The following is a 115,343-nucleotide window of genomic DNA, read 5'->3' as shown; positions in this document are numbered from 1 at the left end:
CACCCCCATGCATGGCCCACCATTTTTTTGAATGTTCGCCGAAGGCGGACTTCAACCCGCTGCCCTGAAAGGGCTAGCTATGGCAGCCCAGGGTCGGGCCCTTTGAAAAAGGGGCCGACCCTGGGTCACCGCGGTTCCCAAAATGCAGGCGCTGAAGGTGCCGGCAAAAGGGCGTCTCCCTACCCAACATTCCCCTCCCCGTGTTCAATCAACACACGCCGGATCACCCCCTCCCCAACATTCCTCTCCCCGTGCACCTTCAGCCGCGTCTCGGGTTGGCCGCATTGCTCCTGTGATACGCGACCGCGGTGCGCGTTAGCCTCCTATCGGGCCGCGCGGGCGGCTCGGACACAGGAGGCATGTATGACATCATTTAATTTATCGGGGTTCCCCGACATCACCGCGCTGGTCAAAGAGGCCGGCGGGATCATCGATCAATTTGTCACCAGCGACGACGAACGGGCCGAGGCCAAGGCCAAGCTGCTCCAGCTGGAAAATCAACTGGCGGGCAACATCATGGCCTACGAAACACAACTCGCGCAACAACGCGGCACCATCATCGCCGCCGAGGCCCGTTCCCAGAGTTGGCTCACCCGCAACTGGCGTCCGCTGCTGATGCTTTCCATCACCGCGATTCTGATTCACAAATACCTGCTTTATCCCTACCTGATCCTCATTTTTGGCAGCGAGGTCGCGCCCAGGCTCGAGCTCACACCGGAACTGTTTAACCTGCTAACCATTGGGGTCGGCGGCTACGTGGTGGGCCGTTCCGGCGAAAAAATTGTCGGCACCCTGCGCGACAGCCAAACCCGCAACAGCCTGTTGCCCAGCGAGGACCGCGCCGCACGCCGCGCCTTGCGGGCACGGGGACGGCAAATGCGCCGCTTAAGCCGATTGGCCGAGAAACAGGGCTGGTCGGATGAAGAACTGGACCGTCGCCTCGATCAACTGCTGGATACAGAACCCTCCTAACGCAAACGCGGCTTACGTTTCGCCCCTTTCTCGCGGGAACCACGAGGAATTTACGAATGAGGACGCCCTTCAATCAACGCGGGATCCACCATGTGGTTCCCGCTTTTTTATGGAGCGAGGGTGAAACCGTAATCCTTGGCGACACTGGCAATGGTTCCCGCATCCGTGGTAAAAATCACCCCATCCAACTCGCAGGATAGATCGGCGATACGATCAACGATGCTTCTTCCCTCCGGCGTCAACGCCAGATAGGTTTCGGCAAGATGCTCGGCCAAAAGACGCCAGGTGAGGTGGTCGTTGTAACGCCCGATGTACAAAGCGTCCTTCGGGTGGATTTGTTCACCGGCCACGTGCCGATTCCAGATCGCCATGTAACGCGCATCTTTGCCGAAATACGCATCCAAGCCCGAGGTCAAGTAAGCCGGCTTCCCGGTATTCCACCAGACTTTCTCGATACGGTCACGATCCTCGGCCGAAAGGCCCATGCGCTGAAAATGATCGCGCGCCCCTTCGTCGCCCATCGCCAAAAGCCCGAACACCCGTATCAGCCCACCCAAACGATAGGTAAATCGAGGATCCGTGGTGCGAATGTCCCCGGCATCATCAGCGCGTTCACTCAGTTCGGCTAAGGCACGTTTTTCCGCGGCCAAATAGTCTTGGTACCAAAGCATCGCCTGGGTTTGGGCGGGTGAAGGTTCGCCCAGAACCCATAAAAAAAACAACAGCATGTGAATCACCTCTCTTCTAAAATAAGCAATGTCTCCCCAAATCGCCAACCCGGAAAGCCTAGGCCCCACCAAATAAATCCCGAAAAAAATTGGCTCGGTGTATGCTGGGCATCGCAACGGAAGCGCCAAAAGTGGGTGACATGGAGGAAAGGCGCGGAACCATGAACCTTTTGGGCCGTTTTCTCCGCGTTTTTTTTAGGTCTCTTCACCTGACCGGCCCGCCGGCCTCGGTTTTCCACCGAGAAACGGCCTCCGCCTATCCATTTAGAAGCAGGTTTCATTTATGTACCAACGATTGTTTTTACTCGCTTTGTGGGCCACCGCCGCCGCGTTTTTGACGGCCGGTGCCGATCCCACCCTCACCAGTCCTAAAGCACCCATCGCGAAAAAAGTTCCTAAGAAATTGGAAAAACACGGCGATGTTCGCATCGACAATTACTATTGGTTAAACCAACGGGAAGATCCCGAGGTACTGGCGTACCTCAACCAAGAAAACGCCTACACCAAAAGCAAAATGGCCCATACCGAAGCCTTGCAGGAAGCGCTGTTCGAAGAAATGAAAGGGCGCATCAAACAGGACGACAGCTCGGTTCCTGTTTTGTTCCAAGGTTACTATTATTATTCCCGCAAGGAAGAGGGCAAACAGTACGACATTTACTGCCGCCGCAAGGGCTCGATGGAAGCGGCGGAAGAAGTCATCCTCGACGTCAACAAGCTGGCCGAGGGCCATTCCTTCATGTCGGTGCGTGGCCTCGCGGTCAGCCCCAACAACAACCTGCTGGCTTACGGGGTCGACACCCGCGGCCGCCGCATTTACCAGATCCGCGTCAAAGACCTGAGCACCGGGAAACACCTGGAAGAAACCATCGACGCGGGTACGGCCAACATCACCTGGGCCAACGACAACAAAACTTTTTTCTACACCAAACGCGAAGAAGGCACCCTGCGCAGTTACCAAATTTGGCGCCATGAACTGGGCGGCGACAAAGATACGCTGGTCTTCCATGAAAAAGACGAGACCTTTAACTGCGGTACCTACAAATCAACGTCCGGCAAATACGTGCTCATTCACTCCGGGCAAACGGTTGAAGATGAAGTCCAGGTCATCCCCGCCGACAAACCCACGGAAGCGCCGCGCGTCTTCCTGAAACGGGAACGCGGCCACGAGTACCGCGTCGACCATCTCGACAACCACTTTTATGTCATGACCAACCGCAATGCGCTCAACTTCAAGGTCATGAAAACCAAGGACAGCGATTGGGCCGAATCTTCTTGGCAGCAAGTGGTCGCCCCCCGCGAGGATGTTCTGATCCGCGGCCTGGACCTGTTCAACAACCACCTCGTCCTCAGCGAAACCGACAACGGCATTTCCGGCCTGTCGGTCATTGATCTGAAAAGCGGCAAACGCACCCAAATCAAATTCGACGAAGAAGTTTATTCCATCTACTCCCTCGGCGGCATGGCCAACCGTGATCCTTCCAATACCAAACTCCGCGTCAGCTACCAGAGTCTGGTGACGCCCTCACAGGTGTGGGATTACGACATGGTCACCGGCAAAGGGACCTTGCTGAAACAAGACGAGATCCTCGGCGGATTCGACCCCTCCAAGTACGTTTCCGAACGCATTGAAGTCACCGCCCGCGACGGCAAAAAAGTGCCGGTATCCATGGTTTACCCCAAGGGGTTCAAGAAAGCCGCCAAAAAACCCGTGCTGCTGTATGCCTACGGTTCCTACGGCTCCTCGGCCCGTATCGGTTTCTCTTCCAGCCGTTTGAGCTTGCTTGAGCGCGGTTTTGGCTACGCAATCGCCCACATTCGCGGCGGCCAGGACAAAGGCCGGGCTTGGTACGAAGACGGCAAAATGATGAACAAGAAAAACACCTTTACCGACTTCATCGATTGCGGCAAACACCTGATCGACAAGGGTTACGCGGACAAGGACCTGTTGTTCGCACGGGGCGGCAGCGCCGGCGGTTTGCTGATGGGTGCCGTTTTGAACATGGAACCCGAACTCTTCCGCGGCATCCACGCGGCGGTGCCTTTTGTCGACGTCATCACCACCATGCTCGATCCCAGCATTCCGCTGACCACGGGTGAGTACGACGAATGGGGCAACCCCAACAAAAAAGCCGAATACCAGTACATTTTGTCCTACTCCCCCTACGACAACATCACCGCGGCCAACTACACCAACCTGTTGGTTACCACCGGCTTGCATGACTCCCAGGTACAGTACTGGGAACCGGCCAAATGGGTCGCCAAAATGCGCGCGCTCAAAACCGGCGACAACTTGCTGCTGCTGGACACCAACATGGACGCGGGCCACGGCGGCGCCTCGGGCCGTTTCAACCGCCTGAAGGAAATGGCGCTGATCACGGCGTTTTTCCTCGATTTATCGGGCATCGACAAGTAACGGATCACGGATCACCTTGGAAAACCCCGGCATCTCAGGATGGCCGGGGTTTTTTCTTGTCCCGTTCAGGACCGAAAATCGCCTGTCCAAGGCTAACCTCACGGTATTTCAGGAGTTACGTTTTTTGATCGCGTTTATTTTCACCAACCTTTAAGGTGGTAGCACCTGAGGGAGTGAGCATGAAAAAGATTTGCATCATTAACGGCAACCCCAAACGAGACAGTTATTGCGGCGCCTTGGCCGAGGCCTACCAACAGGGCGCGCTGTCCAAAGACCACCAGGTACGCGTGTTTTCGGTCGGCGATCTGGCCTTTGATCCGGTACTGCGCGAGGGCTACGACGAACAGCAAAACCTGGAGCCGGATTTGGTCGCGGTTCAGGAAGCGGTGAGGTGGGCGCATCACACGGTCTGGATTTTCCCGGTGTGGTGGGGCGCCATGCCGGCGGCGCTCAAAGGACTCATCGACCGAATTTTTTTACCGGGATTTGCCTTTCGCTTTGATTGCGGTCCCTTGCCCACCAAGCTGTTGGCGGGCAGAAGCGCGCGGGTGATCACGACCATGGATTCGCCGCCGATGATCTACAAGCTGCTGTACGGCGCACCGGTCCACACGATGATGCGTAAAACGGTGCTGGAATTTTGCGGGGTGGATCCGGTAAAAATCACCTCGCTGGGACCGCTGAAAATGGCGGCGAACTGTCGCAAAGAAAGCTGGTTGTCGATGGTCGAAGGCATCGGCCGCCGGGCGGATTAGTTCACCGCGTCCGCCCCTTCATTTTGGTGGCTGCGCTCGGCGTAGAGGTCTTCCACATCCTCGGCGATATCCTGCTGGAGGTCCTCGAGCGGCACGCCTTCGTCCACGGCCGCGGCGACTTTGTTGGACAACGGTTGGTCGCGTAAATCATTGGGTTTGGTGAAGGTTTCCACCAGGTTGCGACCGCCCACGCTTTGACAATAGGAATTGGCGGCAACGAGCAGCGGGCCGATGGGGCCGAGCACCAGACCGGCCACCAAACCACCGCCGACGTGGGCCAACCCTTTTTTGAACTGGCCGTCAACGAGGAGCGAGGAGCCGGGCGTCAGCAAGGCTTCACCGGCGATTTTGACACCGCGATTCAGGACGGAATCAGAAAAAGCACCTTTTTTCTCTTGAGACATAAACGGCTCCTTCAAAAGGGATCAAACAAATATGAGGATGAGCGCTGATGGTTTCGAGTTTAGACCAAAGCGGCTTGCTGGAACAGTGCTTTTTCCCGCCCGGAAGGACGCACGCGGCGGATCAAAGTTTCCGGGGTTGGTTATCGTTGATCGGTGGAACGGTTAACGACCTGGTGGGAACAACCAACACCCCGGCCCCAAAGTGTACCCGCGTAAATGACACCTGAACCCACCAAAGTGACATGTCGAGTGCCCTTTATACCGACCCCACACCAACTTATATTTACGTAAAACTCAACTTTTACCTAGTGTTCCACAAAAAACGCCCCTCACAGGGTTCTAACAATCAAACGCAAGCCGTTGAAAACACAAGGCGCGCCCTCACTGGAGCCCGTTTCCAGCATTCATTTTTTCGTGTGTTGGCCTCGTTTTCGCTCTTAGCGTGACATGGATCACGGATCAACGCACCCGGCTTCCCCCGGTTGCACCGTCACCTTGGGTCGATTCCATCCTTGCTCACCGACCGAAAGCCACTCGGTACCAACGGCTCCTTTATCCAGACCCCGACGGCGCGATCCCAATCCCATCTCAGCCCCCGTGATGAGCCACGGGTTAACCGAGGCGTGGGCCGCCGGTCCATGCCAACGAGGAGTTTTTATGTTCATCCCAATGCGTTTATTGTTTCTGGTTGTGTGCGCGCTTCCCCTCGCCAAAGCACAAGACCTTTCCTCACAACTGACTGGCAAAACCGTTCAACTTCGCGCCGTCGTCGGCGACGGTCTCTACGTCAACGTCCGCGACGGCCGCGAACTCTGGCTTTCCCGCAAGAGTTCGTGCTTGGCCAACTTCGAAAAAAACACCACCTTTAAGATCACGCCCGGTCTGGTCGGCTACGGCGTCAGCTTTGAATCCGTTCTCCAACCCGGCCACTTCCTCCACAACACCCGCGGCGACCTCCGCATGACCCGCGACCAAAAGAACTATCGCTTTCACGCGGCCGCTTCATTTGTGCCCCGGCAAGCGACCACCCACGCGAACGGCTTCACCTTTGAATCGGTTAGCGAACCCGATCATTTTGTGCAGCACCGACAGTTTCGCATGGTGATCCGCACGGTCGGCGCGCAGGACGCCATCTTTAACACCTGGTATTTGGACCATGCCGAGGCCACGCCGTTCGGCAGCGAACAACAAATCGCCGGCGCGGTGGTTTCCCAACCCGATGTGGTTCGCCTCAGCGCCAACGGGCAAAACAACGGTCGCCTAATCGCCGTCGCCAAACATGACTCGGGTTTCGCCACCTATTACGAAAGCCTGGACGACGGCGCCTCCTGGGAACGTTTCTCCACCACGCAACAAGCAACCGACGCCAACCTGTTCGAAGTCCCGCAAACGGTGGGTTTCCTGTACGCGGGCTCTCTGCTCTCGGCCACGGTCGTTCGGGATACGAGCGGACCCGGCCCCGCCACCTCCGCCATTCGCATCAACCTCAGCGGCAACCTGGCCCAATCCTGGCAATACCACTCGGTACCCGTCCAACAGGTACCGGGGTTGATCGCGGATCCCGCATTGATGGTTGACGGCAACGGTGAACTAGCGCTGTTCTACACCCGCGCGGAGGGCTCGGCGCGTGTTCTGGTGCGCCAATCCGCCACCGACGGTTTTACCTGGGGCGCGCCCCAAACCGTGGTCCAACTGGGTGCCCTGGGCAAGTTTTCCATTGTCCAAGCTGCAGCCGACCGCTATGTGATGGCTTATGAAACCTGTGACAGCGATTGCGCGGTGTTCCTGCGCACCTCAAGCAACGGTCGCGACTGGGGTCCTGTCGACACGACGGGCACCAAACCCAGCGCACAAACCGGTCGCTTTTTCGCCGGCGCACCCGTCCTGTCACGCATCTCTGCCGAAACCAGCAACAGCTTGTCCTTCCCCAACCCCGGCGCGGCATTGATCCTGAGCGGCGCCAACCTGCGCGAGACAGACGGCAGTGCTTCCGATCAAAACGGCCGTGTCTTTTTCATCAACCCGGCCGGCAGCGATCAGTGGCTCGAAATGAAAGCACCCATCCTCAGCCTGAACAGCGCCACGTCCGGCAACAGTTTGGCGACGCCCTCAACCTTCGTGCCCACCCTCGAAGGCGACCGCGTCCACCAGGTCACGGTCCGCAACGGACGCGTCTTAACCGCGCCTACCTTCTTCGACAACCCGGTCCACTCCGGCAACCTCATCCTGCGCGATCCCGGCAGCAACCGGACCTTGGCCTGGTCCTCCGGTCAGTTGGTGCTTTCATCCGAGACGCTCGGTAGCAAGTGGCACCTGAACAACCTCGGCAACGGCGAATACCACCTGGCCAACACGGGTACCAACCGCCTCCTGAAATACAACAACGACGGCAGCCTCGAATTAGCCGATCCCGCCTTCAGCGAGTGTGAACGTTGGAACCCGCGTTTGAATGCAAACGGGACCGCCACCTTCACCGCCGTGGTTGGCGGCCAGGTGTTGACCGTTGACGGTGTTTCGGAATTTGCACTGCAACCCACATCAGGCCACACGTTCATGAACGCGGCCTACAACATGATTTCCGTGGCCGACGGCCGACTGATCAGCCGCGCGCCCTGTGAGGCCATTGCCGGGGAGCAGCCCACCCTCGAAACCGAGGATGCAGCCGGATGCAATACCTGGTTCCTCCGCCAGGGCGACGATGGTTTCTTCTTCATCCACGGCAGCTTCAGCGCCGGTCCCTTGACGGTGGTCGACTGCGAAAGCGACGGTCCCTGCGCCGCCGACGACAACGCCCCGCTCGCCTTCTCAGCGGGTCCTGAAACCGAACGGCAGCAATGGGCGGTAGAACAGCAACCCAACGGCAGCGTCCGCCTGATCAACCGCTTCAGCGGCAAAGATTTGGTCGCGGGCGGCTGTAGCGACAGCGGCAGCAATGTGCTGGTCCAAAAACAGCGGGGCGACGATCCCTGCCACTTCTGGTACCTCAACCTGCGCTTGTAGATCGCAGCAAGCGTGGTAGAAAAGGCGGGGCTAGTCCTCGCCTTTTTTATTTTCTAGCCAACAAAATTTCTAGCCCGCATTTCACGCAAGGAAATCTTCTACGGGGAAAGCCATGCGATTGCGAGGGGGGCTTCCGTGTTACTTGATCGAGCCGGGGTCACGCACGACCGCACCCGGCAAGTTCGGTTCCTCCTTTCCAAAGCTGTTTCTCCTCAATATCTTGCGATATTTCACTTGCAAAAACCACTCGTTTTCTATTGAAATATCTAAACCATAATGATAAAAAGAAAACAAATTGTTTTCCTCGTATCAACTTCTTTAACCTTGCCGCGTTCCTTCGCGATCTAAATTATCAATGTCCTCTACAGATGGTTTTCATAACCGCGAGGCTATCAACATGTACAGAAGCTCTTTTCTCTCCTGCTTTGGCTTGTTGTTCTTTGTACTTGGCACCTTCATTTCTCCTCCAACTGAAGCAAAGGCATCTGTTTTTACGATGCAACAATATAAGGGTACAAACAGTTACACGTGTAACTGCCATTGTTATGGAACTATTACAGTCACCTGCGATGTGTATTTCTGCGCTCCTGGAATTCTCCCAAACTGCAGAATAATGTTCCGGGATGATTGCTCAGACAGTGGCTTTGGGGGACAGTGTAGCGATTTCATTTTATGGTGTGAAAGCCTTTGCGAACCATTATGATGAAAAAACTACCGCTTCTTCTATTTTTGACCGGGCTGATCTACCTTTGCTTTCAACTGCTTGCAAGGCAAAGCACGAAACCAGTTGCATCGCCCGCACCGAATCAACAAACCCAAAAACTAGAAGAATTAAAATTTTTCTCACAGCTTTTCCATTTCGATACAACATTCCCACTTGAACAAAGGCCGGAAATACTTTTTGAACGGGCAAAATGCGCTATCTTAAACTCATCCAGTATTTTTCTCACCAACGATTCAGGCGATGAGCTTTACAGATATCACCTGGATGGGACATTCGACCGAGTCATTGCTATTAAAGGTGAAGGCCCCGGAGAGATCAACCGACTGGAGTATGCTACCAAAATCTTCGGCAACCAAGTTGCATTTTGGGACTTGTTTAGAGGGCAAATCATCGTCTTCAATGACAAAGGTAACCATCAATTTTCTCTGAACGTCGATAATCCTTCATTAACAGACGGAGCCTGGCTGCCAAGACCGGCTGCCTTTCATTGGGAGACGGCCGAAGAAATTGTTTTTAGCAATCTTCAGATTCGTGATCGTCCGAACATCAGAAGTGGAAAAGCTCATGTTGTTTGGAATGAAGAAGGAAAAATAACACGACTTGATTTAAAAGAACCCATTGGAAGCAGAAACCTAGAACACGAGAATAAATACGCGCCTAGCTCTATCTATGACCTTCACAAGATCGGCACCAAGTATTGGGTAGGAAGTCCTGAATTCTCATCCCTTCAAATTTATGACTTCGTGACACTCACCGAGAACATTATCCCTATCCGTGTCCCCGACCCGTTAACCCAGGAGCATTATGACAACCTAGATCTTTCTGACAAGAAAGCTCGCAGGTGGTTAATTAACTATCACGGCTATGTCCAAGAGATAATCAGCTTACCAGAGTTACAGTTGGTCAAAGTTGGTATGCGCGGTTATGTTCCATTCTCTAATGATGGCGAACAACTCCTTGAAAGGCGTTTGATAAGTGGCTTGTCTGGCTTCAAAGATGTTCACAATGGCACCATACTCTTTATCACTTCAAAGAGAAATCTCCGGTTCCTGGAAAATAAACATTCGATAGTTTTAATAAAGGATCCATCACACGCCTCACTTGATGATGACCACCCTTTTGGCCTTTTAGCAAGACTTAAACCCGAATACTCAGGCGATCCCAAGAGAAACCTGTAATTTTTTTGCATGCCCACTCAAAAGAGCACCATTTGTTACATACACGAAACCCTAACGTTTGATTAATATCCTCCGACACCACGGAACAGGCGGGACTTTCACCCCGCCGGCTTCGTTTTGCTCACAAGCGAAGGCTTATTCGTTCGGCAAAATGGTGAGGTTTACCGTTGCGGTGGAGCCGCCGGGCAAGGTGTAGGTGAACGAAGTTTCCGCCGCCTGACCGGACATGTGCATGTAGGTCCAATCGCCGTTGGCCCAAATCAAGGCACCGTGGCCGGGATTGGTGTGCTCGGGCGCGCGGTAGGGGTTGTGCCCGTAGTACACGTCGTTGGCGAAGGTGTTCAGGCGCAAGGACTCGCCCACGCGCAAGGTGTAGGCGTCGTCGTTGGCGACACTGGCCCCGGGACCGGGTACGGTGATGGTGACGGTGGCGGAATCCTCAAGGATGCCGTCGGTCACCCAGTACGTGAAGGTGAAGGTGCCGCCGCGGATCGCGGTTGCCATCAAGGTTTGGTCGTCGCCGTAGGGAATCACGTACAGGTTGCTGCTGCCCACGGAGGTAAACCGCGAAATGGTCAGGCGGTCGCCGTCGATGTCGCGGTCGTTGGCCGTCAAGGGCAAACGGGTGGGGAAACGGGGGTTGACGTACACGGTATAGCTGTCGTCATTGGCCTCGGGCGCGTGGTTGCCGGTGATGTTGATGACCACCTGGCCCACTACCCGGTTCACGCCGTCAAACACCTCATAATCAAGCACTTCTTGCACGTTCTCACGACTGTCGCCTGGCTGGTAAACCCACTCGTGCGGGGTTTGGCTCAAAGCGCCGTGTTGCGCCTCGGACAGCCAGGTCATCGTGAGTTCGTCGCCGTTGGGGTCGTAGTCGTTGCCCAGGGGATCGAAGAACAAGGGCATGTGACGGGGAATGTCGTGACGGTCGTCAACCACCACGGGGGGCAGGTTGCCGCCGGTCACATCCACGGTCACCATCGCGGTGGCGCGGAACACACCGTCGCTTACGGTATAGGAGAACTGGGTGCGGCCTTCAAAGTCGGCGGGCGCGGTGTAGCGCACGCCGCTTTCATCGAAGCTGACATCACCCTCGGTCGGTTGGGTCGCGGCCACCACGGTCAAGCTGTTGCCGTCGGGATCGCTGTCATTGGCGAGTACGTCGAGGTCGGCGCCGGCGCCGGCGGTAACCGAAAAGGTGTCGGCAACGGCCTCGGGCAAGCTCGCGCTGGTTACGGTGATGAAGGCCACGCCCTCGGATTGGGCACCGGCACTGTCGCTGACACGGTAGGTAAAGCGGTGATCGCCGGAGGCGTCGGCGGCGGCTTCATAGGAAAAACCACCGTCTTCTTGCAAGCTGATCACACCGGATTGAGGCGCGGTCAAAATGGATGCGGTCAGGGTGTCGCCGTCAAGGTCGATGTCGTTGGCCAGAACCCCGGCGGCGGGTACGGTTAAGGTTTGCCCGGCGGCAACAGAATAGTAGTCCGCGACGGCCAAGGGTGCTTTGTTGCCCGGATTCACTTGGATGGTCACGGTGGCGTAACCGGTGGAACCTTGTTGGTCTTCAACGCCGTAGACAAAGGTCACCGGGCCTTGTAAACCGTCTGTCGGGGAGAAATCAAAAGAACCGTCGACATTGAGGCTGAGGGTCCCGGCCTGGGGCGCCTCGGCGAGGAATGCGGTCAAGCCGCCCGCGGCGGAATGGTCGTTTTGCAACAAACCGGGCGCGGCAACATGCAGGGTTTGATCCCAAGTGGTGGTGTAACGGTCTTCATAAGCGGTGGTTTCGGTTTGCGCCCAGGCAGCCGTAAAGGCGAACAAGGCGAAAACCAGAGAAGCAAGAGGCTTCTTCATAAGGAAATACTCCTAATCAACACGTGGTGCGACGGGAACCGCGGGGAACGCGGTGCAAAGCCTGACCCGTGGCGGGTTCACGGCGCGTTGTTGTTCTGTGGCTGGATAGGTCGAGACAGTAAATAGGCTCGGGTTCGCGTTAGAAAATGGCACGAGGCGTGCGCGATCACGCCAAGCCGATCTCGGCAAGGATGTTGAACAATGAAACACGGGCCGACCAAAGGTACAGGACCCGTGAAGGAAGAAGGTTAAGCGACCTCGATAGGCGAAGCCGAAACAGGGCGCATGCCTGAAACCCAAGCAGATGTCCGTATAAACCATAAAGCATCGAGAGACGGTCTTTTCGCACCGGACCCATGTTACAAAAAGACGACAACCTTCGCCAACAAGCAAAGTTTCGCCAGATAATCCAACATTCACCGATAACTTTTCTCTTCTTCTATGGCAACAAAATTTCTTATCCAACCGTAAAAACGCTACCGCCTTCGACCGAAACGCACCAAGACATCATTCAGCTTAACCCCCAGTTCGATGTTTGCACCCCGGCTCGTTCCAAGCATGAGCCACCCCCGGAGCCATTACCCGCGAGAGCATGGGCGGCGGCGGTTCCCAGCCCACAAGCGTGGCCCCAGATCAATCTCTGAACGGGCAATGGGCCCTCGTACACGAGCCGGATAGAACCCCGCCCCGCCGTATTGAAAGAACGGATTTTCCCTTTAACAATTTTCAATCATTTCATTTTTTCAACGAACGCTACACTACCCTAGACAGCTTACTTTTTTACATTTTCCTTGACACAAATATAAACCAGACGCATATTTATTTTATCCATACCAACAATTCATGTTCTTCACGGCGATCTCCCCGATCTTCACCCCAACACGCCGCTCCCCTCTTACGGCACCATTCACCGGTCCTTGCTAACCCGCGTCGCCCGAACCGATGCCTTTGTTGCCCACGAGCCACCACGGTGTTTCCCCGCTACAGGGGGCAGGCTTTGCCGTGCCCAAAGTCGGCGGATTCCGCGCGGACAACCCCATGGACGGCAACCACCGACCCACCCATTCACGACGTTTTTTCGGGGTGGCCGGCGCACTGCTTCGCCGCAACCCGCCTCGTTAAGGAGAAACCCATGTTTCGCCCCCGGCTGTTTGCTTTAGGGTTCGCCCTAACCTGTTCCCTTTTCGCTCAGAACTACGACAAGATGACGATTGAGGACATTCTCCAAACCGAAGTCACCATGCTGTTTAAGTCCAAATCAACACCCCTCAAAGCACCCGGCATCATCAGCATCATTTCTCGATCAGAAATTGAGCGCAGCGGCATGCGCACCCTCTCGGAAATCCTCAATCTCTCCATCGGCATCGAAGCCAATCGCGCCATTATGTTCGGGCGCCACACCACCATCGGCATGCGCGGCCGCACCACCCATTTCGGCGAAGATATTCTGATCCTCCTCGACGGTCAGCGCTTGAACGACGTGTACTCGGGCGGCGGCCTCAGCTACATCAAGGACATGAGCCTGCGCCACGTGGACCGTATTGAAATCATCCGCGGTCCGGGCTCCACCCTGTTTGGATCCAACGCCTACGTGGGCGTGATCAACATCATCTCGTCCACCTACAGCACCACCGACAAACAATCGATCTCGTTGGCCACGGGCAGTTTCGACACGGTCGACATCGGCACCCAATACCGCTGGAACAGCGGCAAACTCCACACCCTGTTTACCGCCAACGCCTACAGCGACGACGGCGACGAATTCACCTACACCGAGGGTTACTTGCGCACACCCGGCATCGAGCACCGCGTGACCGACCCGGTCGAGGAACAAATCGACTTGGGCCTCAAGGTGAGTTACGAGGATTTCAGCCTGCACATGGACTGGTTCAAACGGGAAATGGACGATTACATGCCCTTCGGCTTCTTTGAGAACCCCACCGATTGGGAACCCTTCGACACCAACCGCGACGACAGCGAAATGTTCCGGTTACAGGCCGGCTATGATTGGGAGGTCAACCGCTACCTGACGATCACGGGCAATGCACGCTATAGCGAAGCCGAGGCCAATATGGCCTATGTGATCGCACCGGAAAACCTGTTTATCGGGACGGTGGCCCAAGACATCCCCTGGCTGGGTGGCTCGAATTATTCGAGCGACAACCTCGAATTTGAGATGCGCGTCAACTACGTGCGCGGCAAACACGAGGTGATCGGCGGCGCCATGTGGGCGCGCGAGGGTATCGAGGAAGCCAACCTCATGTACAACTACACCTTGGCCCAAGTCTTCTCACCAGAGCCGATTAACCCCACCGACTGGACCGTGGTTGAAGGTGAGGGTTCCTTCGTTTCACCGCGTAGCCGCAACATCTCCGGGGTGTATTTGCAGGACACCTATTACCCCAGCGAGCACTGGGGCATCACCGCCGGCATTCGCTACGACAAATTCGCCGATTTCGGCGATGCGATCAACCCCCGCCTCGCCGGCGTCTACAACGTCGGTGATACCTGGGTTTTCAAACTGCTCTACGGCAAAGCCTTCCGCGCCCCAACCTACAACGAACTCTACACCCGCAACCTACCCATCATGCGCGGCACACCCGACCTGGACGCGCAAACCATCGAAACCTACGAGACCAGCGCCCATTTCTCACCGGGCCCCGTCTTGGCCACCACCCTCTCCTTGTTCTACAGCACCTACGAAGGCACCATTCAACAGGAATTCGCCCTGTACACGGATGAGCCCTACTTCAACGGGGAAGACGGCGACCGCGATCAAGGTTTGGAACTCGACCTCAAGTGGCGCCTGGTCCGCGGCAGCGACCTGCGCCTCGGCTACACCTACGTTTCCTCTGAAAACGCCGACGGCAGCCGCCGGCTGTTCACCCCGGAACACAAGGGCACCCTGAGTTTCTACCAACGGATCGGCCGCGGCGGTTTGTTTAGTCTCACCGGCTTCCACCACGGCACCCGTCTGGTGCAGGCACCGGAATCGGTCGAGAAAATGGACAACGCGACGGTGTTTCACGCGCGCTACCGGCAACGCCACCTGATCGAAAACGTGGACGTGGAACTCAGCGTGTACAACCTCACCGACGAGGAATGGTACAGCCCGGGCCTCTCCGCAATCCTGGCCCCACAAAACGTGCTCAACCGCGGCGTGAGTTACCAACTGAAGGCCGGTTACCGCTTCTAAGTACAAGCGTTCACAGAGGGTTCGGCGGTAAAACAACACCCCTTATGATGAAGGTCGGGCCCAACCGCCACCGTATCGCGGTGGGGCCCGACCTTCTCAATTCAGGACAAACAACGTCAGCCATTCATCCGTGCCGACACTTCCTCGGTCAACGCATTGGTTAAAGCCGCGATCAACAACCCGCGATTTTCAGGTGTATCAGGTAGGGCGGCGAATTCGGGCCCCAAATCTCGCGCCATCTGTGGCAGGCTTCGACTTTCGTGGGTTACCGGCATCTCCTTGAGATCCCTTCGCCCCAATTTGTTGAAGGTCCGTTTTCCGGCGTAGCCATAGTCTTCTTGGCGACCATGCTTGGCACCCGAATCAATTAAGCGAACGGATACCTCCGGCATGGCTTCAATCACTTCGCCCATGGTGCTTTGTTGACCCGGTGCATTCACACTCGAACTCACCCCGAGCCCAATCGAGGTGCCCAACCGGTCATTCCACTGATCAAGGCTGGTGAGTTCGAAATCCGGGGCCATTTTCATTTTGGCGGCCATCTTGGTCATCTTCACAGCGGCCGCATCGGTATCCAGTTTATACCCGCCGGTAAAGTAGCCGTCTCCCTGGGTGGACGCCACCCCGGCGGGCGCAAAGCGAACCAAGGTCCCACCTTCGTTCGCTCGAGTAAAGCCGGACTCGCTTACAGAACCCCTGGGAACCCCCTTCCCTGCCAGTTCTCGAAGGGATTCTAGATCAAGCCCATCTGTTTTCACCGATACGCGTTTTCCAGAAGTGGCCGCGGCGGCCTCCTTCATATCGCCACCACCCCGCTCGGGGTCGGAGGCCTTGCGATCCCCGGGCTTCGGCGAAATTTTGCCTTGATCCTTACCCGAACCGGCCGAATGGACGGAATCCTTACTAACGGATCGCTGTATACCGCCACCGCTACCGTCAATACCAGACATAAATTCTCCTTTTAATATCCATAAAACGATTCCCGAGAAGGGCGAATCCAAGACGTGTGATCGTCGGCGCCCACGCCCTTCAGCACAAGCCTCGCGGTTTCCGCGAGAAAAGAACGAACCGCATCGCTTGCGTTGGGCCTGCAGCCGAAACGGACGAGGCGAATCCCGCCGCGGCCGTACCGAGGATTAAGAATTGATTTGATGGGAAACCTCGCGGGTTAAATGATCAGCCAATACAGCGGTCAACAATGCGCGGTTTTCCTTGGTATCCGGTAACGCGGCAAATTCCGAGCCCAGTAAATCCCGGCCCAACTGACCCAGCGTGGGCGTTTCATGACGCACATCCATTTCCGAGAGATCAGTCTGCCCCAACTTGTTAAACGTCGCCTTACCCGACTGGGCATAATCTTTGCCACTGCTGTTTCGTTGCCCTGCATCCAGAAGCCTTAGGCGCGTCCCGTCCAGCGACTTCAGAACCCCACCCATGGTTCCGTCAGAACCCGCGCTGCTTACCGTCATGCTCACCCCGGCGGCGATTGAGGCCCCCAGTTGACTGTTCCATTCCTCATGATTCACCAATTGGAATCCGGGATCCATATCGTATTCCGCCATTTTGCGCGCGGTGGCTACCGCAACCTTGTCGGAATCCAGTTTGGCACCCCCGGCGAAATAGCCGTCACCCATGGTGGACTTGGCCTCAACCGGCGCAAACCGAATCAGGGTCCCCCTCGTATTCGCATTGGTAACCCCGGCCTTCGTCACGGTGCCTTTCGGAACCCCTTGCTTGGCCAAGGCCCGAAGCGGTGCCAAATCGAAACCTTCTTTCTTGACGACGGCTTTTTTGGCAACCGCGGTGGTGGCCGCCTTCATATCGTCCTCGCCACCCTTGGGATCGGCACTTTTGCCGTCGCCAGGTTTCTTTCCGGCCTTTTTATCACCGTTCGAACCGGTCGAATGAACCGATTCTCTGCTGCCTACCCGCTGTAGACCGCCACCTTCTAAACCAGACATTATTGCTCCTTTAACAAAACACGCCGTGACGCGGCAAACCGCGCTCGGCTCCGTTTTTCCGTTCAGCGCGAACGGCTTTTTCCATTAATTCACGTCGAACGGCGGTTACCGTTTCCGCGAAGTTGGCGATGATGTTGCGGAAGAGCACGAAATCACACTCAGCAATGCGTTGCCGGAAACAAAGCACCAAGTCGCCGGTTTTATCGTCGACGGCCAGAGCACCGCCGCGGGTTTTTTCTTGAAAGAGATTCAAGCGCAACGCTTGATGTTGCACAGGCTGATCCAGCGGGCCTTTGACCAAAACACTGGACAGGAAAAAGGAAACGCCGTCCGAGGGCACATTCAGTTTGAGTGTGTCATCGCTCCCATAGCTGAAGAAGCAGCGGCCTCGTTCATCTAAAGCAAGGCCGTCGTGCAAATCGACCAACCAACGGTTTACGGTTTCTTTTGACATGGATTCCCTCATCATTCGCCGGGATAAAGGCTGTGCCCCTAGCCGCGGTTGTTTTTTGGACCCGCCGTAGCGATGTCCTGGGACAAAATGGTCTTTTTCCTTTACACGCCTCAATCCTGCAACATGACCGAAAAAAATCGTCGTGCCGTTCTTTGCCACCTGTTCGTCCAGGGCGCGCGGCCCTTCCCCGACAACGCCCAAAAGCGTGGTATCACACGCCTAAACATTGGGAGACATGCCCCTCCCCCTCGTGAGGGCAATGAAAACATCGGCCCCAACCATCCCAATCGAAACGCGAGCTAAGATGGAACGCGCCGCACATCCACCCCACGGAGGAACCCATTATGATGAAAATAGCCGTTATTGGTGCCGGTATGGCCGGACTCACCCTGGCCCGCGCCTTAAACAACCGAGCCGAGGTTACCCTTTTTGACAAATCACGCGGGGTGGGCGGTCGCCTTTCGACCCGACGCGCCGATCCCTTCGCCTTCGACCACGGCGCGCAATTTTTCACCGCACGTTCCAAGGTTTTTCAGGCGGTGGTGGCTGACTTGGTTGCGCGCGGCGCCGCGGCGCGTTGGGATGCGCGCGTGGTTGATTTTGACGGTTCCCGTCGCGGCGCAACCCAAAGCTGGGATGCAAACAACGCCCATTACGTCGGCGTACCCGGGATGAACGCGATCGGCAAAGCCTTGGCCGAAGGGCTCAACCTCCAGCGACAAACCCGCATCGAAACGCTTGAGGCGGCGAACGGTGGTTGGCGACTTCACGACGATCAAGGCCGGGATCGGGGACGGTTCGATTGGGTGGTCTGCGCCGCGCCGGCGGAACAAACCGCCGCCCTGATGCCGACTACCTTTGCGCATCACGCGGTGATCAGAGAACGGAGGATGCAACCCTGCTTCGCGCTGATGCTCGGCTTCGAACAGCCCCTCCTCTTGGATTTTGAGGTGGCGCGTTTCAAAAATGCGGCGATTTCCTGGATGGCGGTTAACAGCAGCAAACCCGGCCGCAACCAAGCAACCAGCCTGCTGGTTCACGCGGCCCACGATTGGTCGGCGTTGCATCTTGAAGACGACAACCACGCGGTGATCACGACCCTCACCCAAGCAACCGGCGACCTACTCGGCCAAGACCTAAGCCACGCCAAACACCGCGCGGTTCACCGCTGGCGCTACGCGATCATCGACCAACAGGACGGGCCGCCGTTTTTCCTCGACGCGGAGCGACGGCTGGCAGCCTGCGGTGATTGGTGCATTGGCGGCCGCGTCGAAGCCGCCTTCCAATCCGGCCACGAACTCGCCAAGGCGATCACCCAACGGTTGTAGCGTAATCATCCAACGCTTAGGATGCATCAATTCTACCAGGAAGGCCTGGTTAAAATTAAAAAGTCACTAGGATCGCGCAACATTTGCATTATGGAAAACAATCAGCAGATAACTCTAAATCTTTCTCCTGTTGCCAACATTAAAGAAGCATCGAAAATGCAGAATTAAAACAGGGTTAATCGCTGAGAAGCACCGAAATGCGTAGCGTACAGCGAAGAAGGCACTGGCTAGCCCTACCTGAAGAATACATCCAGCTTTCTCACAAGTGTTCAGAGTAAGTGGAGCCTCAGGACGTAGGTAAAAAACCTAAGTCAAACAAGCACCACCCTAGACAGGCACGAACCACGAACAAACCGTTTATATTCAATTAATTAACAAGAATCAAAACGCTTTATTAATTGCCTTTAGTTCAAGTTTATCTCTTCAGAATCCGACAGCCACTCAACCACAACATCTTCCAAAAAAAACCGACCGATAGAAACAAATCCATGTTAATCTTCCTGAAATTCAATAATCAAAGGGAGGACATGATGAAACTGTCTGACGCACTAGAAGTCATAGGAGATCATGGCTTGGATATTCTAGACACACAAGGAAGTGGCATTGAAGCGGTTGCGATAGGCAGTAAAGATGGAAAACCTCTCGCTCAAGCCACTGATTTCTCCATTCTTGCATTTGTCCCCAAGAAGTTATCAAAACGAGAACTCAGCCAAAACAATATTAGATCATTCGATACTGTATTTGCTAACTCTACTGGAAGTCCGAGCCAGGATCCGTTTGACATTGATGTGGTCGAATCCGGCGGTGCGTTCACAATTAATTCGAACTTTAGTGTCCCTCGAAATCAAAGAGGTTTATATGGTGGAAAACCTGCAACCATAGACACCCAAAAGTGGTTCTCCTCTTTGCGATGCGGTATCGGTTGCACAAATCCAGTCAATTCCTATCCTTCAAGTCTAAGTGTCGGAACCATTGGATTTTACCTGGAGGATAATCAAAAAAATACCTACCTCGTTTCGAACAACCATGTCATCGGCGGTTCCAATAGTGCCACAATAAATGACAGCATAATTCAACCTGGAACCTTGGATTTAACAGGAAATGAGTTGAATCAGATGCCCACTTTAAACAGCCTCATCGCCCAACTGGAAATCGCCAAGTTAACCAGCACCGTCAAATTTAAATTCAGCTCTTCCAACAACACACCACACAACCAAGTTGACGCCGCAATAGCAAAGCTAACCGACTCAGGAAGAAACAAGACTGAATTAGCCCGTCTCAGCTTTGGCGGAAGTATCCTAGGCGAAGCAGCCCCTTTAGCGGAAGGACCCAACCCGGAACAAATCACAGGTTCCACAAACGTTTATAAAGTGGGTAGAACAACAGGATACACGGAAGGCATTGTTACAGCAATCGCAGCTACGGCTAAAATTAATTACCCAACAGGTAAAGTTCATTTCACAGACCAAATAGTAATTACCCCAACGCTTGATAATGTCGGCCCATTTAGCGACAGAGGCGACAGCGGAAGCGGTGTGTTAAATGAGCATCATGAGCTAGTAGGTCTCTTATTTGCAGGAAGCCCGAAGAACACACTTGTCAACCCCATTCACCATGTCATGGATCAATTACGAACTGTTTCAAACATTCCTTCTTTGAGAGTAATTACTGCATGAGGAATTATCTTTACAGATACGCATTTTCAATCATCAAAACCTTAAATTCCCAACGGCATCACCCATCAAGCAACCTCCATTTCAATCAACACCATAACCTTGTTGCTCAAACCAAGCATCCTACTGTAAGATTGGTTCTTCGAAAAACCACCTTTGCACGAAAAATTCGCGACCAAACTTGGCTAAAAACATTAAATATGTTCTTGACTTTTTCCCAACCAAACACCACCTTTGATAAGTAGAAGTGTTGACCCTTATTGCTTTTGAGGAGACATCCTTGGAAAAAATCAGAAACGCCAAAGACCTTCAAGTCTTTTTAAACAAACATGTTACAGAATTAGAACAAGCACTCGACATCTCACCGGTCCAGTTCTGCATTCCACTAAACAAAAAGCGTCCCCACGTGAGAGTGTCTGTTACCCAGGGGCAAAAAGACCGCGTGCCAAAGGAACTCGCCTTCGATTTTAACGGTGAGCAAGTTCTCATCCCACTAGAGGCCGTGGAGGATTACCAAGAGTTCGTGGCCTTTTGATTTTGATCCTTGCCAAACACTTGAATGCAGCAAAGGCACCAAAACTTCGGTTGACCGTGCCTTTTTCTATTTTTACAAACAGAAAAGTGGGTAAGCCCTACCTAAATTCCTTAAAAACACCTTGAAACAAACAAACCATGAGCCTCACGCACGATTAAGCGAATCGTTTTCACCAAGATGGTGTGCAAGACCCAGCTTTACTTATTGAGCAGCCTCATGGTTTTCCCCTAAGAAGCGCGATAACTCACGGTGATTCTTGCTAAACCTCTGAGCTACGACGGCCTGTAACAATGCTCATCGCACCCAGTGGGTGCGCGTTGTGCGCGACCCCGGCCCGCTTTTTCCAAACCATTTTGCTCCAGATCTTTAGCAAAAACCCCTTGCATCAGTGCCTCATAGGTTTAACTACCGGAAGTGGGTGCCTCGCGTAGATAAAACCGAAATCAATCTTTTTCGCGCTCGGACCCTCCCCTTAGGAAAAACCTAACGTTCGCGGCGGTTGCGGCGCTTGCGGGCGGCTTTGCGTTGGTCGGCCTGACGTTTGGTTTCGTCCAGGTCGAGGGTTTGGGTTTCGGCGCTGAAATATTTGGCCTGGGTGCGGATGGTGGGGTATTCGAACAGTTCGGTCAGGGGCACGTTGCGCTCGAATTGCTCCTGCAAGCGGCCTTGGAGTTGGACCATTTGCACCGAGGTGCCGCCCATCTCGAAGAAGTTGCGGGCCACATCGACCGCCTCCAAACCGAGCACGCTTTGCCAAATCGAGGCGATGCGTTGCTCGTGTTCGTTGGCCGGTTCCTCGAAGACGGCTTCCTCGCGCATCGCATCGGGATCCGGTAAGGCGGCACGATCAACGCGGCCGTTGTCGTCCTTGGGCAGGCTGTCCAGCAAGACGTAGCGGGTAGGAACCAAGGGTTCCGGCAAGCGGTCCGACAGGTAGTGGCGCAGACCGTGGGCGTCGACCTTGGCCTCGGGCGGCTTTTGCGTGCCCTCGTCCATGGCCTCGCGGATGGTGGTGACCATCGGCGAAACCGCGCCGCCCACCAGCACGTGGACCAGGTCGGCATCGTCGTCCAGATCGAACAACGGTCGAACCGGGACGAAGTCGAGGCCGCCCAGCGGCGTCAGGCCCAGTTCCAGGTCGGTCGCGGTTTCGCACAGCAGTTGCGCCATGTAACCGGCTTCCAGCAGGCAGAAGTCACGGGCGAGGCCGGGATACAGCGGTGCGACGGCAGCGAACTTACCCACCAGGCAAAGGGTGAAGACGGCCTCGTCGGCGATGGGTCGGTTGGGCAAACCGTGGCGTTCGGTTTCGATGTCGGCGCCGGCGTGAAGCAGGCACAAACGGCAAGCGACGGGGTCGAAATAATAGGTACCGGCGTCAAGACCGACCACCCCGTCCTTTTTGACGTGAAGGTAGGTTTGCACGGGGTACAAACCACCACCGGACGGATAACGGTACTTCGGCAAGGGCGTGCCTTCCGGTTGCAGGGAACGCAGGCAGGCGAGCAAGGCGGCGAAGCGTTCCATTGGCACGGGCTCGGCGAGGAAATGGCGGTAACTACGCCGCTTGGCCCAAGCCGGCTCCAGCTCCTCCACCGGGAGGCGTTGTAGCACGGTGTGCTGCGCCAAGGTTTCGTCGTTGCGAACGGCGCGTTTTTCCAGCTTGAACTGGAGCCGGCCGACGGGATCGAAAAGTGCCTGCTCGTGCCAGTCAGGTTGCGGTGGCCGGACCAACGCCCAGTGATCGCCGTCGCCGCCGCTTTGGCCAGGTTGCGGCGCCGTGGTAACCACGGCTTTGCGTTCGGTCATTTGGTTGAAATCCTTGCTGTCGAGCTGTTCGCGCAAAAAGGCCTCGCGCAGGTTGTCGGCAGCGGGCGCGACGGAACCGCCGACGAGGACGTGAACCAAATCGTCGCTGTCGGCGAGGGCGAAGCGGTCGCGAATCTCGCCGAAGGCCAAACCGCCCAGTGGACACAGACCGATGGCGGGCGGGGTGTGCTCCATCAGCAGTTGGCTCATGTAGCCGGCTTCCAGCACGCAGAAGTCGCGACCCATTTCGGGGTAGAGCGGCGAGACGGCCTCCAGGTTACCCACCATCAATAAGGTAAAGGCGGCCGGGTCGGCGATGGGCCGATTCTCCGGGGCGTGGATGGTGGTGGGCACGGGACGGTTGTCGAGCAGCGAGAGGTGGTGCTCAAACGGGTGGTAGTAGTAAAGCCCCGCCGCCAAACCTTGCACGCGGTTCGGGGCGACAGCGACGTAGGTTTGCACGGGGTACAAACCGCCGCCGGAGGGGTAACGGTACTTGGGCAGGGCGACGCCGTCCGGTTGCAGCGCGCGCAGCAGTTCCAGCAGGTGCGAGAGGTCGGTCAGGGCGACGGGTTGGTCGGCGAGGAAACGGCGACGGCTGGTGCGGTGAATCCACTTGGCGCGTTCGCTTTCGTCCTGGGCGGGCGGGTTGAGGGCGACGCCGTCGCGGTCGCCGCGGTCGGATCGCAGACCGCGCCGTTCCATTTTGAATTGCAGGCGTTCGAGCGGGGTGAAGACGGGCTCGAATGACAGGGTTTTGTACAGCGCCTCGGGATCGGGCATGCGCGGCATCGCACCGTCACGGGCGCCGCCGTCCGGCGGTCCTTGCGGGGGCATGGCCGGCGTTTGGTTTTGTTTGCCGACAACGTAGGCGACGAGGCGTTTGCGCACATCGCCGGGTACGGCGTCGCGTGGCGGCAGCGCGGCGCAGACGGCCTCGACCACGCCGGGGTAGGCGCGCAGAATGGCCTCGGTTTCGTGGTAACGGAAGCTGCCGGTCGGCACGCTAACGGGTGAGTCGTCACGGTCGATGTACTCCAGATCGCCGGAAGGCAGGCGCCGCACGACCAGGCCGGTGCGGAACAGGCGCAGGCGGGGGCGATCCTCGACGGGCCCTTTCCCGAAGGGATCGGGCACTTCCATGAAAAAGCGTTTGCTGCGTTGTTCGTCGCCATGGTACCCGGAAGCAATGGCGGCGCCGCCCATGTACAAGTCACCTGGCACCCAGGTAGGTCGGATGCGGCCTTGTTTGTCGAGCACGAGCATTTGCCGGCCGGCAAGCGGGCGGCCGTAGGGAACCACGGCACACTCGGGATTCAGCTCGGCACGGTCGAAGCAATGGGACCAGAAACCGGTTTCAACGGCGCCGGCCAAATAGAAGACTCGGGTTCCCGCGGCCTGTTGGTAGAGGCGTTGCCACAGTTCGATGCTTGGCGCCTCACCGTCAAACATCCAGTTTTTGGGCAAAGAGTTGTCGCGAGCGGTAGCTTCGTTTAACAAGCGTTCGACCACGGCGGCTTCGCCGATCACGGTATCCACCCCAACCCGAGCCGTCAGCGGGAACAGATAGTCGGCATCCTGGAGCCGGTCCTGCCGAGGCAGCACCAGTTCGCCGCCGTTGCTCAGGGTCCAAAGTACGTGAACGGCACAGCGGGATTGCGCGGTGGGTACGGTGGCCAACACGGCGCCGCCACTCACGGCGGCGGCCTCGGGCAGGCTGACAAAGGACTGCGCCAGGGTGTTTTGCGGCAGCGGCACGGCCACGATTTGCCCGTCGCCCGCGGTTTGCAGCACCATCAACCCGGCCGTTTGCGAGGGCCAGGACCCCACCGCGGCGGCGTCGACGGGGCTGGTGCTTGGGGCGATCCAATCAACCAGCAGCAGCGGTGTAGTTTCCGCGCTTTCGCGGCACAAGGCCTCGGTTTGAATCTCGCCCAGGATCAGGCCGGGTTCGGCGCGTTCCAAATACTCGCGGCGGCGCGCGGCGGGGAAGGCGGCGTCAATGAGGGCGACGGTGGCGCCGGCGGCAAAAGCACCCATCAGGGAAACCACGGCGGCGAGCGGCGATTGCACCATCAGCGCCACATGGGAACCGGGGCCGATCTTGCGTTCGACCAACACGGCCCGCACGGCGTCCACCCGTTGGATGAAGTCGCGGCGGTTGAGGCTGACAACGCCGTCGCGACCGTCAACGGTGATCGCGGGTTGGCCGACGTCCTCGAGCAGGCGTTGGAACAGGTCGCCGACGAGGTTGGCCGAGGCGGCAGGATCACCTAAGGCGCGCTGGTTGAGCCGGTGGAATATCGCGTGTTCCTTAACGGGGACCAGGTCGGGTACGGGTTCGTGCCAGCGTTCCGGGTGTTGCGCCAGGTCGGTAAGCAACCCATGGTAGGCGGCAAACATATCGTCAATTAGCCCTGGCGGAAAGATTTGGTCGATGACGTCCCAGTTGTAACAAAGGGCGCCGTCGCGTTCGGTGAGCTGGTGGTCGATCCACACCTGCGGGGTTTGCGAAATGCTGTAGACGATATCGCCGATGTGGTCCTCTCCCCCACCCTGAAAGCCGCGGATCTTAAACAGGCGGCTGGTAAACACGATGGGCATGGCGACGGCGCCGGCACGGCCCCGCGCCCGCTGCAGGTCGCGCAGGACGCGCACCCCGCCGTAGTCGCCGTGGTCGAGGTCGGTCCAAATGCGTTCCTGGGTCGCCCGCGCCCGCAGCGCGAAGCAATCGTCCTCTTGGCTGGGGGTGGTGTCGACGGCGACCAGGGTCATCGAGGTGAAGTCGCCCAGCAGCATGTTGACCTGCGGGTGCAGCGGCATGCGGTTGAACATGGTGACGTTCAGGGTAAAGCGCGGGTCGCGGCTCCAGGCGGCGAGCACCTCGGAGAAAGCGGCCATCAACATGCCGGTCGGGGTCACCCCGAGGGCGGCGGCGGTATCTTGCAAGGCCTGCCATTGCTCGGCGGGCACGACGCCGTCGTAACGGTTAAAGTGCGCCTTGCCCACATCGGCGTTGCGGCGCAGGGGCAGGTCGGGCGCCATGGGCAGGGTTTGAATGCGGTCGCGCCAGTAGCTTTCCGAACGTTGGTAGCGGTCGGTTTCACGCATTTTCTGCTCGGCGACGACGTAATCGCGGAAGCTGATCTCGAGCGGTGCCAGTTGTTTTTGCGGGTCGCGTGCCAGTTCGGTCATTTCACCGAAGAGGAGTTGGAAACTCCAGGCGTCGGCGAGCAGCAGGTCGAAGGACAGGTGCAGGCGGTAACGGCTGTCGCTGAGGCGACTGGCCTTGACCTCGAAGAGCGGCCACACCTCGGGTGGCAACACGTGGTGGCTCATGCGCGCGCGGGTCGCCATCAGGACGCGGTCGCGTTCGGCTTCGCTTTCGTTGCGCAGATCGTCGACAACCACCTGGTATGGATCGAGTTTGGCGGGGTCGAGGATGCGCTGGAACCCTTCGCTGTTAAAGACCAGGCGCAAGGCGTCGTGGCGTTGGATCATGGCGCGCAGGGCGAAGACAAAACCCTCGAGGTTCAGTCGGTCGGATTCCACCTCAACGTAGTAGTGCGCGGAGACCTCACCCATGCCGAAGGCACCCATCCGTCCGACCCAGTAGGCCTGTTGGATGTCGTTGAGCGGGAAGGGTTCGTAGCGGTTCGCCAGGTCGGCGCGGAGCGTGGGCAACTCGCTGACCAGCTTGGCCTCACCGGTCGCCCGCGCGCGCGACATGGCCAGCGCCAAGGTGCGCACGGTCAGGTTCTCGAACAGGGTGCGCATGGACAGTTCCATGGCGAAGTGCTCGCGAATGGCGTTGAGCAGTTGGATGGCGACGACGGAGGTTCCGCCCAAGTCAAAGAGGTTGTCGTCGATGCCGACCTTGTCTACACCGAGCAGGTCGGCCCAAATACCGCACAGCCGTTCCTCGGTCGGGGTGCGCGGCGCGGAGAGTTCGGCATCCACGGCGGCGCCGGGATCGGGTAAGGCACCGCGGTCGACTTTGCCGTTGGCGGTCAGCGGGATGCTGTCCAGTTCGATATAGGTGGCCGGGATCATGTAGTCGGGGATCAGCTCGGCGAGGAAGCCGCGCAGGTGATCCTGATCGATGGGATCGCCGTCCTGGGGCACGATGTAGGCAACGAGGCGGCGCGCCTTGGAACCGGCCGACAGGTAAGGCGCGGCGGCGACGGCGGCGTTGATGCGCGGGTAACGGGCGAGGGCGGCTTCGATTTCGCCCAGCTCGATGCGGAAACCCTGCACCTTGACCTGGTTGTCCTCACGGCCGAGGAATTCGATGTTGCCGTCGGGCAGGTAACGCCCCATGTCGCCGGTACGGTAGAGGCGTGCGCCGCTGTGCGGGTCGATCACAAAGGAGGCGGCGGTGCGTTCCTCGTCACGGTAGTATTCGCGGGCCAGGCCGACGCCGCCGATGTACAACTCGCCCGGCACGAAGAACGGGCGCGCGCGCATGTGGCTGTCGAGCACGTGGAAGGTTTGGTTGGCGAGGGGTTTGCCATAGGGAACGGAAGCCCAATCCGGGGTCGGCGTGGGGACGGGGAAGTAAATCGACCAAATCGAGGCCTCGGTGGCACCGCCCATGCTGACGGTGGCGGCGCTGGGTCGCGCGGCTTGTAATCGGTCGGCGATGTCGACGGGCAACCAGTCACCCGAGAGCATGGCCAGGCGTAAGGTGGCGGGCACGGCGCCGGGATGGGTTTCGGCGAAGGTCAACATCATGTCGAGCAGGGCGGGCACGGAATTCCACAAGGTGATTTCGTGTTGGTGCCCCAGCTCGGACCAAACCAAGGGATCGCGGTAGGCCTCGGCGGGCGGAAGCACGGTGGCGCCGCCGGCGGCCCAAATCCCGAACAGGTCGTAGACGGAAAGGTCGAAGGTCAGGTTCGACAGGGCGAGAACGCGGTCGTCGGGGGTGATCCCGTAGCGGCGGTTGATGTCGAGTAAGGTGTTGACGGCGCCGCGGTGTTCGATGGCGACGCCCTTGGGGGTGCCGGTCGATCCCGAGGTGAATATGACGTAGGCGAGGTCGTCGCAGTCGGTGGCGTAGTCGGGCAAGTTGTCACCGGTCCCGGCAAAATCGGCGTCGCCGACCTGGTGCAGGGTGACCCCCTCGGGCAAAGCCATGGCGGCGGCGTCTTGGTCGGCGAGGACCAGGGTCACCCCGGCCTGATCGAGGATTTTGTCGCGCCGTTCGTGGGGCCATTCGGGGTTAATCGGAAGGTAGGCGGCACCGCAACGCTGCACGGCGAGCACGGCGACGGCTTGCTGCCAGTCTTTGGGCAAGAGCACGGCGACGAGTTGGTTGGGTTGCGGCGCGTAGGTCAGTAGCTTGTGGGCCATGGACCCGGCGGCCTGCCAAAGTTCGGCGTACGTCAGGGTCCGCGTCGGCGTGATCAGGGCCGGGCGTTTGGGTTTGGCGGTGACGGTGCGGCCGACAAGTTGGTCCATGGTTAACACGGCAACGGCGCCGAAATCGTGGTCGGTGCGGTTGGTCTCGTGGTAAACGGCGGTGTCGACGCGCGGGCACAAGGACAAGGCTTTGTCCTGCCAGACCAACGCTTCGCGGGCAAGGCGTTCGAGCAAGCTGGTGTGGGCGTCGAAGAGGCGGTCGATCATTTTGGCGGGGAACAAATCCTCGACCACGTCCCAGCTCCACTTCAGGACGCCGTCCTCTTCCTGGACCTGCGCGTCGAGCCAAACCTGGGGCGTTTGCGAGACGCTGTAAACGACTTCGCCGTAGGGGAAATCGTCGGCACCGGATTCCTTGGCAACACTGGGATCGCGGAACAAACGGCTGGTAAAAACCACGGGCATCAAGGCGCCGGGCGCCTGACCACGCACGCGGCCGAGGTCGCGGATGACCTCAACACCGCTGTAGGTACGGTGGTCGAGGTCGGCCCAAAGCTGTTCCTGCACACCGCGTGCGCGCTGGGCGAAGGACTCGCCGCCGGCGGGCGAGGTATCGACCTCAAGCAGGGTCAAGGAGGTGAAATCACCGACCACGTTGTTGATGTCGGCGTGCAGCGGCATGCGGTTGAAGGTGGTGACGTTGAGGCAGAAGTGCGGCTGACGGCTCCAGGTCGACAGCGCCTCGGCGTAAGCGGCCATCAGCAAACCGGAGGGCGTGATGCCGAGACGGGTGGCCTGCTGTTGCAAGGCCTGCCAATCGTCGCGGTTGAGATGGCCGAAACGGCGCACAAAGGTCGGCGTGGTCAGGGTGGCCGGGTCCTTTTCCAAGGGTAACTCGGGCGCGGGCGGCAGGGTTTCAAGGCGACGGCGCCAGTAGGTGCGGTCGCGCCGGTAGCGGCTACTAAAGGCCTTGTTCTCCATGGCGAGGGTATAGTCGCGGAAGGTCACGGCCAAGGGCGGCATCTCGGCGTCGGGTTTGGCGTAGAGGTAGGCGAATTCGAGGATGAGTAGTTGCGAGGACCAGGCGTCGGAGATGAGCAGATCGAAGCTGTAGTGAATGCGAATCTTTTGCGGGGAAAGCCTTGAGATGCGAATCTCGAACAAGGGCCAAGTCGTGGTGTCGAGCACCTGGTGCGACATTTGGTCGCGGACCGCTTTGAGCGCGGCGGTGCGTTCGCTTTCGCTGCTGTTGCTCAAATCGTTGACCGGAATGGTGAACAGCGGCAGTTCGGCGGGGTCGAGCACCCGTTGCTCGCCGGTTTCGGCAATGACGGCACGCAACATGTCGTGGCGTTCAATCAACCGGCGCCACACGGCTTGAATCCGTTCGGGATCCAGGGTTTCCGATTCGAGTTCGGTGTAGCTATGCGCGGCCACCCCGCCCAGTTCCAGGCCTTGGCGGCGTCCCAACCAATAGGCTTGCTGGACCTCGTTGAGGGGAAAGGGTTCGAAGCGGCCGGCGGGATCGGTTTCCAGCTTGAGTTCTTCGGGCGCGTGTTCCTCGTCGGCGCCTTCAAGCCGCAGACGGGCGACGGTGGCGGCCAATTCGCCGATAGTGGGCGTTTCGAAGAGATGACGCAGTTCCAGGTTGACGTTGAGTTGCTCCTGCATCATGGCGACCATGCGAATGGCGATCAATGAGTTCCCACCGAGCGCGAACAAACCGTCGTCGACACTGACCCGTTCGAGACCGAGCAGTTCGCACCAAATCGCGGCCAGTTGTTTTTCGACGGGGGTGCGCGGCCGTTTCAGGGCGGCATCATCCTGTTGCAGCGCCTCGGGCACGGGCAGCGCCTTGCGGTCGAGTTTGCCGTTGGCGGTGAGCGGCAGGCTGTCGAGGTCGACGAGCACGGCGGGGATCATGTAGGGCGGCAGGTAGTCGGTGAGGAAGGCGCCGACAACGTCGTGGTCCGGGGTTTGTTCGGGGTCGGCGGCGACGAGGTAACCGACGAGGCGGCGGTTGCCTCGGGGGTCGCCGACGGCTTCAACAACGACGGCGCCGACGCCCGGGGCTTTGGCCAGCGCGGCCTCAACCTCGCCCAACTCAATGCGGAAACCGCCGATTTTGACTTGGAAATCGCGGCGCCCGAGGAATTCGATCAGGCCGCCGGGACGACGGCGACCAAGGTCGCCGGTCCGGTAAAGCCGCACACCGGTGCGGGGATGGGTGACGAAAGAGGCGGCGGTTTTTTCAAGGTCGGCGGTGTACGCGCGCGCCAGGCCGACGCCGCCAATGTAGAGTTCGCCGGTGACCCAAGGCGGACGTTCGCGCAGGTCGTCGTCCAACACGTGCATGGTTTGGTTGGCCATGGGTCGGCCGTAGGGCACGCTGTTCCAACCTTCGAAGCCTTCTTCCAGTGGGTAGAGAATCGACCAAATCGCGGCCTCGGTAGCCCCGCCGAGGCTGATCACCTTGGCGGCGGGCACGCGCTGTTGTAAGCGCGAGCCGATGTCGGTGGGCAGCCAGTCACCGGAAAGCAGGGCGAGGCGCAGCCCGGCCGGGAGCTCGTCGACGTCGTCGCCGGCATGTTCCAGCAACATTTCCAAAAGCTGGGGCACGGAGTTCCAAATGGTGACGTCGTAGTGCTTGCAGAGGCGGGACCAGGCGCGCGGCTCGCGGCGTTCCTGCTCCTCGGGCAAAACCACGGCCGCGCCTGCCAGCCAGGTGCCGAAGAAATCGTAAACCGAGAGGTCAAAGGTCAGCGCGGAGAGCCCGAAGACGCGGTCGTCCGCGCGCATGTCGAACCGAGCGCGCATGTCCTGCAGGGTGTTGACGACGGCGCGGTGTTCGATGGCGACGCCCTTGGGGCGGCCGGTGGTACCCGAGGTAAAGATGATGTAGGCCAAATCGTGTTCGTCGACGGCGGCGGCGGTGACGGCGTCGTCGCGCAAGCCGCGCGGTTCTTCCACGACCAGGTGGTGTTCGGCGGGTAAAGCGGCGGCGGCCTCGAGCCATTGGGGTTGGGTCAATACAACGGTGGCGCCGCAGTCCTCCAGAATCATGGCAACGCGCGCCTTGGGCCAACTTGGGTCAATCGGCACATAGGCCGCGCCATTTTGCAGGATCGCCAGGGTCGCCACCGCTTGGCGCCACCCTTTTTCCATGACCACGGCCACGTTGTCCCCGGGTTTGACACCACGCTCGCGCAGTTGCAAACACAAGGCATTGGCTTCTTGTTGGAGGTCGCGGTAAGTCAGGCTGCGTCGTTCGCTAAGGACGGCGGGGGCGGTGGGTTGTCGTTGCGCGACCTCGGCGAACAGGCTGTAGAGATCGCCGCGGGCGAAGTCGGCGTGGGTGGCGTTGACCCGCGCGACCTCCTTGGCGACCTCGGCGGGGACCAGATCCATGGTGGCGGCGTGCCACCAGCTCTCATCTTCACCTAGCCGGTTGAGGATCGACGCGTAGGCGGCGAACATGGCGTCGAGCAATTGGTCGGGGAACAAGGCCTCGACGGCGTCCCAGGTCCAGGTCAGGTCGCCGCCTTCCTCGCCGACCTGCATGTCGAGCCAGACCTGCGGGGTTTGCGAAACACTAAAGACGACTTCACCGCCGGGTACGGCTTGTTCTTCATCGCGTTCGCCCAGCGGGCCGCCGGCGGAGAACAAGCGACTGGTAAAGACCACGGGCAGCAAGGCGCCTGGCGCGCGGCCGAGCAGGCGCGCCCAATCGCGCATGACCTGCACGCCGGAATAGGTGCGGTGGTCGAGGTCCCGCCACAATTGCTCCTGCACGGCGCGACAGCGCATTTCGAAATCGCCGCGTTGCGGTTCCACGGCGAGCAACGACAACGAGGTGAAATCGCCGACGAGGGCTTGGATTTCCTCGTGAATCGGGAAGCGGTTAAAGGTGGTGACGTTGAGGGTGAAGCGCGGCGTGGTACTCCAGCAGGCCAGCACCTCGGCATAAACGGCCAGACACAAACCGGACGGGGTGATGCCGGCGCGGGAGGCGCGTTCCTTGATGCGGGACCAGACGGCGCGGTCGAGGCGGGCGGCGCGACGTTGGAAGGTGGGCTGGTCGATGGTGGAGGGATCGACGACCAGGGGCAACGCCGGCGCCGGGCCCAAGTTTTCAAGCCGCTGTTGCCAGTAGCGGCGGTCACGGGCATAGACGGCGGTTTGCGGCAACGTTTCGAGGGCCTGCATGTAATCGCGGAAGGTGGTGGTCAGGGGCGGCAGCACGGTTTGCGGGTGTTCGGCCAAGGTCCAGAGTTCCAGGAACAAAATCTGCGAGGACCAAGCGTCGGCGGCGAGCAGGTCGAAACTAATGTGGATGCGCATGCGGCCGTCGGCAAAGGTGGTGATACGCAGGTCGAACAGCGGCCACGTGTCGGCGGGCAGCACCTGGTGCGAGAGTTCGTCGCGCAGATTTTGCAAAGTCGCCTCGCGGGCGATGTCGGAATGGTCGCTGAGGTCGATGACGGGGATTTCGTATTCGGGCACGGTTTCCAGAACGCGCTGGGTGCCGTCCTCGCTGAACACGGCGCGCAACATGTCGTGCCGGTCGATCAGCCGTTTCCAGGCCGAAACGATGCGGTGTGGATCGCCGTGGGCCACCTCGATCTCGAAGTAGGCATGGGCGGCGACGTTGCCCAATTCCAACTGCGACATGCGACCGAGTAGGTAGGCCTGTTGGATGTCGCTGAGCGGAAAGGCTTCATAGCGCTGTTCGGGTTGATGGACCAGTTGCAGTTGCGACAGGTCGGCCCCGGCGGCGCCGGTTTCGCCCTGGTCGGCCTTGAGCTGCCCAATGACGGCGGCTAAACCGGCCACGGTCGGCGCGGCGAACAAGGCTTGCAAGCCGACCTCAACCCCAAAGCGTTCCTGCAACAGGGCGAGGAGGCGGATGGCGATCAGTGAGTTACCGCCCAAATCGAACAGGGTTTGATCGACGGCGACGGTCTCTTTCTCCAGCAGTTCGCCCCAGAGTTCGGCCAACTCGGCTTCCAGCGGGGTGCGCGCGGTGAGCAGGTCGCCGGCGCCGCCGCCGTGCTCGGCCTGCTCAGCTAAGCGACCGCGGTCAACCTTGCCGTTGGCGGTCAAGGGAAGGTTGTCGATCAATTGGATGTGGGGCGGCACCATGTAGGGCGCCAGGTGCGCGGCAGCGTGTTGCTTGAGCGCCTCGGGTTGCAGTTCGGCACCCTCGGCGGGTACCACAAAGGCGGCCAGACGACGCTGTCCTTGGGGCGGACCCACGGCAAGGGCGACGGCGCTTGCCACGCCCGCGGCGCGCGCCAGCACGGTTTCGATCTCGCCCAGTTCGATGCGGTAACCCTGCACCTTCACCTGGGTATCCTCGCGGCCGAGGAAATCGATGATCCCGTCGGTGCGGTAAACACCCCAATCACCGGTGCGGTAGAGCCGCTCGCCGGGTTCGGGGCCGGCGTCGTTTTTTACACCCTCGTAACGCACGAAAGCGGCTTTGGTTTTGTCTTTGTCACCCAAATACGCGCGCGCCAGACCCAGGCCGCCGATATACAGTTCGCCCGGCACATGGGGTGGGCAGAGTTCCATACGGCTGTTGAGCACGTAAAAGCTTTGGTTGGCCAAGGGTTTGCCGTAGGGAATGCTTTTCCAGGCGGGGTCGACGCGGTCGATTTCGTAGAAGATCGACCAAATCGAGGCCTCGGTGGCGCCGCCGAGACTGACGACGCGACAGCTTGGCACACGGTCGCGCACGCGGTCGGCAATGGACAAGGGCAACCAATCACCAGACAACATCGCCAAACGCAGGCTCGCGGGCCAATCGCCCGCGTCGGTGCCGGGCAGATTGTCGCTGTATTCGCACAGCAGTTCCATCAAGGCGGGAACAGAGTTCCAAATACTGACCTGGTGGCGGTTCATCAATTCGAGCCAACGGCCGGGATCGCGCGCGGCCCAGGGTTCCGGCACCACCACGGCGGCGCCGGCGGCGAGTGCACCGAACAGGTCGTACACGGAAAGGTCAAAGGTCAGCGCGGACAGGCCGAAGACACGGTCGGCGGGGCCGACTTGCCAACGGCGATTGATGTCGAGGATGGTATTCACGGCGCCGCGGTGTTCGATGGCGACGCCCTTGGGCAAGCCGGTCGAACCGGAGGTGAAAATCACGTAGGCCAAATCATCGGGCCGCGTCGAACGGTTGATCGGCGTGGTGGCGTACTTGTTGGGTTCGGCGCTGTCAACGGCGAGCACCTCGTAACCACTGAAATCCTGATGATCCTGCTGCCGTTGGTCGGTCAAAATGAAACGCACCTCGGATTGGACCAGGATGTGGTCGCGGCGTTCTTTCGGCCATTCGGGATCAATCGGTAGGTAGGCGGCGCCGGCCTGCAAGGCACCCATGGCAGCCGTCAATTGTGCGGCGCTTTTTTCCAAAATGACGGCAACCCGCTCCCCGGTTTGCACGGCTTGCGCCAGTAACCAATGCCCGATCCGACGCGATTGCGCGGTGACATCCGCGTAGCTAAGCGCGCGTTCACCGGCCAAAATCGCGGGTCGGTCGGGAGCGGCATCGGCCTGACGTTCAAAGAGATCGAGCAAGGTGGCGTTGCTCGTGAGGCCGGCGGTTTGGTTGGCGGCCTTGAGCGGCAACAAGGCTTGGCGGAAGGCGGTAAAACGGGGATCGTCGGAGGCGGCGAGCGCGGCGTCCAAGCCGCTGCGTTCCTGCCACAAACCCTTGTTCACGGCCAAAACTTCCAAATAACCGGTGTACAGGGCGAACATGCTGTCGAGCAATCCGGCCGGGAACAAATCCTCAACGGCGTCCCAGTTCAGTACCAGTGCGTCACCGCGCTCGACGACCTGGTGATCGAGTTGAACCTGAGGCGTTTGGGACAAGGCGAAAACTTCCTGGTAATCGGCCTGTTCCCCGTCGCCTTCGCTTTGCTCACCCTCGTAGCGGGTCAACAAACTGGTGAACACCACGGGCATCAAGGCCCCCGGCTTGCGACCCTGACGTCGGGCCAGGTCACGCAACACCTCGATGCCGCTCACGGCGCGGTGGTCCAGGTCGGACCAGAGTTGTTCCTGAACGGCCTGGGCACGTTCGACAAGGCTGAGGTCGGTGCGGCAGTCAATGGCGAGTAGGGTCAGCGAGGTGAAATCACCGACGATGGCCTGCACCTCGGAGTGCAGCGGCAAACGGCGGAAGGTGGTCGCGTTGAGGGTCAACGCCTGTTGGCGGCCGAACCGCGCCAAGACCTCACCGAACACGGTAAGCAGCAAACCGCTCGGTGTGAAGCCGGCCTCGGTGGCGTGGGCTTTGATGCGCGACCATCGCTCGCCTTCAATGCGATGCACGCGGCGCACAAAACGCGGTTTGTCCAGGTCGGCGGGGTTCATGACCAGCGGCAGCGAGGGCGCGGGCGGCAAGCTGTCGAGGCGGTCACGCCAATAAGCGCGCGCGGCCTGGAGCGGGGCGCTGTCGGCAAGGGCGGCGTCGGCGAGCAGGTAATCGCGGAAACTCAGTTCCAGCGGTTCGGGTTCCAGATGGGGGTCTTCCATGAAACGGCGGAAATCGTCGAACAGGATTTGGGCGCTCCAGGCGTCGGCGATGAGCAGATCGAGCGAGAAGTGGAACCGCACCTGGTCGTCGATGCGGGTGGCGCGGAACTCGAACAGCGGCCATTGATCGGTGGCCATGACCTGGTGAGCCATGCGTTGGCGCAAGGCGTCGCGTTCACGGGTTTGATCGGCCTCGGGCCAAGCGCGCATGTCGGCCAGTTCCACCTCGTAGGGGGGAACCTGGGCCAAAATCTGTTGGTTGCCGTCGGCGTGGATGATGACCCGCAACATGTCGTGACGGTCGATCACCTTGCGCCAGGCGCGGTTGACCCGTTCCAGGTCGGCGTTGAGGATTTCAAATTCGAGGTAGTACTGGGCGGCGACGTTACCCAGTTCGAAGGTATCGAGGCGGCCCATCCAATAGGCCTGCTGGATGGGGTTGAGTGGAAAGGGTTCGTGGCGCGCGGCAGGGTCGGGGGTGATGGTCGGGTATTGGAAAGCGGCGCCGGCCTCGCGTTCCATTTCGTGGATGGCGTGGGCCAAGCCGGCCACGGTCGGCGCTTCCAGCAGCAGACGCAGCGGCAGGGCCACGCCAAAGGTTTCCTGGAGCAGGCCGTTGACCTGGAGCGCGGTCAGTGAGTTGACACCGAGATCAATGAGGTTGGCTTCAACGCTGAGTTCTTCCAGATCAAGGGCGTTGCGCCAAATTTGGGCGACGCGTTCTTCCATCTCGTTGCGCGGGGCGACGAAGGCGGCAACGGGCCCTTTGCCGACGGCGCGGTCCGGTGAAGGTAAGGCGGCGCGGTCGACCTTGCCGGTGCGGCCTAGCGGCAGGGTGTCCAGGTGGACCACGGCGGCGGGGACCATGTACGGCGGCAGGCGGTCGGCGAGGAAGTTGCGCAGCGCTTCCAGGTCGGGTTCCCCCTCGGTCTCGCCGACGAGGTAGGCAACCAGGAGGCTGTCGCCAAAACGTTCACCGACTTGCACAACCACAACCTCGCGTACCTGGGCGTGTTTGCGAATCGCACTTTCGATTTCGCCCAGTTCAATACGCATGCCGCGGATTTTGACCTGAAAATCCTTGCGGCCGAGGATTTCAATTTGGCCGTTGGGTAACCAGCGACCGAGGTCGCCGGAGCGGTAATAACGTTCGCCGGTGAGGGGGTCCTCGTAGAAGGCGCGCGAGGCTTCCTCGTTGCGCCAATAACCGCGCGCAAGCCCGGCGCCGCCAATGCACATTTCGCCGGGTACCCAGTTGGGGCAGGGTCGGCCGGCGGCGTCGAGAATGTGGTAACGCGCGTTGCGCAGGGGTTGGCCGTAGGGGATGCTTTTCCAGTCGGGATCGACCTGGTCGACCTCGTTCCAAATATCCCAAATGGTGGTTTCGGTGGGGCCGCCGGAGGCAATGAAGCGCAAGGCACCGACTTGGTCGCGCAGGCGGGCGGGCAAATCAAGCGGGATCCAGTCGCCGGCGAGGATGGCCCAGCGCAGGCTGTCGGGACGGGGCGCGTCCTCGGGCAAACCTTCGAGGTGGGAAACCAACATATTGAGGAAGGTGGGTACCGAATTCCAAAGGGTAACCCGTTCGCGGAGAAGCCAGGTGCACCAGTGGGCCGGATCCAGGCGCAGGTTGGCGCGGGGCAGGATCAGGGTGGCGCCGGCGGAGAGCACCCCGAAAACGTCAAAAACGGAAAGGTCGTGGTGCAAGGCGGTCACGCTGAGCAGGCGGTCGCGGCGGTCGATGTCGAAGCGTTCGATGATGTCGCCCATGCGGTTGACAACGGCGCGGTGTTCGATCATCACGCCCTTGGGGACCCCGGTCGAACCCGAGGTGTACAGCACGTAGGCGAGGTGGCGCGGTCCGGCGGCGCCGGGCGGTCGCTGCTCACAGCTTTCCGGCAGAGCCGCGGTTTCCCGTTCGCTGTCGAGCGCGAGCAAGATCAAACCGTGGGGCCATTCGAGCCGCGCTTCCAATTTGCGCTGGGTCAGCACCACGCGGATGTTGCCGTCCCGCAACAGGTGTTGCAAGCGTTCGGGCGGCAATTCAGGATCGATGGGCACGTAGGCACCGCCGGCGGCGTGGATGCCGAGCACAGCGAGGATTTGTTCCCAGCCTTTGTCCATCACCACGGCGACCAGGTGGTCGGGCGCGGTACCGTGTTTTTGCAGCCAGTGGCCGAGGCGGTTGGCACGGCGTTGCAGTTCCCCATAGGTCAGGCGGAAACTTTCGGTCACGACGGCGGGTTGGCCTGGCAAGGCGGCGGCGCTGTCGCAGAACAGGTCGTATAGGGTCGCCTCGGGAATGGGCGCCTCGGTTTGGTTGATCAGGCGACGTTGCTCCAATTGGGCGGGATCGATCAAGTCGCGCGGGGGACGATCCCAGGTTTCGCCACGTGCCAGTTGGGTGAGCAGGCGCCGGTAGCCGGCAAAAAGTTGCGCGATCATGTCGGGCGGGAAGATCTGTTCCACCGAATCATAACTGAGCAGCAGGTTGCCGCCGTCTTCAATCACCTGGTGATCAAGCCAAACCTGAGGGGTTTGGCTGATGGAAAACACGATGTCGCCCAGTTCGCGCAACGCGCTGGAAGGCGCGGAAGAACTGCCGTCGTCGAGGTTGAGGAAACTGGTGAACACCACGGGCATGAGGGCGCCGGAACGGCTGCCGCGCACGCGCGCCAGTTCGCGCAAAACCTGCACACCGCTTACGTGGCGATGTTCGAAGGCGGACCAAAGGGTTTCCTGCACGCGGCGCACCCGCTCGGCGAAAGGGTCTTTCTGTTCGTGGCGCATGCCGAGCAGCACCATCGAGGTAAAGTCGCCGAGGATGTCGTTGATGCGCGGGTGCATGGGCAGGCGGTTAAACATGGTGACGTTGACGGTGAGGTCGGCCTCGGCAGACCAGGCCGACAGCGCCTCGGCAAAGGCGGTCAAGAGCACCGCGGGCGGCGAAAAGCCGCGGCGGCGGATCTGGGCTTTGATGGCGGACCAGTGTTCCGCTTCCAGCACGGCACTGCCGTGGTTAAAACGCGGTTTTTCACCGGCGGCAAGCTCCCGTTTCAAGGTGAGCTGGGGCGCGGCGGGCAAATCGGCGACGCGGCGGCGCCAGTAATCCAGCGATTCCCGGTACATCTCGGTTTCTTGCAAAGCCTGCTCAGCAAGCACGTAGTCGCGGTAGCTGAGCGTAAAAGGGGTTAATTCCAGCGCGGGATCGCGGTAAAACGCGGCCAAATCACTGAACATCAATTGCAAGCTGCCGCCGTCGATGTGCAGCAGGTCGAAGGAACAATGCAAGCGGGTGCGTCGCGCATCCAGCTTGGTGGCGGTCACCTCAAATCCCGGCCAAACAGCATGGTCGCGGTGACCGTGGGACATGTGCTCCCGCGTGGCGGCGAGTTGCACCTGCTGTTGCTCGGCGGCGTGGCCGCTGAGATCGGTCAGGACGATCACGTATTCGGGAACCTCGGCGAGGATGCGCTGTTCGCCGTTTTTCTCGACGACGGCGCGCAACATGTCGTGACGCGCGATGGTTTGGTTTAACGCGCGCTGCAAGCCGGGCAAATCCAGATCTTGGGCGTCGATTTCCGTGTAGATATGAATATCGACGTTGCCCATGTCGAAATCTGACTGGCTACCAATCCAATAAGCTTGCTGGATGTCGGTCAGCGGAAAAGGCTCGAAACGCCGGTCCGGGTCGGGCACGATTTGCGGTAGGCGGGTGGAATCGCCACGGCCGGCGCGGGTGCTGAGCGCATCGAGAATGTCCGATTTGGCCGCGGCCAACCGTTGTTTAAGCTCGGCCGTCAACACCCCTTTGGGCGCTTTGATCTTGAGTTGGCCGTCTACCACGGCCAGTTTGACGCCAAGCTCCGCCAATTCAGCCAAAAACTGAGAACCATGCATACCGTTTTCCTCCAAAAACCCCGTCACCGTCGGATCTCAACCGGAAAGCGTCACTATCGAAATCAGGTGGAACCCGGACAGTTGCGGCGGTTGTTGGCGCAACCACGTCAAAGGAACGCCCGTGGAAACAGGGAAACCAGAACGGTGGGCCAAGCGGTGCGCGCGGAGCGGGAGCCAATCGGGATGGGTATCCCGAGCTGCATTCGCGGCGGGTCGCCTGTCGATAGGAATAGCATTTCCAGCCAAACCCACTTTTCCAAAACATCTTGATGAGATGGGTGGGCTAGTGATCGAATCAATCGAAATAATGGTGTTATTTTAGGCGATGATCCGGCTTTTTGTCCGCAACTTTATTGCGAGAAAGTGGGTTCCTGGGATTGCGGCCTTGAAAAATTGAACCTTGGTTCAATTACACGCCCACCCATTGACGGAGATGAATTCACCGGTTTCCCCAACGCTGTTAAAAAGTTATCCTTCATCGCGCAAAAATACCTCGCGCGGTGTCTGCTGTTCCCCCAACGACGAACAGGTGACCTTCCTGCCGCCGCGCTTTTTCAGCCCGAACTAAAAAAGGCCGAGGCGCAAACCCCGACCTTTTCAGCAAATCCATGGCAACGCTTAGCGCGCGGTATTCAAATCGTTGACCATCGAAACGAAGTCAAGCACGTTGATAATGCGGTCAACCACTTGATCCGGCGCCGATGCATCCGGCGAAGCACGCCAGCGAATCAACCAGGGTTGCCACGCCGGGATTCGCGTGCGAGGAAAACCGATTTGGTCGGCCATCACGGCCACATTCATCTTGAGCGATTCACGACCCATGGCCAGGTTTACGTTCTGGATCGTGTCCGTGGTGCGGTGGTAAGACGGATAGGATGTGTAGTCGTTTTCGATCACCAGCAGCGAGTCCAAACCGGCATTGAGGTAAGGAATGTGGTCGGAGCCAAAGGGGTTGTAGCTGACCACGGAACGCAAATCGGTATAGTCGAACGCGGCGGTTTCCAGCAGGTTAACCAACCAGCTCACCCGTTGCTCCGTTTCCAAAAGGACGTCCAAATCGTTGTCGTTGGTGTAACCGATCATGTCCATGGTCAGCACAATCTGCACCTTATCCAAATCGTTATCGCTAATGAGGCGGTTTACGTGGGATTGGCTACCGTGCAGGCCTTGTTCTTCGCCGGAGTAACACATAAAAATAATGGTGGACTCGGGTTCCATCGCGGCGAGGACACGCGCCATTTCCAACACACCGGCTGTACCCGAGGCATTGTCCTCGGCACCTGGCGCGGCGGCCGAGGTGTTGTTCGAGGTACTGTCGTAGTGGGCACCGATGACGTACCAGCGATCCGGCGTGGTGGTGCCGTCAATCCGGGCGACCACGTTTTGCAAGGTCGTGCCACTCAGGTCAAAATCTTCGGTGCTCACGGTCAGGCCGTCAATTTGTGAGAACTGAGCGACCAACCAATCGCGGGCATCGTCGATTTCCGTTCCAAAGGAGTGGCGGTTCCAGCCGGCCAGGGTGGTCACATCAGCCAACCAACGATCCCCATCCACTTGATTCACCAAAGCTTGGATGGCTGGATCAACGGCGCGTTTGCGCGCCCCGACACGGTTGGCACTTTGGGCCGCCAAGACGCGGTTCGGCTGAAAAGCATCGAAATAAAGCGGATGTTTGTGTTCACCGTCGTGGTGGGTTTTGGGTGGGGTACTGCGCAATTGCAGCAAGGCGAAACGACCACCGCGTCCCAAAACGTAGGCATCAAGCGCACCTACATCGCGAAAGTGATCAAAACGCAAGACGGACAACTGCTCGGGTTTAACCGGAATATCCCGCAAAACGGTGACCTTCTGTTGCTTGCCCAGATTGGCGAGAACCGGCGCTTCAGCCAGAACAACCAGGATCTGGTCCATCTCAACCCACCAAGCAAAACCTGGGTTGGCTTTAAGGCGGTCCAAGGACGCCGGCCCGATACCGTCGATATCAATTTGCGCATAAAAACGCGCGGGTTGCTGTGCGAGCGCAAAAAAGCTGCACAAAGCGGCAACCAGCACCAAGCGCACGAGCAAAGCGGCACGCATCGTGAGATTCCGGTTATTTTTTTTTCTTTCTTCCATGGTACCTCTCCATAAATGCCGGGACCCAAAAGGATCCCGAGCAAATCAGCTACATCATTCTATATGCATCGACCGATTCCGGTTCGAAGCGTTGTCAATCTCTCTGGAGCCCGACAAAAAGCCTGGCCAAGAACTCCCCCAAACACCTGAAAAAAACGCAACTACGCAGACAATCGCACCCGCGAATTTTCCCTAACCAACGAAGCGGTAAAACCGCTCGTGGGACCAACAGGCCCGGATTTTTTACATTCTTTTGTTAAACCTTCTCACACCACCTTAAAATTTGCGCGGGCGAAGCGACCCAGCCCAGGCAGTAAGGAAAAAATGGAACGAAAAGGCAAAACCGTGCCAAACAGCCCTTTAGGATGAATAGCGTCACCAGAACCCCTTTTTTTCCAAGAACCCGCGATTAAGTGATCGAGTCGCGCCGGGCCGATAAGAACCAACAGCCTCGCGAAAATGCTGTTGCGCGGCAAGCACGAATCGGCCAAGTCTTAATTTCGGCTGAGATGGTTTACCCAAGAATTCATCTGAAAAACACAACACACGGATAAAGCATATAAATTCAGCTATTAACAAAACAACCAAGGTCTGTTTCACCTCGCCTCAAAACCAATCAGACCAGGGTTTGCACGTAAAAACTGTCCGATAGACGCCAAGAGAACCTGAAAACCAACCACATCTCGTAAAAAGCCAAGGTCTCGAAAACGCCAAAGGCCGACTCCCCCACCCTTGTAAGACCTTAACTGCTTTACCCCGATTTTACAAATACCTAATCATCCTTTGACATTTCCCTAGAGTTTGCCGTACAATCGCGCAATCTTATGGAATGTAGCACCAGATTACCGCCCTTCGGTGATCTCAATTACCAAATGGTATATTCCCAGAGAGATCGCTTATTACCTTAGACAAAAATTTCCCGGCTTCATACATTACCGCTCTATCTATCAATACCCCCGAACCAAAAGGTTCTGCCGTTTACCAGCGGACATTATTAGGGGTGCCGATGAGCTAAACCCATTCTCTTGCCGTAACCTGTTCGGAATACAGGTGCCCGCGAGAACCGGTCTCCGCTGCTGCCCCCGCGGCCCGGTAGGGGTTCCTATGCTTATTTGGAAATTAGGGTTATAGGCGCACATCATTATCGAATTGTGAGGAGGACCCCTCTTGGTTTATCTGCAAAAACCGATGGCGTCTCGTTGGATCTACTGTCTGCTTTTCGCTTTTTTCTCAGTCTCAATCGCTCTTGCCGGCGACCATACCGCCGCAAAAACCCAGAACCAGTTCCACCAGGATCATCGCCAAGCGGCTAAAGTCATCTTTAACCCCGTTTTCAACGCCGGTCCCATGAAGGACGAAACGGATAAAGCCCGTTTGTACCTCGCCATGAACGCCAAAAAGTTCAGCTTGCCCGAAACCCTCGACAACCTCGAACTGGTTCAAATTCAAAACAGTTTGACCGGTCGCCATTACCGCTTCCAACAAATTCTGGACGGCATTGTGGTCGAGGGCGCCCAAATCGTGGTTTCCATCGACCGCACCAGCGGTGACATCTACCGCGTTTACAACAATACTTACCCCGTGAAAACCAACCAAAAAGCGCCCAGCGTTATCCTCAACGAAAACGACGCTTACGACATCGCCTGGAGCCACCTGAAGGTCCATGGTCCGCTGATGCAGGCACCCCAAATCGAAAAGGTGTTTGTCCCGGTCGAGCAAGATTTCCAATTGGTTTACAAAACCCTGTTGGCCGTCGAAGCGCCCAACGGCTACTGGGCCCATGTGATCGACGCGGTCTCAGGCAAAATTGTTTCGTTTGAGGAAGAACGCATCACGCGGAACCACTACGAAACCGAATTACCCGAGTACGACGGTCCCGTTGAGCACCGCCAAACCGCGTTCAAAACCTACTTCGCCCAGGCGGCTTATAAAGCCAACCTGACCACGCCGGTTGCCAAAGGCGACACCAACGGTACCGCGATGGTTTTCGACCCGGACCCACGCACCACCCTGAACAACGCCACCCTGGAAGACACGACCGACGCGGCCGCATTTGACGCGGCCTACATGCAACGCAACCTGCTCGACTTAACCAATAACGCGGGCACCTACAGCTTGGTCGGTCCCTATGTTCAAATCGTCGACGTTGAAGCACCCAACGTTGCGCCTTCAACCACGACCGACGGCAACTGGGACTTCCGCCGCGGCAACGTGGCGTTCAACGACGCCATGACCTACTTCCACCTGGACCAAAGCCAACGCTACATGCAATCACTGGGTTTCACCGGTGACAACGGCATCCAAGAACTGTCCATCCCCGTTGACGCCAACGGTTGGAGCGGCCAGGACAACTCCAGTTTCTCACCCGGCACCAACACGCTGAGCTTCGGCCACGGTTGTGTCGACGATAACGAAGACGCGGACGTTATTCTCCACGAGTACGGCCACGCGATTCACTTCGGCATCAACTCAAACAACTGGAGCGGTGGTGACACCGGCGGCATGGGTGAAGGTTTCGGTGACTACTGGGCCGGCTCCTACAGCTACGCCACCCCCAACGGTCCTACCTTTAACCCCAACTGGGTGTTCACCTGGGACGGTCACAACAGCTGCTGGGGCGGCCGCATCATGAACGACATGGACGCGCGCTACGATCACAGCTTGACCTACCCCGCGCACCGTGAAGTCGGCGGCACCTATTCCGACCACCTGTGGGCGACCCCCTTGTTCCAAGCGTTTCTGAACTTGGTTCAAAACCACAACGTGCCACGCGAGGAAGTGGACCGCATCGTGCTGGAAGCACACTTCGGTCTTGCGGCCGGTCCCAAAATGCGCGACTTGGCCAACGCCACGGTACAAACCGCCAACCGCTTGCATCCCGACGGTCCTCACGGCCAGGCGTTCTTCGACGCCTTCCTTCATCACGGTATTCTGGAAATCGCCCGTGCGCAAATGACCGATAGCACCTGGGCCATCAGCGACGGCACCGGTGAAAACGGCGTCCCCGATCCAGGCGAAACCCTGACCTTCGATCTGAGCATGGTGAACGGCGGTACCGCCGATGCATCTCAAATCAGCGCGGTTGTTTCAACGCAAGCACCCGGTGTTGTGATTGCAGAACCCAACCTCACCTTCCCCGACATGGCCACCGGCGCGACCGGCCAGGCAACCAGCAGCCTCACCGTTACCCTGGACGATTCCTACACCTGTGGTTCAGGCTTCCAATTGTCCATGGAAGTCACCTTCGACGACGGCAGCGGTCGCGGCGCGGTGACCACCACCATCACCCACGATGTGACCGTCGGCACGCCTGTCGGCTTTGGCGGCAACGCCACCGTTGACACCGCAATCCCCGACGACACCGCCGCCGGCCTGACTTCCACGTTTGATGTAACCGGTGCAACCGGCAGCGTCAGCGAAAACATGCAGGTCGCCATCAACATCACGCACACCTGGCGTGGTGACCTGATCGTTACCCTGACCTCTCCCGCGGGCACCACCGTCACCTTGCACAACCGTACCGGTTCTTCCGCGGACGACCTGATCGGGACCTTCGGCGACGATCTGCCCACGGCGGAACCCCTCAGCGGTTTCGCGGGTGAAGATCCCAACGGTACCTGGACCTTGACGGTTTCCGATAACGCCAACCTCGACACCGGTACCTTTAATAGCTGGGGCATCAACGACATCAGCGACTACATCTGTACCCGTCCCAACTGTGCCGCCACCGCCACCGCCACCGCTACGGTCACCACCATCTGCGCGGGCTTCCCGCTGCAATTGGGTGTCACCTTCGACGGCATGGGCGAATCGCCTGAGATCCGTTGGAGCAACCCTGAGTTGTTGGACGACGCCGCATCGGCAACGCCGATGGCGACCCTGACCGAAACCACAACCTTCACGGTTTCTCTGGACGGCGACAACTGTCAGGCCGTTTCCCAGGTAACCATTGAGGTGACTCCGGGTCTTGAAGGCATCATTCCCTACTGGTTCGCCGACGAGTACTACGCACCGGCCGACTTGGACGGCGACACCTACCACACCGTTTTGGACATGATCATGCGCTCCAATAGCTGCGCGAGTGATCCCCTCTAAAACAACAACCTCTGTCAATCAAAAGGGCGGCTGTTCAGCCGCCCTTTTTTTTGGGCGCTCTGGAATCGGGCTAGCCCGTATTTCTTGCCGGAACCGCGAGGCATAGGCTGAAAACCCCGGCAATCCTTTATCCTTGCTCCGCGCGTTCCAGCAATTTGGCCGAGAGTTCACGGGTCACGTACAACAAGAATTTGGCGGCCTGGGTCCCGTAACCCTTCATCAACCGCGGCCCGCTGAACCAGGCAATCGACCCGTTGCGCGTGCGCCTAGCCGCTGATGACACCTTCGGCGCGCTGGCCCCCGTTCAGCACGAGGACACGGCCGGGGCACTAAGCCCGCATTTCTCACAAGGATTCGTCGCGAGAAGCAGAAAGCCTTGTGAGTCCGAAAATGACGACCGAGAGACGGCGCAGGGGTCCGACCTTTCGCGGGTCCGACCTTTCGGGGTCCGACCTTTCGCGGGGCCGACCTTTCGCGGGGCCGACCTTTTCGCGGGGCCGACCTTTCGCGGGGCCGACCTTTCGCGGGGCCGACCTTTCGGCACAGCAGCTGAGGCGAAGGCGGCTCGACCGAGTAATGCGGATGGCCCCCCCTCGTAATCGCATGGGTTGCCCCGTAGCAGAATTCCTTGTGAGAAATGCGGGCTAGCCCCGCTTCCGATCAGGGCGGGCTCAGTCTCGACCCATCCTGGGAAGAGGAATCGTCCGAATAGGAGATGTCCCTTCTTTTGGAAGGGGTGGTCAAAAACGTGAAAAGACCCGACTCGGCCAAGCTGAAACCGAAGTCGGGCCGCTGTGATTGACCGTGAGGTTGTTCCGCGGTGGGGCCTAACCTAACCGGAACCGCAATGAACCGTCGCGAGTTACCTTTTCTACCGCAACAGGTTGCACGGATTCGCAAGGAAGCCGGCACACGAAACGGATCAGGTAGTTACGCGGTCACATCGAGGTTGGCGAGGGAAGATAAATCGGGTTCGGCGGACGTTTCCGCCTCGGCTTGGGCCGCGTTTTCGGTGGCGTTTAGCGCGCGCGTGGCCAGATCAACTTGCTGAACCGTGCCGACACCGCCGCTTTCTTTAAGAAACACGCCGCTGCTACGGACTTGGGCCAAGGTTTCGTTGTTTTCGTCTTTGATCGTAAAAGGGGTTTCTTCGTAGCCCAGGTAAATGGCGCCCACATCTTTTTCGGCCAAGGTGCTGATTTGATCATTGCCTTCGGCGTCCTTGTTGTAGATGCGTAACTTACTGTAAACGCTGTCGTTCTCATCGATAAATTGGTTGCCGTCCTCGTCGTAGGCCGCTAAGTCGGCGAAACCATTGCCGGACTTGGTGCCGAACAACTCGCTGCCGTCGTTAATGGCGCCGTCACCGTTGCGGTCGATGGCCAGGAAACCGCTACCGCCGGAAAGAAAGCGCATTTCTTCGGCTTGGCCGTCGCTGTCGAGATCGAATTCGAAGGAACCAGAGCTCAGTTCCGCGGCGTTGCCGTTGAAGTTGAGCACCAGGGGATCGGTGAGTTGCGCGCCGGCACGGATGGAAATCGAGGTTTCGGTTTCATAGGAGCGCTGCATGCTGAGGGCGACATCAAAATTGATGGACCGACCGTCGGCGGTTTCAATCACGCCGGAGGCGGCGAAATCGGTGCGTTCACTTTCCGAATAACGTTGGTAGAAGTCGTATTCCAAGCCAAATCCCGGTTGCCCTTGGGCACCTTGTCCACGGCCTTGGCCTGGTGCGGCGGGTGCACCTTGACCGGGCGCGCCGCCGGGTTCCTTGAGAAAATCTTCGACATCGGGGAGGTCGACCTTTTTCTTAAAGATCTTTTCCAAGAGTTGTTTGACCAAATCAGCTTTGGGATCGGTGATTTTGGGGGTTTCGTCGCTGTCGCCCGCCACGGAAATCGAGGTGGGATTAGCGGCGATTTGTTGCGTCGCAAGGTTACTCAAATCAAGGGAGTCGGGCGTCAACCCCACACCGGTGAAAGAAGCGCTTCGTTGGCTTTCGCGACGCCCCCGTTGGACGAGGCGGTCGGCGTTAATTTCTGTTTGCCCGTCGCGGAAGCGCAGGCGTTCACGTTGCTCAAATTGCTCGGTATATTCACGGCCGCTACCAAGCTGTACGGCTGCACGCGTCACAATCATCATCCCATCCTTGGGTGTTGAAAACATTCATCCTTGAAAAGCCGAATCGGGGCTTAATGACCCTATCGTCAAAAAGTGACACCACGCACAAAAGAACCGGTATTTGATTGAAAACGTGCTTGTTAAGGGATGCAAAAAAAGTGCGGCCCCTTTTGGCGCCGCATGCGCCTGCAAGGACAGGCAACAACAACTGCTTTCTGCAACCCGCATCCACCACGGGTGTGGGGGAAAGCGGTGCTCCTTGCGGTGCTTGAAGCGTGGCGACACGCAAAGGCACCCTCAACACAGGTGTCCGGGTAGCGGCCTCCATCCTCACTCCCACAACCGCTACCCATCTTCCCTTGAACAGCACCGGCTCGCACAAGAGTCGGTGCTTTTTTTGTCGCAACGCAAAAACGGCGCCTGTTCCCCGGAAGGGAAAAGACGCCGTTTGGTTGCTTTTGAAGGATGGGCGAAGGTTTATTGGCAGCCACCCGCGCTGTAGAAGATCACCGCATCGAGGGCGGTCACCAAGCCGTCGTTATCGAGGTCGACATCGGTGATGGTTTCTTCCCGCCAGGACGGGAGAAGCTCGGCCTGGGTGGGCAGGTTGTCAAACACAATGACACGCAGCGGGTAGATCCGTTTTAAACCGGTTTGAAAATCGGTGACCTCCACATAGACATCCCCAGTCTGAGTGAGGTCGGGTACGCTCCAGAAGTCAGTGTCAACGCCGTCTTCCCAGGTGTTCAAACACAGGCTCGCGGCACTGTCGAACCACCGATAGGAATAGATGCTGTCACCGAAAATGGGGAGGCGAATGCCGCCGGTGGGACAGGTCCCCCAGTAGGTAACCAACCCATCCATGTCGATGCCGTGCGGGTTATCGTCGGTACAGCCCGGCGTGAGTTCAAAATGTTGCGCGTAGCTGTGGGTAACATTGTTGAGTTCGTAGGCGGTGGTTAGCGCAAAACGGTAATTGTTGTTGGCATTACAGACGCCGGTTTCATAAAGCTTCTTTACCAGCAGATCAATGGAGAAACGCTGACCGGACACGAGGTTGGTGGTAAAGACGCTACGGGCGATGCTGCAACTTTGGCCCTGAATACCGGTGAGCGTGGTCCCGAACCCGAACTGGGCCGGGCTTCCGCCTTCCGCGCTGAGGGTAAAGGTTACATCGGTCAGGTCGAAACCGGTGTTGTTGGTGAACACCAAGTTCTGCATGGCGGATTCGCCCACTTGAAAGCGGCCGTCGTCCACGACCTCATTGTCGAGGAATTGGGGCGCGGCCAATTGCTGATAGGTCAATCCATGACCCGGCGACACAATGCTAATCACGGAGTTGGAAGCGGTGTGGGTAATTTGCGCGATGATTTCGGTCGCATCCGCCGCGGTGATCGGAACCTGTAAGGTGGTCGAGAGGGCTTGGGGGTCGGGCGGACCGCCGCCGACCAAGTTGACTGCCTCATAGTTTTCATTGGTGCGGGCAAACCATTTGACCGTGTAGCCGTCGGCCAAATCGCCGCCGGATTTGAGCGAGGCGGGTACTTCAACGGTAACAGAAGCCACCCCTTGGTCGTCCAGTTGGTAGCGGGTAAAAGTCATGCTTTCCGCGCCTTGATCGGTGCCAAAGGCACTGGACGAGGTACAGCCGTTTAAGTTCACCAAATACAGTGCCGAAGAACGGTAACTAATATTAAAAGAAAACTTTTCGACTTCAACGGTGCGGAATTGGGTGATTGAACCGACGTTGTCCCGAACGGTTCCGGTGCGATGGGCCAAATCGGTAATGTCCCAGAAGTTGTAGGATTCTAAATCACATTCAGGTGCATTGTATTGGTTACCGAAACCGCCCATAGCAGCTAAAGGAAAGGTTGTTTGGTCCTCGCGAACGATGCGGGTTTCTTGGGGTATGAGGTCTACGCGTCCCTCAAAGATCGCCAAACCCAAATCCAATTTTTGGAAGTCATCGGATAGTGGAATTTTGATGGTCGATAAAGCACCACGCCAGTCAAATTGGCCACGTGGTGTGTCGATATTGAGGCTCCAATTCACACCGTAATAAATACGGTTGTTGTCATTGGCAACCTGGGCGGCGATCACACCGCGGTCATCCACCAGGACTTCGAAGTCATCATCATAATTTTGGCACCATCCCTCAACGCGAGGCGCGGGATTGGTGTCCCACAGGACGTCTACGACGCGGACGCCGTCGGTAGGTGGGTTGGTGTAAGCCAAGAGTTGGCTTTGATCGAGCCCAACGGGAACACGCTGATCGTTGCCGGAGAAAGAGAACAACAGATCGAAGGTCAGGCAATCACTGCCCAGCTCGGCAGCGGCTGTGGAGGGGCACATGATGCTGTTGTCGAACATATGGACGTTAAACCACACGGTTTGGGTGGTGTTGTTGGTCCAGGAGGGAATGTCCGTCTGGGACAGGTTATCGAGGGAGGAACCGAAACCCGGGTAGGTGATATTAAAAATGCGGCGATTCCCGTACGTGGCACAGGTTGGTTGCTCCAAGTAAGGAACAACATTGGCCAGGCTGAAACCACCACTGAGATTTACCGTATAAGAAACGGTAAGCGAGCCGTCGCGATTGGCGAAATAGCCAGGATTCGCGGAACGGCCGCTGATACTAAAAGTTTGGCCAAAGCTAGGTGTTATACAGGCGACAGCACCCAATAACACAAGGGCGAAAAAGGTTTTGCTGAGAAATGTCTTTCCTTCGCTCAAGAGAGTTACCCCCACACATCGGTTGTTCCGAGAAGATGAATCAATCGAAGCTTGCTGACCATGCAATGCAAGCCAAAAAGAAAACTAATTGACGTTCTTGCGCGTCATTTAGGTTCAAACTGGTTAGTGACGACCTTTGTGGATGAGTCTGACAACTTTGTTTCGGTTGGCGAATGATTGGTTGTCTCCCATAATCCGGTGCCATTTCATGCTAGCAATTTCGGCGCCAACTTAAAAGCGCCCCCAATTCAGGGGTCGGCTCCCAACAGGTTCAGCGCCGCACGGGCTGAGCTTTTTTCCATTTCTGAAGCACGCTTCAGTGCGCAGCAGCGGATTCTCGAACCCGGGGTCTCTCGCCGGGGTAACCCGACAAAAGAGGGACTTGGGTCGGGCAAGCCGCCCGCGCTTATTAAAGAACACGATCCGTTTCTGAAACATGCCCGAAAAAAAACCGCAAGGCACCGCTCCATGGTGACGGTTTGGTCCAGAAAGGTAACCTTTGACACCTCCCTGAAAGCCGGCACAAAAGCGGCTAAATAAGGAAGGTATCAAGGTCCCGAGGTTTCCCTTGAAGGCCGGCCGCCCCTGCGACCAGGAACCCCTCGCTGCTCTCGAGACGCACCGTCGCAAGACCCAAGGTGGCCCAGGAGGCACACCCATGAAATCCCCTTTTTCCCTGACTTCAATCGCTTTAGGCACCTTGGCCCTGCTAACGGCAGGTGCACCTTTGCCGGCCCAAGAACTCTGCGGCAGCCAGAATCAAAGCGTATGCTTGGAAGGCGACGCCCGTGTCTCATTCGTCGACAACACCCCGCTTTCGTCGGGAAGCCGCATTGTTTTGTTGCTGCCAGGTATAAATGTAAATAATCGCTATGACGTTTCCGGGAGCGCCGAGGTGCCCTTCCGTTTCGACGCACACGGCGCGGTCACCGACACCCAGGGCGGTAGCTGGAGTGATTTAGAGATTTTGGCGCGGGACAACACGGGCCTTACCGCGGTCGCTTTTACCCTGAACCAAAGCAACGCGAACGACGGCACGCTCGAAATCAACCTAAGCGGTATTCGCGTATGCCAGCAGATCGCGGACGGTCCGGGCGACGTCAACCTGACGTTACTGTTTTTTCAAAACACCAATCCTGGCAAAGCATTGCAGGTACGCCGCGGCAAACAATCACTGACGGCGTTCCGCGATTGCAGCACCTACGCGGGCGACCTCCCCCTGTTTGAGGAAAACGACAGGCTTTTCCTCATAAACCCCCATCAGGAACGGGTTTGGGTCACACTTGACGGAAACCGTTTTTCCATGGGTGCCCATGAGCAACGCGCGGTTGACGCCCGCTCCAGCGGCCAAGCACTTTCCTTTAGCTGCAACCTGCCGCTGGTAACAGCCCTGGCGAGCGACGACGGCGACTTGGCGGCCACCACCTTACAAACCACCAACGCCAAGGATTGGCTGGTGCCGCACTTGGCCCGCAACGACGCCCACTGGGAAAACCAGTGGATTTTCTCCAGCCAGGCGCAGGTTTCACTGTCATGGGCCCAAGGCGAAAGAACACGGTACCTGGTGCCGGCTTTTGCGCAGAACAGTCTTTCAAAAGGGAACGCGCATTGTTTTTGAAAAGACGGTGATAGAAATTTGCATCTTTTCAACAACACAACTGTTTCAAAAGCTTTAGAGACCAAATTTTCTCAACAAACACCTGGTTCCAAGGATTCACCGCCCCGAAAAAGAAAGGCGGTCACCGAAGCAGTGCCGTAAACGTGGCTCCCTTTGCTCAACCGATGAGAAACAGAGCGCGAGGCATAAGCCATAGCCCCAACCGGAACCCTTTCATCCGCCCTGATACCTAATGTCGCTGGGCATTTCGCGCGCTTTAGGCTGAGGTGGGTTGACCTCGGCCGACCCAGGGTTTATCCTTGATCCCGATTGAATTTTGGAGACGTTGGTCTTTATGCTTGTGTAAAACGCCCCAGACAATGAATCGTGCCCGGGTTTGAACTGAAAAGAAAAACCCTTCACACCAAAGTCCCGTTTTTGTGACGGCCGGTGTCTGTACGTCCATTCGTCGGCACGAATGGAAGGGTGTTTTTTTCGCCTTCCTTTTGGGAGCGTTTTTAGCAATGACAAGCAATAACCAACTTTATGGAAATCAGCAAAACCACCTGTTACGCGACTGGGGTTTCATGGACGGCGTCCATTCCGAGGTCGACAACCGGCTTTTGGGCCGCGTGACGGCAGTCCATCGCGGCCACTGGGAGTTGGCCACGGCGGCGGGTTCATTTCGCGCCGTAACGGCCGGCCGATTGGGCCACCAACAGGCCGAGGTCCCGGTCACCGGCGACTGGGTCGTCTGGCACGGCATGCCCGGCCACGACGAACGCCTGGTGATCGACCAGGTATTGCCCCGCCGCACGCAAATCACCCGCAAAGCGGCGGGTACGGCATCCGCCCAAGTCCTGGTCGCCAATGTCGATTGGGTTTGGATCGTCACGTCACTCAATCGGGACTGGAACCCGGCGCGTTTGGAACGTTACCTGGCGATGGTCTGGGAAAGCGGCGCCAAACCAGCGGTGGTCTTGAGTAAATGCGATCTGGTCGACAACCGCGACGATTGGATTGAAAAAACGGAGGCGGTTGCTTTCGGCGCACCCATCTACCCGATCTCCGCGATCAACGATCAAGGCCTCGACGCGGCGGCTGCAAGCCTGCAACCCGGCGAAACCGTGGCCTTACTGGGTTCCTCCGGCGTGGGAAAATCAACCCTAACCAACCACCTGTTGGCCCGTGACCGGCAGGAAACAAGCGCGGTAAGGGACCTGGATCAACGAGGTCGCCACACGACCACCCATCGCGAACTGTTCCAATTGCCAAGCGGCGCCCTGTTAATTGATACGCCGGGGCTCCGTGAACTGGGATTGTGGACGGGCGAAGCGGCGGTAGCCGAGGTTTTCGCGGAGGTGGAAGCACTGGCCGGGGCCTGCCGCTTCCGCGATTGCCGGCACGGCAACGAACCCGGCTGCGCGGTGCGTGCGGCTATGGAAACCGGCGACCTGGACCAACGGCGCTTTGACAACTACGGCAAACTTCAACGGGAAGTGCAACGGCAAGAAGAACTTCAAACCGCGAGCGGACGACAAGCGAGGAAGCAACGGGAAAAGACGCTGCACAAGCACATCCGCCAAGTCAAAAACCGATAAATCGACGATGAAGTAAACGTCATCCGGGCGGGATCGCGAACCTCTAATGGGGGTCGATCCCGCCCGGACAGCACCTTAATCTTTCAGTGAGTTTTTATGTCTTTCGATCAAAACAACGTTCATTATCAAACAATTACCGATTTTTATGGGTCACGGATCACAAAAAGATCAAAAGTCCCCTTGATGAACCACATCCATGAGGGACTCACGCTGTTAACAGCAATGAACGCATCGCACATCGCCCATGAGGCGTTCTGCCTGCACCCCATTTTTCAAGACAACCCCAAAATGGATCAACACCAAAACCTCAACCCAAGGAGCGTCGCTCTGGCAAAAGCCTATGCTGAGACGGCGAACGCCTTTCTCTTGCCGCGGTATATGGCCGGCCAGGCCCCGCAAATCGCCCACATCGGCACGGACCTAAAACATATGCTGATTGCCGATAAAATACAGAATCGAAAGGACTTCATCCAATATCACCAGAACAGCCATCCACAATCGTCGGCGCTGAGCGGGTACTTTGACTGTTGGCTTCACCACCTCGGCGTCGACCAACACACCCGTCAAATCCTAACAAACCACATAATTTACACCTAAACCTAAGAAGCGCTGACGCGGTGATTTTAGCTAAACCTCTGGGCTACAACGGCCTGTTAAAATGCTCAGGGCCAGCGGGTGCGCGTCGTGCGCGACCCCGGTCCGCTTTTTTCAAACCATTTCGCTCCAGATCTTTAGCCAAAATCCCCTCGCTTCAGCGCCTCTTAGGCTAAAACGAACACCCTCCCCAACCGACAACAACAACCACCTCCCCAAAAACACACCACTTCTTCATCATGCATTTCACCCTAAAATTCCTCCACAATCCTCTTTCCCGAAAAAGCCACAAATCTACACAGCCACAAATCTACACACCACTAAAAAAATCTCATTCCGTACTCTTACTCATATTATCTACTAGATACTTTTATCTCTAAAAAAATCCAAAACTGTGAGCCATGTTTTAAGGCGTATATTCAGCCGATTTCCTCCACAATTCCGTTCACTTTTTCCTTTAATATCAAAACCTGTCGACACCCATGTTGCCCTTCGCTTCGTTCAGTTTTTGTTAGCAAAGGAGTTATCCATGATAAACCATTCTTTAATCGCCCACTGCCGGGCACTCAGTTGGGGGCTTCTGGCCGCCTGCCTCCCCCTTTCCGCGGCCGACCAACCGACTTTCGCCCCGATCACCGCCGATTACATTGGCGAAGGGGCGGGTGCTTCCCACACCTTCGGCTACTTTTTCCTCGACATCGATTCCAACAACGACGGCATTCCCAACTTCGCCCAGGTCAAAGCCGGAGACGACCTGGACGGCGACGGGATCGTCAACGGTTTGGATGAAGATGACGATAACGACGGCATTCCCGACGTGGACGACCGCGGCGGTTACTTCGCGAGCCAAGGTCCGTCCGCGGGTGAAGCCCCGCAAGCCATGCCCGCCCATTTCTTCGCCCACGGCGAGGCCGCGGCCGCGGCGGGTCACCATCCAGGTGATTATTGGCAATTTGTGCCCAACGGGTTCTTTGAGCAGGAAGGCGCAGCGTACCAAGACCGCAACGGCACCAGCTTTGACCAGGTTTTCAAACATCCCGGTGCCTATCTTTATATAGACCGCAACGGCAACCAGGTGCCCGATATCCTGGAATTCGCATCGAGTGGAAACACCGAGCACCCCGGCTTTGTGTTGGATCGACATTTTGTTGCCAAAGACGCCCTCAATGGCCAAGACGTTCCCGGTCTGCTGGGCACTTGGTCTGGAAACCTAACCGGTGAAACCTTGTTCTACCAATGTGACGACGATCTCGGCCAACACCATGCGGGCTTGTTTATGCGGTACAGCCCGTATGCCGGCGGTGCCGTCGGCAACATCATCGACCAATTCAGCGACACCGACAGCAACCCTGACTATCTGTTGTACGGCACGGACAACGGCTTGTCACCCGCGATCCCCGCCGCCTTAAAAGAGGTGGATGCGCGCGGCGTGGAAAAATGGCGTTACCGTCGCCAAGGTGCAACCATCTCGAGCGCCCGTGAAATCGTGTTGTTCACCACGGTTTACTGGCAACTCAACGCCGCAACGGGTCCGGTGTGGGTTGTTTATTCGAAACCTGAATTTAACGCGCGGTTCAGCGGCGCCGCCTTCGGCCCTCGCGCCGGCACCACGGGTCAAAACTATGGCGATTGCGGATTCAATAATTGGTTTCCGGCCTATCGAAACCAAGGCAACCACGACCAGCTCGCGGCCTGCCGTTTTGGCGCGGGCACGCGGTGGACGGACATTGCGACCTACCCGAGCAATCCCGACGAGCGCCCCAAGGCCCACGACCCGGCCAACCAACTTTGGGTCGATACTTGGGCGAACCTCAGCAGCGATAGGGTCATCACCAACTACATCAGTGTCGCCAACTGGTTTGACGGCACCCAAGTTGACGCGAGCACGGTGGTCGCGCAACGGTACGGTGTGGAGGTACGCGCTATGAGCCAGAATCAACTGCTCCGTTATGTTGACGGTCGCGCAACCCAAATGATGGTCCAGCCGGTTTCGGCCCAAAATGCGGACGGCGCCTTTGAAGGCACCTTAATCGGCATTGAGGACATCCCGGTACCAAGCGACAACGATTACGATGACATTGTGATCATGCTGAACCGACCACTGAAAGGCCGCTAAACCGGGTTAAGCTAAGCACTTCATCAATCGCCGCGTTGCTCCCGCTTGGGAAAACGCGGCGATTTCTTTTCGGGCACACCGCGGCAAAAGACATGCCGCGCCAGGACAACCCCTCATCATCCCGCGCGAATTCGCCATTTTTTTAGCATCTCGAGAACCTCTTCAACAGCCGAAAAAACGATCTATTCTTTAACATTTTCCTCATTTTTCTAAAAAGACCCGGTTATAATTCAGCCGTGACTTCGCATGGTACATGATCAATCCACCGAAAACAGTGGACCGGCTCGCGCTTGGAACCCCTATCGACCCAGGGCCTGATTGCCCAAAGTCTTTGGCGCGCAACGATGGAAGTTACCCCTTCATGCCCTCACCCCTTTTCGGCATCGCCCTAACCCGCATGTCTCACCCTTCCCATTGCTCCTCTCCCAAGGTCCTTTCCCCTAACCCTTGCGCCGGTTCTTGCGATTCAAGGTATTTGACACGACGCTTTGCGGCACTTAATGGTTGAGTCCCGTCGTTCTCTGAACGGGATGCGCCGTGGAACAGCCGCTTGAACCCGGCACCCATGAGCCGCCTCGGCGCCGACCTAGACGAAACAGATGCCCCCATTACCTACCGATTTGATGCTTGCGACACAAATCAGGAGGCCCCCATGTTGCAAACGCCGCCAACGTTGGACTATGAGGCCACCCGCGCAAAACGTGCCCCATCGAATGGAACGTCCGAACTGAGCCAACTTCTTCGAACCATGCGCGACCGCTTTTCCCAACGCCCCTCACTGTTCTCTCCAGGAACCACGCCGCTCCTTGATCGCGCCAACCTATCAGGCGATGCCGATCCATCCACTTCCGCCCTGGCGGTCGCCCTGCGCCTGGGCGATTTCCATCGCGGTTGCCTGGAGCAATTGGTCCGGCGTCTTTCCGACCATTGGTATGAGGCAGCCCGGCAACAAAGGGGCGTTTTGGTTTGTATGACCCGCTCGGAGCGCGACGACCTCGCCGCCTGTCTCGCGGCGGTTCAGCAAAATTTGGTAGCGGTTCCCTACGCGCAAAAACGGATGACCCTTACGGATCAAGATCAGTTCATGGCGCGTCTCACCTCCTTAGGCCAATCCTCGGCCCACCTTTTGGCCGCGGCGCCCCGTTGGGAATTTGCGGCGCTTGACCAGCTCCCTCGCAAAGCACTGAACCAGGTTTTCGACGGTTTGCTTCACCTCGACCCATTAATGGACGCGCTTAACCTGAGCGAATTCCCCGTGGTTGAAGGCCTGCTTCAGGCGGCCGAGTCCGTGGTAACCGAAAACGGCTATCGGCCAATGACGTGGCTTGAGTTAAGTGAATCAAGCCGTCACGATCTTCTGACCGCATTGCGGTGCGCCCGTGAAACGGCCCAACGTTGCGGGCTTGAGCGCTTGCCCTGGCGACCCTTTCTTTTTCTCCAGGCCGACCTGCTCCACCAGGCCAAGGTCAAACAGACCGCCCCGCGTAGGCTCAAGCGGCAGCCGTTGCCGCCGGCACGGAACCGCCCTGATGTGAACCGCAACCTGCGCCAAGTGGTGCCGATCCTCTACTGCATCGGTCGCCAAACGAGGCTGGCGGGCCTGCCCCTCCCCTTGGCACTTCACCGGATCACGCAAACAGCCGAGGCGATGCAACAGCAGCCCCGTTCGTCCTTGTACAACCGCGATCAACTTCAACTGGTGAAAAACACGGTCCAGTTGTTTTATCGTCCCGAAATGACCCGCCGGCTCGACACCGACACAGCTTGGCCAACGGACCTGGCCGCATTGTTCGGATGGATCAAACTCATGCAGGGTCATATCCCAAATCGCCACATCAAACGAACGTTGTTACAAAGAACCTAAGCGATCCATTCGCCGAAACAGCTATCAACATTCTCAAACAACTCACTTCAAATACTTTAACCTCCTTCTTGCCGGCTAAAAAGTGTCGGTTAAACGAATGGATTTTCACCGTTCGTCCCCCATTTTGTCGTTTATCCCAAAGTGGGAATCATCAGCGGCAAAGCCTCCGTAGACTTCCTTCATGCAAACGGATGAATCACGGCCTAGACCGCGGTCGCCGCTTACGATGGGAGGTTTTTCGTGAACATTTTTAAAAGTTTGATCACCCTGGTGGTCCTGGCTTTGTGCAGCCTCAGCTTGCAAGCACAAGAAAACAAACACAAGTCACACGGCGGGCACGAGGCTAAAAGTCACCACGGGCACAAGGCCAAAGGTCACCACGGCCACGCGGCAAAAAGCCAGGACGGCAGAATGCCGGTGACCACCAGCTCGCCGAAAGCACTTGAGCTCTACTACCAAGGTTTGGCGATGATGGATCAGTCACGACCCGTGGCGGCCCGTCCCTTTTTCGACCAAGCCCTAGAACTCGACCCCCAATTCGCCATGGCGCTCCACCGCAAACGCGGTACGGCCGGAACCTTCGTGGAAGGCCGCGAAATTCAGGCTCAGTTGTTGGAACAACTCAAAACAGCCACCTTGTCCGAGGGCGAAACGATCTTTTTCGGCGCGATGGCCAAGGCACGCGGCGGCGACATGCCGGGTTACCTGGCCGACTTGGAAAAATTGGTTCACATGTATCCCAAGGACCACCGGCTTTTGATGCAATACGCGGGTTACTTCTACAACCGCGACAAACCAAAAGCGCTCAAACTGTTCGCCAAGGTCGCCGAAATGGAACCCGAGTTCCCGCCGGTCTACAACGTGCTCGGTTACTGCTACAAGGATACCGGCGACAAAACCAAGGCCGAAGAAGCCTTCCGCAAGTCCATCAAGCTCGACCCCAACAGCCCCAACGGCTATGACTCCCTCGCCGAACTGCTGCTCTCCATGGGCCGTTATCAAGAATCCATCGCCCAATACGACAAGGCCCTTGAAGTCGAACCCCTGTTCCCCAGCGCCCAAATCGGGGTAGCCTCCAACCTGTGCCTGCTCGGCGACTACCACGCCGCCCGTGAACGCCTGAACAAATTGTTCGACATTGCACCACACGACGGTATTCGCTCCGGGATCCACTGGGCGCTGTCGGTCACCTATGCCGATCAAGGCGACTTCAAAGGCGCCCTCACCGAACTGGACAAAAACTTCCAAATCTCTAAAAAGAACAACGACGTAACCGCCATGCGGGTCGACCTGTTCAACCAAGCCACGGTTTTGCTCGCGGCGGGTCGCCCGGATGACGCCGCCAAGGCCTGCAAAGAAGCGATTGAGCTGGTACGCGGCGATGAAAAGGCACCGGCCCGTAACAAAGCCTTCAGCGAGGCACTTTACACATGGTGGGAAGGCCGAATTGCCGCAGAACAAAACAATCTCCACAAAGCCGCGGACAAATTGACGGCGTTTTTTGAAGCCGTTGAAGCCTTGAACGCGCCCAACTTCAAGAAAAGTGGCTACGATCTGCGCGGTACCATCCAACTCAAAAGCGAGCAATACGCGGAAGCGCTGGAAAGTTTTAAGCAAGGCAACGAACACGATCCCATCGTCATGTATTACACAGGCCTCGCCTACCAAGGTTTGGGTCAGCACAAACAAGCGAACAAAATGTTTGACTACGTCATCAACGCCAATAGCCCGCTCAGCTACAGCTTCTCATTCGCCCGCCGTCTCGCGGCAAAAAGTAAGAAAGGCCACCACGGGTCCTAGCCCGGTTGTTCAACCTTGCCCAACCTTGCCCAACCTCCCCAACCGCCGAACCTTCCCATCACCGTCTTTGTCCTGAAGTGCGCGATTCTTAGGGCTGAAATCCCCCATCCTCCACCACCACCTTTGGTTTGCAGATCCTTGCGCACCAACCGGGGGATTTCAGCCACTGGAATCGAATTCCTCAGGAACCAGGTCAACCGCCGGTTGGCGTGGAACGGGGAAGAAGACAAGGCACCAGCCCGCAATTCTCACAAGGATTTGTCGCGAGAAGCAGAAAGCCTTGTGAGTACGAAGATTACGACCGAGAGACGTCACAGGCGTAGCTGCGCTACGGCGAAGACGACTCGACCGAGTAACTGAAGTAATCGCATGGCTTTCGGCTTCGTAGCAGAATTCCTTGTGAGAATTGCGGGCTAGGCGCGAATCCAAACCGGGTTCGCGCTTTTTCCCTGTTTGGGTTAGCCCGCCGTTTCGTTGCGGCTCAGCGCAGCCTCGATATCGGCGCGATAGGCGCGGCCGGAAGTGACCTCGGTCCCATCGCTAAGATGAAAACGGTACAAGGCGTTGTTGAGGTAATGGTGTTTGGTGATTTTGGTGAGGTTCACGGCAATACCGCGGTGAATGCGCAGGAACAAGGTTGGGTCAAGCTGCTCGCAAAGCGCGGACATGGAGGAGCGATAAAGAAAGTCGCGGCCATCCTCCAACCGCAAACCCACATAATTGCCGTCGCTTTCCAAGCACACCACGGTCGCCAAATCAACGACCACCTGACGGCCGCGATGTTTCAGGTTGATTTGATGCAAAAAGTCGTCTCGCTCACGATCAAACGCCCGCATCATGGCGCGCATCTGGGTGCCCAAGGCGGCGGATTGGGCGGTGGCGATTCGCTGCCGAACGCGATCTAAGGCCCTTTCGAAGCGGGCGGCGGTAAAGGGTTTGAGCACATAATCCACGGCTTCAACATCGAAGGCGTCAAGCGCGAAACCCTCGTGGCCCGAAACAAAAACGATGAGCGGATTCCCGCCAACCCGTTCCACCAACTCAAAACCATTGGCGCCAGGCATCTCAACATCCAGAAACACCAGATCGGGGCGCAACGCGCGAACGGCGGCCAACCCCTGTTTCACGGAACCGGCCTCGCCGACAATGCGAATATCGTCGCTGTTTTTCAGGACGTTGCGGATGCGCTTCCGCGCGGAGGGTTCGTCATCAACAATCAAAGCCGAAATCATGAAAACGACTCCTTAGCCGCAATGGGGATTGACAAACAGACGGCAAAACCACCCTCGGGGCGGGGTCCGGCTTCCATGGCGAAATCCTCGCCGTACAGCGCCGCAAGGCGTTCGCGTGTATGCTGCAAACCGATCCCGGTGGAGGTCGCGGGCCGCGGCGTTTCCTCGGAGGCACCGCCGTCGCGGACCGCCAAGCGCACCCGTTCCCCGTCGCGTTTCGCTTCGATTTCAATCAAGGCACGATGGGGATCGGCGTCCAGCCCGTATTTTACCGCGTTCTCCACCAGGGGTTGTAGGATCAGCGTCGGGGTGGGCATGTCGGCCAAGTCGTCGTCGATGTGCCATCGCACCTCAAAGGCCACACCACGACGCATGCGCACAATTTCCAGGTAGGTCCGCAAATGATCGATTTCGCGTTCGAGGGCATGGGTCGGTCCCCGGTCGGCCCGCAGAATGGTGCGCAGAAAACTGCCGAGCTGTGCCAGCATATCCGCCGCCCGCTCGGGATCGTCATCCATTTCGCCGGCGGCGGCGTTGAGGGCGTTCAGCATGAAATGGGGCGGCAACTGCAAACGCAAGGCTTTGAGCCGCGCCTCGGCGAGGTTGCGTTCTCGTTGAAGCAGATCAAGCTCTTGCTGCTTACCCCGTCGCCACAAAACCAAGGCGGCGAACAACCCGGTCAAAACCCAAAGTTCCAACCAACTTTGGACCAAGCGTACTTGGAACGGTACGATGGCGGCGGCACTGAGGTTCACTTGGTCAAACAACAGGTAGCGGGCGGCGAACAACCAAAAAGAGGCGGTACCGTGAACGGCGGCAATCACAACGGAAAACATGCCGAGTAGCAAGATCCTGGCGCCTCGCGTCTGGGATTGGTCCAAGGCGAGGTGGGCCGCGTTGTAGGCCAAGGGGGCAATCGGCGCCCACAAAAGAAAAGCGGTCACGGTGGGACCAAGCACCGCGTAGGCGTCAAAGCGCCGTCCCATCATCAAAAACGGGATCACGCCTTGCGCGCCGAACAACAAGCCGGCGCCCAGGGCAACCAGAATTACGGTGATGGGCGAGAATGGGAAACGATGGTGGCGCAATCGCAACATTGCCGCAAACCTTTAACCTAAAAGGCGTGATGAGAGCGAGGGATTTTGGCTAAAGATCTGGAGCGAAATGGCTTGGAAAAAGCGAGCCGGGGTCGCGCCCGACCGCACCCGCCGGCCCTGAGCATTTTACAGGCCGTTGCAGCCCAGAGGTTTAGGTAAAATCACCGCGATTTATCGCGCTTTTTAGGTTTAACTCGTGTTTTGATTAGGAAAACGAAGAAAGCCACTCCATTACACCAAATCAGGTTCCTTATTGGGAAGCAATACAGGCCTGTAACCAAGATGAGGTAGTTTGTTATGAAACCTGCAACGCTGTTTGTGCTTTTTTGGATCGCAACTTTTTTGGGTTTGACGGCGTGCAACACGCCGCAAGGTGAAGCCGCTGCGACGGGACCGGATCTCAATTTGAAGGTCGCGAACGTTCGCCAGGGCATGAGCAAAGCCGAGGTAACGGCGATCTTGGGCGAACCGCGCTGGGTGGGCCTGCCCTCGGACCGCTCCGACTACGGGGTTCGCGACCAAGAAACGGCCTTTATTTTGTACTGGCGCAACACGGGGTTCCCGGTGGTTCAGGTCCATTTCGACGCGGATCACAAGGTTCGCTGGGACACGGGTTGGAGTGGGCAAGAAACCTACACCCACGTCTTTGAGCCCAGGGACAATTTCCTTTGCAGCAACCCGGAACGCGCCACCTATTGCAACCCGACTGAATAACTAGACACAGCGCGAAAATCAATCAATCTAAGAAAATAAACACCCAAAAGTATCTTCATTTTTGATGTTTGAGATCTTCGGATTGGCTTTAGGTTGGCGGAAACAGCCAATTTAGACAGTCAATTGGGAGATCGGCAACGTTGTATTGAACCCAAAGATGGTCGTCGGCTGGTGCCCTATCCTGTTGCAGGGAGGACCCATGCAAGCATTCGACAGTCCTTGGAAACAGATCAGCGAAACCTACTTTCCCCAATTGCTTAAGTTTTACTACCCCAAAGCGTTTAAAGCCATCGATTGGGAGAAACCGGTTCGCTGTCTCGACAAAGAACTACCCAAACTGACGGCCGATGCACGAACCCGTGATCGTGAGGCAGACAAATTATTCGAGGTTCATCGGAAGAAAGGTGACAAGGGATTGGTTTACCTTCACATCGAGTTTCAAAACCAGCGCGACCCCAACCTAAGCAAGCGCATGTTCACCTATTACTACCGCATCTTCGACAAGGTGGATCAACCGGTTTGGAGTTTGGTCATTTTGGGTGATCGAAACCCGCGCTACCGCCCGAATCACTACACCAGGGAACTTTGGGATTTGTCCTTGTCGCTTCGCTATCCTGTCATTAAATTAAAAGATTACGAAACAGAGATGAACAAGCTGCTTCGTTCCCGCAACCCCTTCGCACTGGTTACTGCCGCCCACCTCATCGCGCAAAAAACTCGAGGAAAACCCCGTGAACGCATGCGGCAGAAGTTGATTCTTACGAAACTCTTGTACAAAAAACGGTTTACGAAGAAGGACATCGTCGCAATTTTCCGATTCATAGACTGGGTACTAAATCTATCAGAAACCATGGCCCGGCAATTCAAGCAATCTTTGGCTGCCTTTGAAGGAGAACAGAACATGGAATACATCACCAGCATTCAGCGAATTGAATTCAAGGATGGTCTCAAAGAGGGCCGCAAAGAACTGAGCAAGGAACTGAAACCGTCGCTGGCAAAAGCGCTGGTTGAAATTCTTACGCTTCGGTTTGGTGCGCCCTCCCAGCAGCAGCGACGCACCATTGAGAGGGCCACACTTGACCACCTTCGTCTCTGGCTTGACCAGGCGATTAGCGGCCAGATGCCCGCCCCGCTCCACGGGAAACCAACGAGGCCGTAGAAGAACCAGGTTTGCCCGCTTACGGCAACGGGAGCGGGTGCATACCTTGGTACCTAGGCGAATTAAAGCGTGTGTAGGCCCAAACCCAAATCCATGTCGGCGGGTGACCAATCCGCGCAGGGTTTGGCAAGCAAGGTCGGGTGCACCAAACCCATGGCCATAAACGCCATCTCGGACCACCCGAGCAAAACCTGCCGCGCGCGGTCCCGCAACAAATCGAGTTCCTCCGGTTGCCATTGGTTGCAAACACGGATGAAAAACATGCGCAGGCGCGAGATTTCGTAATAACGGGAAACCTTGAGTTCAACCCCGTCAAAACTTTCTCCCAAATCGCCAAACACATTGGAGGCCTTCACCTCTTGATCCCAAGCACTGAGTACTTGCTGTTCGGGGCTGGGGAAACGGTCGTCAATGGGACTGGTGGTGCGGTAATGAATGGTTTCGCGCAGGTCCTCTTCAAACAACAGTTGCTTCGGTCGCGCCACAAACCATTGACCGGACCAGCGCGGTCCCCCCTTAAGCCCCTGCAACAAGGCCGCTTGCCAGGTTAAAAACTGTTGTTGACCGCGATCCGCGGCAAAAACGATGTTGTGCAGCCAATCAACCAAACGCCGTAAATTGTGCTCCTGGATCCCATCCAGGTGATCGTTGAGAAAGTAAGCGGTACAGGACGTCACCTCGCGACGTTGGCTTTCGTCCATGGCGTGAAACTGCCGCCAAGCCGCACGGGCCGCCGCTTGCAAAGCGGGTCGGTCGGTTTGAAAAAGGCCCATCTCGTCCCAGAAAGGCAAAACCAGATCCATGCTCATCAAGGCAACGGCCTCGTTGAACACGCGCGGCTGCTCGCGCACCGTGGACATGAGTTTACGACAAGTTTCGGGCACCATGAAGTGTTCCTGGGAAGCGTCAACAAGGAGACCCCCGCGGCCGCGAAACCAATGAGACGCGAATCAGGGGCCTGACCGTTTGATAATCGCAACGGCAAATCACAGAAAACCTTGACCACTTTTCATGTAAAACCCAAGGCTTTGCGGGAATTACGCCGATTGAGACGAATCACCGCGGCCGCCAGGCCTCAAAAAAGAACCCCATTCGGGGTGTCTGCCGAATCCCAAAAAAAACCTCGCCAAATGGCTGCTTAAAACGACCTAAGCCTATAGAATTCAGGATTACCTTGTTAAAAACGACGGCTCGATGGACTGAACGGCGGCTTCTGCCGCGGTTCTCCTTTTTTCCTTCAACATCGCCGCGTATCGTTACAGAGACCGCCGCGGAATTTCCCGACCTGGTTCCCCCGCGCGGCCTACCAAAAACCGGGGGTTTGTCCCTTGTTTGGAGTTCCCTATGACATCTTCCGCACCAACATCCTTGGATCGCTTTCTTGATTGGGTCCGTGCCAACGGCGCGGAATGGCAGGGCATCACCATCGTGTCGCGCGGTGAAACGGAACGGGTCATTCATTGCGCCCAAACCCTTCGACCCGGCCAAACCGTGATGTTCATTCCGCACAAGCTGATCCTGCGCGGTGCCTCCTCGCACCCAGGGCACCCGGAGGCGGCGCGATTCAAAGATATTGAACTCGCCTCCAAGCACAGCAAACTCGCGGTGGCTTTGCTTGAGGCGGCCGACGACCCGGACCACTTCCACCATCCCTACATCGCATCCCTCCCAAAATCGCTGCACCATATCCCGGTTTTTGCCGACAGCGAGCGCCGCAAGCCCTGGTCCGGCAGCTTTTTAGGATACCTTCTTGAACAACGCATTGACGCTAACGCGCACGATTACCAAGAACTCTGTGAAAAACTACCCGGCTTTGACAAACACGGTCACGACGATTTCAATCATATGATTGCGGCGATCAATTCTCGCTGCTTCACCTTGCCGGATGTTCCGGCAAAAGACAACGCGGTGATGGTCCCGCTGATGGATATGTTCAACCATGAGATCGATGCCAATTGCTCATGGGCCTATGACAGGGAACGAGATGGATTTGTCCTGACCGCCAATCACAAAATTGAGGTAGGTCAAGAATGTACCATCGGCTACGGGGCAAAATCCTCGGCTCGGTTTCTGGCCAACTATGGTTTTGTCGAAAAGAAACCCTCAAAAACGGCAACCCACCTGCACCTCGCCCCGGCCGAAGACGATCCTGATCAACCCCAAAAAGCCCGCATGTTGGAACTCCTATCCGGGCCGTGGTTCCACTTTGAACTGCGCGAAAACGAAGGGCTCATGACCTTTATGACCGCCTTACGCTGTTGCCTCGCCGACTGGCGTAGCGAGCGACAACGCGGTCGTTTATTTGGGCACTTGCCTTTGACCAAAGCTCTTGAAAAGAAAGCTTTTGAGTATTTATTGTCGCTGGCGGAGCCCTTGCGAGAACACAGCGAAGGCGCGGCGCCCGATGATTGGGACCAAGCGTGGACCACCATCGCGACCCGTGAAAACAAGGTTCGGCGACACATCACCCGGTTCGCCAACGCCGCGCTGGTCTGTTTAGAGGACCCAACGGCACCGATTCAACCGACACCCGGCCGCCGAGGCACCCCAACCTGGTTTCAGTGGTACACCTTGTGGCGCGAGGCAACAGAAAACCAATGGCTGCATGAAGACCACGCGGCACCCGCTCCCCCGGACAATCAGGTCAAACTTCAGCCGGTCAGTGCCTACGCCTGGCCGACGCTTTGCCTGATCGAGATAAAAGAAGAACAAAAACGTTTTGTGCCCGCCCCGGAAGAAATCAAACGTCAACACCAGTTTGACGTGGGCGCTTTTCAGGTAATCGCGGTTCAGGTAGGCGGACGCCCTATCGGCTTGTTCACCTTGTCTCAGAGCGACGCGAGCACGATTTGGATCAGCGGGTTCCAGATCGATCACCGCTACCAGGGACGCGGATACGGGCATCAGGCGATGTGCCAAATAAAAGAAAACCTGGTGCAACAAGAGATTTTCAAAGAATTGCGCGTCCAGATCCACGGCGACAATCACCAAGCTTTTACCTTCTTCTGGTCGGAAGGTTTTAAATACGTCGGCCCACGCACGGGTTCCCGTTACCAAGAAATGGTCCTACCCCTCGTCCTTAAGGCGATGAAAGCCGGCTAAGAAACGGCAACGCCCGCCCGCGCTCCCCCGCCGTCTTCTTGGGTTCAGTGGTTAACGGTCTGTGATTTGGCCCGTTGAATCCGGTCCCATTGTCGCTCGGCGGAAGTGACCCACCAGGTGTCCTCCCCATAGACACGACGCATCTGCTCAAGATTGAGGCGCCGCCGTGTTTCCAATGGGTCGTGATCCCCAAACACAACATCCAGATAGGCTTGCACCCGCTCGGCCCGCAAGCGCTTGGGGTGATGTTCCCCCAGTTGTGTCTTCAACACGGCCATGGCCGCGCCCAGCCGTTTCGCTGCCGCGCCGGGGTGACCGCGATACGCGGCGATTTCGGCCTGAAGCACCTCTTGGTAGGCAAGGTAAACACTCTCGGGAACTTCTTGTTCGCGTCGGGCGAGCTCGGCTTGATGGAGAAGCGCCTCGGCCTCGTCCCACGCTCCCAGGTCCATCTGGATTTCTGCCAGCGCCAACTGGTTCCGAGCGACACGGTAATGTTTTTCCCCGAGCCGGGCCTGCCGCGTCTTAATTAAGTCACGCAGCACGGAGGCAGCCTGCTCCAGTTCACCCCGTCCCCAGGCAAGAATACCTTCCGACGCTTGTAAATCGAGTTCAAGGGTCACATCACCGGGTTCTTTCTTGAGGTAGGCGCGCAAGGCCGCGACATCTTCATCCGCCGACTGCCAGCGTCCCAGGTAGGCATGCACCTGAATCACATTGGGCCGTATTTCCTGGTGCATGTAACTGTCCGGGCCTAGGGACGTCGTTACCAGGGAAGCCAATGCTTCATAGAGCGCGGCGGCCTGGGCAAAATCGCCGTCATCGATCAGAAAACCACCCTGCTCTTGGACAAACACGGGGTATCGCAACGAAAAGCTCTCGCGATGCGCCGCCTCAACCTCGGCCATGAGGCGTTGGAACACGCGGCGCCCCAGGTCGATCCGCCCGCGAAGTACGTGAAAACGCCCTTCCATGCGCGCGGTGTCAAATCGGTGCCAACGGGGACGATCCGGCGTTTGTTCGGCCAGGAGCTTGTTTAGACCTTCTTGTGCTTCTCGCAACCGACCGACCCGGGCAAGAGTGCGCAAATATTGGGAGCGACTTAACATACCGTAATCGGATTGGGCGCCAAAGCGTTCCAACCAGGCCGCGTTTCCCTTGGCGCTGTAGGTAACCGCCTGCTCCAGGCGGCCCATGGCAAGCGCAACCTCGGACATGGCGGCATAGGTTGATCCTAACTCCGAGGTAAACCCGCGCTCTGAGCCGAGGTAGGTATCCAGTGCTTGGCGAAGCAGGGGCCGCGCCGCAAGAAACCGCCGCTGCTGAATCAGATGCAGGCCTAACAACATTTGCCGCCGCGCCGTTCCCTGGTGGGTGTCGCCGAAAAGACGTTGCTGAATGAGGAGGGCCCGACGCAAAACGGTCTCGGCCTCGACGTCGACGCCGTTGGCTGAAAGAAGCCGGCCCAGATCATCCAGGGCATTGCCGTAATCCCGACTATCCTGGTCGCCCTCCGCTTCAAAGCGACGGACGACATCACGGTAAACGACCTCGGCCTCCCGTCCCCGCGCGGAAACCTCGAAAATCTGCCCTTTCAGCGTGAGCGCTTGAAGCATTTGAATGCTGTTTTCACCGTAAACGGTCTGGGCATTGCGAATGGCTTCCTCGGCCAGCACCAACCCCTCGTCATGGCGTCCTTGATCTCGGTATACCCCCGCGAGGCCTCTTTGATAACGCATGCGCAAACCTTTTGAGGCGGTTTCCCCGCTTAACGAAACTTCTAAGGCGCGCAGGTAATAGTTCTCGGCTGCATCCAAATCGCTGAGGAAGTGGTAGGTAAGGGCCAGTTGGGAAAACAGGTCGGCCAAGTCGTTTGGCGCGCCAACGCGGTGCTCTTCAAAAAAATCGGCGGCTTTTTGATACCAAAGCGCGGCGGATTCAACCGATCCCTCCAACATAAAAATATCGCCCTGGGCGCGATAGGCTTTGAGGACCCACACGGATTCGGGCAATTCAACCAAACAAAAACTCAGCGCTTGGTCCGCGATACGACGCATATCCACGACCCGATTCATCCCATGGAACGCCTCGACCATGCTTAGCCACGTCTCGGCCTGATAGCGGGGCCGTTGGTGCGTTTTAAAAATCGCAGCGGCTTCTTCCAACAACCCCAGCGCCGTTTCGTATTCGCGCAACGACAAATAAACCTTGGCCATACGCAGGCGCAAACGCCCTTGGACGTCGTCATTGACACCGCCCTCCGCGGCCAAGCGCTCCCGGCCGACATCCAACATTTCCCGCACGGTCATTTGCCGGCCTTCATGGGTGCGCGGATCGGCGAGATCGAACAGCGAGGCCAGGAAATCGGTGATTTGTTCCGAGGACGCCCGCTCCTGCTCGGCGAGCAATCGCGCGGCCTCGGTTTGGCGTTGTTCCTGCCAAACGGCAAATAAAGCGCCAAGGAGAATCGCAAAGGTAAGCGCGGTGAACGAGAGCACGAGTCGGTTGCGCTGGACCAACTTACCCACCCGGTAGGTCCAGCTTTGCGGCCGTGCCCGAATCGCATAACCACCGAGGTAGCGCGCCACGTCGTCGGCCATCGCCTGGACCGATTCATAACGCGCGTGGGGTTCCTTGCGCAGCGCCTTGGCCACAATGTGCCCCGGTTCGCCGCGTAAAAGGCGACGCAGACGCGTGGGGTCGACACCGCGGTTGGCGGCAACCTCGACCGGATCAAAAACAGCGGCACTGAGGTGGTGGTGCAAGGAGGGCGCCTCTTCCTCGGCCATAACCTTCAACGCGGTCGGCAAAGACTTCCGACTCAAATAAAACGGAAGGGTCCCGCTCAACATTTTAAAAAGGAGCACGCCTAAGGAGTAAACGTCGGTCGCGGCGGTAAGCCGGCCGCCATGCCACTGTTCGGGCGAGGCATAATCGGGGGTCATCATGCGGTTGCCAAATTGGGTCAGGGCGGTTTGGGTGCCGCTTTCGGAATTCATCATCGCGGCAATCCCGAAATCAAGCAATTTGGGAACACCGTTGACGTCAACCATGACATTGTCCGGTTTAATGTCGCGATGAATCACCAAATGCTGGTGGGCGAAACTCACGGCTTTACAAATTTCGATAAACAGCGCGAGGCGGCGGCGAATGGTGGCTCGGTGTTGATCGCAGTACTGGGTCACGGGCAAGCCGTCGACATACTCCATCACCAGCCACGGGTGCCCACTCGGCGCCGCACCCACATCGTAAAAGCGGGCGATATTGGGATGGTTGAGCTGCGCCAAAATCGCTTGCTCGCGTTCGAAGCGACGCAAAAAATCGGCGTCCACCAAACGCAACACCTTGAGGGCAACTTTCTGATCGGCGGCATCGGTCCGCTCGGCCAGGTAAACCTCGCTCATGCCGCCGGTGCCGATGCGCCGCAAGATGCGGTAACGCGATAAAATATCGCCTTCAGAAAAAAGAGACGATGCCACATCTGGACGCGGCAAAAGATCGGGTGCGTTCCCGGTCGACTCGGTCGATTCTGTCGACTTTGTCGACTCGGTAGCCCCCGCGGCCTCGACCCGAGAACGTCCGCCCGGCGGGGTCGGCTCCTCGGTCGGCGACCCATTCGCTTGATACACCATAGGTCCACTTCCAAACTGAAGCGCGACGCGGTGCGGGCCTTTCCACGAATGAGCGCGGCAGCCCGGGCACACACGCCGGTAACTCAATTATCGGACCATCAGCACAAGCGCTTTAACCTAAGAAGCGCGATAAGAGCGAGGGATTTTGGCTAAAAACCTGGAGCGAAACGGTTTGGAAAAAGCGAGCCGGGGTCGCGCTCGACCGCACCCGCCGGCCCTGAGCATTTCCACAGGCCGTTGTAGCCCAGAGGTTTAGCAAAAATCACCGTGAGTTATCGCGCTTCTTAGGGTTAACAACAGCCGTGCGAGGAACACGCGGTTGCTTTAGACTTTGGACGATTTACGCTGCACCACCGAGGGAACCTTGCGACACCACTCCATGGGCCGTTCGATCAGTTTTTCCCCGAACGAAGCATAACCAATCATGGAGTCGTTGGCCGTTTCGGCCAAGGTGAACAACTTGTCCTTAAGCGCGAACGCGTTGAGGCCTTGATCACTGAGGTAGTAGTTGTAGATGCGATCCGCCTGCAAAAAAACCGGCGTTTGGTAGGCGACAAACTTACGACAGGTCTCCAAACGCAAGGCGTAAGCATGGCCCCCCACCAATTTGCCAATCCGGTACAGGTGATCCGAAAAGGGCTGCATGAGCAAGTTGTCGATAAACCCCTTGCTCACCTTGTGCCAATTAAACCATTTCAACTGGTGGTAAAGCTGATAGGTAGCGCGCTGAAAATGGGTTTTGAAGGAAGGGTACTTTTCACTGTAGTAACCCAACATCAGCAACTCCCATTGATTGGGAAGTTCTTCCAAGGCGCGACCAAAAGAAGCAAGTCGAGACCGCTCCAGATGGATGTCGTCCTCGAGAATTAAGATGGATTCATAACCTTTGTCCACCGCGTCTTGCCAAATATTGCGGTGGGACAAAGCACAGGCAATTTCACCGAGATTCATACCGCGATGGGTTCGTTTACAGGAACGGTGACGTTGATCGTCGTAAACGCCCTTATCGATCAGGGTATCGCGGTCCAGTTGGTGTTTATCAACGCCGGTAAAAAATTCAAACGACAGGCCTTTTAATTCTGATTCAATGTGGTTACGCCGATGATGGGCACGCTCCAGCGTCAACACATAAATATGGTCAAAAAATTGGTTCAGCATCTTCCACCCTTGTGTGCCTCGGGACGAGACCCAACCGCGCACATGCTCGACCGGTGTAAAACCACGAAAAAAACAACATTTTTGCAAACCCCGGCGCGGTCTTCCCGTAAATAAGGTTACGGTGGGGACAGGCGGCCTTTGCTTGTGTCCAAGAACGTGAGATTGGATGGGTCCCGCCGATTCGCCGCCCCTGTGAACGGGCAGAAGGCGAGACACACACCGACTCGTCCGCATTTCTCACAAGGGATTCTGCTCCGAAGCCTAAATGCGGGCTATGACGACACGCCGTGAAGGGCGATCCTTGTCGAACATGTTAGGTGTGGATCAAGTTGATCCTTTATACCGAGACAACTCTCCTATTGAAATCGATAAAACCCGGATTGCGGTCGTTCAAAAACACGACCAGAAATGGATAGAGTTTGGATGCAATCCGATTGAAGCGAGCGCCCCAATGTCCGAAGAATCGGCCTTCCCGATGAGCATTGGCTCAAACGAGGAAGGTGTAACCGGGGGCCGGCGACATACGCGTCCGTTGTAAGATACAGAACAGCACTTTTTGTCAGAGTTAGCTTACACGATCTCACGGAAAAATGAAGCGCAGAATTGATGACGCTTTAACCTAAGAAACGCGATAACTCGCGGCGATTTTGGTTAAACCTCTGGGCTGCAACGGCCTGTAAAAATGCTCAGGGCCAACGGGTACGCGTCGTGCGCGACCCCGGTCCGCTTTTTTCAAACCATTTCTCTCCAGATCTTTAGCCAAAATCCCTCGCTTCAGCGCTTCTTAGGTTCAATGCGTGACGCCACAAACCCGCGTTTTGAAAACGCGTTCGAAAAACGCGCGACCGAGTCAGCCACGGGCCGGCCCACTTTTCCGTTTTCCCATAAATCGGGAATGAACATCACATTCTCAGTGTTGAAGCAAACAAACCCAAGATGTCGTTTTTGCTTCAAAGTCCCGGCTTATCGTGCGATAAAGAAACCAAACCCCTTTATCAACATGCACCATCGACGCTGAGACCTCCCGGCACACGTTCCTTGCCGGTGCCCGTCGCCCCAAAGGCAGCTGTATGAAACCCATTAATCGCCCACCGCGTCTGAGCATGGCCCTCCTTATGGCGTTGAAATTCACCTTTGCGATGATCCTTATCTCGCTGGTTTTACTCAGTATATCCTTGTACTTCATGCGACAACTTTCAATTCAACGCCTGGGTTCGGAACTCAAACGCATCGTGACCACGGCCAGCTTGAAAATCGACGGCGAGGCCCACCAAAAGTTCCGCTCCAATGAGGATGCCGACAATCCGGCATGGCGCGAAATCCGCGGTTACTTGAGCCAGGTACAACAGATTAATGGGCTTGAATTTGACCACCTGTACACCTTTCACCTGCCCGATCAGGAACATCCCGGCCAAATCCAATTTGCCGTCATGCTCCATCCCGACCCTTTTGTCGGTGCGGTCTACCAAATTCCCGAACGAAACCAGCCCATATTTCAAAAGGCCTTGGCAACCGGCGAACCCCAAAAAACCGGAGTTTATACGGACGATCACGGCTCTTGGCTTTCCGCCATCGCCCCCATCCGCGACCGCCAAAATCACATTGTCGGCCTCATTGAGGCCGACTACCGGGTCGACGGCAACAACGCCGCCTACCTGGCCGCCCTCTCAGCTTACATATTGCCGTTATTGGGTTTATTCGCTATTTTCATTCCGCTCGGCATGGCCGTTATCTGGTACTTGACCCACACCGTCGCCAACCCAATCAGCACCCTTGCCGCCACGGCGCTTACCGATCCCGAACAAGAAGCCGCTTTTTTTTGCGGTCCCAGCCCCTGGCGCGAGGTCGATCAATTGGCCAAGGCGCTGGTCAAAATGCGGCACCGCATCCAAACGCAAATCGCCCAGTTACGCTCTTTTAACGAAGCACTTGAGGTCAAAGTCAAACAGCGAACCCGCGAGTTGGAACAGGCCCAGCACGAACTCAAGCTCCAAACCCAACGCGAGCTGGCCTACCAAAAAACCCACGACAGCCTGACCGGTCTCGCCAACCGCCATCTCTTCGCCGAACGCCTCGCCGCCGGCCAAATGCGTGCCCTCCAAAACGACCACCAACTCGCGGTGCTCGTCTTGGACATTGACCGCTTCAAACACCTAAACGACAACCTCGGCATCGCTCAGGGCGACACCATCCTGCGCGAGGTCGGCACCCGGCTTGAGGGTGCGCTCAAACGAACCGACACCGTGGCCAGAATCGACGGAGACGAATTCGCGGTGCTCCTCAGCAAGCTTCACTCTGTCCAGGAAGCCGCCCGCACCGCCGAACGCCTGATCCAAGCCGTCGGCCAACCGCAAACCGTCGGCGATTTGGACATCCATGTCTCCCTCAGCGTCGGCATCGCGCTGTTTCCCGACGACGCCCAGGTACCCGACGAACTGACCGCCTGTGCCGAAAAAGCATTATCCGCCACCAAAACGGGCGGTGGCGGCGGGTTCACCTTCTTCAGCAAACAACTGGTGCCGGCGAGCGCCCGGTTACTGGCGCTTGAGAACGAACTGCGCAAGGCGCTCAACACCGACCAGGTCTGCCTGCATTACCAACCCCAAATCGACATCCACAGCGGCGAAATCATCGGCGCGGAGTCCCTCATGCGCTGGATCCATCCCGAGATGGGTTTTATCAGCCCCGGCGAATTCATTCCCCTCGCCGAGGAAACCGGGCTGATGGTTCAAATCGGTAAATGGTCCATTCGCAGCGTCTTGCGCACGGTTCAGGACTGGCATCGCCGCGGGCTGACGCCGATCGTGGTGGCCGTCAATCTCTCGGCCCGCCAATTTGCCCAAGACGATTTGGTCGCCTTTATGGCGGAAAGTCTGGCCGAGGTGGCGCTGGGCGATTTCCGCATTGAATTGGAAATCACGGAAAGTATCGCCATGGGCGATGTAGAAACCACCGTCCGTAAACTGGCGGACTTACGCGCCATGGGGTTGATGGTCGCCCTGGACGATTTCGGGACCGGTTATTCCTCGCTGTCCTACCTGAAACGCTTCCATTTGGACAAACTCAAAATCGACAAATCCTTTGTGGACCATGTGGCGGAAGAACCGGAGGATTCCGCCATCGCCAAGGCGGTCATTGAAATGGGTCACGCCCTCGGCCTCAAGGTTATCGCCGAGGGTGTCGAAACGCAAACCCAGTTGGATTACCTCAAAACCTTGGGATGCGATGAAATTCAGGGTTACTACTTCAGCAAACCCTTGCCCGAGGCGGAAATCGTTGATAAATGGCTAGCGCGGGTAAATTCTGAAATTGGCTAATGGCGCCCTGTTTTAGTCCTGAAACCCAATCTTTCCCAGGGCGCTCCCGCGCTGTTCTGATCTGGCGCGGCGTTGTAATTTGCCATAGCGGACCCACATCCCCGAGCTTTACTTGATCGCTTTTCTCGACGACTTGCGCTTTATGGGATTAGGACCGACGCGGCGACCCAAGTGGGTTTCGCGCTCAAAAACGGTGCACCACCGATTCAAGGCTGCTTATGAAATTGTTTGTTCGATTGGGTTTGTGTGTCCTGCTGGCCGCGACCACTGCAATGCTTTTCCCCCGTATCCGTTACCAATACTTGGTGGTTCACCACACCGCATCGGATACGGGCAACCTTCACAGCGTTCGGCGCGGCCATTGGGCGCGGGGCTGGTTTGACGCCGGTTACCACTTGATTTTGAGCAACGGCAGCACGGCGGTGCCGGCCGGTGACCTAGAGCCCAGCCTGCGTTATTGGTTGGGCACCCATTCGGTGGCAACCCGAAGTAAACGGCACAATGTGCTGGGATTGCACCTTGCGGTCGTGGGGAATTACGAGCAACAGCCCCCCTCCCCTGCAACCCGCGCGCACTTGGCCCATGCCCTGAAACTGCTCAGTGAACGCTACGGCGTCCCATCCGCGAAGATCCTGTTGCACCGGGATTGCAGTGCAACCGCCTGTCCGGGCCGCAACATCCAACGGGCCGATCTGGTGCGATGGGTCGACCAAGAATCGGGCAAAGTTACCCCCGCCGTCGCCGCACGGCAGCGCGCGGTTCTGGCAAAAACCCTAACCGCCCCCGGCATCCTGTTCCCGTTGTTTTTGGGCGGCTTGGTTTCCATCTGGGGTCTTCAGCATCGATGGCGCATGCGCCGACGACGTATTTCGCAGCCAACCGCAAACGGAGCCGGCCTTTAGCTCATTTCTCGCGAAGCCGCGAGGAAAGAGCGAAAAGCCGCGCCTGGGCATCATCGCGAACTACGATTAAGCCGGCGACGCCTCGCCTGAGCGGCGGTATTCCAAATGGAGTTCGGAATCGACTTGCTCACAATGATGCAGGAGAAAGGAAACCGGCGGCTTTAGCGAGGGACCGTTCACCAAAAGCGGGGCATCCCGACCGCCAAGCGCCACCGGGGCCAGGGTCAGATAAAAACGATCCACAAGATCGCGCGCCAACAACGCGTGTACCAAGGTTCCGCCACCCTCGGCCAAAACTTGGCCAAAACCGCGCGCGTGGAGTTGGTTAAAACCGAATTGGAACAGGTCCTGATCACCGGCCTCAAGCACGGTCACCCCCACGTCGGCGGCGCTTTGGCGGACCGACGCGGGCGCCTCGGTGGTCAACACAAAAATGGGTTGCTTGGCTCGCGTAAAGTAACCTGCCCGCCATGGCAGATCAAGCGACCGCGAGACGATGACCACCGCTGGATGAGGCGGCTTTCCGGCGGCGCGGCGAAGTTCGGCCAAATCCGCGTTGCGAACCAGAGGCGGCAGCAATTCGTGGCGTACCGTGTTGGCGCCCACCATCAGCACATCGGCCTCAGCCCGCAGGCGAAACAATTTTTCGCGATCATACCGCGAGGTAAAATTGGGCGCGCCCTCGGCGGCGTCGGCGATGCGGCCGTCCATAGACGCCGCCAAGCACAAAAACACCCTACACGGGGAAGCCAACATGACCTTGCCCTATGGTGATCCCAACAACCTCGGCACCCCGCGTTTGTTTCGGGCGCGGCGGCCCTTTTTTGCCGCAGGCCGTGAACAGCGCGGCAACGGCGATCAGCAACACACAACGCCGAACCCATACCCGTAACGACATAAGAAACCTCATCTGTTCGGCCGAAACCCGGGTGTTCCCCGGCGGGGAACCCATCCAAAATTCAAAAGGTTTAACGACTCTGGCGGAAGTGCGCAGGAATCGAACCCACCGTCCCAGGGAAACCCGTGGGACCAACGGTTTTGAAGACCGCGAACGGCACCAGCCGCCCCCCACTTCCACCGCCAAGCTTAGCGAGCAGCGCCGCTTAAGGCAAGCGGTGCCGGCCGCCGCGCGGACTTTTGGCAAACCTCATCCCCTCCTCAGACCTAAGAAACGCGATAACTCGCGGTGATTTTAGCTAATCCCCTGGGCTGCAACGGCCTGTAAAAATGCACAAGGCCAAGGGGAGCGGTGGTGCGCGACCCCGGCCCGCTATCTCAAACCATTTGGCTCCAGATCTTTAGCAAAAACCCCTCGCTTCAGCGCTTCTTAGGTCAGAAACCCGGCGGCCGTCCCTCAAAACCAAAATCATTGGTCATTCACCCAAAATACGCCATAATGGGCCGAATTTCTCACGGTTACCCGGCGCAAAACGCGGGTTTGCTGTTTTTCGGCAAATCCCTTTCGACGCCGATCCCGCCGATGCGCGGCCCGGTTCGTATTCTTCGCCCCGCCGTTTCCCTGACCACCGCACGGCTGCATCCCCATGCGGGGGTACAGGATGTTACTTAATTCCACCTTCCTTGTTGCGCGGGCACCGCACCTTGTTCAACGAGAACAAGCGGAACCCGAATGCCTGCATTGATAAGGTACGTTCTCAGAGGAGCTTTCACGTGAACTCATTCTTTTCTTTCAGCCGGTCAATGCTGTTGCGCCCGGCCCTGCTTTTCTTCGTAGCTTTTAGTCTCATCCCCGGCATGGCCTCGACCAACGCCGAAGCGCCGACGGCCTCAGCCAAATCAAAGGCCACGTCCGGCTTAAGCGAGGAGCGCAAAAACATGTACACCCAAGTCACCTTGCAAACCGACCTAAGCCACCTCAGTGACAACCAGCGCAAGATGATCGGCATCCTGATTGAAATCTCGGAAATCATGGACCGTTTGTTCTGGCGCCAATCCTACGGCGACCAGGCGGCGCTGATGGCCAAAATCGACGACCCGGCCACCAAACTGTTTGCCAAAATCAACTACGGCCCTTGGGACCGCCTTGAAAACAACACGTCCTTTATCAAGGGCTACGGTAAAAAGGCGGACGGCGCCGAATTTTACCCCAAGGATATGACCAAAGAAGCGTTGGAAGCGGCCGACCCCGCGGTTCGCGATCAGTACACCATGGTCATCCGCGATGAAAACGGCAAACTCAAAGCCGTTCCCTACCACGAATACTTCAAGGAAGACATCGCCCTGGCGGCGAAGAAACTGGAAGAAGCGGCGGCACTCGCCGAGGACGCGGGTTTCAAAAACTACCTGATCCAACGCGCCAAAGCCTTGCGCACCAGCAAGTATTTTGAATCTGATATGGCTTGGATGGACATGAAAACCAACGCCGTGGATTTTGTGGTCGGTCCCATCGAACACTACGAGGACAAAATCGCCAACTACAAAACCGCGTTTGAAGCCTACGTGCTGATCAAAGACACGGCCTGGAGCAAACGCTTGGAAAAGTACGCGGCCATGTTGCCCGAACTGCAAGCCGGCCTTCCGGTTGAAGCCGCCTACAAAAAAGAAACACCCGGCACCGACTCCGACCTCAACGCCTACGACGTCATTTACTACGCGGGCGATTGCAACGCCGGCTCCAAAACCATCGCCATCAACCTGCCCAACGATGAAAAGGTTCAGTTGGCCAAGGGCACCCGCCGTCTGCAACTGAAAAATGCAATGCGCGCCAAGTTCGACAAAATTTTGGTGCCCCTCAGCGATATCTTGATTGACGAGGCTCAGCGCAAGCACATCACCTTTGACGCCTTCTTCGCCAACACCATGTTCCACGAGGTGGCGCACGGACTCGGCATCAAAAACACGATCAACGGCAAAGGCCTGGTCAAAAAGGCCCTCAAAGAGAAAAGCTCGCCGATTGAAGAAGGCAAAGCCGACATTCTCGGCTTGTACATGATCGGCGAATTGCTCAAAAAAGGTGCCTTGGAAGGCGACATCAAAGATTTCTATGTCACCTTCGTCGCGGGGATCTTCCGCTCCGTCCGTTTCGGCGCGGCCAGCGCCCACGGTCAGGCCAACATGCTCCGTTTCCAAGCGTTTGTCGACAGCGGTGCAATTGTACGCGATGGGGAAAAAGGCACCTGGCGCGTCGATTTCGACAAGATGCCGGAGACGGTTCAGGCCCTCAGCGCCAAGATCCTCAAGCTCCAAGGCGACGGCGACTACGCGGCGGTTCACACCTGGTTCAAAGAGAAAGGCGCCATGCCGAAAAGCCTGCAAGACGATCTGAAACGTCTGGCCGATGCGGGTATCCCACGGGATATTTACTTCAAACAAGGGCGCGAGGTTCTGGGTCTGTAACGCCTTCCCGACCTAACCCGCACTTCTCACAAGAAATTCTGCTACGGGGCAACCCATGCGATTACGAGGGTTTGCCTTCCGCGGGGCGGCCGGCCGCATTACTCTGTCGAGCCGCCTTCGCCTCAGCTGCTACGCCGACCTATCGGACCCCGATAGGTCGGACCCCGATAGGTCGGACCGCGATAGGTCGGCCCCGCGAAAGGTCGGCCCCTGTGCCGTCTCTCGGTCGTAACCTTCGTACTCACAAGGCTTTCTGCTTCTCGTGACGAATCCTTGTGAGAATTGCGGGCTAAGGCCGACCCGGAAAAACCGCGACAGGGTCGCGGCTTTTCCTTTTGCTGCCTGCTAATCGGTTATTCGACGGAAAAAACGCGCACCAGTTCAATGCGGTTGCCCCGTGCGTTGCCGCGCAAATCGTAGCCGTAGGAACGCATTAACAAAATCCCACGGCCACAATCAAGTTCGGCGTCAACGCTGTCAACCGCACGTTTTTTCCGCCAATCAAAACCGGCGCCTTGATCTTCAAAAACCAAGGTCAGTTGGTTGTCGCGAACCCGCGCTTCAAACACAACTTTTTTGCCCAAATCCTCTTGGTTGCCGTGAACCACCGAATTGGTCAGCCCTTCGCGAATGACCACCTCAATTTCAAAATCGTCGTAACCCGGCAAGGCGCAAGCCCTCAAAAAAGCCAAGATCTCGACAACGGCACGGTCGACCAGATCCAGGCGCGACTGGAACTGAACCCAAAAAAAACCGTCTTCAACCCGGCTGCTGTATTCAGCGGTGGGTGGATGTTGCGCGTTGCCCATTGCTATACCTCCACAACCAACACCACGACATCGTCGTCGGGATTGCCGTACTGGAGGTTGGCCAGCTCAGTCAGCAAATCCGCGGCTTCTTGGGCGTTGTGAAACCTGGGCACCTGTTCGACCATGGCCAACAAAGGCTCGCCCAACTCGGACCACACAGTGCCGGACTCGGTCCGCTCCATCAAGCCGTCGCTGTAAAGAATGAAGCGATCACCGCTCTGGACGTCCAGAGACGCGGCACCAAAATTGACTTCCTGAAAGGCGCCGAGAATATCACCGTCCAATTCGATCAAACGCGGCGCCCCCGCAACCGGCTGATAAACCACCGGGGGATGACCCATGCCGACCACCGAGACCTGTTGCGATGCACGATTCACGACCAAGTAGGAGGCGGTGAGGTATTTGCCGGAGGGCAAGATTTCCAACAACACGTGGTTCACCATACCCATACTTTCCGTGGGTTTGTAGATCGCGCTGCAGTTCTGTTTCAGGAGCGCTTTTAGCGCGGAAGTCAAAAAGCTGGTCGCCAAATCATGGCCGCTCACATCCGACAAAAAGTACCCGAAGATGCGGTCACCAATGGAAAACACATCGTAGAAATCGCCGCCGGCCTCTTGCAAAGAACGGTAGACGACCCCAAAGCGGGCGTGGGGAAGATCCTCGGGAAGGGTGAGCAACTCACTTTGCGCCTTCTGGATTTCCTTGAGCTTTTCAGCCTGCACGGTGAGCAACGCCCGCGTGGCGATACTGAGGCGAATGTGTAGGCGAACTCGGGCCTTTACTTCCTCCAAGTGGAACGGCTTGGTGATGTAATCCACGGCCCCGGCGTCGAGGCCGCTGACCTTGGTTTCCACATGATCCTCACCGGAAATAAACACCACGGGGATGTGGGCGGTGCGGTGGTCGCTCTTGAGACGTTGTAGGGTTTCGAAACCGTTTTCCCCGGGCATGACGATATCGAGCAACACCAAATCCGGCTGCTCCGCCAGCGCCAAGGCCCGTCCATCCATGCCGTTGGCGGCCGTCAAAATACGATAGCCCTCCCGGCTCAGAGCCCGCTCCAAAATACGGATATTCAGGCGCGTATCGTCAACGATGAGAATGGTGTAGGTGTTGTCGTGAACGTTTTTGGTAGGGATCATGGAACTAACTCAGATACAGCATCTTCCAATTGGGCTCGGGTGAACGGCTTGTTGAGGTAACGGGTCACCCCCGCTTGTTCGGCGGCCTCGCGATCTTCCATATCGTTTTGGGTGGTCACCATGACAATCGGCATGGCCGCGCCGTGATCCTCGCGCAAAATGCGGGTCATTTCGATACCGGACATTTCCGGCATGTTGAGATCGACAAAAATCAGTTGCGGGGTCAAACCGGCATAAGCGTCAATGGCATCCTGGGGCCGGGTAAAGGTGTGCACCTCATGGCCGCACTCAAACAGCAACTTGCGGTAGATGCGGCAGATAAGCTGGGAATCGTCGATGGCAAAAATCCGAGCACCGGCAACCTCTTGTTCCCCGCGCGGTTTAAGCTTTTCGAGAAAGGCCGCGCCACCTTGCGAACCGAGGTACTTTTGCCATGCCGCCACCACCTCGGGATGGGCTTTGGTGGCCAAGTAAGACAGCGCAAAGCGTTCGAAAAGCGGGTGATCGATAAGGCGCAGAAACAAAGCACCGCACTCCTGATCAATGACGGCACTCATCACAAAAAAAGCCGTTTTATCACGCGCATCCAAAATGTTCCGTACCCCTTCGACAAGGCGGTCGTCGAGATGGCGGTTAATCGCTTTAAGCGCGGCAAACCGCACCGATTCATCGCTGTCTTCCAAGCCGGCCGCGAGCGCAAAGGGTTCGCGCTGGAACGGCAACATCGCAAAGGCCTCGTAGGCGGCAAAACGCACGTTGGCGTTTTCGGGGGCATGAAACAATAAATTGCGAATCGGTCCCATCGCCTCGGGATCGCCGATCTCGCCCATGAGGTTCAAACTGTGAATTTGGGCGTCGGTATGGTCATCCTGTAGGTTGCGCACCAGCAGCGGCAGGACGGGCGACCCCAGGTCGCGCAAGCGGTCTTTGGCAGGAACCCGTAAAGCGGCGAAGCGGGATTGGAGCAGTTGGTTGAGCAATGCAGGATCGCCCCCGTTGAGCGCCTCCGCCACACTTTTCTTCAGCGTTCGATCCAAGCGACGGTCCAGCCCCATGGCGCCAACCATCACTTCCAAGGCGGGAAAACCGCCCTGACGCCGCAAGGAGCGCAGGGCCGCCTCACGCAATACGGGTTGCGACGTCTCTAAAAAACCCGCCAAATGGCCGGCGGCGGCAGGGTCGGCAACGTCACCCAAGGTTTCGATAATCGCCAATTTGGCGCCTAAATCATCCGAGGCATCCAACAATTTCCCCAAGCGCTGCAAACGGGTTTCCCCCGCCCCACCTTTTAGGTAGGCAAGGGTAAGCAGTTTCTCCTCATGGCTTTGTAACTTCATGCCTTCCACCAGCGCCGCATCACTGCATACCAGCGCTTGCTCCAGCGCGATACCCGCGTGAAACGGGCCACTCAAGAGCGTGGGGTACTTGGCCACCAAAAAGGACAACAGCGGAAGAGAAAGTGATGCCGGGGCGGCCACCACTTGGTGAAGTGCCCATTGCTGGGTGCCCGGCGAACTGTCGCCGAATAACCCAAACAATCCTTTGGCCTTCATCAAGTCCTTATTTGCAAGCACGGTACTTAATTCGTCGAGGATGGGGTCTTGGGATGGGTTCATGGCTTTTATACCTTGCTCTGACCGGATCGGAGCCAAGGCCCCGAGGCCGTCTGTTTTTTGATCACGCGGGCGCGTTTTGATGGGTGGGTTCAACCGAAAGTGTGTGATTCGGGTGGATGCAATCGCGTAAGTATCGGCGCAGGACGCGCCGAGGACTGAAGCGAAATGTGTTGGTAAAAGCGGACCGGGGTCGCGCACGACGCGTACTTAAGAAAGTACGTCGCGCGTTTTTTACTGCACGTTGTCGTCCAGCAGGTTGCGCGAGTGCGCCGCCAAGAATCGCTCACTTTAGGTTTAGTCAGCTTATCGTGTTTTGTCAGGCGCTGCATGAATATTCCACCCGGTTTTTTGAATTTTCATCCTACCGGATCACTTCCGCGCGTAGTACACCCAATTTTGGAAAACCTTGCGCTCGAAACGCTCACCGTAACCTAGGAGGTTTTCGGTGGAACCGATAATAAGGTAACCCCCAAACACACAGCGCTCCGCAAGGCGATCAAACAAGCGCTTACGGTCTTCCGCACTAAAATACACCGCGACATTACGACAAAAAATGATATCGAACATGCCAAATTGGGTCAGACTCTCATGCAAGTTTGCTTGCCGAAAAGACACCATCTTGCGCAGCGATTCTTTCACCTCGTAGCCATCGTCGGTTTTGTTGAAATGCCGGTTAAGCCGGTCAAACGTCATTCCCCGTGACAGCTCAAACTTTGAATAGCGAGCCAAGTGCGCCCGATACAAACACTTCGTGGAAATATCCGTGCCTAAAATTTCAATTTGATAGTGATTCACCTCCCCCAGCAGTTCGCGACAAACCATGGCAATACTGTAGGCTTCTTGGCCATTTGATGCGGCGGCGCTCCATATACGAATCAAGGGCCGCGTTTGCCCGCGACGCTGATCGAACAGGGACGGTAAAAGTTTGTGGTAAAGCAATTCAAAGGGTGAATTGTCACGAAAAAAATACGATTCGTCGGTTGTCATCAAGTTAACGATTTCTTGCTCAACCATCCGTTCTTTTTTTGCTTTCCGGTAAAGGCTCTCATAGTTCTTCAATCGGTGTTCTTTTAACAACGGCTGTAACCGCGTCTCAAACAGATAACGTTTGCTTTCGTCCAGTACGATGCCGGTGAGTTCATAGATAAAGCGACAAAAAAGCGTAATTTCGTGGTCGTTGATTTTAATGCGCACGGGGCACCCCTTGTCCCGACACAAACGCTAATGGGAACCCGGCATGCTGACCGGCTCTGGGTGCACCGTTTTTGGCTCGCGAAACAGAACCTTGGCAAGCAGCCCGGGCCGGGGCGCCGGAGAGCCCGCTCAGCTGCCGAGGACGACCGCGGGTGGGCGCCGCGAAACGAGCCATATTCAGCCCCTCCATCTCATGAAAAAAACGCGGCACATCGCTTGGCCAGGGACGCAAGCCCCAAAACTTCGTCGGCCAAACCCAATTTGATCACCTCGCGGGGCATGCCGAACACAACACAGCTTTCTTCACTTTCGGCCCAAATCACCGCGCCACGCCTTTTGAGAAGTTGGGCGCCGCGGGCACCGTCCGAACCCATCCCCGTCATAATCAAAGCCAGCACTTTGCCCTCATACGCCCCGGCTATCGAACGGAACAGATAATCCACCGAGGGTTTGCAAAAGGATTCCGGCGGGTCGTCGGTAATACAAATCTTGGGCACCTCGCCTTTTTTTACGACGCACATTTGCTTTCCGCCGGGTGCTATATACACCGTACCGGCTTCAATCGGCAAACCATGTTGTGCCTCAATGACGTTAAGCAGAGATTTTTGGTTGAGGCTGTCCGCCAAAGCCTTGGTAAACATGGCGGGCATGTGCTGGACGATGAGAATCGGACGCGAATAGTCTTTGGGAAAAGCCTGGAGAAAGGTCGCCAAAGCCGCCGGCCCACCGGTCGAGATGCCAATCGCCACCAGCGCGATCTCGTTCCCCGAAGGCTGGGCGCGCTTCTCATGAACCCTCGGCATGGGTGTCGGCTTGGGTGCAGGGATCGGCTTGGCCACCTTGGCTCGCGTTGACCGAAAAACCGCGGGCGCGGGCCCCCCACTCAATAAATGGTTTACCTTGCGGGAAATTTCTTCACGCAAGAACCGCAGCATCGCCTCGCGATCATCTAGGTTCGGTTTGGCCACAAATTCAAAAGCGCCTTGTTCCAAGGCATCAATGGTTACCGCGGCGCCCGATTGGGTGTGACTGCTAATCATCAACACCTTTACATCGGGGTAACGACGGCGAATTTCGCTGAGCGTTTCCATGCCGCTCAGGCCCGGCATTTCCAAATCAAGGGTTACCAACTTGTGTTTTCCCAAAGCAAGCCGGTCCAGCGCGGCTTGCCCCCCGGAAACGCGGTCGACTTTTTCCAAACCAAGATTCTCGGTAAAAATGTCGTAGAGAAATTTGCGGTAGATCACCGAATCATCCACGATAAGGACGCCGATTTCACGCATGGCATCCCCCTGGAATGAGGCTTTTTAGATCGTGATGGTTCCTCTGTCGGCTCATGAATGTCATGGTTTCAAACCTTTCACCAAGGTGCGCGGCTGTTTACTGTGGCTCAATGTCGAGCAATCGCTCAATGTTAAGGACCGAAACAAGTTTCCCCGTCATTTTGTAGACCATGGACAAATAATCACCCAAAAGCGCCGTCAAGTTCGAGGGCGGCGCCTCAAATTGATCCACATTGGCCTGCAATATGTCTTGAATTTGGTGGACCGCCAAGCCCACATTTTCACCGTAGTACTCCACAATGATCACATTCCGCCGGCCTTGGCTGCTGTCGTCGGGGTCTAGGCCCAACTTATTTTGAAGATCAATGATGGTGACGATGTCGCCGCGCAAATTGACCACACCCAGCACGTATTCCGGCGCGTGGTAAACAGGTGTAACCTTTTGGCTTCTTAATATTTCTCGTACATTCAGCGCCTCAAGGCCACACAACAAGCCGGCCACTTTAAAAATCACCAATTCTTTGAGGCGCTCTTCGACGCCCTCGGCGCCCGGTTCACGAAAATTCGTACTCATCCCATCCTCCCAAATTGGTGGGTCCGTTTTATGCGCCGACCGCCCGACCGTTTTCAATAAAGTGGTGGGCCCGCTTGATGATCAACTCCCGATCAAGCTTAATCAGATAGTCGTCAATCCCTACCGTTTTCGAGTGGGCCACCGCTGTACTGGTCGCAATCGAAGTAATCGCGATAATCGGGAGATGGGAAAGTTTCGGATCTCTGCGAATCGCCTCGGCCAATTCAAATCCGTCCATATTGGGCATCTCAATATCGGTCAACACGATATCCACCGAATCACCGCGTTCTTGCAGTAGGTTCAAAGCCACCTGGCCGTCGGTCGCGGTGATGGTTTGATAACCGGCCTCGGTCACATAACGTTTGACCTGATCCATGAAGAACGGTGAATCTTCAACGATGAGGGCGGTTTTTTTGCTTTCCGCCTCCTTCAACGTGAAGTTCTTTTCATATTCATTCACCCATTCCGGGACTTGCGTCCGCACCAAACCATGTAAATCAACAATTAAGGTGATGCGGTCATTGATGACGGCCGACCCAAAAATCCCGATCTGTTTGTGGGTCACCGGATCGATCTCAACTTCTTGCTGCACAATGTCGATGATTTCATCCACCACCAACCCGACCTCGCGACCGGCGATGCGGAAAATAATGACGCGGAACTGATCGGTTTTGATACGCGGCTGACGATTCTCCGGCTCGGCAAGGGAGAACAAGGCCAGCGAGCGGCCGTGAATTTTCAGCGCGGTGCGCCCGCCCGTGTACTCGACATTGGCGACATCGGCGGTTTCGATGCGCTGCACCAATTCCATGGGGATCCCGTAGAGATCCTCGCCGCCGTAGGAAATCATCAAAAAGGTCTGTACATCGGTAGCCGCGGCATCGGCAACCGCATCGCGACGTTGTTCACGGCGGCTGGGAATCTCGCGCAGGTTCATGTGCGAACAAATCCCTTCCACATCCAGAATCATGGCGACGCTACCGGTACCCAGAATGGTCGCCCCCGCGTAAATCGGCACGTCCTTAAGATGGCGGCCCAAGGGTTTCACCACAATTTCAGCCGAATCCATCAAATGGTCGACGATCAACCCATAGCGAATCGCGTTGGCCGTCACCACGGCAATGTTATGGGCGCCCTCGGGATCGCTACGCCGGTCACGCTTGGAACGCGGTGTGGCGATGTCGTCGGGCGTTTCCGACGCACCCGATCCACGTCGATCCGCCAAGTTTTGACGGCGGTCCGAGCGAATTTCCCCGGTCTGGGGATGGATGAAGGTCCCGTCCAAACCCAGCACGTCCCGCATACGCACCAGCGGCAACAGCTCTTCGCGGAGGCGAATCACGGCTGATTCACCAATGCGTTCAATACGGTTTTTCACTTCACTTTGAGGAATGCGCACCAACTCCTGCAAATTCACCTGGGGAATACAGAATTGTTGCCCCTCAACAGAAACCAACAAACTGGGAATAATGGCCAGGGTCAAAGGTAATTTGATGCGGAAGGTCGTTCCCCGCCCGACCGCGCTGTCGATGTCAATGGTGCCGCCCAATTTACTGAGGTTGGTGTGGACCACGTCCATGCCGACCCCACGGCCCGAAACATCCGTCACTTGCGCCGCGGTGGAGAAACCCGGTGCAAAAATCAGTTTCACCGCTTCTTTATCACTCATGGCTTCCAGTTCCGCCATGGTGTGCAAGCCCATGCGAAGTGCTTTGTCGCGAATGGCGTCAGGCGGAATCCCGCCGCCGTCATCGGCGATTTCAATCACCACCAAACCGGCCTCGTGCAAGGCGCTGAGCCGCAAGGTTCCGGTTTCATCTTTACCGTGTTTGATCCGTTTTTCGGGCCCCTCGATACCATGGTCACAGGCGTTGCGGATCAAGTGGGTCATGGGATCGCCGATAGCTTCAATGATGGTTTTGTCTAACTCGACGTGTTCGCCTTCCACGGTGAGGCGTATTTTTTTGCCAAGGCTGCGCGAAAGGTCACGCACAATGCGGTGGAATTTGTTGAACACCACGCCGACCGCCTGCATCCGCGTCGACATGATCGCTTCCTGTAACTCCGAGGTAATGATGTTGACCTTCTGGGCGGTGCGGTCCACCAGCTCCCAATCGCGCGAGTTGGCGTTGAGCAACATTTCATTGCGGGTCAAAACCAGTTCACCGGCGAGGTTCATCAGGCGATCCAACAGCAAAACATTGACGCGAATGTAGGATTCAACTTTGCCCGAACGTTTAGGCTTGGGCGGTGCGGCATCGGCAGCAGGCTCCGGCACGGGCGTGCTTGCCGGCGCGGGTTTCTCGAGCTTGGCCGGGGCCGCCTGCTTCGGCGGCGTCGGCACGACGGAAGCAGCCGGGTTCGCGGGCGCCTCCACCGGGGCCGTCACCTGAGGCGTGGGCGCCGGTTCCGGCGCGGGTGCAGCAGGTGCGGGCGCCGCTTTTTTCTTCAAAACCGAATGAATGTTAAAGCCCAGGGCTTCTTCGCCCAGTTCAAACACACACTTTTCGCTAAGTTCGAGAAAATGGCTGATTAAGTCGTGTTCCATCACCGTGGCGAGCAGAACGTAAAAATGAAGCTTGGGATCACCTTCATCGGCCAGGGTCCCCACGCCTTCGACATCCAAGACGCTGTCAATGAAATAGGCGAGGTCTTGCAACTCGTTGATGATTTCCAGGGCGTTTTTATTTTGTTTCTCAATTTCGAACAGATCGTACTGGACCAAATAGACGTGGTCGCCGCCTTTGCTGTCCCGTACCGCCTTCTCGAAATCGCTGAAGGGCACCTGCATCAAAACGCGACCGTCATTGGTTTTAATGTCCACCGCGCGGTTGAGCTCTTCCTGGGCTTTTTCGTCCTCCCCGCCCGCGCAGACCTTGATGCTTTCGACCAGGTCGGTAATCTCCTGGTCGTTGGAGGTATCGGGATTGTTGATCATGCCACGCAGCACATCCGCCCCGTCGAGCAAGACACTGATCACCTTGGGTGTCGCCACCAGTTGACGCTTGCGCAGCAGATCCAACAGGTGTTCCATCACGTGCGACAACTCTTTTATTTTGTGGAGCCCGAAGAAGCCGGCCGCCCCTTTGATGGTGTGGATCGCGCGAAAAACATGGTTCACCAGCTCGGCATCGGTCGCGGCGCCTTGTTCTTCAATCGCCAACAAATCGGATTCAATGTCTTCCAAATGTTCCCGAGATTCCACCAGAAAAAGCTCGAGAATTTCGTCGTCCGCCCCTGACATGGAGCCTCCTCGTCAATCAATTCAGGGCTAAATCCATTTCACCCGTTACGCAACACCTGAAATTTCGAAATGCTTGTCCAAACGCATAATTTTCAACATTTTAAAAATGGGCTCACGGACCCCGATCAGCTTCAACTTCTGCCCACCCTGCTTCAAAGAATTTTGTGTGGAGATCAGGACACCAATCCCCGCGGAGTCGATCACTTTCACCTCATGAAAGTCCAAAGTCAGCAGTTTTTCGCCGCCTTCTACCAGTTGCACCAGCCTTGCCTTGAGTTCCTTAGAACCAGACGCCACCAAATCACTCTGGATTTTGACGGTTAATCCCTCGCCTTCGCGAATTTCTTCAAACATAGGGGCGCTCCTGACTTTGAAACGCGAGGCCCGCACAAATCGCCGCGATGAACGGGCGGAGGGCGGTACGAAGCCGTCGCGTTTTTTAAAATGGATTACGGAATGGGAACAGTTTCCTTCATTATCGGAAAAATCATCAAAGAATTAAATTATTGATGCCTCGAATCGCAACCTTCTGCCGAAGGCGATGCGTCCCCCTGGTTTTCCCGGCACCAAAAGAAAATCCCGACCCACCGGCATGCGTTGGCATACAAGCGGATCGGGACTTAGTGGATCTCTATCGGCTACCTCGCCCGCAATTCTCACAAGGTATCCTGCTACGAAGCAGAAAGCCATGCGATTACGAGGGGGCGGCCTTCCGCGGGGCGGCCTTCCGCGGGGCGGCCATCCGCGGGGCGGCCTTCCGCCTTACTCGGTCGAGCCGCCTTCGCCTCAGCTGCTACGCCGAATGGTCGGACCCCTGTGCCGTCTCTCGGTCGTAATCTTCGTACTCACAAGGCTTTCTGCTTCTCGCGACGAATCCTTGTGAGAATTGCGGGCTAGAACCGGGTTCGTCAAGAAGCTTCAAAAACGGCGCGCGTTGCGCGCGTCGGCCGCGCCTCATCCACGACGAACCAACATCGAGCGCGGTTTAGCGAAACCAGCTATCGCGGTTTTGAATCAGCGCGTCGTGGGCGCTGTCAAAGTAGTCGATTTGGTAACTATAGGTGTAGTTCATGAGGCAAACGACCGGGTCAAAGTCGTGTGAACAGCCGTAGTTGTGGCCGATTTCGTGACGCAAGGCGCTGGTCGTGCCGGATACGCCTTGATCCAAACACACCGAAAAACCTTTGCGCGGGTTGCTGCGGTAGACGTACGCAATACCACCGGCGTCAAAACGAGAATCAGCGCTAAAACCCATAATGAGGCCATTGGGCAAACTCGCCGCATCACGGGCCAAATCGGCCAGAATCGCCGAGGCGTTGTTGCCGTTGGAGGTCCAGGAGTAGTAGCCCTGAATCACCCAATTGATGCGGAAATCCCGCCAGTACGAATTGTCCGCCGTTTCAATGATTTGTTCCAACCGTTGCTGCCAATCACTGTGACGCGCACGGTATTCCTCATCGGCAACCACGTAAACATTCACGGTGACCGCCCGTTTCATACGCTCGTCATCGGCGGGGAACTTTTCATACTCGTCCACCTCATTGTAACCAATGAAATGTTCGCTATCGGCATCAAACCAAGGTTCGTCTTTTTGGAACTTGAGCGGTGGGTCGACAAAGATTTCGACATCATTGCCAAAGGGGTCAACGGTACGAAAGCTTCTTTTTGCTTGTTCGGAATCAACCGCATCCAACGGAATGTCAACGGGTTGACCAAAGGCAAGGGCAGGTAGAACAAAAAATAACAGGACCGATTTTTTGAGTGTCATGGGAATACGCTCCTCTGATTATGGGCGACATGAATCAATGCACCACATCGCCAATTGTAAATAATTAAACCTCGTTGGGTTTACATTTGTTTTACATTTGATGAAGTGTTTCGGCCATCGGAAAGAAACAATTTCTCCCGCTTTCCCGCCACCGGTGATCGCCGTCACCGACAACCACAATAGAAAGAAAATAACGCCCAACCCATCGGCAACCGACCACCCGAAACAACCAGCTAGCACGAAACAATGGTTAATTACGCAAATACAACCCACTACAAAACACACACCAAGCGGATGGGTTCTTCTTCTCGACCTACCTTTTCACCATCCCTTCACCCCATCACCCGGGCAAACTCGCTACAATCCAAGCAACGCGTTCTATCCACCCATCACCCTACCGACCAAATTGAATCCTGATTGAGGATTAACGAGGTACGCCGATGCCCCATCTCGCCGAGGAGGAGCAAAACCACATCCCGCGGGCCATGCGCCAACCGAGCTTCTACCCGCACCCAACCCAAGACCCCATTCGCATGGTGCAAACCCATATCTCACACGTTTTCTTGACCGGCCCTTTTGCCTACAAGGTAAAACGTCCCGTCAATTTTGGGTTTCTCAATTTCAGCACGCTTCAGGCAAGGCATCATTATTGCCTTTTGGAATTGAGCCGCAACCAAAGCTACGCCCCCGAACTTTACCTGGAGGTGGTACCGATCCGCTTCGGCGCGGCCGGCTTCTCGCTCACCGGCCACGGCAAGATTGTCGATTACGCGGTCAAAATGCACCAATTCGACGAGCGTTTCTTGTTCAGCCGGATGTTCCTCGGCAACCGGCTTGAGGCCCGGCATCTCGAGAAACTCGGTCGCCGCCTCGCCGCGGTTCACGCCGGCGCCGAATGGGATCCCGTCAAAGCGGAACGCTACGGCAGCGCGAGCGCGGTGCAAGCAGTTGTCGCCGACAACTACCAAACCGGTGAACGGTTCCTCGGCCGCCTCCACGACAAGCAGCACAACCACGCCGTCAAAACCTTCACGGATCACCTTTTTCATGAGCAACAGGACTTGTTTACAGGGCGCGTCCAAAACGGCATGGTGCGCTTGTGCCATGGCGACCTGCATCTCAACAATGTGTGTTGGTACAACGAGGACGCCCACCCGTTTGACTGCATTGAGTTTAACGACGCCTTCAGCATCATCGACGTCCTCTACGATTGCGCATTCATGGTAATGGATTTGGAAAACCGCAACCGCGGCGACCTCGCCTTCGCATTTTTCAATGCCTGGTTCGAATCGGTTTACGATATTGAAGGTCTGCAACTTTTGCCGTTTTACCTCAACCTACGCGCCTATGTCCGCGCCAAGGTCTACAGCCTGATGGCCGAGGACGAAACCCAAAGCGCCGATAGCCGCTCGGAAAAAGAAGGCAAAGCCGCGCATTTTTATGAACTCGCCTACCGCTACACCCAAGCGCGCCCACGCCGCGCCATCATTGTGTGTGGCCTGTCCGGTTCGGGCAAATCCACGGTCGCGGCTTGGCTGGCCGGCCAACTCACGGCCATCCATCTCCGCTCCGACGCGATCCGCAAACATCTGGCGGGCATCCCGACGACCCAGAAAGGCGACAGTTCCCTGTACAAGCCGGCTTTTAGTGAAAAAACGTACGCACGCCTTATCGAAGATGCGGGCCGTGTCCTCGACGCCGGATTCAGCGTGGTCCTCGACGCCAAATTTGATCGCCGCGATCAGCGTGACCAAGCACGCGCCGCCCTGCTTAAGCGCGGCGTGTCGGTGGACTTTATTCACTGCCGGGCACGGCTGGAAACTCTGGCACAACGCCTCACCGACCGCGTAGGCGACGTTTCCGACGCGGGCCCCGACCTGCTCGAAAGTCAAACCCAATCCTGGCAACCCTTTAGCGTCGAGGATCAGGTTTTAGAACTCAACACGGAACATCATTGGCGCGCCCGGTTAGGTGACCTCCTCGGTCGCAAGCCCTAGAAGGAAAGGCTGGTGCCCAGGATGTGGTTGTTGCGTGAGCCGCCGCGAATGTGTTCCCACATATAAAACGAGGAAATGCCGACGCGCCCCTTCGTGCGCCAGGTAATACCGACCGGAACCAATCGGTTTCGTTCGAAGCGTCCGTCATCCGGGCGATAAAACCACTCGGTGTCCGCGTAGAACTTGGCGACCGGACCCCGTTTAAAAGAACGGGTAAACCGCGGCCGGGAGCGAAAACGGTCATTATCCTCGCGGCCCTTACGGCTGAGGTATTCGTAACGGTTGCGGTGGCTGTAGCGCCACGCACCCGCCATTTTAAATTGAAGCGAGAACTCAACCTCGGGCCGGCGGACCAAGGCAAAACCCGAGTCGCCGGATTTCACTTGCATGAATTTTAAGCCTCCGCCGACCTGCAGCCAGGACAGGTTGGTTTGGTAGGAAACCGTCGGCCCGTAAAAATAACCGAAGACCCGGCTTCCATCGTTGCGCATGCGCTGGTCGTAATAAAAACCCAATTTAAGGCGATCTTTTTGGTAGAGCTTGGTGGTGGTAATCAACCAGGCATGGCCGTCGTCCGTCGCCCAAAGGGGCCAGGGCAAAAGGAGAAAACCGAGCCAAAGCAGCGAACGCTTTCCCTGAACCCATCGCCATGGTTTGAGCGCGCGCGATCCACCAGCCGCACCCGTGCATCCTCGTCTCGCCTTACCGGCATTTGCATTCATGACCATCGTTCCTTTTTCATTGAATTCCATCAGCATCGCGCTGGTAAAACAGCGCGCTCCAGCGCGCTCCAGCGCCTCACGCACGCTGTGCCCGCGTGAGGCGCTTTTCTCCCGGGAACCGCGAGGAAAACGCTGAATTCCCCAAGCAGCGCCAGGCCCCTCGGGCTGTTGCCGCGCATCGGCGGCGCCCCTAAACCGGAGCACGTTAAGCCCACCCAACTCTATCGAAATCAGAGATTTTTGCCATCAAAAAGATCGCCGGTCTCAGACGCAACAAACCCAACCCGACGACTTTCCAGGTCCAACCACCGGATAGCCGGTGTATGATAGAACCAAAGTTTGGACACCGCAAAAAAGGGCAAAAACCGCAATAATAAAGAACCATAAATACTTTTTATGTCGGCTTTTCAGAAAACATCGCTTTTCCCCAACCATGCGTCTGTCCAAATGGGCTTCATTGATGGTGACATCTGCTTCATGATGTTGTTTATCCACCGCATTTACTGTACGGCCTTTTCCCCATCGGCTTACTGCACCGCGAACCCGCAACAGCTTTCACCTCTGCAAATTACATTGACCGAGCAAGCTTCAAACGGTTCTCAAGGTAACGTACAACCCATCATTATCCGCGATCTTGGTTTTTGTTTCACAACACAGGCTGAACCGTTCGGATCCTCCGCCTTAACCGGGTGCGCCACACGCCACCAAGGCTGATTCGGCACGACCGCGGACCCATGGCCGGGTGTCACCCTTCCGTCTGATATGACTTTCCCACGGTATTCCTTCAATCAAAAAGGTGGTTCTTGTGATGTACCTGTTCCTCTTCTCAGTGCTTGGCTTTCTGGATCACGCCAATCCCGCACCGACCCATTCCGACACCTGGTTTCCCTATCAAAACCAACTGCCGGCAGGCAAACAGGGTGATCCCCTGCTCGAACGCTTTCCCACCCCCCTTGGCGATCAACGGGTCGAACTCAAAAAAATGACGGTTTGGGCGCCGGGCGCCATCCTCACAACCGTCCGCTTGCAAAAAACAACAACAGGACCCGTCCCCTCGCGAAGCTACTATCAGGGGACCACGGCCGGGGGTGACCGCTTGGTCTTGGCCCGCCACGCGCCGGGCGTTTACCGCGGTTTCCTGCGCGGTCCACGCCAGACCTGGGCGGTCACCTGGCGGGACAACCAGGTCGGTTACAAACCGGCCCACGCCAAGGCCTTTGATGCGAAACACCCGCTTGGTGTCGCCGGCATCGCCCAAAGAGCCCTCACGCAAAAAACGGCCGCCCACAAAAACGACGGTCCCGTCGTGGTTGATATGGCCTTCGAGGCGAACTCCCTGCTCGCCAACCGTTTCGAAGCCGATCCCGAGGCGCTGATTGCGACGATCACCGATTCCATTGCCGTCTTAAACGCCTTCTACGGCAACGATCTCAACGTCAGGGTCCGCATTTCCTACCTGGCGATTTTTGCCGAAAACGACCCCTGGGGCTTCAGCCTCGCCGATTTCCGCAACCACTGGCTCGATCCCGCCAACGGGAAAACCACGGTCCATCGTCATCTGGCGTTCCGTCTGTTCGGCCGCGGCAGTTCCGGCGCGGCCTACATCAACGGGGTCGACAACCCCAATTGGGGTTACGGCGATCTTTCCTTTGTCGGCGCCTTGGCCGCCGATCCCAGCGATCTCAGTGACATTACCTTGCTGGGTCACGAGTTGGGACACAGCCTCGGCGGCATCCATACCCACGATTTCTTCCCGCCCATTGATCTCTGTTCCAAGGTTACCGGAAACATCCCGGCTGACGGCGGCACCATCATGAGCTATTGCAACTTCCAAGTGGAAGGCAACTTACCAACCCGGTTCCATCCCCAAAACGCCGCCCTCATCACGGAGAACCTGGCGCAAAAAAGCGGCCTCACCACCTTAAACGGCCCCCTCACCATTCCCGACCCGATCTTCCAACAAGCACTGGTCTCGGCCTACGATACCAATGGCGACGGCGCAATCAGCCTGCTTGAGGCGGAAGCCGTGCGCGAACTCGACCTGCGCAACAGCGGCGTGCGCGACTTAACCGGGCTTCGCCACCTGGTCAACCTGACCAGCCTGGATGCGCGCCACAATGCGATCCAACACTTACCCGCTCAGATACCCGCCGGCTTGCAGGTTTTGAACCTGGCGAACAACCCCCTGAGCGCCGCGAATTGCGCGTTACTCGGCGCTTACGAACAGCACGGCTTCAGCGAATTAACCCTTTCCCCCATCGCACCCGGTGGTTTCCTTCCGTGCGACACCCGGTTCGTCAGCTTCCCGGACGCCGCCCTCGCCGCCGCGGTCACCGCGGCGGCCGACAGCAACAGCGACGGCCGGGTATCCCTCAAAGAAGCCCAGCGCTTAACCGTCCTCTCCGCCGTGGCGGCGGGCATTTCCGACTTAACCGGTATCGAGGCATTGGTCAACCTGCGCCGGCTCAATCTTAGCCAAAACACGATCAGCAGCCTGCCGACCCTGCCAAGCCAAATTACGGAACTCATCCTGGCCGAAAACCAACTCACCGAAATCGACGCGGTCACGGCGCTCACCCAAATCTCCATGCTGGATGTGACCGACAACCAACTAAGGGCGCTCCCCTTTTTCGAAAACCGTCCGTTTTTCTATACCCTGCTGGCGTCAAACAACCAGCTTGAAAGCCTGCCCGATCTGAACGGGGCGGCATTTCCCCTCGAAACCCTTGACGTTTCCAACAACCAAATTGGTGACATCACGGCGCTGCCCGAATTGTTGTTTCACCTCAATCTCTCCAACAACCAACTGCGCACCATACCGGTCATTCCCGCCATCAATTATCCCAACAGCCAGTTCATCGACATCAGCAACAACCCCTTTGAGAACAGCGTCGAGAACTGCACCCGCCTGGGCGAATTATTGGAACGCAACAAACGCGGCTTGGTTTTTGAGCCGGGCGGCGACGCGCTGGGTTGCACCAACCTGGATCTTTTGCCACCGTTGCGTGCCCATCTTCCTTGGGTTGTCAACAACCCACGCTTTCTCAGCGAGGTGAGCCTGACCCATCGCGGCGAGGAAGTGATCACGGTGTTCGTTCGCGCCGAGGACGCCAACGGCGCCCAGGTTGAACGCTTCACCCTCAGCCCGGGCCAACGCCTGAGCAACCTCCTGGAAATCGCCTTCCCCGGCTTTGACCGCGCCGCCCTCAGTTTGCACAGCTACAGCCCCGATGTGTTGCTGACCACCACCCTGACCAACCGGAGCGGTCCTTCGCAAGGCGCCCGAGCGAGCACCCAAGCCGACATCTACGAATCGCTGCCCAACAAATTGTTGTTCACCGGGCTCAGCGAACAGGCCGCGCTGGCGCTGAGCGCACCGGGCAACACGGGAACGGCCGCGGTGGAACTTCGTGTTTCGGACGCCTTCGGCCGGGTGCTCGGGGTGATCAACAGCGAACTGACCAACGGCGTGCCCAACGCGATCCCCTTATCCGAACTGGGCGCATCGGTCGCGGGCCAAAGCGGATTAACCGTGCTCGCCACCCTTGAAGAAGGCAAACGGCTGAGCGGCAACAGCTTCTTGTTTGAAGGTTGGGCCGAGACTGCAACGGCGCGCGGCCAAACCTACTACGGAAACCCCGGCATTTACGCCGTTCCGGTGGGCTCAGAACGCAACATGACCATCACCCTTCACAACCCGCTGCCGGCGCCCCTGCTGGTGTTGGCACGCATTTTCGATAACGACAACCCACGCGGTCTCTCAGCCCCGGTGCTTGTGCTGCCATTGGCGACCAGCACGGTTCGGCCAGGTGACCTTTATCCCGGAGAGGGCGACATCGGCCTCCAGTTTTTTGGAAACTCGGCCTTTTACACCACGGTCAAGCTGGAAGACGAAACGGGGTCGGGCGCCCCGTCACCGGCCTTCAGCGAATTATTTGTCGCTTTTGACCTGGGCAACAGCGCGGACTTCGTCCTAGCCGACGACACCACCCAAGCCACGCTTTACATCCACAGCGGCATTCGTCGCCCGATGGGTACGATCACCGTGCAATTGCGCGATACGGACGGCAGCGTTCTCGGCGAACAAGCGGTGCCCTACTTCAGCGCGGTAGCCCAAAACCTAGATCTAGGCGATCTGTTTCCGGGCCAAGATGTGGCGGGCAAAACGCTGCGGGTCGCCACCCCGGCCCCGGACCTGATCAGCGCCCTGCTGCGCCAAAGCAACGGGACGGGCCGCTCATCGCTAACCAGCAGCAACGGCCGCTAAACAGCCGCCTGCAACCAAAAACAAAAGCCCGGGGCCCACACCCCGGGTTTTTTGTTTGCATTGCCGAAAAGGCAAAGAAAATCCCCCTACAAAGGAAAACCTCGGGGATACACAAGTGGTCAGAAGTGTGGTGAATTTTACATTTTCACGCCTAACAAAAAAGTGCGTTTTACCTTGCCAAATCACAGCCGTTTCGCTTAAACCTCTACAAGTCAACCACTTACTCCTTCATCCTCATGAATGTTTCTTTGAGTAAACTCTCAAAGCCGTCACTTTGTAAAGGTTACTTAAAACATTCGTAAATTTTTATGGTTGACACGCTTTTTGGGCTTGGGTACATTGAGGACATTCAGCGAGGCACCTATATCGCTGGTCAATTTTTTGACATCCTATGCCGATTTCGGGCGAACCACTTTTTTCAGAGGGAAGTCGTGTTCACACAGAAATCGTGCCGGGAAAACACGTAGCAGAAAGCAGATGGTTTCCCATCCCGCGGTCCATGCCGCCGCCGTCCCGAGGGGGGCCGGCATTAGGTTGTAGTTTGTTCCCTGCAGCCGATTCATGGAATTGATCCAACTCATGGCTCTGAATTCATGTGTTTCATTCGCACTTGACGACCTCAGTCACGACGGCTTGAAACCGCCACACCTCATCGATTGGCGGTGATCCTCAAAACGTCTGGAGGCTTTCACGCACAGTTAGACCCCACCGTCACACGCTCTACGCCGCGCGGAGTTTTGCAGCGCCCCCTACCCAAAAAAACCAAAATCTGTTCGTCGCCACGGGCTGTTGCGAGATGTCGCAACAGGCTATTGCGAGATATGCCACCGGCCTCATCGCAAACAACCGTGCCCTTTCGACGCGACCACACTCTGAGTGGGTTTCACCGGCCACGTCGTCACGTGGTTGGTTCACCAAACGCCGCCGTCCCGACCGCGGTCGTGTGAGCCCCCCTGCTCGGATCCCACATCTCAACCATCTCCCATCTGGGCTCTCCCCTTTGGGGTCAGGCAAGTGACCGCCGTCCATTTGCCTGACTGCAAAAGGTTTGCAGTCAGCTCGGGCCTTTCCCTCTGAAACGGTGAATCCCGTTGACCGATCCCTATCGGCAGCTTGACTCACCGTGAAAGGCCCACCCTTGGTTTCAGAAAATTCATCCCGTGATGGTGCTTCGAACGTCTGTTTCAGCCCCACGGAGATCCATTGTCCACTCTTGGAGGAGATAATTATGTTGCGTTATGTAACTCAATTGACGCTGATTTCACTGTTCGCCATCGCGAGCATCGGGTTCCTTTCCGCGGGAACCATTGACGCCCGAATTTGGGAAAAGTTCGAAGACCTCGCTGTCAATAAGGACGTTCGCGTCGACACCACCCCTGGTGTTCGCGTGGTCGTACAATTGAAAAACAACGCCGTGCGCACCGCCGGCGACCAATCACCGGAAGATCTGGCACAACAGTGCGAAGGCGCACAAAACGATTTCATGGACGCCTTGCGCGGTGCCGGCCTTTCCAAAATGAACAAAGACGGAAAACAAGACCGTTTTGAAGTCGCCGTCATGTTGGAATACCAATATGCGGTTGCCGGTTACGCTTTGGACGAAGAAGCGGTAAAAGAACTGGCCCAATTGCCCCAAGTAGAAGCAGTACAACTCGACGTTCTCAACAAATTGTTTACGGTTGAAGGCCGTCAAATTACCGGTTCCACCCAAGCCGCGAGCAGCGGTTACACCGGTGCCGGCGTCGGCGTTGCCGTCGTTGACAGCAACTACGACCTCTTGCACCCCGAATTGGGCGGCAGCACCAACTTGCCCAACAGCGTCGTAAAAGGCGGCTACAACTTCTCATCCAACAACAACTCCATCCACTCTCGTAACCAACAAGACTGCTACCACGGCACCGGCGTTGCCTCCATCGTTCGTCGCTATGCGCCTCAGTCCGACCTCTACACCTTGGTTGTATTCCCCAACGCTTACGACTCCAACATCGCGGCAGCCATCAACTGGGCCGTTACCAACCGCAACGGCACCGGCGGCGGCGCCCCCATCAAAGTTGTGACCATGTCCTTGGGCGGCGGTCGCTACAACGGTTCTTGCAACAGCGGCGTGATCCACACGGCCGCCGGCAACGCGCTCAGCAACGGCATCATCGTTCTGGCCGCTTCCGGTAACGACGGCTGGGTTGGTTCTACCGCTTCTCCTTCTTGCTCTTCCAACATCATCTCTGTCGGTTCTGTTTGGGATGCCAACAACGCCGGTTACTCTCCTTTCCCTCCCGCTTACTGCTCCGACAACAACCGTCGTGTTGACGAGCGCACCTGCTACACCAACACTTCTTCCGTACTCGACATCTACGCCCCTTCCGAGCAAGTCATGTGCGCCCGCTGCGGCGGCGGCACCAACGCTCTGGGCGGTACTTCTTCAGCTTGTCCCGCGGCGGCCGGTATGGTTGCTCAGTTGTTGGACGCCAACTCTAGTTACGCGGGTAACAAAGCGGCTGTTTTGAACGTTTTCCAAAGCACCGGTGCCAACGTTGCCGGCGACAGCGGCAAAAAACGTATCAACATCCTGGCGGCCATTGGCGGCGGCGGCACCACCGGTGGTGACGGCGGCGACGGCGGCGACGGCGGCGACGGTTCCACCGGCTGCAGCGGCGATGCCTACGCCGGTAGCCTGAGCGGTGGTAACGACTCTGACGTACAACCCAACGGCACCTACTACCAAGCTACCCGTAGCGGCACCCACCGCGGTACCCTGAGCGGTCCTTCCGGCACCGACTTCGACCTGTACCTCTACAAGTGGAACGGCAGCTGGCAGCAAGTTGCGTCTTCGACCTCCAGCAACTCCAACGAGACCATCTCCTACAACGGCACTTCCGGCTATTACTACTGGCGCGTTAGCTCCTACTCCGGCAGCGGTAGCTACGACCTCTGCTTGGACACCCCTTAATCACCCGGCCTTGACCCTCGGGTCTTAGGTTCACTTCGCGAAACGCGGGTTCTTCGGAGCCCGCGTTTTTCCGTTCCATCCCCGAGGATCCCGCATTTCGCGTTGAATTAGGAAGGATCGCGAAGTACCTCGCGCTCTTCCACTTGGCGTGCCGCTTCCATTTCGCCACGTTTCGGCAGGGTCACGCTAAAGGTGGTCCCGCGGCCGAGTTGCGAGGTGACGCGGATGTCGCCGCCACAACCCTTAATGATTTGGTGGGAGGTAAACAAACCCAAACCCGTTGCGGCACCGACTTCGCCGGTGGTGTAGAAGGCATCAAACAATTTACGCTGTGCCACAGGTGAAATACCCACCCCGTTGTCGGTCACGGTAATCACGGTCCGCGTGGGCTGATCGACCGCCTTTACCACCACACGACCCGCACCGTGCCCTGCTTTTTTGATCGCCTCACCGGCGTTGCTCAGGAGGTGGCCGAATACGTGTTCGAAGGCCTCGGCTTGACCGTCCAAATACAAACCGGCGTCAATCTCCAAAACAAAAGTGGTTTCCGGGAACAGTGAGGCCACACCGCGCCGCGCACCAGAAACACAATCCAAGAGGTTGACCCCGGTTGCAGCGCCGTCGTCAAGCTGGGTCAAACGAAGGAGGTCGCCGACAATCTTGCCAATCCGTTTCGAGCCTACCCGAATCAGTGAAACCTGCTCGTCCAAACGGGCAAAACGCTGCTGGAAGGCGTCAACAAAGTCAGGATCCGGCTCATCACCAAGGAGCGTAAGCAGGAAGTCGTGGAAGTCACCGAATTCATCCAGCAAACTTTCACTGCCACCGGCAATGAAGTTGTTGGGGTTGTTGATTTCGTGGGCGATCCCGGCGGTCATGATGCCCAGGGATGCCAGCTTCTCCTGACGCACGATGATTTCCTGGTTGCGCACAATCTCTTCTTTTTGTTTTTCAATCTCATTCAACAAACGCGCACGGGTCAGGGCGGCGGTAGCGTGCTCCCTAAAACGGGCCAATCGCTGTACGGCAACCTCCCCAAAGGCAAGAGTTTGTCGCACGTTGGAGAACACCAGAAAACCTTCAACCTTGGCTTCAATCTTGAGCGCCAGAACCACCAGTGATTGCGATGCACGCGTCAGTTCGAGGTTCATCAGAGGCGCGGCGGTCTGAACATCGTCCAAGCGGTAAATGCCGTCGCCGACTTCTTGACCGCTTTGAACATACCGCTGAACCAACTGCTCCCAACTAAGCTGAACCTGGCTCAAGGCCTCGGCCTCGGCAGATTCGTGGCCGACCAGTGCAGCGAACCGGAAAACACCACCGTCACGCACCATGAGCGCGGCACGGTCGGCGGCCTCAAACAATTGCAAGCCGTGGTACAACAAGGCCTCAAAGATTTCATCGAGACGCGCCAAGCCGTTTAAGGTCCTCAGGATACGGTAAACATGTTGCAGTTCGCGGTGTTGCAGCTCCACCTCTCGGGTCCGCTCGGCCAGCTGTTTCGTGCGCCGCTTGACCTTGTCCTCCAAATTGCGGTGCAGATCGAGCAAATGATGCTGGGAACGGATCCGGGTCAACAACTCTTCCTTCGCAACGGGTTTGGGCAAGAAATCGTTGCCGCCGTATTGGAAGGCGGCCACCAAATCGGCAAGCCCGGTTTTGGCGGTGAGGAAAATGATGGGCAGGTCTTGGAGCGCGTACCGCTCCCGCACCCGGCTCGCAACCTCGTAGCCGGTCAGGCCGGGCATCATGATATCGAGCAAGATCAAATCCACATCGGTCCCCGCGTCCGTGTCGAGAAGCGCCAAGGCCTCTTGACCATGGGTCACGGTGGTTACCCGGTAACCCTGTCCTTCCAAATGGTTGCGCAAGACGTGCCGGTTAATGGGTTCGTCGTCAACCACCAGCACGTGCAGCGAATCCTCGAGCTCGACCACCTCGGGCGCTGCCAAGGTGGTTTCAAGCGCGGCCCCGACCACGGGTTCCATCAAGACAGGTACCGCGTGGGCGCCGATTTGACGGGCACGGTCCACTTCATCAGCCACGGGAAGGCTAAAAGAAAAGACCGAACCCACACCCGGCTCGGAGGAAATGCGCAGTTCGCCACCGTGTTCCCCAACCAAGGCTTTGGTAATACTGAGCCCGAGGCCGGTGCCGCCGCGGGCACGGGACGCGGAGCCGTCACCTTGCTCGAAGCTGTTGAAGATGCCGGCCAATTTCTCCGAAGCGATACCGATACCGGTGTCCCTAACGGCAACGGTAACCTGTTGCGGGCCCATCTCGGCCTCAATGGTAATCGAACCCTGATCGGTGAATTTAACCGCGTTGCCCACCAAGTTGTGGATGATTTGTTGGAGCCGGTTCTCATCCGCTGCTACGAGCGGACAATCGGCAGGGATCCGGTTGGTCAGGGTCACGGGCGTGCCCTGCAACCGCGGCAGGGTTAAGGCGACCACCAAGTCGGCGGCGGCGCGGAGGTCGACGGCTTTCATGTCGAGCGCCAGTTTTTGGTGCCGCAGTTGGGAAAAATCAAGCAAATCGTTCACCAAATGGGCTAAACGGCGACCTTCATTAATAAGGATACCCAGGCTGTTGTTCATTCTCGAAGCGGAGGTGCTGCCGGACCCGTCGGCGAGGGATTCGGCCATGCCGATAATGCCTTGTAAGGGCGTGCGCAACTCGTGGGAGGTGTTGGCAAGAAATTCGTCTTTTAGTTTGTCGAGCTGGCCGAGGCGCGCGGCAACCTTCTGGGCTTCCTCCGCGAGGGCCCGGTCCTTTTCCGCATTGAGACGCGCCTGGTGTGCCAATTCTTTTTCCTGCTGAGCAATCTGCCGTTGCCCTTCTAACTTACCGCGTTGTTGCCATAAATAGACGGCGATCAGCAACAGCACAATGAACACATAACCGGTTTTAGCCCACCAAGTTAGCCACAGCGGCGGCAGCACGGTAAGGTCTAACCCGCTGATGTGGGGACTCCATTGGCCATCCTCGTTACTCGCCTGGACCTCGAACCGATAGCTGCCCGCGTCGAGATTACTGAAGGCGGCTTGGGCATTTTTGGCGGAAGTCTCAAACCAGGCGTCGTCAAACCCTTCCAAGCGATAGCGATAGCGAATTTTGTCAGGGCGATTAAAATGAACGGCGTTGAAATCAAAGGCGATCATGCGTTGTTCGTGGCTAAGGGTTAACCGCTCCGTCGCCAAGGGAACCCGACCCAAGGGCGCCTGCAGCACCACCGGCTGTGGCAACCCCTCACGCCTGGCCAATGACTTGGCCGCCACACGAATGTCGTGCAAAAACACCTTGGGCTGTGCACCGGAGAGAGGGATCGTTTGCGATCGAAAGCGCAGGAAGGTGTTGCCGCTAAAGGCATAAAAGGTGCCGTCCGCCGCGGCGACGGCGCCCTGCTCGGCGACGCCGGACATGGCGATGCCGTCCTCGCGGTCAAAAACCCGCACGGTTTCCCAACGCGTATCAAACAGCGTGACGTTTCCCGCCCCGGTCAGCCACAGACGGCCGTCACCGTCCTGCAGAATGTTGCTAAAGGAATCGACGGTTAAGCCGTTGGCAAAGTCCCAGGTGGTGACGTTGCCGGAAACCGGCTCGATGCGGCTCAGGCTGACGCCGACGCCGACGATCCAGACCCGGCCTTGGGAATCGATGTGAATATCAAGTACATCGTTGGCGCGCAGGTGTCCACCGTCGGTGCGTTCCTTGTGCCAATGATCCCAATCCCCGGTGGAAGGTTGGTAGCGATACAACCCGCCACCGATGGTACCCATCCACAAGCTCCCATCGGCCGCACGACGCATTCGGGACATTTTCAGGCCGGCAACCTTTTGTGCTGTCTCAGAATCGCGGATCTGTTTTGCGGTCCCTTCTGCTAAGTCAAGGTAATACAAGCCACCATGATAACCTCCAACCCACAAGCCGGAGGTACCCTCGGCAACCATATGGCCGATGCTCGGTGACACGGACGTTGCAACCGACGCACCGGGCGCGAAATGGGTATCGGTCCCGGTGTTCAGGTCGATAATTTGCAACCCACCACGCCAGAAGCCCACCCCCATTTTATTGCCGGGCAGCGCCACCAAAGTTTTGATTTGTTTGGTGACCAACGGGGGCAATCCCGTCACCTTGTCATAGGGCAAAAAATGATGGGTTTCGGGGTCGGCAATAAAAATCCCCGCCGCCCGATTACCAATCCACAGACGGCCCTGATCGTCCACGGCGGAGGCGTTCACCCCGGAATTGGCGATAAAATCTTTGCCGATCAAAGCATTTTCGAAGGGCTTTTGGTGGGGATCGGCCCAACTCACGCCGGCCCCGGAGCTGCCGACCCAAACACCGCCCTCGACATCCAAGGTCAGCGACATCAAAGCCTGAGATGCCAAGCTGAACGGGTTGTCGGGATCGGCGGCATACACCTGCATCTCGCCGGTACTTTGGTCGCGAAACATCAGACCACGGGCAAGGTCGGCAATCCACAGGTTTCCATAACGATCTAGCTCGAGCTTGTAGGGTTTGACAGCCGGAATCGCATGCTCACCGGCCGACAGATGGGTGACGGCCATGGTTTCGGGGTCGAGTTGAAACAGGCCAAACCCATTGGTCCCGATCCACAGCAGACCGTCGGGGCGCTCGAAAAAACTGAGAATGACCTGGGGAATAACGGGTTCCCCTTCCTCACCATGGCGGGGAATACGATGTGTCTCCCCTGTTTCGGGATGCCACCTTAACAAGCCGTCATCAAAAGTTCCGATGTTGAGGAACCCGCGCGAGTCCTCAAAAACGGTATAGACGGGGGTGGGATTCTTGACGCCGGGAAATAACGCCGCCAAATTGATGCGTTCAAAGGTTTCAGTGATGGGATCGAACCGGTCGAGGCCGCCGCGGTAGGAACAAACCCATACGCGACCGTCCCGACTCAGTGCCAAGTTGTAAAGATCGTCATGGGACAAGCTGTCGTCGCGCCCCGGGTCGTGTCGAAAAGAACGAAACTGTTGGGTTGTGTAATCCATGCGGTGCAAACCACCGCCGCGGGTGGCAAGCCACAAGTCACCACCGGGGTCTTGGGCGATTTTGCGAACCCAACTCTTGAACAAGGCGTTGGGATTCTGGGGATTGCCCCGAAAAACAGTGATGTTGGTACCGTCATAAAGGCTCAGCCCATCCTCGGAAGCCATCCAAATTAGGCCGTTGTTGTCGCAGAAAATATCGAAGACCTGGGTACCCGCGAAGCCGTGGTCAAGCGGGTAGTTTTTGAAGCGTAAATGGGTGGGCGGCAAGGCCGCAAAAAGACTCAAACAGGGCAAAAGAACCCCTAACGCGAAAAAAGAACGCGAAAAGACACGCATGGATGCTCCGGGTTGTGAAGAATAAGCTGAGGCGGCGAGGGTTCTAGGAGGAAATAGGGTCGAAGCGAGCATTAAAAAATCGCACGGCCAAAAGGTACGTGCCGAGGGCCCCGTCACAAAAGGATCTCACCCCGCGCAAATCATAAAAAATACGAAAATTAACCACCCTGTTCACACTGCACCACACAGCAGAACCCACACAACCGAGTTAATAACTCATCGCTCGAGGAACCCTAACACCCCGTTTCTCCTTAAACAAGATTGAAGCATCAGAGATATAACGCAGCGCACACAATTTCTATTTTTAGGATGAAGGCGGGCCGCGCCGTGACCTGGGCAACGATTTTACCGTGTTCCCCTTCGATAAATTGACCCTCGCCCATCACGGTGAAACGGGTCATGTTATTAACGGATCCTTCGGCGCGGATGGTGGTTTCCGGCTAGCCCGCATTTCTCACAAGGCTTTCTGCTTCTCGCGACGAATCCTTGTGAGAAATGCGGGCTGGAGCGGTCGCATCATTTTGATGTCGATGGTGGCGTAACCCATGGCGGCGGTTCATCGTTTCTTTTGATCCTCAAGCCACTTTTTTTCAAAAAAGTCAGCCAGTTGGTCGATGCGCGCGGCTAGCACCTCACAATGATCGTCGGCATAACACAATCCAGCCTCGTAACGGCAATACGGCCCGCGTCGCACCGCCGACAACCAATTAAAGGATCCCTCTATTAAGACACGCCGGTCCATGCACAGGGTTTTGCTGTGAATGTTGTTGATCTCCCGAACCTGGACCCCGACTTTGGCAAGCGCCGCGCGGCCTTCGGCGGCATTGGGTTTCAAGGTGGGTTTCCCGGAGCCCGTCCGGGCCAGATCCAAAAAGGCGTCGGTATAAACCAAGACCTCACGCCCTCTTTGCACAGCCTCTTCAATATGGTGGAGTAGGTCGGCCTCCATCAAGGCACGAATCGAAATGAAGGGCGACACCAACAGGATCCGTTCGCGAGCGGCTTCGAAAACCCGGGCCAAATAGGCCATGTGGGTTTGGGTATCGGTCAAATGGCGAACCTTGGCACCAGATCGCCTGAGTAAAAGCTTTTTGGGAAGCTTGAAATCACGAATTTCATTGGCCTGATCGGCAAACAGGTGGTTGCGGGCCAGGTTGGCCGTGTGACCCTCGCCGGCAGCGAACACATTCATGTCGCCAAAAACCAGGAAGGAATCCTGGGCACGTGAAACGGCGACGTTGAGCATGGCCACATCCGAATTAATGAAACTCGCGGTTTCCTCGCCGGCAACCACACTGGAGAACAGCACCACCGGACGCTCGTCGCCTTGCATGACGTGAATGGTGCCGATGGTGAGATCCTTAAGCATGATTTCTTGGCGGGCGCGACGTCTCAAGGTTTGCGCTTGGGCCGCATAAGGGGTGACCACGGCGACAAGCTCACTCATCGGGCGCCCGCCATAAAATTCACACAGTTCTTCCGCGCGCGCTACCAGCCAGGAAATAATCACTTCCGCTTCAATTTCGTTATGGAGGCTGCCCTGTTTGCGGCGTTTGGTGTGGCCAGGAACGTGGGCATAACCCATGGCGGGAAGACAGCGTTTTTCCAAGGGTTTGCGCTTCGCAATCAAGCGTCCCCCGTAAACCGACTGGTTACAAAAGGCGATCACCTCCGGCACACATCGGTAGTGTTCCAACAACATGGTCGCTTGCGGCCGCACCCCGCGTCGCCGCTGCTTAAAGTCAGCCGCTTTCATCGCGGAACCTTCTGTCACCATGAGGCCGCACGCCTCAAATTCCAGATCGTGGTCATTGAGGCCGCATTCGCGCCGGTTGCCCTGTTCGATGTGGCGGGGCAAACCCGCCACGGGTGCAATTTGGTATTCGTCTCCGATAACCACGGCCCGTTTTGCCAAAGCGATTCCGGCGCCGGCCAACTCAGGCGCAACCTGACCGGCTTCATCAATAATCAGCCAATCGATAAACCCCGACAAGGGTTTATCAGAAAGGTTAAAGAACTTGGGGACACTGTAGGTTGTCGCACCCAAGCAAGGCGTGAGTTTGGCAATCGCCCACCATCGATTTTGTTGGTAGGCAACGGATTTCTTGCGTTTGCGCACACCCCCATCGGCAGCCTTGAGCCGGTCTGCCAGCCAACGGGCCTCCCAATAGTGGGTCGCCCACCAAAACGCCTGACGGCGCGGTCCGGTATCGAGTCGCATCTGCACATCCGCCGAACCTATATCCTCGAAAGCCGCGGCTGCTTGGGCAACGCGTTCCTCTTCGGCGAGCCACGCCGCGCGCTGCGTCAAGGCTGCTTCATGAGCAACTTCGGCTTGTTCGAGTTCCTGACGATATTGCTGTAAATGGTAATCAAAATAACGACCGAGCCCGGAATCATCGCCTAAATCCAGTTCGGGCGGCATGGTCACCCCCAACCCTAAAAACAAGGCCCGGTTGCGTTTCTCAACAAAACTTTTGGATAACTTTTCCCGCAAGATGTCGCCTAAAGCCACCGCTTGGTTGGCCAGCCACTTCCGCTGAATCCGTCCAATCCGTTTTATTTCCCCTTTCAACGTAGCGACCTTGGTTTCCAATGCTGCGACTTCGCCGGAAAGGCGCGCCGATTCCCGCGCGCGTTCGGCCTGCTCACCGGGATCGAATTGGGCAAAAAACTCACAAGAACCGCGCAGTTGTTCATGAAGCCAAGCGACAACATCGTCCATACGGTCAAAGTGAGGCGCGCCCTGGGCAGCAAGGTTTTCCATAAAAACCGTTTCAGCTTCGACGAGGTAATCCTTCTTGCCCAGGATCTCGGGAAAACCCTTTTCCCAGTCGGTGGTGTAGAGAACTTTTTGTTGTTTCAGTGTTTCCACCTGAGCGTGAGAAGGACAAAACAAACCAAAACCGGACACCTTGGGCAACCAACGCGAGGCAAAAGCATCCTCACCATCGGTCCCTCGGGAAAAGCTATGCATCACGTTAAGCAGAGCTTGGTTGTTGGTCGAGGTAACCACCACCACGGGCGGCTCCCGTTCAGCCAAAGCGTGGTTAACCCACAAATTGGCCACCATCGACTGAATCAAGCTGGTTTTTCCGGTTCCCGGCGGACCGGTCACGGCCAAAATCGAGCCGGGCAGTTGGCCCAAGACGCGATGCAAAATGCCCCGTTGGGAGTCGGCCAATCCGTAAGACGGGTTCACATGGGCCAAGGCACGGTACCCGAGCTCCGGTTCCGCCGGTGGTAAGGCATCCACCACGGGCGAAGCGTAATCAGCCAATAACGGCGGAATCGGTTGGTCCGCCAAATAATCGTACAGTTTTAATAGGGAGAAAGCAGCATTGGGTCGCGGCTGGTCTAGTAACACAAGGGGCGAACTGACACGCATCATCACAATTTCGAGTTCTTCCATCGTTGCCTTGGTCACATGCGCGAACAACCCCTCGCAAAAAGCCCAGTAGGAAGCCCAATCTTCCCAAACAGCTTGATCGTGTTCTTCGAGGTACTGATCTTGGTCGGCCACATGGCCCAAAATGACCTTGCCACCTCGAAGCGGTTCTAAAAAACCTCGGGTCATCCACGGCTTAAACCGTGTTGGCGGCTCGCAACCAAGGGTCATCAGAAAGGTGGCGGGTATCCAAAGCGGCACAACAAACTTAGGTAAACCCAGGTTCGCCTGGCCATGGCTCACCTCCGCGCGAAAAACGACGGGCGCGAGGAGCAACGGGACGGCACCATGGGTGACGAACTTCTTATTCCGACCCCCGCTTGATCCACGTTCAAGAAGCCGCTCCACCACGGTCTTCGGAATCTTACCCCCGGATAAAGCCGCACGGTCAACCGGTTCAGCTTCTTCCAATACACCATCAGGAATACTGATCCGACTTTGGTCTAAGAGACAGGATCGCCAGTAGGTTAAAACTTTTCGATAATACTCAGGTGACTGGGGGTTCTTCATAAAACCTACCGATCCAAACCCTGAAAAAGGTTCGTGGTTTGAGACGGAAATGTGAGAAATATCCCTATCTTAATCAGTCGTTAAAATATGTCAAAAAAAACTAAAACACGAATCCCTCAGGCAAACCACCTTGAAAACCACCAGTTTCGGAACAAGAGCATCGCAACAAGGTTCCATTACGCACGAAAACCAAAGCCATTTTTAATTATTTCGGGTGACCGGGGTCACGGTATCGCACGCTGGGTTAAACGCCGTAGCTACCTGGCCGGTCTGGCTTTACAGAACACAAAAGTGGGAGGTTCCTTATGAAAAAGTTATTGGTTTTCGGTTTGATGTTGGCGTTTGTTGCACCGTTGAGCGCGGGCACCCGCGTGGTGATTCGTACCCAACCCGCACCCGTCGTGGTGAAAACGCAAAAGGTCGTGGTTCGCCCCGCCGCCAAAAAAGTGGTGGTTCGCCCCGCGGCGACCAAAGTGGTGGTTCGACCCGCCCGCAAAAAGGTCGTGGTTCGCCCCGCGCCTCGGGTCACGGTCCGTCCCGTCCTTCGCATCAATCTTTAATTCGCATCACAACCTAAGACACGCAAAAACAAAAGGCGCCGTTGCTCCGCGACGGCGCCTTTGTGTTTTTGGGATTGTGCCCTTAGGTTAGCCCGCATTTCTCACTAGGAATTCTGCCACGGGCCAAGCCATGCGATTACGAGGGGGCGGCCTTCCTCGGGGCGGCCTTCCTCGGGGCGGCCTTCCGCGGGGCGGCCATCCGCATTACTCGGTCGAGTCGCCTTCGCCTCAGCTGCTACGCCGATAGGCCGGACCCCGATAGGTCGGTCCCCGATAGGTCGGTCCCCGATAGGTCGGACCCCGATAGGTCGGTCCCCGATAGGTCGGACCCCGATAGGTCGGACCCCTGTGCCGTGGCTTGGTTGTCATCTTCGTACTCACAAGGCTTTCAGCTTCTCGCGACGAATCAATGTGAGAAATGCGGGTTAGGGCAGGGTGATGGTGCGGCGGTTGTCGCCGCGATTGGCTTCTAGGTACAAGCGGCGGGGATCCACTTCAATGCTCGCTGCACCTAGGGGCACCTTCACCCGCACCGCGGTGTCCCCCGCCTTCACCGTCACGGTTTGCGGTTCTCCAAGGGGCCGCCGTTTTTGATCCAGGGCAATCCATTCCAGTTCCATCGGCCGATTTTCCGCGCTGTCGCCTTGAATTTCGACCTGAATGGCCAAATGAACCAAGTCGTCGGTGTCCCGATTCGCTTCTCGGAGACGCAGGTCGTAGGTCACCACCCGTTTGAACAGTTCTTCCAGGCGAACCCGTTGCGGCGTGGGTACATCCTCGAGCAAGATGGCCAACAGATCGGTGCTGCGTGGTCGGGCTGGAAACCGGTGCGCTTCGAAAAAGGCGGCCAGCCGTTGGTTCACCGTTTCGCGACCAAGGAATTGGGTCGCCAGGTGCATGGCGTGGGCGCCTTTAAAATAGGCCGGATGGGTTTCGCCTCCGATGCGATGTAACGAGGGTTCTTCCACGGCGTCGTAACCCCTGAAAAAGAAATACTTGGCGGCGACTTCATCCAAGTAAAAACGCTCCTCGTCCCAACCGTACCATTCGGCGAACACGGCCGACTCAGCGTATTCACACAGCACCTCGGTCAGCATGCGGTACCCCGCGACCGGTGCCGGATTCACCATGCCGCCCCACCACTGGTGGCCGACCTCATGGGCCACGATTCGGCCGACCATGTTAAACGCGTCCTCGTCTTGTTGGTCCAACAGGAACAAGCGACTTTCGACAGCGAAAATGGTGGTGGCGTAAGAGGTGGCTCCAAAACGCGCCGAGAATGCCGGGATCTCGACAATGCGCAAATCTTGATAAGGATATTCGCCCCAGTGGGTTTGAAAGTAGGAAAGCGCGCCGGCGGCGGCGTCGAGCATGGTTTGCACATTCGCCTCGTGACCGGGTCGGTACCATACGGCGACCCGAACGTCGTCGACGGTGGTTTCCGCGACGGCGTAATCACCGACGGACAAGGCATACCAATGGCTGCTGATTTGGTCGATGCGGAAGGTACTGAAATGACGGCCGTCGCTCTCCCATTCACGCTCGAGTCGGCCGAGGCTCAGCGCGCGCGATCCGGCCGGGGCCGAGGCGGTTAACTCAAGAGAAAACCAGGGTTGGGTCGGTGGGTCGCTGTCGTCGTCATTTCCCCAACCGGAATGCGCCGGTAACCCGAACTTGCGGCGCAAAGGGTCGTTGGTCAATTCGAGGTGGGCCAGGTAGCCGAAATTCGGGACAAACTTGCTAAGCTCGATGTAACTCCCGCCCGGCAAGACGTAGTGTTCGCCGTCCATGCTGCCAAACCCAGACTGTTTTACGGTGAGCTCGAAATGAAGTTGTCCCTCTTCGCCCGGTTGTAACGGCGTTTCGAAAACATAGGTCTCCACCCCGAAGCGCGAATCCACATCCTTGCGATTGGCACCTTCGACACGGGTGCGGCAACGCAGGCCCCGCAAGGGCGGGGTGGTGAGCGTCATTTGCTCCAAAGCATGGGCGTGGGGGTTCATGAACCTGTAGGTGGCGGTGACCTGGTAACGGCGACGTTCGGGGAACACATCCACTTGAACGCGGCCGGCGCGGTACACGGGCTGGGGCCGGTCGGCGGTGGCGCGGTAGGTTTTTTCGTAACCCGCCCGCCAAGCTTCGATTTCATGGCCGCTTGCCACCTGCATATCGAAGTGGGTTTTGTAGAAAACAACGCCGGCCGAGGCCACCAAGGCGGTCAAACCCACCACTGCAAGCACGGCGACCGGACGCATGACCCCAAAGGCGCGACGTTTGTGGCCGCGACGCAGGAAAAACAAGGCGGCGGCGCCAACGAGCAAGGCCGCGCCAAGATGGAGCAACATTCCCCAAAAGGCGACGTCGTCACCGTAACCGCCGCCGGTCATTTCGGACATATGGGGCGCGGGGAAAAAGGGCATCGTCAGGAAGGACAGTTCCCACTGGAAGAGGTTGCGCAACGCACGGGCCAGGACCAGCAAACCGGCACCGGCCAACATGCCGAGGTATTTGTTGGGAAGGAAATTCTGGAGCGCGAGCACCCAGCCCGCAAAAAACCACAGCGGGAACCCAACAAACCCATAAAGGCGGGCGTAGGTTGAGAGGTCGTGAATGCCGGCACCACGCACGAGTTGGTAGCCCGCACCCACCATGACGGCGAGGCTGATGAGGAACAGGATCAGGCAACCGAGACCGAGCCACTTGGCGACCCAAAGCACGACACTGGGTACGGCGCTGCTGTCAACGATGCCGTCGAAACGGTGTTCTCGTTCCAACCAAGCCCACTCGGCGGTAAAGAAAATCACCACCAGAGGACCGAGGATGCGCATCGGGTCCTGCAGTTCGGGAATGATCAGCGCGGCTCGGGCGGCAAGGGGTACCCCAAGATCGCCCCGTCCCATCTCCTCGGTCAAAACCATGCCGAATAAGAAGAGGCAAAGCAACGACAGCAACAACAAGGGCAGGCCACGCACCATAAGCTGCATGTCAACAGCAATTTTTGAGCAGAGCGTACGCAGGACAAAACCGCCGCCGAAGCGAGGGCGGACGGGTTGGAGCCCGGCGAAGCTCGACACGGCAAGGGGTCGGTTGACAATCGCGGGCGTCCGGCCGGTGGTCGCGGCCTCGCGGAAGCGGAAGAAACGGTAGGCGATGCAGCAAAGCGCAAGTGACACGGTCATCCAAATCAATCGGTTGGCGAGCAGGTCACCCTCCAATAGGATGAGTTGGGTATTTTTGGCGGCGAGATCCCAATAGCGAACCTGTTCGTACAGCGGGAAAACACCGAAAGGGTCGAGCAGCACGGCGAGTTTGGTTTCGTCGGCTGAAAGCTGTTTGGATTGGGCCATGACGGGCGAATTGCTCAGCATGGAGCCCACGATGTACACAATGAAAAGTGCGATCCCAGCCACATAAACAGCGATCTGGCCGCGACAAAGGGTCGCCACGCAAAATAACAGGCTCAACCCGAGGAACACGTTGGGGACGGTGAAGGTAAAAAACGCGGACAAAAAGGCACTGATCCGCAACGGCCCTACTTCCGCGCCGTGGGGCGAGGGCAAGGTACCGCCGATCACCATACCGAGCCCGGCCAAGCCGACGACCAAAAACACGACGACAATCAACCCGAGCAAGCGGCTGGAAAGAAACGAGAAAAAGGTAACCGGGGTGGTGTGAACCAAGGGCTCCATGCCGTGAGTTCGGTCGCGCAACACGGCGTTGCCGGTGAACAGCGCGAGCCCGAAAAAGGAGGAAAGCGAGAGCAGCACCATCCCCTGCGCAATCGCGATGGGAGCGAG

At 57.3% G+C, this 115,343-nt stretch carries 59 protein-coding genes, 1 tRNA gene and 1 pseudogene (1 of these 61 running past the window's edge); 27 read left to right on the top strand and 34 right to left on the bottom strand.

The window, feature by feature from the left end; all coding sequences use genetic code 11:
• The first annotated feature begins 363 nt into the window (after positions 1 to 363).
• Positions 364 to 972 (top strand): 3TM-type holin, encoded by a 609-nt coding sequence (locus tag J3U88_RS04650; RefSeq protein WP_207857159.1) that lies wholly within the window; start codon positions 364 to 366, stop codon positions 970 to 972.
• A 107-nt stretch (positions 973 to 1,079) separates the two neighbouring features.
• On the opposite strand, the gene J3U88_RS04645 is transcribed toward J3U88_RS04650, so the two are convergent.
• Positions 1,080 to 1,700: a hypothetical protein gene (locus J3U88_RS04645; RefSeq protein ID WP_207857157.1), complete on the bottom strand. Its 621-nt coding sequence runs from the start codon at positions 1,698 to 1,700 to the stop codon at positions 1,080 to 1,082.
• Positions 1,701 to 1,983: 283 nt separating this feature from the next.
• Here J3U88_RS04645 and J3U88_RS04640 point away from each other — a divergent pair, with 283 nt between their 5' ends.
• Positions 1,984 to 4,113, top strand: coding sequence for a S9 family peptidase (locus J3U88_RS04640; RefSeq protein ID WP_207857155.1), 2,130 nt, complete (start codon positions 1,984 to 1,986; stop codon positions 4,111 to 4,113).
• 179 nt (positions 4,114 to 4,292) lie between these two features.
• Entirely contained in the window at positions 4,293 to 4,868 is a 576-nt protein-coding gene (locus J3U88_RS04635; protein WP_207857153.1) for an NAD(P)H-dependent oxidoreductase, read from the top strand.
• Here J3U88_RS04635 and J3U88_RS04630 read toward each other — a convergent pair.
• Entirely contained in the window at positions 4,865 to 5,272 is a 408-nt protein-coding gene (locus tag J3U88_RS04630) for a DUF6072 family protein (protein ID WP_207857151.1), read from the bottom strand. The two genes, J3U88_RS04635 and J3U88_RS04630, sit on opposite strands and share 4 nt — an antisense overlap.
• A 657-nt stretch (positions 5,273 to 5,929) precedes the next feature.
• Between J3U88_RS04630 and J3U88_RS04625 the strand changes: the two genes are divergently transcribed.
• Together J3U88_RS04625 and J3U88_RS04620 are read left to right on the top strand one after the other, a co-directional pair.
• Positions 5,930 to 8,272: an AbfB domain-containing protein gene (locus J3U88_RS04625; RefSeq protein WP_207857149.1), complete on the top strand. Its 2,343-nt coding sequence runs from the start codon at positions 5,930 to 5,932 to the stop codon at positions 8,270 to 8,272.
• Positions 8,273 to 8,971: 699 nt separating this feature from the next.
• Entirely contained in the window at positions 8,972 to 10,174 is a 1,203-nt protein-coding gene (locus tag J3U88_RS04620) for a hypothetical protein (RefSeq protein WP_207857148.1), read from the top strand.
• A 135-nt stretch (positions 10,175 to 10,309) separates the two neighbouring features.
• Here J3U88_RS04620 and J3U88_RS04615 read toward each other — a convergent pair whose 3' ends face one another.
• Positions 10,310 to 12,037 (bottom strand): Ig-like domain-containing protein, encoded by a 1,728-nt coding sequence (locus J3U88_RS04615; protein WP_207857146.1) that lies wholly within the window; start codon positions 12,035 to 12,037, stop codon positions 10,310 to 10,312.
• A 1,132-nt stretch (positions 12,038 to 13,169) separates the two neighbouring features.
• Between J3U88_RS04615 and J3U88_RS04610 the strand changes: the two genes are divergently transcribed.
• Positions 13,170 to 15,233: a TonB-dependent receptor plug domain-containing protein gene (locus tag J3U88_RS04610; RefSeq protein WP_207857144.1), complete on the top strand. Its 2,064-nt coding sequence runs from the start codon at positions 13,170 to 13,172 to the stop codon at positions 15,231 to 15,233.
• 116 nt (positions 15,234 to 15,349) lie between these two features.
• Here J3U88_RS04610 and J3U88_RS04605 read toward each other — a convergent pair whose 3' ends face one another.
• The 3 genes from J3U88_RS04605 to J3U88_RS04595 all read right to left on the bottom strand — a co-directional run bounded on the left by J3U88_RS04605 (position 15,350) and on the right by J3U88_RS04595 (position 17,648).
• Positions 15,350 to 16,183 carry a hypothetical protein gene (locus J3U88_RS04605; protein ID WP_207857142.1) on the bottom strand — a complete coding sequence of 278 codons (834 nt, stop codon included), beginning with the start codon at positions 16,181 to 16,183 and terminating at the stop codon, positions 15,350 to 15,352.
• A gap of 186 nt (positions 16,184 to 16,369) precedes the next feature.
• Positions 16,370 to 17,194 (bottom strand): hypothetical protein, encoded by an 825-nt coding sequence (locus J3U88_RS04600; protein WP_207857141.1) that lies wholly within the window; start codon positions 17,192 to 17,194, stop codon positions 16,370 to 16,372.
• A 10-nt stretch (positions 17,195 to 17,204) separates the two neighbouring features.
• Positions 17,205 to 17,648 (bottom strand): CesT family type III secretion system chaperone, encoded by a 444-nt coding sequence (locus J3U88_RS04595; protein WP_207857140.1) that lies wholly within the window; start codon positions 17,646 to 17,648, stop codon positions 17,205 to 17,207.
• A gap of 344 nt (positions 17,649 to 17,992) precedes the next feature.
• On the opposite strand from J3U88_RS04595, the gene J3U88_RS04590 reads away from it, so the two are divergent.
• From J3U88_RS04590 to J3U88_RS04580, 3 genes are all read left to right on the top strand, one after another.
• A complete protein-coding gene (locus tag J3U88_RS04590; RefSeq protein WP_207857139.1) occupies positions 17,993 to 18,976 on the top strand; it encodes an NAD(P)/FAD-dependent oxidoreductase in 984 nt (327 codons plus the stop codon).
• Between the two features lie 530 nt (positions 18,977 to 19,506).
• Positions 19,507 to 20,652 carry a chymotrypsin family serine protease gene (locus J3U88_RS04585; protein WP_207857138.1) on the top strand — a complete coding sequence of 382 codons (1,146 nt, stop codon included), beginning with the start codon at positions 19,507 to 19,509 and terminating at the stop codon, positions 20,650 to 20,652.
• A gap of 277 nt (positions 20,653 to 20,929) precedes the next feature.
• Positions 20,930 to 21,184, top strand: a complete 255-nt coding sequence (locus J3U88_RS04580) for a hypothetical protein (protein ID WP_207857137.1) — start codon at positions 20,930 to 20,932, stop codon at positions 21,182 to 21,184.
• Positions 21,185 to 21,667: 483 nt separating this feature from the next.
• Here J3U88_RS04580 and J3U88_RS04575 read toward each other — a convergent pair whose 3' ends face one another.
• The gene (locus J3U88_RS04575) at positions 21,668 to 39,802 is read right to left on the bottom strand and encodes a non-ribosomal peptide synthetase (RefSeq protein ID WP_207857135.1); all 18,135 of its coding nucleotides are present in this window, start codon (positions 39,800 to 39,802) and stop codon (positions 21,668 to 21,670) included.
• Between the two features lie 618 nt (positions 39,803 to 40,420).
• Positions 40,421 to 41,917 (bottom strand): M28 family metallopeptidase, encoded by a 1,497-nt coding sequence (locus J3U88_RS04570; RefSeq protein ID WP_207857133.1) that lies wholly within the window; start codon positions 41,915 to 41,917, stop codon positions 40,421 to 40,423.
• Between the two features lie 1,167 nt (positions 41,918 to 43,084).
• Here J3U88_RS04570 and J3U88_RS04565 point away from each other — a divergent pair.
• Positions 43,085 to 46,012, top strand: coding sequence for a proprotein convertase P-domain-containing protein (locus J3U88_RS04565; protein WP_207857131.1), 2,928 nt, complete (start codon positions 43,085 to 43,087; stop codon positions 46,010 to 46,012).
• Positions 46,013 to 46,139: 127 nt separating this feature from the next.
• On the opposite strand, the gene J3U88_RS04560 is transcribed toward J3U88_RS04565, so the two are convergent.
• The 3 genes from J3U88_RS04560 to J3U88_RS04550 all read right to left on the bottom strand — a co-directional run bounded on the left by J3U88_RS04560 (position 46,140) and on the right by J3U88_RS04550 (position 50,866).
• A complete protein-coding gene (locus J3U88_RS04560) occupies positions 46,140 to 46,295 on the bottom strand; it encodes a hypothetical protein (protein WP_207857129.1) in 156 nt (51 codons plus the stop codon).
• Between the two features lie 647 nt (positions 46,296 to 46,942).
• Complete coding sequence (locus J3U88_RS04555; RefSeq protein ID WP_207857127.1) at positions 46,943 to 48,145, bottom strand: hypothetical protein; 1,203 nt, start codon at positions 48,143 to 48,145, stop codon at positions 46,943 to 46,945.
• A 465-nt stretch (positions 48,146 to 48,610) separates the two neighbouring features.
• A complete protein-coding gene (locus tag J3U88_RS04550) occupies positions 48,611 to 50,866 on the bottom strand; it encodes a hypothetical protein (RefSeq protein ID WP_207857126.1) in 2,256 nt (751 codons plus the stop codon).
• Between the two features lie 658 nt (positions 50,867 to 51,524).
• Here J3U88_RS04550 and J3U88_RS04545 point away from each other — a divergent pair.
• The 6 genes from J3U88_RS04545 (at position 51,525) to J3U88_RS34170 (ending at position 60,438) form a co-directional block, all read left to right on the top strand.
• Positions 51,525 to 52,484: a hypothetical protein gene (locus J3U88_RS04545; RefSeq protein WP_207857125.1), complete on the top strand. Its 960-nt coding sequence runs from the start codon at positions 51,525 to 51,527 to the stop codon at positions 52,482 to 52,484.
• 503 nt (positions 52,485 to 52,987) lie between these two features.
• Positions 52,988 to 54,064, top strand: coding sequence for a ribosome small subunit-dependent GTPase A (rsgA, locus tag J3U88_RS04540; RefSeq protein ID WP_207857124.1), 1,077 nt, complete (start codon positions 52,988 to 52,990; stop codon positions 54,062 to 54,064).
• Between the two features lie 183 nt (positions 54,065 to 54,247).
• Entirely contained in the window at positions 54,248 to 54,661 is a 414-nt protein-coding gene (locus tag J3U88_RS04535) for a hypothetical protein (RefSeq protein ID WP_207857123.1), read from the top strand.
• Positions 54,662 to 55,187: 526 nt separating this feature from the next.
• The gene (locus J3U88_RS04530; protein WP_207857122.1) at positions 55,188 to 56,774 is read left to right on the top strand and encodes a hypothetical protein; all 1,587 of its coding nucleotides are present in this window, start codon (positions 55,188 to 55,190) and stop codon (positions 56,772 to 56,774) included.
• Between the two features lie 652 nt (positions 56,775 to 57,426).
• Positions 57,427 to 58,638, top strand: coding sequence for a hypothetical protein (locus tag J3U88_RS04525; RefSeq protein ID WP_207857121.1), 1,212 nt, complete (start codon positions 57,427 to 57,429; stop codon positions 58,636 to 58,638).
• Positions 58,639 to 58,878: 240 nt separating this feature from the next.
• Positions 58,879 to 60,438 (top strand): tetratricopeptide repeat protein, encoded by a 1,560-nt coding sequence (locus tag J3U88_RS34170; protein ID WP_207857120.1) that lies wholly within the window; start codon positions 58,879 to 58,881, stop codon positions 60,436 to 60,438.
• A gap of 458 nt (positions 60,439 to 60,896) precedes the next feature.
• Here J3U88_RS34170 and J3U88_RS04515 read toward each other — a convergent pair whose 3' ends face one another.
• Together J3U88_RS04515 and J3U88_RS04510 are read right to left on the bottom strand one after the other, a co-directional pair.
• Positions 60,897 to 61,670 carry a LytR/AlgR family response regulator transcription factor gene (locus tag J3U88_RS04515; protein ID WP_207857119.1) on the bottom strand — a complete coding sequence of 258 codons (774 nt, stop codon included), beginning with the start codon at positions 61,668 to 61,670 and terminating at the stop codon, positions 60,897 to 60,899.
• On the bottom strand, positions 61,667 to 62,767 hold the full coding sequence (locus J3U88_RS04510) for a sensor histidine kinase (RefSeq protein ID WP_207857118.1): 1,101 nt from the start codon (positions 62,765 to 62,767) through the stop codon (positions 61,667 to 61,669). The genes J3U88_RS04515 and J3U88_RS04510 overlap by 4 nt, the downstream gene beginning before the upstream one ends.
• A 297-nt stretch (positions 62,768 to 63,064) precedes the next feature.
• Here J3U88_RS04510 and bamE point away from each other — a divergent pair, with 297 nt between their 5' ends.
• Positions 63,065 to 63,481, top strand: coding sequence for an outer membrane protein assembly factor BamE domain-containing protein (bamE, locus tag J3U88_RS04505; protein ID WP_207857117.1), 417 nt, complete (start codon positions 63,065 to 63,067; stop codon positions 63,479 to 63,481).
• Positions 63,482 to 63,680: 199 nt separating this feature from the next.
• Positions 63,681 to 64,640, top strand: a complete 960-nt coding sequence (locus J3U88_RS04500) for an Rpn family recombination-promoting nuclease/putative transposase (protein WP_207857115.1) — start codon at positions 63,681 to 63,683, stop codon at positions 64,638 to 64,640.
• A gap of 62 nt (positions 64,641 to 64,702) precedes the next feature.
• Here the strand turns inward: J3U88_RS04500 and J3U88_RS04495 are convergent, their stop codons facing one another.
• Positions 64,703 to 65,527 carry a hypothetical protein gene (locus J3U88_RS04495; RefSeq protein ID WP_207857113.1) on the bottom strand — a complete coding sequence of 275 codons (825 nt, stop codon included), beginning with the start codon at positions 65,525 to 65,527 and terminating at the stop codon, positions 64,703 to 64,705.
• Between the two features lie 457 nt (positions 65,528 to 65,984).
• Here J3U88_RS04495 and J3U88_RS04490 point away from each other — a divergent pair, with 457 nt between their 5' ends.
• On the top strand, positions 65,985 to 67,742 hold the full coding sequence (locus J3U88_RS04490; protein ID WP_207857111.1) for a GNAT family N-acetyltransferase: 1,758 nt from the start codon (positions 65,985 to 65,987) through the stop codon (positions 67,740 to 67,742).
• A gap of 44 nt (positions 67,743 to 67,786) precedes the next feature.
• On the opposite strand, the gene J3U88_RS04485 is transcribed toward J3U88_RS04490, so the two are convergent.
• Both J3U88_RS04485 and J3U88_RS04480 read right to left on the bottom strand, forming a co-directional pair.
• Positions 67,787 to 71,374 (bottom strand): serine/threonine-protein kinase, encoded by a 3,588-nt coding sequence (locus tag J3U88_RS04485; RefSeq protein WP_207857109.1) that lies wholly within the window; start codon positions 71,372 to 71,374, stop codon positions 67,787 to 67,789.
• A gap of 324 nt (positions 71,375 to 71,698) precedes the next feature.
• Positions 71,699 to 72,532 (bottom strand): glycosyltransferase family 25 protein, encoded by an 834-nt coding sequence (locus J3U88_RS04480; RefSeq protein ID WP_207857107.1) that lies wholly within the window; start codon positions 72,530 to 72,532, stop codon positions 71,699 to 71,701.
• Between the two features lie 1,070 nt (positions 72,533 to 73,602).
• Here J3U88_RS04480 and J3U88_RS04475 point away from each other — a divergent pair.
• Complete coding sequence (locus tag J3U88_RS04475) at positions 73,603 to 75,849, top strand: putative bifunctional diguanylate cyclase/phosphodiesterase (protein WP_207857105.1); 2,247 nt, start codon at positions 73,603 to 73,605, stop codon at positions 75,847 to 75,849.
• A 218-nt stretch (positions 75,850 to 76,067) separates the two neighbouring features.
• Positions 76,068 to 76,751: a peptidoglycan recognition protein family protein gene (locus tag J3U88_RS04470; RefSeq protein ID WP_207857103.1), complete on the top strand. Its 684-nt coding sequence runs from the start codon at positions 76,068 to 76,070 to the stop codon at positions 76,749 to 76,751.
• Positions 76,752 to 76,817: 66 nt separating this feature from the next.
• On the opposite strand, the gene J3U88_RS04465 is transcribed toward J3U88_RS04470, so the two are convergent.
• On the bottom strand, positions 76,818 to 77,507 hold the full coding sequence (locus J3U88_RS04465; RefSeq protein WP_279382472.1) for a RibD family protein: 690 nt from the start codon (positions 77,505 to 77,507) through the stop codon (positions 76,818 to 76,820).
• Between J3U88_RS04465 and J3U88_RS04460 the strand changes: the two genes are divergently transcribed.
• On the top strand, positions 77,506 to 77,643 hold the full coding sequence (locus J3U88_RS04460; protein ID WP_207857099.1) for a hypothetical protein: 138 nt from the start codon (positions 77,506 to 77,508) through the stop codon (positions 77,641 to 77,643). The two genes, J3U88_RS04465 and J3U88_RS04460, sit on opposite strands and share 2 nt — an antisense overlap.
• A gap of 86 nt (positions 77,644 to 77,729) precedes the next feature.
• Here the strand turns inward: J3U88_RS04460 and J3U88_RS04455 are convergent.
• A tRNA-Sec gene (locus J3U88_RS04455) sits at positions 77,730 to 77,827 on the bottom strand.
• Between the two features lie 591 nt (positions 77,828 to 78,418).
• Positions 78,419 to 78,595 (bottom strand): hypothetical protein, encoded by a 177-nt coding sequence (locus tag J3U88_RS04450; RefSeq protein WP_207857097.1) that lies wholly within the window; start codon positions 78,593 to 78,595, stop codon positions 78,419 to 78,421.
• On the opposite strand from J3U88_RS04450, the gene J3U88_RS04445 reads away from it, so the two are divergent.
• Positions 78,588 to 80,108: a dipeptidyl-peptidase 3 family protein gene (locus tag J3U88_RS04445; RefSeq protein ID WP_207857095.1), complete on the top strand. Its 1,521-nt coding sequence runs from the start codon at positions 78,588 to 78,590 to the stop codon at positions 80,106 to 80,108. The genes J3U88_RS04450 and J3U88_RS04445 overlap by 8 nt on opposite strands.
• A gap of 129 nt (positions 80,109 to 80,237) precedes the next feature.
• On the opposite strand, the gene J3U88_RS35230 is transcribed toward J3U88_RS04445, so the two are convergent.
• The 10 genes from J3U88_RS35230 to J3U88_RS04395 all read right to left on the bottom strand — a co-directional run bounded on the left by J3U88_RS35230 (position 80,238) and on the right by J3U88_RS04395 (position 91,738).
• A complete protein-coding gene (locus tag J3U88_RS35230; protein WP_207857260.1) occupies positions 80,238 to 80,426 on the bottom strand; it encodes a pentapeptide repeat-containing protein in 189 nt (62 codons plus the stop codon).
• 35 nt (positions 80,427 to 80,461) lie between these two features.
• Positions 80,462 to 80,917 carry an ATP-binding protein gene (locus J3U88_RS04435; protein WP_207857093.1) on the bottom strand — a complete coding sequence of 152 codons (456 nt, stop codon included), beginning with the start codon at positions 80,915 to 80,917 and terminating at the stop codon, positions 80,462 to 80,464.
• Between the two features lie 2 nt (positions 80,918 to 80,919).
• Entirely contained in the window at positions 80,920 to 82,059 is a 1,140-nt protein-coding gene (locus J3U88_RS04430; RefSeq protein WP_207857091.1) for a SpoIIE family protein phosphatase, read from the bottom strand.
• Positions 82,056 to 83,675, bottom strand: a complete 1,620-nt coding sequence (locus J3U88_RS04425) for a response regulator (protein WP_207857089.1) — start codon at positions 83,673 to 83,675, stop codon at positions 82,056 to 82,058. Before J3U88_RS04425 ends, J3U88_RS04430 begins: the two co-directional genes overlap by 4 nt.
• A gap of 369 nt (positions 83,676 to 84,044) precedes the next feature.
• A complete protein-coding gene (locus tag J3U88_RS04420) occupies positions 84,045 to 84,869 on the bottom strand; it encodes a CheR family methyltransferase (RefSeq protein ID WP_207857087.1) in 825 nt (274 codons plus the stop codon).
• A 191-nt stretch (positions 84,870 to 85,060) separates the two neighbouring features.
• Complete coding sequence (gene cheB, locus J3U88_RS04415) at positions 85,061 to 86,152, bottom strand: chemotaxis-specific protein-glutamate methyltransferase CheB (protein WP_207857084.1); 1,092 nt, start codon at positions 86,150 to 86,152, stop codon at positions 85,061 to 85,063.
• 97 nt (positions 86,153 to 86,249) lie between these two features.
• Positions 86,250 to 86,726 carry a chemotaxis protein CheW gene (locus J3U88_RS04410; RefSeq protein ID WP_207857082.1) on the bottom strand — a complete coding sequence of 159 codons (477 nt, stop codon included), beginning with the start codon at positions 86,724 to 86,726 and terminating at the stop codon, positions 86,250 to 86,252.
• A 28-nt stretch (positions 86,727 to 86,754) separates the two neighbouring features.
• Positions 86,755 to 89,970 (bottom strand): hybrid sensor histidine kinase/response regulator, encoded by a 3,216-nt coding sequence (locus tag J3U88_RS04405; protein ID WP_207857080.1) that lies wholly within the window; start codon positions 89,968 to 89,970, stop codon positions 86,755 to 86,757.
• A 45-nt stretch (positions 89,971 to 90,015) separates the two neighbouring features.
• Positions 90,016 to 90,324 carry an STAS domain-containing protein gene (locus tag J3U88_RS04400; RefSeq protein WP_207857079.1) on the bottom strand — a complete coding sequence of 103 codons (309 nt, stop codon included), beginning with the start codon at positions 90,322 to 90,324 and terminating at the stop codon, positions 90,016 to 90,018.
• 631 nt (positions 90,325 to 90,955) lie between these two features.
• Entirely contained in the window at positions 90,956 to 91,738 is a 783-nt protein-coding gene (locus J3U88_RS04395; RefSeq protein ID WP_207857077.1) for a M12 family metallo-peptidase, read from the bottom strand.
• 440 nt (positions 91,739 to 92,178) lie between these two features.
• Here J3U88_RS04395 and J3U88_RS04390 point away from each other — a divergent pair, with 440 nt between their 5' ends.
• Positions 92,179 to 93,735, top strand: a complete 1,557-nt coding sequence (locus J3U88_RS04390) for a bifunctional aminoglycoside phosphotransferase/ATP-binding protein (RefSeq protein WP_207857075.1) — start codon at positions 92,179 to 92,181, stop codon at positions 93,733 to 93,735.
• On the opposite strand, the gene J3U88_RS04385 is transcribed toward J3U88_RS04390, so the two are convergent.
• Positions 93,732 to 94,334 (bottom strand): DUF2490 domain-containing protein, encoded by a 603-nt coding sequence (locus J3U88_RS04385; protein WP_207857074.1) that lies wholly within the window; start codon positions 94,332 to 94,334, stop codon positions 93,732 to 93,734. The two genes, J3U88_RS04390 and J3U88_RS04385, sit on opposite strands and share 4 nt — an antisense overlap.
• Positions 94,335 to 95,262: 928 nt before the next feature.
• Between J3U88_RS04385 and J3U88_RS04380 the strand changes: the two genes are divergently transcribed.
• Positions 95,263 to 98,724, top strand: coding sequence for a reprolysin-like metallopeptidase (locus J3U88_RS04380; protein ID WP_207857073.1), 3,462 nt, complete (start codon positions 95,263 to 95,265; stop codon positions 98,722 to 98,724).
• Positions 98,725 to 99,952: 1,228 nt separating this feature from the next.
• Positions 99,953 to 101,671, top strand: coding sequence for a S8 family peptidase (locus J3U88_RS04375; RefSeq protein ID WP_207857072.1), 1,719 nt, complete (start codon positions 99,953 to 99,955; stop codon positions 101,669 to 101,671).
• Between the two features lie 107 nt (positions 101,672 to 101,778).
• Here J3U88_RS04375 and J3U88_RS04370 read toward each other — a convergent pair whose 3' ends face one another.
• Complete coding sequence (locus tag J3U88_RS04370) at positions 101,779 to 107,028, bottom strand: ATP-binding protein (protein WP_207857071.1); 5,250 nt, start codon at positions 107,026 to 107,028, stop codon at positions 101,779 to 101,781.
• Between the two features lie 556 nt (positions 107,029 to 107,584).
• Positions 107,585 to 110,605, bottom strand: coding sequence for an AAA domain-containing protein (locus J3U88_RS04365; protein ID WP_207857069.1), 3,021 nt, complete (start codon positions 110,603 to 110,605; stop codon positions 107,585 to 107,587).
• Positions 110,606 to 111,291: 686 nt separating this feature from the next.
• Between J3U88_RS04365 and J3U88_RS04360 the strand changes: the two genes are divergently transcribed.
• Positions 111,292 to 111,546, top strand: coding sequence for a hypothetical protein (locus tag J3U88_RS04360; protein WP_207857068.1), 255 nt, complete (start codon positions 111,292 to 111,294; stop codon positions 111,544 to 111,546).
• A 235-nt stretch (positions 111,547 to 111,781) separates the two neighbouring features.
• Here J3U88_RS04360 and J3U88_RS35225 read toward each other — a convergent pair.
• Positions 111,782 to 111,892: pseudogene (locus J3U88_RS35225) on the bottom strand (pentapeptide repeat-containing protein); the annotation flags it as partial.
• A gap of 79 nt (positions 111,893 to 111,971) precedes the next feature.
• Positions 111,972 to 115,343, bottom strand: the 3' portion of a protein-coding gene (locus tag J3U88_RS04350) for a M1 family aminopeptidase (RefSeq protein WP_207857066.1). The gene runs 135 nt beyond the window's last position; 3,372 of the gene's 3,507 nt are visible here — the last part of the coding sequence; its start codon lies beyond the right edge, outside the window; the stop codon is at positions 111,972 to 111,974.

The sequence above is a fragment of the Acanthopleuribacter pedis genome, assembly GCF_017377855.1.
Taxonomy (GTDB): domain Bacteria; phylum Acidobacteriota; class Holophagae; order Acanthopleuribacterales; family Acanthopleuribacteraceae; genus Acanthopleuribacter; species Acanthopleuribacter pedis.
The sequence above is the reverse complement of the archived record's forward strand: the minus strand, read 5'-3'. Positions and strand labels throughout refer to the sequence as shown.

Bases quoted from the DNA above. Each gene is read 5' to 3' on its own strand.
- J3U88_RS04590 (WP_207857139.1), top strand. From the start codon at position 17,993: ATGATGAAAATAGCCGTTATTGGTGCCGGTATGGCCGGACTCACCCTG.
- J3U88_RS04470 (WP_207857103.1), top strand. From the start codon at position 76,068: ATGAAATTGTTTGTTCGATTGGGTTTGTGTGTCCTGCTGGCCGCGACC.
- J3U88_RS04375 (WP_207857072.1), top strand. From the start codon at position 99,953: ATGTTGCGTTATGTAACTCAATTGACGCTGATTTCACTGTTCGCCATC.
- J3U88_RS04485 (WP_207857109.1), bottom strand. From the start codon at position 71,374: ATGGTGTATCAAGCGAATGGGTCGCCGACCGAGGAGCCGACCCCGCCG.
- J3U88_RS04360 (WP_207857068.1), top strand. From the start codon at position 111,292: ATGAAAAAGTTATTGGTTTTCGGTTTGATGTTGGCGTTTGTTGCACCG.
- J3U88_RS04395 (WP_207857077.1), bottom strand. From the start codon at position 91,738: ATGACACTCAAAAAATCGGTCCTGTTATTTTTTGTTCTACCTGCCCTT.
- J3U88_RS04495 (WP_207857113.1), bottom strand. From the start codon at position 65,527: ATGGTGCCCGAAACTTGTCGTAAACTCATGTCCACGGTGCGCGAGCAG.
- J3U88_RS04490 (WP_207857111.1), top strand. From the start codon at position 65,985: ATGACATCTTCCGCACCAACATCCTTGGATCGCTTTCTTGATTGGGTC.
- bamE (WP_207857117.1), top strand. From the start codon at position 63,065: ATGAAACCTGCAACGCTGTTTGTGCTTTTTTGGATCGCAACTTTTTTG.
- J3U88_RS04475 (WP_207857105.1), top strand. From the start codon at position 73,603: ATGAAACCCATTAATCGCCCACCGCGTCTGAGCATGGCCCTCCTTATG.
- J3U88_RS04445 (WP_207857095.1), top strand. From the start codon at position 78,588: ATGTACACCCAAGTCACCTTGCAAACCGACCTAAGCCACCTCAGTGAC.
- J3U88_RS04410 (WP_207857082.1), bottom strand. From the start codon at position 86,726: ATGAGTACGAATTTTCGTGAACCGGGCGCCGAGGGCGTCGAAGAGCGC.
- J3U88_RS04465 (WP_279382472.1), bottom strand. From the start codon at position 77,507: ATGTTGGCTTCCCCGTGTAGGGTGTTTTTGTGCTTGGCGGCGTCTATG.
- J3U88_RS04615 (WP_207857146.1), bottom strand. From the start codon at position 12,037: ATGAAGAAGCCTCTTGCTTCTCTGGTTTTCGCCTTGTTCGCCTTTACG.
- J3U88_RS04525 (WP_207857121.1), top strand. From the start codon at position 57,427: ATGTTGCAAACGCCGCCAACGTTGGACTATGAGGCCACCCGCGCAAAA.
- J3U88_RS04640 (WP_207857155.1), top strand. From the start codon at position 1,984: ATGTACCAACGATTGTTTTTACTCGCTTTGTGGGCCACCGCCGCCGCG.
- J3U88_RS04600 (WP_207857141.1), bottom strand. From the start codon at position 17,194: ATGTCTGGTTTAGAAGGTGGCGGTCTACAGCGGGTAGGCAGCAGAGAA.
- J3U88_RS04645 (WP_207857157.1), bottom strand. From the start codon at position 1,700: ATGCTGTTGTTTTTTTTATGGGTTCTGGGCGAACCTTCACCCGCCCAA.
- J3U88_RS04510 (WP_207857118.1), bottom strand. From the start codon at position 62,767: ATGTTGCGATTGCGCCACCATCGTTTCCCATTCTCGCCCATCACCGTA.
- J3U88_RS04545 (WP_207857125.1), top strand. From the start codon at position 51,525: ATGAAATCCCCTTTTTCCCTGACTTCAATCGCTTTAGGCACCTTGGCC.
- J3U88_RS04570 (WP_207857133.1), bottom strand. From the start codon at position 41,917: ATGGAAGAAAGAAAAAAAAATAACCGGAATCTCACGATGCGTGCCGCT.
- J3U88_RS04610 (WP_207857144.1), top strand. From the start codon at position 13,170: ATGTTTCGCCCCCGGCTGTTTGCTTTAGGGTTCGCCCTAACCTGTTCC.
- J3U88_RS04500 (WP_207857115.1), top strand. From the start codon at position 63,681: ATGCAAGCATTCGACAGTCCTTGGAAACAGATCAGCGAAACCTACTTT.
- cheB (WP_207857084.1), bottom strand. From the start codon at position 86,152: ATGCGTGAAATCGGCGTCCTTATCGTGGATGATTCGGTGATCTACCGC.
- J3U88_RS04390 (WP_207857075.1), top strand. From the start codon at position 92,179: ATGCCCCATCTCGCCGAGGAGGAGCAAAACCACATCCCGCGGGCCATG.
- J3U88_RS04635 (WP_207857153.1), top strand. From the start codon at position 4,293: ATGAAAAAGATTTGCATCATTAACGGCAACCCCAAACGAGACAGTTAT.
- J3U88_RS04460 (WP_207857099.1), top strand. From the start codon at position 77,506: ATGACCTTGCCCTATGGTGATCCCAACAACCTCGGCACCCCGCGTTTG.
- J3U88_RS04480 (WP_207857107.1), bottom strand. From the start codon at position 72,532: ATGCTGAACCAATTTTTTGACCATATTTATGTGTTGACGCTGGAGCGT.
- J3U88_RS04625 (WP_207857149.1), top strand. From the start codon at position 5,930: ATGTTCATCCCAATGCGTTTATTGTTTCTGGTTGTGTGCGCGCTTCCC.
- J3U88_RS04370 (WP_207857071.1), bottom strand. From the start codon at position 107,028: ATGCGTGTCTTTTCGCGTTCTTTTTTCGCGTTAGGGGTTCTTTTGCCC.
- J3U88_RS04585 (WP_207857138.1), top strand. From the start codon at position 19,507: ATGAAACTGTCTGACGCACTAGAAGTCATAGGAGATCATGGCTTGGAT.
- J3U88_RS04535 (WP_207857123.1), top strand. From the start codon at position 54,248: ATGAACCACATCCATGAGGGACTCACGCTGTTAACAGCAATGAACGCA.
- rsgA (WP_207857124.1), top strand. From the start codon at position 52,988: ATGACAAGCAATAACCAACTTTATGGAAATCAGCAAAACCACCTGTTA.
- J3U88_RS04530 (WP_207857122.1), top strand. From the start codon at position 55,188: ATGATAAACCATTCTTTAATCGCCCACTGCCGGGCACTCAGTTGGGGG.
- J3U88_RS04605 (WP_207857142.1), bottom strand. From the start codon at position 16,183: ATGTCTGGTATTGACGGTAGCGGTGGCGGTATACAGCGATCCGTTAGT.
- J3U88_RS04430 (WP_207857091.1), bottom strand. From the start codon at position 82,059: ATGATCCCTACCAAAAACGTTCACGACAACACCTACACCATTCTCATC.
- J3U88_RS04630 (WP_207857151.1), bottom strand. From the start codon at position 5,272: ATGTCTCAAGAGAAAAAAGGTGCTTTTTCTGATTCCGTCCTGAATCGC.
- J3U88_RS04365 (WP_207857069.1), bottom strand. From the start codon at position 110,605: ATGACCCGAGGTTTTTTAGAACCGCTTCGAGGTGGCAAGGTCATTTTG.
- J3U88_RS04435 (WP_207857093.1), bottom strand. From the start codon at position 80,917: ATGGGCAACGCGCAACATCCACCCACCGCTGAATACAGCAGCCGGGTT.
- J3U88_RS04575 (WP_207857135.1), bottom strand. From the start codon at position 39,802: ATGCATGGTTCTCAGTTTTTGGCTGAATTGGCGGAGCTTGGCGTCAAA.
- J3U88_RS04620 (WP_207857148.1), top strand. From the start codon at position 8,972: ATGATGAAAAAACTACCGCTTCTTCTATTTTTGACCGGGCTGATCTAC.
- J3U88_RS04400 (WP_207857079.1), bottom strand. From the start codon at position 90,324: ATGTTTGAAGAAATTCGCGAAGGCGAGGGATTAACCGTCAAAATCCAG.
- J3U88_RS04650 (WP_207857159.1), top strand. From the start codon at position 364: ATGACATCATTTAATTTATCGGGGTTCCCCGACATCACCGCGCTGGTC.
- J3U88_RS04595 (WP_207857140.1), bottom strand. From the start codon at position 17,648: ATGTCAAAAGAAACCGTAAACCGTTGGTTGGTCGATTTGCACGACGGC.
- J3U88_RS04515 (WP_207857119.1), bottom strand. From the start codon at position 61,670: ATGATTTCGGCTTTGATTGTTGATGACGAACCCTCCGCGCGGAAGCGC.
- J3U88_RS04425 (WP_207857089.1), bottom strand. From the start codon at position 83,675: ATGAACCCATCCCAAGACCCCATCCTCGACGAATTAAGTACCGTGCTT.
- J3U88_RS04405 (WP_207857080.1), bottom strand. From the start codon at position 89,970: ATGTCAGGGGCGGACGACGAAATTCTCGAGCTTTTTCTGGTGGAATCT.